The following is a 115343-nucleotide window of genomic DNA, read 5'->3' on the forward strand; positions in this document are numbered from 1 at the left end:
AGTGGTGGCCGTTGCCGTCCGTCCCCACGCGGTTACAGCCCACCACGTACGCCTGGTTTTCAATCGCGCGAGCCACCAGCAGCGCCTGCCAGTGCAGCGAGCGCGGCGCGGGCCAGTTGGCGACGTACAGCGCCAGGTCGTAATCGTTGCGGTTGCGCGACCATACCGGGAAGCGCAGGTCGTAGCAGACCAGCGGCAGAATACGCCAGCCGCGCCACTCGAACACCACGCGCTCGTTACCGGCTTCATAATGATGATGTTCATCGGCCATGCGGAACAGGTGGCGTTTATCGTAAAAATGCACCTTTCCTTCCGGCTCAACCAGCAGGAAGCGGTTCACTGGGCCGCGTTCCGTCTGCAGTGCGGCGCTCCCGGCGATCAGCGCGTTGGTTTGCTGCGCTTTGGCATGCATCCAGGCGACCACCTCTTCCTGGGGCATCGACTGTTTCGCCGCTTCCATCGCAAAGCCGGTGGTAAACATCTCCGGCAGGACAATCACATCTCGCCCGGTAATCTCTTCCAGTTGACGATCAAAGTGGCGCAGGTTGGCAGGGCCATCCATCCACACTAAAGGCTGCTGCAAAATCGAAATCTTCAAACCAGGCACGATACAGACTCCTCAAACGACCCCTTTTTGACACTGTAGCACGTCATTACGAGAAAATGTGGCAATAAAAAACCCCGCACCGGGCGGGGTTTGTCAGAGCGAAGCGGGTTATGCCGCTTCAGGTTTGCGGTGCTTCTCCGGCAGCTTTACCGGCTGCGTCGCCAGCTCTTCCGGTTCGAAATCATCCACGTTAATACTGCGCAGACGGCTCTCTTCGGCTTTCACCAGCAGTGCAGCTTCGTCGTTATTGATAATGCCACCGGCCAGCGCCTGTTTCGCCAGTTCGTCCAGACGGGTAAACGGCAGGTTTTTACCCACCTGTTTGCAGATTTTCTGGTGAATCGGGTCGGCGGCCATCACGTCCAGCAGCGCCTCTTCCAGCAGGCCCACCGGGTTATGCGGCGTTGGTGCCAGATACTGACCGCGGCCAATGCGGGAGCGGGTGGCGCTCGGAACCTGTAGGATCTTCGCCACTTTGTGGTCCAGCTTGTCGGACGGCGCCAGATGATGACGACCGGTCGGGAAGATCACCACGCGCAGAGCGCCAGCCACGAAGCGGTTCGGGAAGTTCGCCAGCAGGTCGTCAATCGCCTGTTCCGCCTGATACATCGCATCCTGCACGCCCCAGTGCACCAGCGGCAGATCCGCTTCCTGACGGCCTTCGTCGTCGTAGCGTTTCAGCACCGCAGAGGCCAGGAAGATCTGGCTCAGCACGTCGCCCAGACGGGCGGAGATACGCTCGCGACGCTTCAGGCTACCGCCCAGCACCGCCATGGAAACGTCGGACAGCAGAGCCAGGTTGGCGCTCAGACGGTTCAGATGCTGGTAGTAACGTTTGGTCGCATCGCCGGTTGGCGTCGCACTGGTCAGGCCGCGCGTCAGGCCCAGCCAGAAGCTCCGCACCTTGTTGCTGCCCACGTGACCGATATGTTTGAACAGCAGCTTGTCGAAGGCGTCCACGTCGTTATTCTGCGCAGCGGCCATCTCTTCCAGCACGTACGGATGGCAGCGAATCGCACCCTGGCCGAAGATCATCATGCTGCGGGTCAGGATGTTGGCCCCTTCCACGGTGATGGCAATCGGTGCGCCCTGATAGCCGCGCGCCAGGAAGTTGCCTTCGCCGAGCATAATGCCTTTACCGCCCGCGATATCCATCGCGTCAATGATCGACTGCTGCGCGCGATGGGTACAGTGGTACTTCACAATCGCGGACAGCACGGCCGGTTTTTCGCCCAGCATAATGCCGTAGGTAATCAGGGATGCAGCGGCGTCCATCACGTAGGCGTTGCCCGCGATGCGTGCCAGCGGCTCTTCGATACCTTCCATCTTGCCGATGGAGATTTTGAACTGACGGCGAATGTGGGCATAAGCGCCAATTCCCATCGCGACGGACTTCAGGCCGCCGGTTGAGTTCGACGGCAGGGTAATACCGCGACCCACCGACAGACATTCCACCAGCATGCGCCAGCCCTGACCGGCCATTTTCGGGCCGCCGATGATGTAGTCAATCGGCACGAAGATATCCTGGCCGCGGGTCGGACCGTTCTGGAACGGCACGTTCAGCGGGAAGTGACGACGACCAATTTCAACGCCCGGCGTAGAGGTTGGGATCAGCGCACAGGTAATGCCCAGATCCTCTTCACCGCCCAGCAGTTTTTCCGGGTCGGAGAGCTTAAAGGCCAGGCCCAGCACGGTGGCGATAGGCGCCAGGGTGATATAGCGTTTGTTCCAGGTCAGGCGCATGCCCAGCACCTGCTGGCCCTGCCACTCGCCCATACAGACCACGCCGGTATCCGGGATTGCGCCTGCATCGGAGCCTGCTTCCGGGCTGGTCAGCGCGAAGCACGGGATTTCCTGACCCCGCGCCAGTCGCGGCAGATAGTGATCTTTCTGCTCTTCCGTACCGTAATGCTGCAGCAGTTCGCCCGGGCCTAAGGAGTTCGGTACGCCGACGGTAATCGCCAGGATCCCGGAGACGCCCGCCAGCTTTTGCAGCACGCGAGCCTGCGCGTAAGCGGAGAACTCAAGACCGCCGTACTCTTTCTTAATGATCATCGCGAAGAAGCGATGCTCTTTCAGGTACGCCCACAGCTCCGGCGGCAGGTCGGCCATTTCGTGGGTGATAGCAAAGTCGTTCGCCATGCGGCACGCTTCTTCCACCGGGCCGTCAATAAAGGCCTGTTCTTCGGCGGTCAGGCGTGGCTGCGGATAGTTGTGCAGCTTTTTCCAGTCCGGGTTGCCCTGGAACAGATCGCCTTCCCACCAGGTGGTGCCCGCATCAATCGCTTCTTTCTCGGTGCGCGACATCGGCGGCATCACTTTGCGGAAGCCTTTAAATACCGGCGCGGAGATCATCGACTTACGCATCGGGGCCAGGTTAAACGGCAGCAGAATGATGGCAAGAGGGACCAAAATCCAGATATTCCAGAGACCTGCGACGCCAAGCGCAGCCGTCCAGGCCAGAAGAATCAGGCTGCTCAGGAATAAACTGACGCGGTGATAGAACAACACACCGAGCAGTACAACGGTTGCGAGAATGCTCAAAATCATCATAAAGAAAAGCTCCCTTGCTTGTAGGAGGTCTGACCACTTGTGATGATATGGTTGTAGTTGATGTGAATTCCTTTAGCAATGTGTTTACAAAATAATTACAACCTGGTTCACATTGTTCGCGTTTTCGCCGGCACAAAAAATCAAAACGCCGGACGATTCGCATGGCTTTAGCTTCTCGCTTTTCCCGCTATCCGGTACACTCCACTGTGTTATTTCATCAATACTGAAGGATTATCCTCATGTACCAGGATCTTATTCGTAACGAACTGAACGAAGCGGCGGAAACGCTGGCGAACTTTCTGAAAGATGATGCCAATATTCACGCTATTCAGCGCGCGGCGGTCCTGCTGGCCGACAGTTTTAAGGCCGGTGGCAAAGTGCTCTCCTGCGGTAACGGCGGTTCCCACTGTGACGCCATGCACTTCGCCGAAGAGCTGACCGGACGCTATCGCGAAAACCGTCCGGGCTACCCGGCGATTGCGATTTCCGACGTGAGCCATATCTCCTGCGTAGGCAACGACTTCGGTTACGACCACATCTTTTCCCGCTACGTTGAGGCAGTAGGCCGTGAAGGTGACGTGCTGCTGGGTATCTCTACCTCCGGTAACTCCGCGAACGTGATCAAAGCGATCGCCGCCGCGCGTGAAAAAGGGATGAAGGTGATCACCCTGACCGGGAAAGATGGCGGTAAGATGGACGGTACGGCGGATATCGAAATTCGCGTTCCGCACTTCGGCTATGCAGATCGCGTTCAGGAAATTCACATCAAAGTGATCCACATCCTGATCCAGCTGATCGAAAAAGAGATGGTTAAGTAAGGCTTCGCTGGGGGGCACCGGTGCCCCCCGCTGTTGTGGAGGTGATGTATGTGCGAACTGCTCGGGATGAGCGCCAATGTGCCAACCGATATCTGCTTTAGCTTCACCGGGCTGGTTCAGCGCGGTGGGGGAACCGGGCCGCATAAAGACGGCTGGGGCATCACCTTCTATGAAGGCAAAGGGTGTCGCACGTTCAAAGATCCACAGCCCAGCTTTAACTCACCGATTGCCAAACTGGTGCAGGACTATCCCATTAAATCCTGTTCGGTGATCGCGCATATTCGCCAGGCAAACCGCGGCGAAGTTGCGCTGGAAAATACCCATCCCTTTACCCGCGAGCTGTGGGGCCGTAACTGGACCTACGCGCACAACGGGCAGCTTACGGGCTATAAATCTCTGGAAACGGGCAACTTCCGCCCGGTGGGCGAAACGGACAGCGAGAAGGCCTTCTGCTGGCTGCTGCATAAGCTGACGGAACGTTATCCGCGCACGCCCGGCAATATGGCCGCCGTATTCAAATACATCGCGACGCTGGCAGCCGAATTGCGTGAAAAAGGCGTGTTTAACATGCTGTTGTCTGACGGGCGCTACGTGATGGCGTTCTGCTCGACGAATCTCTTCTGGATCACGCGCCGCGCGCCGTTTGGCGTTGCTACGCTGCTCGATCAGGATGTGGAGATAGATTTTCAGAAAGAGACCACACCGAACGATGTGGTCACCGTTATTGCAACGCAGCCGCTGACGGGCAACGAAACCTGGCAAAAGATTATGCCAGGCGAGTGGGTGCTATTTTGTCTCGGGGACCGTGTAATTTGACGCCAGCTGCGGGTGGACGACTTCGTGGCTCAGCGGTTTGCTGACCACGTAACGGCCATCGACGATAGAGACTACCGGCGGCTTGTGGGTCTGCTCAAAGTAGTCATAACCCGGCTTCAGCTGTTTCCAGAAATCGGCGTAGTAAGAGTACTTATGGCGCGCCATATTGGCATCGGTCATGCGGAACGGATAGATGCTGACCTGAACGTTAGGCTGCCCAAAGACCAGTGCGCCGGTTACGAACTGGAAAATCTCATCAATGCCGGAGTCGGTCATCGCGTAGCAGCCGACAGACACGCAGGCACCGTGGATCATCAGGTATTTCCCTTCATAACCGTGAGCACGGTCATAGGCGTTCGGGAAACCGATGTTGATGGCTTTATAGAAGCGGCTATCCGGCTTTAACTGGTTACGCTGAACGTTGTAAAAACCTTCCGGGCTTTTGAAATCGCCCTGACGCTGTTTCGGGCCCAGCCCGCCGGAATAGTTACAAATTTTGTAGCTATCAAGCAGCTGATATGTTTCGCCCATTTTTACAAACAGATCGAGCGTGCGCTCTTCCTTGAAGATTTGAATATAAACCGGGGATCCCATTAACTGCTGTTTATATTCTTTGCTGATCGGCGTGGTGGAGCTGTTGCTGCTGAGCAGCCCGGCAAACGACATGCACGGAATCAGAAGCATCGCAATGAACAATGCGATTTTACGCATACTACAAATTCCTTGATAAAACCTGGACTAACTTGCCAGGACGGCAAAAGAGACCCGAAATCAGATTATTCTGTTAGGTGCGCTCACATTAGCACCGCTATAGATTTTCGCAAGAGCCGGGCGGTGAGTTTACAAATTAGTTTTACTTTATAAACCATCAAAAATGCGCTGGCTCCAGGAACTTTGCGTAATAGCTCGCATTTTGGCGCGCCCGACCGTGGATCCCCTGCCCGAGAGAAGGGGAAAATGTTACACTTTGCGCCCACTGGATTGTTGTTTATGGAAACCTGCTAACCACATGTTTAAAATAAAAAAAGGACTTAATTTGCCGATTGCAGGCGTGCCTGAGCAGCACGTCTCGTGTGGCGCAAGCGTCCGTCATGTCGCAATTTTAGGTGACGATTATCTGGGCATGCGTCCTTCAATGCTGGTGCAGGAGGGCGATCGCGTGATCAAAGGGCAGGCGCTCTTTGAAGACAAAAAAAATCCCGGCGTCATGTTCACGGCCCCCGCCAGCGGCACCGTGGTAGCGATCAACCGCGGCGAGCGCCGCGTGCTGCAGTCGGTGGTAATCCGCATTGAAGGCGATGAACAGCGTGAGTTTGCTCGTTATGATGCGGCAGACCTCGCGACGCTTAGCCGCGAAGATGTGCAGGCTCAGCTGCTCGCGTCCGGCCTGTGGACGGCGCTGCGTACGCGTCCTTTCAGCAAATCACCCGTTCCTGATACCGCCCCGGCTGCCCTTTTCGTGACGGCCATCGACACCAACCCACTCAGCGCAGACCCGCAGCCCATTATCCTGGCGCAGCGTAAAGCCTTTGATGCCGGGCTGACCGTTCTGACTCGCCTGACGCCTGGAAAAGTGCACGTTTGCCAGGCCAGCGGCGGCAAGCTTGGCGGCCATCCGCAGGGACAGGTTACGTTTAATGAATTTTCCGGCCCGCATCCGGCGGGTCTGGTCGGGACCCATATCCACTTCCTTGAGCCGGTGGGCCTTAAAAAACAGGTCTGGCACCTTAATTATCAGGATGTCATTGCCATCGGTAAGCTCTTTACTACGGGTGAACTCTGCGCTGAACGGATTATCGCCATCGGCGGGCCGCAGGCCGCAAACCCGCGTCTGGTTAAGACGCTTCTGGGAGCAGACATTAATGAACTGCTGGCAGGGGAAACGAAAGAGGGTGAAAACCGCCTCATTTCCGGTTCGGTACTCAGCGGCCGCCGCGCTGTCAATGCGCACGCGTACCTGGGACGTTTCCATCTTCAGGTGAGCGTCGTTCTGGAAGGGCGTGAGAAAGAGCTGTTCGGCTGGGTTCTGCCTGGCGCAGAAAAATACTCCGTCACCCGCACCACGCTTGGCCACTTTCTGCGTCATAAGCTCTTTAACTTCTCGACCAGCACGAACGGCGGCGAGCGCGCGATGGTTCCGATTGGCAACTACGAACGTGTAATGCCGCTGGATATTCTGCCTACCGTGCTGCTGCGCGATCTTCTGGCATGCGATACCGACGGCGCGCAGGCGCTCGGTTGCCTGGAACTGGATGAAGAAGATCTGGCGCTCTGTACCTATGTGTGTCCGGGTAAATACGAATATGGACCCGTATTGCGCGAGGTGTTAACCCGCATTGAGCAGGAAGGATAACCATGGGATTAAAACACCTCTTTGAAAAAATTGAGCCGCACTTTACCGAAGGGAAGCTCAAAAAGTATTACCCGCTGTATGAAGCGACGACGACTATTTTCTACACTCCGGGTCTGGTGACGAAAGGGGCAGCGCACGTGCGCGATGCCATCGATCTGAAACGCATGATGATCCTGGTGTGGTTTGCGGTTTTCCCGGCCATGTTCTGGGGCATGTACAACGTTGGTCTGCAAACCATTCCGGCGCTGCATCATATGTACGACGCCCAGCAGCTGGCGCAGGTGATCCAGTCTGACTGGCACTATCGTCTGGCGCAGTCGCTGGGGGTCAGCTTTGCGGCTGATGCAGGCTGGGTCAGCATGATGACGCTGGGGGCCGTCTTCTTCCTGCCGATCTACATGACCGTCTTTATCGTGGGCGGCTTCTGGGAAGTGCTGTTCGCCATCATCCGCAAACACGAGATCAACGAAGGCTTCTTCGTGACCTCCATTCTGTTTGCGCTGATTGTTCCGCCTACTCTGCCGCTCTGGCAGGCGGCGATGGGGATCAGCTTTGGCGTGGTGATTGCCAAAGAGATTTTCGGCGGCACCGGACGTAACTTCCTCAACCCGGCGCTGGCGGGGCGTGCGTTCTTGTTCTTTGCTTACCCGGCGCAGATTTCGGGCGACCTGGTGTGGACGGCTGCGGACGGTTTCTCCGGCGCGACGCCACTTTCACAGTGGGCGGCAGGCGGCGGTGAAACGCTGGTCAACAATGCTACCGGCCAGCCCGTAACCTGGTTCGACGCGTTTCTTGGCAACATTCCGGGCTCCATTGGCGAAGTATCTACCCTGATGATTTTAATCGGCGGGGCCATCATCCTCTTTGGCCGCGTGGCGTCCTGGCGCATCGTCGCGGGCGTTATGCTCGGCATGGTGCTTACCGCCACGCTGTTCAACCTCATTGGTTCAGACACGAACCCGATGTTCTCCATGCCGTGGTACTGGCACCTGGTGCTGGGCGGTTTTGCGTTTGGCATGATGTTCATGGCCACCGATCCCGTCTCGGCCTCCTTTACCGACAGGGGGAAATGGTGCTACGGCGCGCTCATTGGCGTGATGTGTGTACTGATTCGCGTGGTCAACCCGGCCTATCCGGAAGGGATGATGCTGGCCATTCTGTTTGCCAACCTGTTTGCGCCGCTGTTCGACTACCTGGTCGTGCGCGCCAACATTAAGCGGAGGAAGGCGCGTGGCTGAGGTTAAAAATAACGACAGCATCAGCAAAACGCTGCTGGTGGTTTTGGTGCTGTGTCTGGTCTGTTCCATCGTGGTTGCCGGTTCCGCCGTAGGGTTAAAGCCGCTGCAGCAGGAACAGCGCGCGCTGGATAAACAGCGTAACATCCTGGCCGTTGCCGGGCTGATGCAGGAAGGCATGACGAAGGACGACGTCGCGGCCGTGTTTGCTGAACGCATTACCGCACGGCTGGTGGATTTAAAAACCGGCGAGCTGATGGATAAAGACCCGGCGAAATATAACCAGGCGCTGGCATTAAAGGATCCGCAGATGAGCACCGTGCTTGACGCCTCGCAGGATCCGGCTGGCATTAAGCGCCGCAGCAATGTCGCGGAAATTTACCTCGTCCGTGACGAGCAGAAGCGCATACAGGAAATCGTGTTGCCCATCTACGGCAACGGCTTATGGTCAATGATGTATGCGTTTGTGGCACTGGATACCGATGGCCGCACGGTCAAAGGTATTACTTATTACGATCAGGGCGAAACGCCGGGGCTGGGTGGCGAAGTGGAAAACCCTAACTGGCGTGCGCAGTTTATCGGTAAAAAAGTGCTCAATGATAACGGTCAGCCTGCGCTGAAGGTGGTGAAAGGAGGCGCGCGTCCTGGGGATGAATTCGCTGTTGACGGTCTTTCCGGCGCCACACTCACCTCTAACGGGGTGCAGCACAGTTTTGATTTCTGGATGGGTGAACTGGGCTTTGGTCCCTTCCTGAAGAACGTACGTGAAGGAGCGCTGAACAATGGCTGATACGGGTGAACTGAAAGAAGTTAAAAAAGTGCTTATTGGCCCACTTTTAGCCAATAACCCGATAACCCTGCAGGTGCTGGGTGTGTGCTCGGCTCTGGCGGTAACGACCAAGCTGGAAACGGCGGTGGTGATGACGCTGGCGGTAACGCTGGTGACGGCGTTTTCCAGCATGTTTATCTCGATGATCCGCCACCACATCCCCAACAGCGTGAGGATCATCGTGCAGATGGCGATCATCGCCTCGCTGGTGATCGTGGTCGATCAGCTGCTGCGCGCTTTTGCCTACGAAACCTCGAAGCAGCTTTCGGTGTTTGTCGGCCTGATTATCACCAACTGCATCGTGATGGGGCGCGCTGAAGCCTACGCCATGAAAATGCCGCCGCTGGCGAGCTTTATGGATGGTATCGGCAACGGCCTGGGCTACGGCGTGATCCTGCTGACGGTCGGTTTCCTGCGCGAGCTGATTGGCAGCGGCAAGCTGTTTGGCGTTCAGGTGCTGGATACGGTACAGAACGGCGGCTGGTATCTGCCGAACGGCCTGTTCCTGCTGGCCCCAAGCGCGTTTTTCATTATCGGTTTGCTGATCTGGCTGATTCGTACGTTGAAGCCTGAACAGCAGGAAAAGGAGTAACCGACAATGGCTCATTACCTGAGTTTATTTGTGCGCGCGGTGTTTGTTGAAAACATGGCGCTCGCCTTCTTCCTGGGCATGTGTACTTTCCTTGCCGTCTCTAAAAAGGTCTCGACGGCATTTGGCCTGGGTGTGGCGGTCACCGTTGTGCTGGGGCTTTCGGTTCCGATTAACAACCTGGTGTTCAACTTCGTGCTGCGGGACGGCGCGCTGGTGGAAGGCGTCGATCTTAGCTTCCTGAACTTCATCACCTTCATCGGGGTGATTGCGGCGCTGGTACAAATCCTGGAGATGATCCTCGATAAGTATTTCCCGTCGCTGTACAACGCTCTGGGGATCTTCCTGCCGCTGATCGCGGTGAACTGCGCCATCTTCGGTGGCGTCTCGTTTATGGTTCAGCGCGATTACAACTTCAGTGAATCGGTGGTGTACGGCTTCGGTTCCGGTATCGGCTGGATGCTGGCGATTGTCACCATGGCGGGGATCCGTGAAAAAATGAAATATGCCAACGTGCCTGCGGGGCTGCGTGGCTTAGGGATCACCTTTATCACCACCGGCCTGATGGCGTTGGGCTTTATGTCCTTCTCCGGTGTGCAGCTATAAGGGCTAACAGATGGAAATTATTCTTGGCGTGGTGATGTTCACGCTGATAGTACTGGTGCTGTCAGGGCTGATTCTGGCGGCGCGCGCAAAGCTGGTTAATTCCGGGGATGTGATCATTGATATCAATGACGATCCGCAGAACCAGATCCGCACTCCGGCAGGGGACAAATTGCTTAATACGCTCTCGGGCAACGGGATTTTTGTCTCGTCAGCCTGCGGTGGAGGCGGCTCATGCGGGCAGTGCCGTGTGACGGTGAAAGAGGGGGGCGGTGATATTCTGCCTACTGAACTGTCACATATCACGAAACGTGAAGCGAAAGAGGGGTGCCGCCTGGCGTGCCAGGTCGCGGTGCGTCAGAACATGAAGATTGAGCTGCCGGAAGAGATTTTCGGCGTGAAAAAATGGGAGTGCGAGGTTATCTCGAACGATAACAAAGCCACGTTTATTAAAGAGCTCAAGCTGCGTGTCCCTGAAGGGGAGAGCGTCCCGTTCCGTGCAGGTGGGTATATCCAGATTGAGTGTCCGGCGCACACCGTGGCGTATGCGGACTTCGACGTGCCCGATGAGTACCGGGCCGACTGGGATAAATTTAATCTCTTCCGCTTTGTTTCCGAGGTAAAAGAGCCCGCGCTGCGCGCCTATTCCATGGCTAACTACCCGGAAGAGAAGGGCATTATCATGCTCAACGTGCGTATCGCCACGCCGCCGCCAAACGTGCCTGACGCGCCGCCGGGCGTGATGTCGTCGTATATCTGGTCCCTTAAGCCAGGCGACAAAGTGACGATCTCCGGTCCGTTCGGCGAGTTTTTTGCTAAAGATACCGACGCGGAAATGGTCTTTATCGGCGGCGGTGCGGGTATGGCCCCTATGCGCTCGCACATCTTTGACCAGCTCAAGCGTCTCGGCAGCAAGCGTAAAATCAGCTTCTGGTATGGTGCGCGCTCGCTGCGCGAAATGTTCTACGACGATGAGTTTGAACAGCTGGCGCGCGAGAATCCGAACTTTACCTTCCACGTGGCGCTCTCCGATCCGCAGCCGGAAGATAACTGGACGGGCTATACGGGATTCATTCACAACGTACTGTATGAAAACTACCTCAAACAGCACCCGGCACCGGAAGACTGCGAGTTCTATATGTGTGGTCCGCCAATGATGAACGCCGCCGTGATCAAGATGCTCAAAGATCTCGGCGTGGAAGATGAAAACATCCTCCTTGATGATTTCGGAGGCTGATTATGTTGACCTTTCTGGCAACCTTTGCGGTGTTTTTGCTGGTGGTGTTCGGTATGTCTTTAGGCTGGATCATCAAGCGTAAAAGCATTCAGGGCAGCTGTGGAGGTATCTCTTCCATCGGAATGGAAAAGGTGTGCGACTGCCCGGAGCCCTGTGATGCCCGTAAAAAACGGATGGCCCGGGATCAGCAGAGGATCATCTAGGAAAAGGCCGCTTCGTGCGGCCTTTATCATTTATTTTGCCCAGCTTTTGGCTTTGGCTGGTGAGTCTACAAGAACCCCTTCGGCACCCAGTGTTTTCGCCTTCTGGTAATCCTCTTCAGAGTTCACGCCGATAAAAATCAGATGGGCATTGCCCTGAGAGCGGAAGCAGTCAACGGCCTCTTTGTCCCACGTTAATGTTGCAGGAGAGACACCTTCGCCTAAGGTGAATTTCTCGACCACTTCTACTTTTCGGTTTAACTCAAGCCCATACCAGTAATCGTCCATTTTTTGTGAAGGAGGCAGACATTCATGGCTCAACGAAATCGTGGCCAGACGCGTGCGGGTTTCGCTGCGCGTGACAAAGCGGGGGATTTCGACAGGCAATGCTTCCATATAGCGATCTTCGGTTGAATAAACGCGAACGCGATTCAGGCTGTTGGTCTCTTTCAGTACGTTAAGCAGCGCGTTGCCCATTGTCGCCGGATCGGCATCCGGCGATTTGATGTCAATGAAAAAACGCGTATTTGGCCAGGCGCTCAGCACCGACTTCAGCCTCGGTATCGGGGAATTAAGCAGGTTTTCCGGCAGGCCCTTATCTTTCCACTTCACGCTGGCATCCGCTTTTGCCAGTTCTTCAGCGGTATACTGTGACACCTTTCCCTGCAGATTAGTTAACCCTTTCAGATCGGCAGGTCGATAGAGAACCGGTACGCCATCCCGACTTAACTGCACGGTAATCCAGACGATATCTGCTTTGTTTTCGAGGGCGAGCTTAATGGCTGGCAGGGTATTTTCAGGTGCATCCGCAGTCCCGCCCCGGTGGGCAACGATCGCAGGGCTAGCAGATGCAGCACTCGCCAGAAACAGTAACGAAATCGAGAGAATTTTCTTCATGAATAATTACGCTCCATTGATTACCTAAATGTATGTATATAAAGGTTTTATTACGAATGTTTGTAACACGTTTATATGACAACCGTGAGTAAGGAAAATAGCTGACGCATTTTTTGCCTTTTGTTATACTGTATATAAATACATGTGTGGTATGACCGATGCGCAAAATAATCCATGTCGATATGGACTGCTTTTTTGCCGCAGTGGAGATGCGTGACAACCCGGCGCTGCGGGATATTCCCATCGCCATTGGCGGCAGCCGCGTTCAGCGCGGTGTGATCAGCACCGCCAACTATCCTGCACGCAAATTTGGCGTGCGCAGCGCCATGCCGACGGCGATGGCGCTGAAACTGTGTCCGCACCTTACTCTTTTGCCAGGGCGCTTTGACGCCTATAAAGAAGCCTCAAACCATATACGCGAAATCTTCTCCCGCTACACCTCACTGATTGAACCGCTTTCGCTGGACGAAGCCTATCTGGACGTCACCGACAGCCTGCACTGTCACGGCTCCGCTACCCTGATGGCGCAGGAGATCCGCCAGACCATTTTCAACGAGCTGAATCTCACCGCGTCGGCAGGCGTCGCGCCGGTAAAATTTCTCGCCAAAATTGCTTCCGATTTAAATAAACCCAACGGCCAGTACGTCATCACCCCTGAAGAGGTCCCGGCGTTTTTAAAAACGCTGCCGCTTGGCAAAATCCCCGGCGTAGGCAAAGTCTCCGCCGCGAAGCTGGAAAGTATGGGGTTACGCACCTGCGAAGACGTGCAGCGAAGCGACCTGGCTATGCTGCTCAAGCGCTTTGGGAAGTTTGGCCGCGTGCTGTGGGAGCGCAGTCAGGGCATTGACGACCGCGATGTAAACAACGAACGGCTTCGTAAATCGGTCGGGGTTGAGCGCACGCTGAGCGAAGACATCCATGACTGGTCGGAATGCGAAACCATTATTACGGAACAGCTCTATCCGGAGCTGGAACGACGCCTGATCAAAGTAAAGCCTGATTTACTGATTGCCCGACAGGGCATCAAGCTGAAATTTAACGACTTTCAGCAGACGACGCAGGAGCACGTCTGGCCGCGCCTGAACAAAGAAGATCTTATCGCAACGGCGAAAAAGGCGTGGGAAGAACGACGAGGCGGACGAGGGGTGAGGCTGGTGGGACTGCACGTCACGCTGCTGGATCCACAGCTGGAGCGTCAGCTGGTTTTGGGATTGTAGATTACACTCATCGTAGGCCCGGCAAGCGTAGCGCCGCCGGGCAACAGACGACAAATTACTTCGCAGGGATCGCCTTCAGCAGTTCCGTCAACAGCGTCCAGTAATGGCCGACGCTTTCAATATGAACCTGCTCATCCGGCGAGTGTGGACCGGTAATGGTTGGCCCGATGGAAACCATGTCCATGTCCGGATACGGCTTCTTAAACAGACCACATTCCAGACCCGCGTGGATCACCTGGATGTTCGGGGTGCTGTTGAACAGACGCTGATAAGTTTCACGCACCAGCGCCATCACCGGAGAGCTTGCATCCGGCTGCCAGCCAGGGTAGCTGCCTTTGGCGGAGGTTTTCGCGCCCGCCAGCGCACCCAGAGATTCCAGCATGCTCACCACATACTCTTTACCGCTGTCGATCAGGGAGCGGATCAGGCAGATAATTTCCGCGCTGTCGTCGCTCATGGTCACCACGCCCACGTTCAGAGAGGTTTCCACCACGCCTTTCGCCACGTCAGAGTTGCGAATCACGCCGTTTGGCGTCGCGTTCAGCAGCTGAACGAAGCTGTCGCGAGACTGCGCGGTCAGGGCGGCTTTATCCGTAGACACGGATTCCAGCACCACGGTCAGGTTCTTCTCTTTCGCTGACAGTTCGTTTTTCAGGATATCCAGGTAGACGCTGGAGAGTTTTTTCAGCTCGTCCGCTTTCGCCGCTGGCACCGCCACGGTGGCAAAGGCTTCGCGTGGGATCGCGTTGCGCAGGGTGCCGCCGTTGAAGTCCACCAGACGCAGGTCCAGCTCGGCCGCGTGGCCCGCCAGGAAGCGCGCCAGCAGTTTGTTGGCGTTACCCAGGCCCAGGTGAATATCACCGCCGGAGTGACCGCCTTTCAGCCCTTTCAGCGTCAGCTTGAAGGTCTGGAAGCCCGCAGGGATCGCTTCGCGTGACAGCGCCAGGGTAGAGATGAAATCAATCCCGCCCGCGCAGCCCATGTAGATCTCACCTTCTTCTTCGGAGTCGGTATTGATCAGGATATCCGCCTGCAGCCAGTTCGCCTGCAGACCGAACGCGCCGTCCATGCCCGCTTCTTCGGTCATGGTCAGCAGCACTTCCAGCGGACCGTGTTCAACGCTGTCGTCAGCCAGCACCGCCAGCGCAGAGGCCATACCGATGCCGTTGTCCGCGCCCAGGGTGGTGCCGCGCGCTTTTACCCAGTCGCCATCGATGTACGGCTGGATTGGGTCTTTAGTGAAGTCATGAACGGTGTCGTTGTTTTTCTGTGGCACCATGTCCAGGTGCGCCTGCAGTACAACCGGTTTACGGTTTTCCATGCCTGCGGTAGCCGGTTTGCGGATCAGAATGTTGCCAACCTGGTCGCGCTCTGCGTGCAGACCTTTTTCCTTCGCCCAACCCATAATATGTTCGGCAAGCTGTTCTTCATGGTAGGAAGGGTGTGGAATGGAGCAAATTTTGGCAAAAATATCCCACAGCGGCTGCGGAGATAATTGAGACAGTTCAGACACGATAAGTCTCCTTGTCGAGGCGCTGCAAACAGGGTTGCAGGCCACAGGGTTAGCAGGTTAATAGTTACCACAAGTCAGGCTTGCGAGATGCACCTGAGAATACCACTTTCTCTGCTGGCTGGTAGCATAAAGCATGTAAAAACTCAGGCAGGAAGCGCTAAACACTGGTTTTTAGTGCGTCAGATCTCTATAATCTCGCGCAACCTATTTCCCCCTCGAACACTTTTTAAGCCGTATAAAAACAGGCTGGGACACTTCACATGAGCGAAAAATACGTCGTCACCTGGGACATGTTGCAGATTCACGCACGCAAACTGGCTGCGCGTCTGATGCCTTCCGAACAGTGGAAAGGCATTATTGCCGTCAGCCGTGGCGGTCTGGTACCGGGGGCGCTGCTGGCACGTGAGCTGGGTATTCGTCATGTCGATACCGTCTGCATCTCCAGCTATGACCATGATAACCAGCGTGAGCTGAAAGTGCTGAAACGCGCTGAAGGCGACGGTGAAGGCTTCATCGTTATCGACGATCTGGTGGACACCGGCGGTACAGCGGTCGCAATTCGCGAAATGTACCCGAAAGCGCACTTCGTCACTATCTTTGCGAAGCCTGCTGGCCGTCCGCTGGTCGACGATTACGTGATTGATATCCCACAGGATACCTGGATTGAACAGCCGTGGGATATGGGCGTGGTCTTCGTACCGCCTATTTCAGGCCGTTAATTTCAGTACGTAACTTTACACGCCCGGCTATGCCGGGCGTTGTTCTTTTTATCCCGCCACGCGTTACAATGGGCACTATATGACGTATCCATGGAGGCAACGCAATGACGCAGGCGAATCTCACCGAGACTCTCTTCAAACCCCGTTTCAAACACCCTGAAACGTCGACGCTGGTCCGTCGGTTTAATCCGGGAACCATGCCTGCCGTCCAGTCCGCTTTAGACGGTAAAAACGTGCCCCACTGGTATCGCATGATTAACCGCCTGATGTGGATCTGGCGCGGTATCGATCCCCGTGAAATCCTCGACGTGCAGGCGCGTATCGTAATGAGCGAGTCGGAGCGTACTGACAGCGAGCTCTACGACACGGTGGTGGGCTACCGGGGCGGGAACTGGATCTACGAATGGTCTAAACAGGCGATGCTCTGGCAGCAAAAAGCCAGCCAGGAAGAGGATGCCACGCGAAGCGGCAAGCACTGGCTGCATGCGGCCAACCTCTACGCCATCGCCGCCTATCCGCATTTGAAAGGGGATGAGCTGGCCGAGCAGGCTCAGGCGCTGGCGAATCGTGCCTATGAGGAGGCTGCTCAACGCCTGCCGGGTCAGATGCGCGAGCTTGAGTTCGCCGTTCCGGGCGGTGCGCCCGTCACCGGGTTCCTGCACATGCCTGAAGGCGACGGCCCGTTCCCGACCGTGCTAATGTGCGGCGGGCTGGATTCCCTGCAAATCGACTATTACAGCCTGTATGAGCGCTACTTCGCACCAAAAGGGATCGCGATGCTGACGCTCGATATGCCTTCTATTGGATTCTCATCAAAGTGGAAGTTAACGCAGGATTCGAGCCTGCTGCACCAGCATGCGCTTAAAGCGCTGGAAAATGTTCCGTGGGTTGACCACACCCGCGTCGCGGCGTTCGGCTTCCGTTTTGGTGCCAACGTTGCGGTGCGTCTGGCTTACCTTGAATCTTCACGTCTGAAGGCCGTCGCCTGCCTGGGCCCGGTGGTTCACGCCCTGCTCAGCGATCCTGCCCGTCAGGGCAGCGTGCCGGAGATGTATCTGGACGTCCTTGCCAGTCGACTTGGCATGCATGATGCCTCAGACGAAGCGCTGCGCGTCGAACTCAATCGCTACTCGTTAAAAACGCAAGGGTTGCTTGGACGCCGCTGCCCGACGCCGATGCTGTCCGGTTTCTGGAAAAACGATCCGTTCAGCCCGGAGGAAGAGTCACGCTTAATCACTTCGTCATCTGCGGATGGCAAATTGCTTGAGGTGCCGTTCAGCCCGGTGTATCAGAATTTTGACAAAGCCTTGAAAGAGATCACGCGCTGGATCGCCCAGAGAGTGTGTTAATAGATTGCTAAATTTCGCTGGTTTGGTAAAACAGTGGCTTCACAAAAGGAGATCGCAATGACGTTACCGAGTGGACACCCGAAAAGTAGGCTGATTAAGAAATTTATGGCTCTCGGCCCGTATATTCGAGAAGAGCAGTGTGAAGAGAATCGCTTTTTTTTCGACTGCCTGGCTGTATGCGTCAACGTGAAGCCTGCGCCCGAAAAACGTGAATTCTGGGGCTGGTGGATGGAAATGGAAGCAGAGGAGAAACGTTTTACGTATAGCTATCAGTTTGGCCTGTTTAACAAAGACGGTAACTGGCAGGCTACTACCATCAAAGATCAGGAAGTGATCGATCGCCTGGAATACACCCTGAAAGAGTTCCACGACAAAGCGAGCGCGCTGCTGGCCACCCTGGACCTTAAGTTCGAGCCTGCGGATGACTTTTCCAGCGAAGCGGTGAAGCTGACCGCGTAATGGTTTTTCCCTCTTCCTGTGGAAGAGGGCCGGGGTGAGGGCAGCAGACCGCATTTACCCTGGGCAAAAAAATCCCGGCTTGTATGCCGGGATTTTCTTATTTGGATAATCTTAGAACTGATACGTCACACCCAGCGCAACGATATCATCGCTGCTCACGCCCAGCTTATTATCGTCGTCAATCTGGTTGATTTTATAATCAACAAACGCGGACATGTTTTTGTTGAAGTAATACGTGGCGCCCACGTCAATATATTTCACGATATCTTCGTCGCCAATGCCTTCGATATCTTTACCTTTGGACTGTACATAACCCACGGATGGGCGCAGACCAAAGTCAAACTGATATTGCGCAACCACTTCGAAGTTTTGCGCTTTATTTGCAAAACCACCGGAGATAGGGGCCATATTGCGGGTTTCAGAATAAATAGTGGCCAGGTAAATATCGTTCGCGTCGTATTTCAGACCGGTTGCCCAGCCCTCGGCTTTTTTACCTTCACCGCGCGCCTGCAGGTTCTGCGCGTTGGTGCGATCGGAGCTGGCATAAGCACCAATGACGGAGAAATCGCTGCCGCCGAAGTCATAGGCCAGAGACGTACCAAAGCCGTCACCGTTCTGCTTTTTCACGTCGCGGTTTTCGTTTTTGCCCTGGTACTGCAGGGTCATATCAAGACCGTCTACCATGCCAAAGAAGTCGGTATTGCGGTAGGTGGCCAGTCCGGAGGCACGTTTCGTCATGAAGTTGTCGGTCTGTGCCAGGCCGTCACCGCCGAACTCAGGGAACATATCGGTGTATGCCGCGACGTCATAAAGCGCGCCCAGGTTACGACCGTAATCCAGTGAACCAAAGTCTTTCAGTTTAATACCGGCGAACGCCAGACGTGTTTTCTGCGAGGAGTCGCTTTCAGCTTTGTTACCTGCGAATTCAGCTTCCCAACGGCCGTAGCCCGTCAGCTGATCGTTAATCTGGGTTTCGCCTTTAAAACCGAAACGAACGTAAGTCTGGTCACCATCTTTGGTGTCATCATCACTGATATAGTGCATAGCTTTCACTTTGCCGTACACGTCCAGTTTATTACCGTTTTTATTATAAACTTCTGCTGCGTGAACAGATGCGGAAGCCACCACGCCCATAACCACTAATGCCAGAGTGCTCTTTTTCATTTTCGATCCTGTCTTATAAACGCGCTTTAAAAATTCGCTGGACGATAAGCTGATGCTTAAGTCCCGTGAAAAAACAGGAAGGGTTTTATCGTTCTGGAATGAAACTTTTATGACAAACTAAGAATAATTTTAAAAAACTGTGATTTATTATTACGGTAATAAATTTGTCAAATTCTGCCGCTACGCTTCCTGATCCCGCGCAACAAAGTGCCTGGTGATGCACTAAGGCAGTTGGCAACCGGGCTGACTCCTGTTAAAACGTTCGTTCGACATTACTTTCCCTTATCGTTGAACGGCAGAGAATCATGAGTGACAGCCAGACGCTGGTGGTAAAACTCGGTACCAGTGTGTTAACAGGCGGATCGCGCCGCCTAAATCGCGCCCACATTGTTGAGCTTGTACGCCAGTGCGCTCAGCTGCATGCCGCAGGGCACCGTATTGTGATTGTGACCTCCGGGGCGATTGCCGCCGGGCGTGAACACCTGGGTTATCCCGAACTCCCCGCGACGATCGCCTCTAAACAGCTGCTGGCCGCCGTGGGACAAAGCCGACTCATTCAACTCTGGGAACAGCTGTTCTCTATCTACGGTATTCACGTCGGGCAGATGCTGCTGACGCGTGCGGATATGGAAGACCGGGAGCGCTTCCTGAACGCCCGCGATACCCTGCGCGCGCTGCTGGACAACAATATTGTTCCCGTTATCAACGAAAACGATGCCGTTGCCACCGCTGAAATAAAAGTGGGCGATAACGATAACCTCTCTGCGCTGGCCGCCATTCTGGCCGGGGCCGATAAACTCCTGCTTCTGACCGATCAGCAGGGGCTGTTCACCGCCGACCCGCGCTCCAACCCGGAAGCCGAGCTGATAACCGATGTTCATGGTATCGACGATGCGCTGCGCGCCATCGCCGGTGACAGCGTGTCCGGCCTCGGAACGGGCGGGATGGGGACCAAGCTGCAGGCCGCCGACGTGGCGTGCCGCGCCGGTATCGACACCATCATTGCCGCGGGCAGCCGCCCTGGCGTGATTGGCGACGTGATGGAAGGCATTTCCGTCGGCACCCGCTTCCACGCCCAGGAATCCCCGCTGGAGAACCGCAAGCGCTGGATCTTTGGCGCGCCGCCTGCCGGTGAACTCACCGTTGATGAAGGGGCAACCGCGGCGATTCTGGAACGAGGGAGTTCATTGCTTCCTAAAGGAATTAAAAGCGTGACAGGCAACTTCTCCCGTGGTGAAGTGATCCGCATCCGTAACCTTGAAGGTCGCGACATCGCGCATGGCGTAAGCCGCTATAACAGCGATGCCCTGCGCCGCATTGCGGGCCACCACTCGCAGCAGATCGACGCTATTCTGGGCTATGAATATGGCCCGGTTGCCGTGCATCGCGATGACATGATTATTCGTTAAGGAGCCAGAACATGCTGGAACAAATGGGCGCAGCCGCGAAGGCCGCCTCTTACAAACTGGCGCTCCTTTCCAGCCGCGAGAAAAACCGCGTGCTGGAAAAAATCGCTGATTATCTGGAAGCTCAGTCTCAGGACATTTTGCTTGCCAACGAGCAGGATCTGCTGGAAGCGCGTCGAAACGGCCTGAGCGAAGCGATGCTCGACCGCCTGGCGCTGAACCCGGCGCGTCTTAAAAGTATCGCCGACGATGTTCGTCAGGTTTGTAACCTGGCCGACCCGGTAGGACAGGTGATTGACGGTGGGCTGCTCGACAGCGGTTTGCGTCTGGAGCGTCGCCGCGTGCCGCTCGGCGTCATCGGCGTGATTTATGAAGCCCGTCCAAACGTGACGGTTGACGTCGCTTCCCTGTGCCTGAAAACAGGTAATGCCGCCATTTTGCGCGGTGGGAAAGAGACCTGGCGCACCAACGCCGCGACGGTGAAAGTCATCCAGCAGGCGCTGGAAGAGTGCGGTTTGCCGGCGGGTGCCGTGCAGGCGATTGAGAGCCCTGACCGCGCGCTGGTCAACGAGATGCTGCGCATGGACAAATACATCGACATGCTGATCCCACGCGGTGGCGCGGGCCTGCACAAGCTGTGCCGTGAGCAGTCGACCATTCCGGTCATCACGGGCGGCATCGGCGTATGCCATATCGTGGTGGACGACAGCGCCGAAATTGAGCCAGCGCTGAAGATTATCGTCAACGCCAAAACCCAGCGTCCAAGCACCTGTAACACCGTGGAAACGCTGCTGGTGCACCAGGGGATTGCGAGTACTTTCCTGCCAGCCCTGAGCAAACAGATGGCGGAGAGCGGGGTGACGCTGCACGCTGATACCAATGCCCTCGCGCTGCTCCAGGGTGGCCCGGCTAGTGTGGTTCCCGTAAAAGCGGAGCAGTACGACGACGAGTTCCTGTCGCTGGATCTGAACGTGAAGGTGGTTGCGGATCTCGACGACGCTATTGCGCACATTCGTGAACACGGCACGCAGCATTCTGACGCGATCCTGACGCGTACGCTGCACAATGCCGATCGCTTTGTGAATGAAGTGGATTCCTCTGCGGTATATGTGAACGCCTCCACCCGCTTCACGGACGGCGGCCAGTTCGGACTTGGCGCAGAAGTGGCGGTCAGCACGCAGAAACTGCACGCGCGCGGTCCGATGGGCCTTGAAGCGCTGACCACCTATAAGTGGATCGGCTTCGGTGACGATACGATTCGTGCGTAAATAGTCACGGGTGATGCAAAAATAGCCGTTTGATTCAAAAGGGCATTGACGCATCACCCGGTTAGATCTAACCTTTTGCCCCGTGGTTACACTCGTAACCGGCCTCTCAGGGCCGATATAGCTCAGTTGGTAGAGCAGCGCATTCGTAATGCGAAGGTCGTAGGTTCGACTCCTATTATCGGCACCATTCAAGCATCTCTCAAAGTTTACTCAAGTCATCCGGAACCCTTTATACTCTAGGTTTAAGCCCTTCCTCATTATTTTGAGGTCTAGCGAAGTACCCCTTCATCTACATCACTTTGGGGGTATATCCGGGGGTATATGCTGTTCGGTCTAAAGGAGATACCCCCACTGAAGCTAAACGCTCGACAGGGAGAGACCGCTAAGCCAAAGGACAAGCCATACAAGATGGCTGATGGCGGTGGGCTTTATCTGCTTGTTAACCCCAATGGTGCTCGTTACTGGCGCTTAAAATACCGTGTTGATGGCAAAGAGAAGCTCCTGGCTTTAGGTGTTTACCCTGCCGTTACCCTGGCTGATGCTCGTTCAAAACGAGATGAAGCTAAAAGGGGGATCGCTGGGGGTATCGATCCGGGGGTATTGAAGCAAGAAGAAAAAATCACTCGGGCCTTGGCGGTAACAAACACATTCAGAGAAATTGCTCTGGAATGGCATGAAAGCAAGCTTAAGAAATGGTCTGCAGGATAACCACTCTTTGAAGCAGGGCTGGTCTAACCCAAAAATCCTCAAATTTAGCCCAAACCCATAAAAGATTTAGCCAAAAAACAGAGTGTATTCATTTAAATCAATAGGTTAAGTGCGTTGGGCTAAATGGTCCAACCGGGCTGACTACTTTTCTGTGTATATAACGAATTTTTCTGGAGTGGAAATGAGCGATCGTTCAAACGTGATACAGATGGGCTGGTGAGGCGTATTAAACAGGAACAGTCGGAGGATATACATCAGGCTTTGGGCATGACCAGAACGGATAAATTTTAATACGCCTATCTTCCTGATAGGATTAATCCGGATTATTTCAACTGGGATAGGGATATGAATAAAACTTTGATTGCAACATTAGTGGGCATAACGATGTTAACCGGGTGTGGGCCACAAGAGTTAACCCCGGAACAAAAACAGGAAGTTGCGGCTCTTAAGACTGAGCTATCACAGACTGAGGGCGAAATCTTAGCAGCGAAAGAAGTTGATCAACAATTTTCTGGTGGGCTGATCAAGAATTTAACCACCGCAAGACTGGAAGTTTTGGGAACGAATAAGGTTCTTTTGGAACAGCGTATAAATGCTATTGAGTCCGGTGCCAAAATTGATGTAGTAGTCTCTGGTACCAAGCCAGACCCTGAACTTGCGGCCTCCATTAAAACAGAGATTGATAATCTGACTGCAAAAATCAACGAAGCTAAAGCAGATGCCAGCCAGTACACTGGCGGTTTGATACAGGTACTCAAACTATCAGCCGTTGCCACTGAAGAACAAAGCATGGCTATGCTGCAGCAAAAATATCTAACCGCTAAGTATGGTCTCGCTGAAGTTAAGCTGGCACCAATTCAGGACAGTGCAGCAACCGCCAGTGACAAGAAGGAAGCAACGGCTAAAACTACACAAGAACAACCCCCTCTGTTGCCACCCGCTGAAGGCCCGTTCGGTCTTGAGGCTGGTCTGACCCAGAAAAATATCGAAGATATGATCGGGGCAAAGCTAAAACCACTACCGGACAGCGTGAATCTGTATACTTCCGATAAACTACCGAAGCAAAACGCAGATTTTGAAATGTATGGTTTATTGATCTCGCCTAAAGCTGGCTTATGTCAAATTAGGGCTGTCGGTAAAAACATTGATACCGATAGCTATGGGCTTGCCTTGAAAGCCCGGTTTGAAGATTTAAGTAGCTCGTTAAGCTCACTTTATGGAAAGGCCGAAACCACAGACCTTTTACTGGCTGGTTCAATCTGGAAAGAGCCTCAGGACTGGATGATGGGGCTAAATAAAAAAGAGCGCTTCCTATCCGCCACCTGGAAAGGCACAAAAGAAACGCCGCTAAAAAATAATATTGGCGCTATTTCTATCGAAGCCAGAGCGAACAGTTCTGCACAGGGATATGTTTACCTACAGTATACATTTACAAATGATGATGTTTGTCAGGCTGAGATTGAGGGAGCGAAAAAGAGCTCTCTGTAACTAATCATGCAAAAGCCTCATGAATTGGGGCTTTATTGATATTGATATAAATATATTGTGTCTAACGGGAGAGATATGAATTCACGTGATGAAGCTGGTTCGTTTGGTTTACCTAAAGGAGAGAAAGGTGAAATCATCATCATGATAGATTTTGGTGAGTTTATGGAGGTTTACACAGAACAATCCACATATAAACTCATGACTCCAGATAGTATTGATCCTAAGAGAGAACATCAAAACGTACCCTAGTGACCTGCCCCCAGTATTAGATACAACCATCAGTTAGTAATGTCGGTTTGTTTACCTTCACATTTTCCATTCCGCCACCGTGCTGCAAACTCTGATGGCGTCTGATAATTCAGTGCTGAATGTGGACGACATTCGTTATAATCCTGCCGCCAGTCATTAATGACTTTCCTTGCGTGAACGATATCACTGAACCAGTGCTCATTCAGACATTCATCGCGAAATCGCCCGTTAAAGCTCTCAATAAATCCGTTCTGCGTTGGCTTGCCCGGCTGGATTAAGCGCAGCTCAACACCATGCTCAAAAGCCCATTGATCCAGTGCGCGGCAGGTGAACTCCGGCCCCTGGTCAGTTCTTATCGTCGCCGGATAGCCTCGAAACAGTGCAATGCTGTCCAGAATACGCGTGACCTGAACGCCTGAAATCCAGAATGCGATGGTAATTGTCAGGCACTCCTTCGTGAAGTGGTCCACACAGGTCAGGCACTTGATCCTGCGACCGGTGGCGAGCGCGTCCATGACAAAATCCATCGACCAGGTCAGGTTGGGCGCCGCCGGGCGGAGCAGAGGCAGACGTTCTGTTGCCAGTCCTTTACGACGCCGTCTGCGTTTTACGCCCAGCCCTCTAAGATGATAAAGGCGGTACACGCGCTTGTGATTAATATGAAGGTCCTCACGGCGCAGTAACTGCCAGATGCGGCGGTAACCAAAACGCCTGCGCTCCAGTGCCAGCTCATTGATGCGCCCTGATAAATGCGCATCAGCCGCCGGACGCTGAGCCTCATAGCGACAGGTCGACAGGGACAAGCCTGTAAGCATGCAGGCACGACGTTGCGACAGACCGGTCGCATCACACATCAATACCACGGCTTCCCGCTTCTGGTCTGTCGTCAGTACTTTCGCCCCAGGGCCACCTGAAGTGCCTCCTTATCCAGCATGGCTTCGGCAAGCAGCTTCCTGAGTCTGGCGTTCTCTTCCTCAAGCGATTTCAGGCGCTTAATCTCGGGCACCTCCATACCGCCATACTTCTTACGCCAGGTATAATAGGTGGCGTCGGAAATGGCGTACTTGCGGCAGAGCTCACGGGCAGAACCCCCTGCTTCAGCTTCGCGGAGGATACTGATGATCTGTTCGTTGGAAAAACGCTTCTTCATGGGGATGTCCTCATGTGGCTTATGAAGACATTACTAACATCGCGGTGTATTAATCAACGGGGAGCAGGTCACAGGTTGAAGCAGAGACGGATTTAATGAACGTTATCTTCAACTATTCGGATCCAAATTAGCAGGAAGCAAACATTCGCCAGACTGAATGCGGTAACGGAAAAAACAATGATAGAAGGTTTTTCATGCCAGGCGTAGCGCAGCGTTCACAATGCTGAGCGCTTCATGCTTAAGGCCGGTATAGCCCCAAAAGGCTATACCGCCACTCCCTCCTATCGTGCAATTAACGCAAACACGCCCCAGCCAATATATTCCCTTGTGTAAGCCACATGGCGCTTAGGCGCTGCCGTCAGCTCCGCGCGCACCTCCTGAGCAAAATCATCGTCGGGGTTTTGCTCCAGCCAGCGGCGCAGGGTCATCCATTTCGCGGCTTCGTATCTGTCCCAGCCTTCCTGATCTGCCAGCACCATTTCGACCAGGTCATAGCCCTGGCGATCGAAAGACGCGACAAGGTCGGGCAGGGTGAGAAAGTCTGCGGTGGACGAGACGCCGCAAGCCCGAGCTATCTCCTCCGTTGCGGGAACCTGTCGCCAGTAAGGTTCACCGATGAGCATGATTCCCCCGGGCTTAAGGCTTTGTGCCAGCAGGTCCATCGTCCCGGCAACGCCGCCAGCAATCCATGTGGCGCCAACACAGGCCGCCACGTCGCATTGTTCATCAGCCACGTAGCCAGCCGCGTCGTTATGCACAAAATGGACGCGTTCGCTGACGCCGAGCGCCTCTGCGCGCCGCGTTGCCTGCGCGGTAAAGAGCGGGCTCATGTCGATGCCAATACCAGTAATCCCGTGATCGCGTGCCCAGGTGCAAAGCATCTCTCCCGAACCGCTGCCGAGATCGAGCAGGCGCGCGCCTGGCTTCATGCGTAACACGCGCCCGAGCGTGGCGTACTTTTCTGGCGTGAAGGGGTTATGAATGCGGTGTTCGCTTTCGCTAACAGTAAATATGCGTGGGATATCCATCATCCTCTCCTTAACGATTATCAGGCTGGGCACGGACGTTGTTCAGCCCGGTAGTATTGATACGGTAGGGCTGACCGTTAACGGATTTGATCAGCTTTTTGGTTTTGAGCTTTTTGAAGACGGCGAGCGTGCAGTCGCTGAGCAATAGCCCTTCGCGGCTGTAGCATTCAACGGCGGTGACGCGGCCGGACGTATCGCGGACGTGCACAATACGGCCACCTTTGGCGAGAACGTGTAAGGTACGCTGTTCCTGACGGGATAAATTCATACTGGAAAACCTGCTTAATCATCATGTGCAAAACGTGCAAACACACAGCGGTGTCCGCATTCGATTTCGGCGCATTGATAATCAGTCCGGCCTGAAAAGGTCGGGGAGCTGATTATCGGATGATTACATTCTCCAGCATCAAAGCCTCGGATTGAGTTGAAAGGTATTTACGGGGTGAATGATAACACCCGGTCATTGTATGTGTATACCCAGGGTTGAAAAGTGTGATCCCGGTAAGATCACACTGTACCGTTTTTTATATTTTTATCGATTTCAGCCTGTGGCTTTCCGAACAGATAGCCCTGCACAAGATCGCAGCCCAGCGCCTGAAGCCGTTCAAGCTGCGCTTCGGTTTCCACACCTTCTGCAATGACCCGCATATTGAGGCTCTTCGCCATGCCGGTAATCAGTTTAACGATATTAAGCGCATCGTCTTGGGTGGATATCGGATTCACAAAGGATTTATCAATTTTAATTTTATCAAAATTGAGTTCACTCAGCCTCGAGAGCGAGGAATAACCCGTTCCGAAATCATCAATGGAGATTTTTACCCCCAGCGATCTGAGTTTTTTGAGAATAGTAAGCGGCGTGTTGCTGTCACTGAAGAGCGAAGACTCCGTAACTTCCAGCTCAAGGCGGCTGGCCGGCAAGCCTGTCTCTTTCAGGATGGACTGAACCATTGCAGTAAATGATTTAGTCCCCAGCTGAACAGGTGAGACGTTTACCGAGATTCTGGCCGGTACCGCCCAGGAAGCCGCCTCCCGGCAGGCAAGTTCAAGCACATTTTTGCCAATCTCATTGATCATCCCTGTTTTTTCAGCAACAGAAATAAAGTAATCAGGCGACAAAATCCCCTTTACCGGGTGTATCCAGCGAATAAGCGCTTCATAGCCGTAAATTTCATTGCTGAATGAATCGACAATAGGCTGGTAATAAACAACGAATTCATGGTTGCTGATCGCGAGAGCCATATCATGCTCAAGGGTTCTGCTTTCCTGCAGCTTCTGCAGCATCCACTGACGGAAGACTTTTATCTGCTGTGAGCCCTCTTTTTTGGCTTCGTAGAGGGCCAGATCGGCAAATTTATAGAGATAATCCGAGCGCCGCTCATTATCAGATAAAACGATACCTACACAGGTGGCAATTTTTATCAGCTGGTTATTGATCGTATAGGGCAGACTGATGTGAGCGCTGATCTCTTTGGCGCGCAAAACCGCTGCGTTCTCGGTCAGGCCGCTGGAGAGAAGTGCAAATTCGTCACCGCCCAGGCGGTAAAACGTATCCGTCGCGTTACTCATTGAGGTAAGCCGGCGAGATACCTGATTCAACAGTAAATCGCCGGCGTCATGGCCATAGGTATCGTTGACCTCTTTGAACCGGTCTAAATCAAATAACATCACCGTGACAGGGGTATGGTTTTTATCTGCCTGAAGGGTAATTTTATTGAGATCGTCCCAGAAGAATAGACGGTTTTTCATGCCGGTAAGGGAGTCATGATACACATCATATTCCAGCTTCGAATTCTGTATTTGCAGCGTTTCTTTTGACCGCTGAAGTTCGTCAGCGAGGGTTTTAACCTGCATGTGAGCTTTAAGAATATTTTTATTCTGATAGATCATTAAGAATCCCAGAATAAAGCTTAATATCACCAGAAGTAACGAAAGTACGGAGTAAATATAATATAGGATCTGTATTTTATGGTTAGATTCATTAATTGTGTTAATATCTTTGGTTAATGCGCTTGAAGACAGTTGACTGAGCGGCGCGTCGAGCAGGTGCATATTTGCCAGGTACTTTTTTAATTCTTCATGGCTCATTTTTTCCAGGTTACTGTCCAGATACGCCAGTATTTCTTTCAGGCGTGCAGCGATCTCTTGATGCGTTTTATCGCTCTCAATATAGCGGCCTAAGTCTCCCCCGTTCAGTAACTCGCCCTGGCTGAGCATAATTTCGAGACGCATGCGGGCCTGGTCTATCGTAACGTCATCGGTATCGGTTGCGTATAGACCAAGCCATGATTCAAATCGGTAGTACTCTGATACCAGTTGAGCCACGGACCAGGACTCAGTGTAGTGAGTCAGTTTTTGCAGCTCTTGCTGACGATCGTAAACAAGAAATGCAATATATCCCGTCGTGATAAAAAGAGAAAAAATGATACCAACCAGTATCCTGTTCATTATGTTCTCCTGAACTGCTATTCAATCTTCATTTTGCTAACCTGCCATGCTGAACGCGAGTAATAAATTTGATTATTCAACTCAGGAAGACTGTCATAAGGGTATACAATGAATGATGGGCCTTTATCGCGGATACGCATATATTCGCCATTAATCTTTAAGGCAAGAATAGCGTTATATTTCTTAAAATCGCTGAGAGGAATAGCGGTTGCGTAATCATTAAGGGCAATAACATTAACGACAGAACCCTTTGCTCCAACATAATCCATGAGTTTGTTCATTGGAACACCCTCAAACTTCGTCCTGCCCGTATACCAGGGAGATGTCGTCTCGAAACTCACCATCCCGAGTTTTTCAAGGCTTGCGAGATCAAACACTGCTTTTCCATCTTCGTTAGTATTTTCTATATTCCCGTAAATCGTCAAAATGGGTTTTCCGGCGGGTTTCGGCAGTTCACCCGCCCAGGCTAAACTCTGAACCAGACAGCATACCAGCATTAGGATTAATCGCATTATGGCCTCCACTTTTGCACAGAAGTATATGAATTATAATTTAGTTATCACAGTAGTTTATGTATTTTATTGCGTCGCTATTACTTCTGTACGCGAATGAGGGGTAATTGCAATGTAATCAAATGGTTATGAGATTGCGGAAGAGTGATTTCAATCACATACAACACCTCTTTTTTTTGAGGCACGCTACGCTTACTTGAATAAACTCTCTTACGTTTAAAAAACGATCGCTTTAATTGAGCGTTATTTCCTCACCTCAAAGAATGTACCTGTGATGGACAGGTAAAAAAAACGCCACCCAATGGGCGGCGTCGTCATATTTAGCGATTGTTCAGCACGGTGCACCGTTACTTTTTCGTGGCCGGTGAAGCGCTGAGAGGTAAACGCCATAGCTCGTAGCGTTCATGACCGGGTTTGACCGCGCCAGCAAAGTGGTCATTGAGGCTGCTTGAGGTGAAGATCAGGTCACCGTCCGGACGAATAGCCGGCGTGTCTGGCCAGCGTACGGCTTCATTTGCAGCAATAAGCGACATTGTACGGGTCTTCGGATCATACCGGACAATGCCGTTGCGGGTGACGTCCGTAATGTAGAGGTTGCCCCTTGCATCGGTCACCAGACCGTCCGTGTTGCCTCCTACCGTACCCAGATTCTGGATTTGCCCGGCAATCTGCGCATCGGTTGAGCCGTGTTGCTTCAGAACGGCGGTCGGGAGCGCGTACGCATGTGTTCCCGTCGTTACCGTCCAGTACAAGGTCTCTGCATCGGGAGAAAGCGCAATGCCGTTGATGCCAATCAGCAGCGGTTTACCCGGCCACACTTCCGCACCGTGGGAGACGACTTTTACGCCGGGTTCAATCTGCAGGGCAGGGTGGCGATCCAGTACGCGTCGGGCTGTACCGGTGTTGAAATCCACAACGATCAGACCAACGCGGTTTTCAGGCGCACTTCGCGATCCGCTGTCGGAAATGTATGCGATACGACGATCCTCATCGACAACGACATCATTGAGGAAGCTCGCCTTACGGTCAGCCACGCCGTCCAGGGGGATCCGCTTAACCGTGCGGCCCGAGTCGAGATCCAGTACGACCAGCTTCTGCGAACCTACGGGGGATTCCGCCTCTCCCGCGACGAACCCCATATCCAGCGCCCATAACCAGCCGTTCTTACGATCAACATAAAAGCCGAGCACGTTGCGCAGATTTCGGTCGGGAGCAGAATCTATCGCATTACCCTGGCGGGACGGAAATGCCGTCAGGCGCGCCGGGCCCGACTGTGTGCGGGTATCCAGAATGCTTAACGTGGCGGGCGCGCTGGCCGAAACCAGTCGCGGCGTGCTGACAAAGGCGCGGCCCTTTGCATCAAAGTGAATACCGGCGACAGGGGCGTTAACCGACCCGGAAAAAGGCGCTGGTAGCCCGCTCTCAGGTGTATCCCAGCTTACGCCTGAGTAGCTGCGCCAGCGTTCAAGAGGCACCTGATTCGCCGCGCTGGCGCAGCTTGCGAAAGAGAACAATGCCGCCATCGCAATGGCGGAGAAAGTACGGGTACAGTGGGACATACATGCTCCGGTGAAGAGAGTAAGAAGCGGCGTCTTAATCCGTTATCAAAGAATGGAGCGGAACGTGCCGCCCTCGACGCGTACCGCAGCTCCGTTAGACGCTGCGCCGAGTGGGCTTGCCAGCAGCGCGACCATAGCGGCTATCTCGTCAGCCTCGATCATTCGTGCGATCAGCGAGCTGGGGCGGTAGGTCTGGAAGAAATGCGCTTCGATCTCCTGGTCTGTCATGCCCGGTTTAGGGGCTGTCTGGCGCAGGTAATCAATGATGCCGTCAGAGCGGGTTGCGGAAGGAAGTACGCTGTTGACCGTCACGCCCGTGCCCTTCGTCAGCTCGGCCATTCCTCGCGATACGGCCAGTTGAGCCGATTTGCTGACGCCGTAATGCACCATGTCAGGCGGCGTGAAAGCTCCCACTTCGCTGGACATAAAAATCACCCGGCCCCAGTTACGGGCAAGCATGCGTGGGAAGTAATGGCGGGAAAGACGAACCCCGGACATCACGTTAATGTCGAACATACGCAGCCACTCCTCGTCGGTTATTTCGGCGAAGGCTCTGGCTTCATAAAAGCCCAGGTTATTGATAAGGATATCGGTATCCGGGCAGGCCTCGAACAGCGCTTCTGTACCCTCAGCGCTCGCCAGATCGGCGACAACGGCGGATACCTGCGCCTGGGGAGCCGCGTGGGTTATTTTCGATACTGCATTTTGCAATTTTTCACGATCGCGTCCGGTAATCGTAACGGCAACGCCTTCGCGCGCCAGCGTGCTGGCGATAGCCAGCCCAATTCCTGCGGTAGCTCCAGTGACAAGTGCGGTCTTACCAGTGAGTTGAAGATCCATAATTTTTGCCTTTTGGGGATAAGTGCGGTCACTTTACTCATCGCCCAATCGGAGATAAATTAGCGAAATTGAAAAATATTTGTTCCTGAAAGAGCAAAATGAGCAGAAAATTTGATTATCTCGGCGATGTTGAAGTCTTCATTACTGTCGTTGAACATGGCTCATTTACCGCGGCTGCGGTTGCCCTTTCAACCACCCCCTCAGTCCTGAGCCGCGCGGTGTCCCGCCTTGAGGTGCGTCTTGGACGACAACTATTACAGCGCACCACACGCCGCGTGGGGCTAACGGAAGCCGGACGGATTTATCTTGAGCAGGCGCGTTCTGCATTTTCCCTGCTTGATGAGGCTGAACGTGATGGCCGGGGGCAGGAGGGCGATCTGACCGGCCGGGTACGGATCAGCGTCCCGACCACGTTCGGACACTATTGTCTGCCGCCCTTGCTCGCTCGCTTTTCCCAACAATATCCGCGCGTTAAGGCCGAGCTGAACATCACCAATCGCAACGTAGACCTGATCGCCGAAGGATTCGATCTGGCTATTCGTCTGGGTCAGATGCCTGACAGTGGATTCGTCGCGCGTAAACTGCAGGATGCGGCCCTGCTTTTGGTCGCCTCACCCGCTTACCTTCAGCGGATGGGAATGCCGCAAACGCTGGATGAACTGCAGCAGCATATGTGTCTGCCTTTTATCATGCCGCGCACGGGCCGTATTGCCCCCTGGGTATTTCGCGTGGGCGAACGCGATGTGGACTGGCTGCCGGCTTCCACCATCGAAACGTCAGATGATGTTCTTGGCGTGGTATCGCTGGCTGAATGCGGGATGGGGATCTGTCAGAGCTATGAATTTATCGTTCGTGAGCGGATACAGCGCGGTCAGCTCGTTGAGGTGCTCCCGCAACTGCGCGGACGTTCGCGGCCTTTCTCACTGATTTATGCGCCTCACCGGCGTCAGTCGGCTGCCACCCGGGCCATGATCGATCTTCTGACCACGGAACAATGACGCGGGTGTCTCCGTCATGAAAAAAGTGTCTTATTCTTAACCCGCCTCCAGCATCCCAAAACTCACAATTCGCGAGCGTCCCAGCTCTTTCGCCCGGTACAGTGCCACGTCCGCGGCGCGCAGCAGGTTGTCACTTTGAGCATGCTCTGGATAGCTGGCGATACCAATCGACACATCCACCGGCCCAATCTCGGTCAGCCCGTAGCGAAGCGATAGCGCATGCACGCCGTTGTAAATCTTCTGCGCGCAGGCGTGCGCTTCTGCTTCACCGGCCCCGGGAAGCAGAACCAGAAACTCCTCGCCCCCGTAGCGGAATGCCAGCCCGCCGTCGTGCGCGGCCCGCTGAACAATCGTCGCCACGTTTTTGATTACCTGATCGCCAGCCTCGTGACCAAAGCGGTCATTAATGCTTTTAAAGTGATCGATGTCGATCATCATGCAGCTTAACGGCTCGCCGTTGCGCATGGCCTGCGTCATTTGCGTGTGCAGGGTGTCTTCCAGATGATGACGATTACGCAGGCCGGTAAGCGGGTCAAACAAGGCTTTTTCCAGCAGCGCGTCGCGCAGGCGCTGATTCGCCAGCGCCAGTCCGAGCGCCTCGGCCATCAGTTCCAGATACGCGCGTGCAGGGGCATTTTCTGGGGTGATGTTTTGGAACGAGAGCAACCCAATGGCCTCGCCCTGGGCGATAAGCGGTACGCACAGTGCGCTTTCCGCCTGTGATTCCGGGAGATGATAGCAGGCGACATCCGGTTCACCGTTAACCGGCGGGTGGCTCTGACCGCGACGCACGGCCCAGCACGCATCGGGGTGGAATGTGGCCTCATCATCTGCCGGTGAAAGCCACTGGGCGACGCAGCGCATTTGCCACGGATCGCGGTCAAAAACGTAGAGCCGGCCCGCTATCCCCGGCGCGATATTGGGCGCAAACAGCTCCGCCACGTTGATCACATCGTCAAAGTTTTCACACCCCTGCAGCCGCTGCGTCATGCGCGCCAGCAGCTCGCGGATGGCCCAGTCGGCGTCACGCTCTTTTTCCAGACGTTGTCGCGCAAGGCCGTTTTCACGAAAGATGCGGATGGCCTGGGCCATATCGCCAATCTCATCAATCTGGTTAAAGTTGGGCGTTTCAACCGCGAAGTCCTGAGAGGCCAGACGGTGAACCACGTCGCTCAGGCGTACTACCGGGTGCAGCACGCGGCGTTTTAATATAAAGCCGAGCACAAACAAGAACAGCAGGGCGGTCAGGCCAACCATCACTTCTGAAGCCGTGCGCAGCGCTTTCGATTTTTTCGTCGCCTCCCGCACGGAGGCAATGACACGTTTGTCGAGTATCTGGCGAAAGCGATCGATTTGGGTTTGTGCGCGCTCAAGCTCCTGCTCGTAGGGCATGCCATAGAGCAGGGCAACGGCCTGTGCATCTTCACCCCGGGCCGCGCTCGTCAGTGCCGCCTGCTGCTCATCCTGCAGTGCATCAATGATTTTTAAACCATCATGCAGCAGGGCCAGCTCGTCATCTGAAGCGCCGGTGTCCTGCAGTTTCTCCAGCTTCAGCTCGATGCTCTTCAGTTTTTTCTCTGACGCATTGTACTCATCCAGGATTTGCGGATTTTTTTTGATGACATACAGGCGCGCTAAATCGGACTGTTTCCAGGCGTCGGTTTCAATATTTTCTGTAAGCTCATCAAAATTTTGACGTAGTTCAATGGCCTGACGTTCGGCGGTGTCAGCACCGGAGGCCATCAGCATGATAATGCCGGAGGCGATAGTCAGGCAGACCGTGGCACCGTAGGCCCAGTTGGTTATTGTCGCGATTCGCACCTGGAGATCCTTTTACCGCATAAAGAGGATGGCGTTCTTCAAATTATAGAAAACGTATGATTTAAGGCGAAAAAAAAGGCGGCACAGCGCCGCCTGATGTGGTCGTTATCGTCACGTCCCTACAAATCTGGAGAGTTTTTTCCCTCTTCGATGAACTCGGCGTCCAGCTCTTCGGCATTGCCCGCGTGATCGCGGCCGGAGAAGAGGTTCCAGCAGGCGATAAACAGCGCGGCGATGAGCGGCCCAATCACAAAGCCGTTAATGCCGTACAGCTCCATGCCGCCGAGGGTGGAGATCAGAATCAGGTAGTCCGGCATTTTGGTGTCTTTCCCCACCAGCAGCGGGCGCAGAATATTGTCCACCAGCCCGACGATAATCACGAAGAAGCCAACAATAAACAGCCCCTGCCAGAGCTGGTGCGTGGCGAACAGGTAAATGGCGGCTGGCACCCAGACAATCGCCGAGCCGACGGCGGGGACCAGCGAGAGGAACGCCATCAGTGCGCCCCAGAGCACGCTGCCGTCGATGCCCACGATGGCAAACGCGATCCCGCCGAGCGTGCCCTGAACGACGGCCACCACTGCCGTCCCTTTCACCGTCGCCCGGGAGACGCCGACGAACTTGGCGAACAGGTGCTGTTTAACAAAATCAGACAGCGGCAGGGAGTCGAGGATCTGGCGTACCAGATACGGTCCATCCTTCAGCAGGAAGAACAACAGATAAAGCATGATGCCGAAGCTAATCGCAAAGCCAAACGTACCTTTGCCGATCAGGAACGCGCTGCCCGCCAGATACTGCCCGCCCTGCAGCGCAACGTCGGAGAGTTTTTTCTGGATCTGCGCCGCGTTGGTCAGGTTGTGATCCGCCAGGAAGCCGCTGGCCCAGTCCGGCAAGTGGTTGAAGATGCTCGCCACTACCTCCGGGAATTGGGTGTTGTTCTCCTGAAGCTTCGTGTAAACCACGTTCAGCTCAATGGCGAGCGAGGAGAGGATCACCATCAGCGGGATAAAGACGATCAGGCAGATAATGCCAATCGTCAGCAGCGAGGCCAGCCCGTTGCGATCCCCCAGCGCGGCGCGCAATTTGTTTTTTACCGGGTTGAAAATGACGGTCAGAATAGCGGCCCACAGTATCGCGGAGAAGTAGGGCGACAGCACGTCGAAGAAGGCCCAGGTCACAAGGGCGAGAATAAAAATAAAGAAACCTTTGGTCAGTCCGTTAAAGCGCATCAGTCAGTCCTGGTTACTAAGAAACTGTGACGACTATAGAACCGATTGCGAGAATTACCAACCCGGCGGCCAGTTCAGCAATATCGCAGTATGAATTTGCGCTTAACGGATAGCACTTTCGACTGACCGAAGATCGCACGTTCCCGCACCATGCTGTTAGTATCTGCTTGCGGAGGTGCTTATGGCCTGGCGTCCCATTCTTTATGTGATTCTCACAACCCACCCCAGACTCAGCGCGCGGCGTGCCCGTTTACGTCTGGTCATCTAGCTTTTTATTAACAATCGCGGTATAACACCTTCTTTGGATGTTTAGATGTCCATACGTATAGAAGGTAATATGCAAACACAACAAGAAAATGGACAGCTTAAGCGCACCATGAAAACACGCCACCTGATAATGCTCTCGCTGGGTGGCGTGATTGGGACAGGGTTATTCTTTAATACCGGATACATCATTTCCACCACCGGGGCGGCGGGTACGCTGCTGGCGTACCTGATCGGCGCGCTGGTGGTCTGGCTGGTGATGCAGTGTCTGGGCGAGCTCTCCGTGGCGATGCCGGAAACCGGCGCGTTCCACGTCTATGCCGCCCGCTATCTCGGCCCGGCGACGGGCTATACCGTGGCTTGGCTTTACTGGCTCACCTGGACGGTGGCGCTCGGGTCAAGCTTTACCGCCGCCGGGTTTTGCATGCAGTACTGGTTCCCGCAGGTGCCCGTCTGGGCGTGGTGCGTAGTCTTTTGCGTGGTGATTTTCGGCCTTAACGTCATCTCCACGCGCTTCTTTGCCGAAGGGGAATTCTGGTTCTCGCTGGTGAAGGTCATCACCATCATCGCCTTTATCATCCTCGGCGGGGCGGCGGTCTTTGGTTTCATCCCGATGCAGGACGGTTCACCCGCGCCGGGCTTAAGCAACCTCACCGCCGAGGGCTGGTTCCCGCACGGCGGCCTGCCGATCCTGATGACCATGGTGGCGGTGAACTTTGCCTTCTCCGGGACCGAGCTTATCGGCATCGCAGCGGGTGAAACGGAAAATCCGCACAAGGTCATTCCGGTTGCGATCCGCACCACCATCGCGCGGCTGATCATCTTCTTTATCGGCACCGTGTTTGTGCTGGCGGCGCTGATCCCGATGCAGCAGGCGGGCGTGGAAAAAAGCCCGTTCGTGCTGGTGTTTGAAAAGGTCGGTATTCCCTACGCGGCGGATATTTTTAACTTCGTGATCCTGACGGCGATCCTCTCGGCGGCGAACTCCGGGCTGTACGCCTCCGGGCGCATGCTGTGGTCGCTCTCGAATGAGAAAACGCTCCCGCGCTGCTTTGCCCGCGTGAACAAAAACGGCGTGCCGCTGACGGCGCTCTCGGTTTCCATGCTCGGCGGCGTGCTGGCGCTGTTCTCAAGCGTGGTGGCCCCGGACACGGTGTTTGTCGCACTCTCGGCCATTTCTGGCTTTGCGGTGGTGGCTGTGTGGATCAGCATCTGCGCGTCGCACTTCGTTTTCCGTCGCCATCATCTGCAGTCCGGCCAGCCGCTCTCTGCGCTGCAGTACCGCGCGCCGTGGTATCCGCTGGTGCCGGTGCTCGGTTTTATCCTCTGCGTGGTGGCCTGCGTCGGCCTGTGGTTTGACCCCAGCCAGCGCATTGCCCTTTATTGCGGGCTTCCGTTCGTCGCCCTGTGTTATGGTGCCTACTACCTGACCCGAAATATGACATCGCAGGAGCCTGAACATGTCGCAGAATAATCCGCTTACCGCCATCCTTGAAAAACAGCCGTTTGTGGTGCTGGATGGCGCAATGGCAACGGAGCTGGAAGCGCGCGGCTGTAACCTTGCAGACAGCCTCTGGTCGGCCAAAGTGCTGGTGGAAAACCCGGATCTTATCCGTGAAGTGCATCTTGATTACTACCGCGCGGGCGCGCAGGTGGCGATCACCGCCAGCTACCAGGCTACGCCTGCGGGCTTTGCGGCACGCGGTCTGGATGAGGCGCAGTCCCGCGCGCTGATTGGCAAAAGCGTGGAGCTGGCGCGTAAGGCGCGCGAAGCGTACCTGGCCGAAAACCCGCACGCGGGCACGCTGCTGGTAGCGGGCTCCGTTGGGCCGTACGGCGCGTATCTGGCGGATGGCTCAGAGTATCGCGGCGACTACGTGCGCAGTGCCGAAGAATTCACAGAATTCCATCGCCCGCGCGTGGAAGCGCTGCTGGACGCGGGCGCAGACCTGCTGGCCTGCGAAACGCTGCCGTCGTTCACGGAAATAAAGGCGCTGGCCGCGTTGCTGACGGCGTATCCCCGCGCGCGGGCGTGGTTCTCCTTCACCCTGCGCGACAGCGAGCACCTGAGCGACGGCACGCCGCTGCGGGAGGTGGTTTCTTCTCTGGAGGACTATCCGCAGGTCGTCGCGCTGGGCATCAACTGTATCGCGCTGGAAAACACCACGGCGGCGCTGAAGCAGTTGCAAAGCCTGACGCCGCTGCCGCTGGTGGTCTACCCGAACTCGGGTGAGCATTATGATGCGGTAACCAAAACCTGGCACCACCACGGCGAAGCGTGCGAGACGCTGGCGGGGTATCTGCCGCAGTGGCTGGCTGCGGGAGCGAAGTTAATCGGCGGATGCTGTCGCACCACGCCGAAGGATATTGCAGAGCTGAACGCGCAGCGCTGAGTTTGTGCCGGGTAAGGCGCAGGCGCCACCCGGCACAAACCAACCGCACAAAATCAACTATCCTTTCCCGCTTTTTTTCTAAAAACGAATCGTCATTAGCGATTCTTTTTTATTCCTTTATCAAAATTCCCGCGCCGGAAATACTGCCCTCATAACAACAGGGGAGCAGGCACTATGGCAATTTCATCGCGAATCACACTTCTCGGCGCGCTGGCGCTGTGGGCATTTCAGGCGCAGGCGGTGGACGTTACCGTCGCGTATCAAACCTCGGCTGAGCCGGCGAAGGTTGCGCAGGCGGACAATACCTTTGCGAAAGAGAGCGGCGCGAAAGTCGACTGGCGCAAGTTCGACAGCGGCGCGTCCGTCGTGCGTGCGTTAGCGTCCGGCGACGTGCAGATTGGCAATATCGGCTCCAGCCCGCTGGCGGTCGCGGCCAGCCAGCAGGTACCGATTGAGGTTTTCCTCCTCGCTTCTCAGCTCGGTAATTCCGAAGCGCTGGTGGTGAAGAAAAACATCACCAAACCGGAAGACCTGATCGGCAAACGCATCGCCGTGCCGTTTATCTCCACCACCCACTACAGCCTGCTGGCGGCGCTCAAACACTGGGGCATCAAGCCGGGGCAGGTGCAAATCATCAATCTTCAGCCGCCGGCGATTATCGCCGCCTGGCAGCGCGGGGATATTGACGGGGCTTACGTGTGGGCACCGGCAGTAAACGAGCTGGAAAAAGACGGCACCGTGCTGACCGACTCCGAGAAAGTGGGTCAGTGGGGCGCGCCGACCCTCGACGTGTGGGTCGTGCGTAAAGACTTCGCCGAGAAACATCCTGAGGTGGTGAAAGCCTTCGCCAAAAGCGCGATTGCCGCCCAGCAGCCGTACATCAGCAACCCGGATGAGTGGCTGAAGCAGCCCGCCAACCTGGAAAAACTCTCCCGCCTGAGCGGCGTGCCGGAAGCGGACGTGCCGGGGCTGGTGAGGGGCAATACCTATCTGACCCCCGCGCAGCAGGTGCAGCAGCTAAACGGGCCGGTGAGCAAAGCGATTGTAGATACCGCCACCTTCCTGAAAGAGCAGGGCAAAGTGCCTGCGGTCGCGGCGGATTACAGTCAGTACGTCACCGACCGCTTTGTGAAATAAGGAGCCCGCCATGCTGAACATTACGAACCTGTATGCCGATTACGGTGGTAAACCCGCGCTGGAGGACATCAACCTGACGCTGGGCAGCGGTGAACTGCTGGTGGTGCTCGGCCCGTCCGGCTGCGGAAAAACCACGCTGCTGAATCTGATCGCCGGGTTTGTACCGTATCAGCACGGCACCATTCAGCTGGAAGGCAAAAAGGTGGATGGCCCTGGCGCCGAGCGCGGCGTGGTCTTTCAGAACGAAGGATTGCTTCCGTGGCGCAACGTGCAGGAGAACGTGGCGTTTGGGCTACAGCTTGCGGGTGTGAACCGTGAACAGCGGCTGGCAACCGCGCGGGCGATGCTGAAAAAAGTGGGGCTGGAAGGGGCGGAAAAACGCTTTATCTGGCAGCTTTCCGGCGGTCAGCGTCAGCGCGTCGGGATCGCCCGCGCGCTGGCGGCGAATCCGCAGTTGTTGCTGCTGGACGAGCCGTTCGGGGCGCTGGACGCCTTTACCCGCGAGCAGATGCAAACCCTGCTGCTGCGCCTGTGGCATGAGACGGGCAAGCAGGTGCTGTTGATTACTCACGATATCGAAGAGGCGGTGTTTATGGCGACCGAGCTGGTGCTGCTCTCGCCGGGGCCGGGGAGCGTGCTGGAGCGGCTGCCGCTGGATTTCGCACGCCGCTACGTCGCGGGAGAACCCGTGCGCAGCATCAAATCCGATCCGCGGTTTATTGAGCAGCGTGAATACGTCTTAAGCCGCGTGTTTGAACAGCGGGAGGCCTTCTCATGAGCATCGTCTTCAGTGAAAAAACGCGCCGCACGCGTCTGGCGCTGCGCTGGCCTTTCTCACGTCAAATTACGCTGAGCGTCGGTACGCTGCTGGTGCTGCTGGCAGCGTGGTGGGCGGTTGCGGCCCAGCAGTGGGTCAGCCCGCTGTTTCTGCCGCCGCCGGGACAGGTGCTGGCGAAACTCATCTCCATCGCCGGGCCGCAGGGCTTTATGGACGCTACGCTCTGGCAGCATCTCGGCGCAAGCCTGACGCGCATTCTGGTGGCGCTGCTGGCGGCGGTGGTTATCGGTATCCCGGTCGGGATCGCGATGGGCCTAAGCCCGACGGTGCGCGGCATCCTTGACCCGCTGATTGAGCTTTACCGCCCGGTGCCACCGCTGGCCTATTTGCCGCTGATGGTGATCTGGTTCGGTATCGGCGAAACGTCGAAAATTCTGCTGATTTATCTGGCGATTTTCGCGCCGGTTGCCATGTCGGCGCTGGCGGGCGTGAAGAGTGCCCAGCAGGTGCGCATTCGTGCGGCACAGTCGCTGGGGGCCAGCCGTACGCAGGTGCTGCTGTTTGTGATTCTACCCGGCGCGCTGCCGGAGATTTTAACCGGGCTGCGCATCGGCCTCGGCGTGGGCTGGTCCACGCTGGTGGCGGCAGAGCTGATCGCCGCCACGCGAGGATTAGGGTTTATGGTTCAGTCGGCGGGAGAGTTCCTGGCGACTGACGTGGTGCTGGCAGGGATCGCGGTAATTGCCGCGATCGCCTTCGGATTAGAACTGGGGCTGCGCGCGTTACAGCGCCGTCTGACGCCCTGGCATGGAGAAATACAATGAGTGAACGACTGACCATCACCCCGCTGGGGCCGTACATTGGCGCGCAGGTGTCGGGCCTGGATGTGTCCCGCCCGCTGAGCGATAACCAGTTTGAGCAGCTTTACCACGCGGTGCTGCGCCATCAGGTGGTGTTCCTGCGCGAGCAGGCGATCACCCCGCAGCAGCAGCGCGCGCTGGCGTTGCGTTTTGGCGACCTGCATATCCACCCGGTCTATCCGCATGCGGAAGGGGTGGAGGAGATTATCGTTCTGGATACCCACAACGATAACCCGCCTGACAACGACAACTGGCACACGGACGTCACCTTTATCGAGACGCCGCCCGCCGGGGCGATTCTGGCAGCAAAATTACTGCCAGAGACCGGCGGCGATACGCTGTGGGCGAGCGGGATTGCGGCGTTTGAGGCGCTCTCTGCGCCGTTCCGGACGCTGCTGAGCGGCCTGCGGGCGGAGCACGACTTCAAAAAATCGTTCCCGGAATACAAGTACCGTAAAAGCGAAGAGGAGCATCAGCGCTGGCTGGAGGCGGTGGCGAAGCATCCGCCGCTGCTGCACCCGGTGGTGCGTACCCATCCGGTCACGGGCAAGCAGGCGCTGTTCGTGAACGAAGGATTCACGACGCGCATTGTGGACGTGACGGAGAAAGAGAGCGACGCGCTGCTGGGATTCCTGTTCGCACATATCACTAAACCGGAGTTTCAGGTGCGCTGGCGCTGGCAGGAGAACGACCTGGCGATCTGGGATAACCGCGTGACGCAGCATTACGCCAACGCGGACTATCTGCCGCAGCGAAGGATTATGCAGCGGGCGACGATTTTGGGGGATAAGCCGTTTTACCGCCCCTGATCCTGGAGTACCCGTAGGCCGGGTAAGCGCAGCGCCACCCGGCGTAAACGGTGCACAATTGCCGGCCAATTAAAGGTGCGCCTCAATATACCGCTGATAGCGGTTCGCCTTCAGGTAGCACAAATCCACCAGCACCAGACCGTCTACGCAATTGTTGAACGCCGGGTCGCTGCCAAAATCAATAAACTGCACGCCGCCGGGCTCGCATAGTTCGGAATACTGTTTATACAGCGGCGGTATGCCGCAGCCCAGATTGCCGAGCAGGGATTTCAGCTTCGTCAAATCGTCCACGTAATCCACGCCGCCAAACTGTGCCAGCACGTCCGGTAAGGATGCCGGATACGGTTGACGTGACGCGGCTAGCGGATGCGTCGCGGGGAACCACAGGCGGTAAAAGGCGACCAGCAGATCCCGTGCCGCAGGCGGTAAGCCGCCGGAGATGGAGACGGGGCCAAACAGGTAGCGATAATGTGGGTAACGCGCCAGGTAAGCCCCGATGCCGGACCATAAATAGTCCAGACCGCGACGCCCCCAGTAGCGCGGCTGAATAAAGCTGCGCCCGAGCTCAATGCCGTGCTCAAGCACGTCCTGCATTTTGTCGTCGTAGTGGAACAGGCTGTAACTGTACAGACCTTCAACGCCGCGCTTTTCGATCTGCATGGCCGTCGGCATAAAGCGATACGCCCCGACGATCTCCAGATCCTCTTCATCCCAGAGGATCAGGTGCAGATAATCGTCATCGTAGCTGTCGGTGTCCCGGCGTTTACCGCTCCCTTCCTCCACCGCGCGAAACGCAATCTCACGCAGGCGGCCCAGTTCGCGCAGAAGAGGCGCCTCTTCCTGCCCGTTGCGCTGCCACAGGTAGATGGTTTTACCGTCGCTGGTTTTACCCAGACACTCCGCCTGCGCCAGCTCGCGTTTCAGGGTGGCCCTGTCTTCCGGACGGGCAATGGCGCACTGGGTTTTGAAGACGCCAGGCAATCCCTTGCCAAGACGCATCACGTGCTGACGGCACTGCTCGGCCATCTCACGTGACGAAAGCGTGGCGCTATGCCAGTGATGCCAGGCGATTTGCTGGCCGATTTTAATCGGCAGCTGGCTGTGGCGGCGGCGGAACATCTGCTGCATTAGCAGCAGCATCGACAATGTCGGCGACACCAGCGTGCTGGCATAAAAGAGCAGGCTGTTATGCGCCTGAATATGCACCGGCAGCAGCGGGGCGCGCAGCTTGCTGGCGAGTTTGGTAAAGCCGGAGTGCCATTTTTTATCGCGAATGCCTTTGCGCGTGGGGCGTGAAACTTCACCCGCCGGGAAGAAGATCAGCACGCCCGCGTTTTGCAGATGCTGCTCCATCTGAACCAGAGACGATTTCGCCGTCCTGCCGCCCATATTGTCCACCGGAATAAACAGCGAACTGAGAGGCTCAAGGTGGGTCAGCATCCGGTTGGTCACGACTTTAACGTCGCGCCGCACGCGGGAGACGGCGTACATCAGCGCCAGCCCGTCCAGCGTGCCTGTCGGGTGGTTGGCAATAATGACCAGCGGGCCATGTTCGGGGATTTGTTCGAGATCGCGGGCGGAAACGGTGCAGAGAATATCAAGGTGCTCCAGAACTTGCTCCACCATATCCAGTCCTTTCAGGTGGCGGTGAGCGGCGGCAAACTGCTGGAATTCTTCTTCGTAAAACAGCCTTTTTAACAGACTTTTTTGCCAGGGTGCAGGCCTCGCCTGAGGCCAAAGATCGTCGAGAACGCTATCGAGGCTAAACATGATTACTCCTCCTGCCGTCTTGCGAAGACAGTAGAAGGAGCAGATGTCGGTTGTATTGCAGTTTGGTGAAGATTAGCGGAGGATTTTTTTCTCGGCCAGATCCAGCGCGAAGTAGCTGAAGATCAGATCCGCGCCCGCGCGTTTGATCGCGCCCAGGCTTTCAAGGATCACTTTCTCTTCGTCGATTGCACCGGCCAGCGCGGCGAATTTGATCATCGCGTATTCACCGCTCACCTGGTATGCCCCCAGCGGCAGTTCGGTGCGCTCGCGGATGTCGCGCAGAATATCGAGATAGGCGCCAGCCGGTTTCACCATCAGGCAGTCTGCGCCCTGGGCTTCATCAAGCAGGGATTCACGAATCGCTTCCCGGCGGTTCAGCGGGTTCATCTGGTAGGTCTTACGATCGCCCTTCAGCGCCGTACCCGCTGCTTCACGGAACGGGCCGTAGAAGGAGGAGGCAAACTTGGTGGAGTAGGACATGATGGCGGTGTCGGTAAAGCCTGCCGCATCCAGCGCCTGACGGATAGCCTGAACCTGTCCGTCCATCGCCGCAGAGGGCGCGATGAAGTCCGCACCCGCAGCGGCAGCCACGACCGCCTGCTTGCCGAGGTTCAGCAGGGTGGCATCGTTGTCCACGCCGTGATCGCACAGCACGCCGCAGTGCCCGTGGGAGGTATATTCGCAGAAGCAGGTGTCGGACATGACCACCATTTCTGGCACGGTATCTTTGCAGATGCGGGACATGCGGGCCACGAGGCCATCTTCTTTCCATGCATCGCTGCCGGTGGCGTCGGTATGGTGGGAAATGCCGAAGGTCATCACCGAGCGGATCCCCGCGTTGGCAATGCGTTCAATCTCGCGGGCCAGGTATTTTTCAGGAATGCGCATCACGCCCGGCATGGCTTCGATGGCTTTGTAGTCATCAATCTCTTCTTCAACAAAAATCGGCAACACCAGATCGTTTAAGGTCAGTGTTGTCTCTTCAAACATGGCGCGCAGTGCGGGTGACTTACGCAGGCGGCGGGGACGTGCAATTAAATCGGTCATGGTATGCCTGATGTTTGTGGAACAAAGAAGGTTAGTGTACCTCAAAGTGAAGTGAGGTGTTTTACTAAAGTGGGCATTTTGATACCGATTAATGCGGCCTGTCTATGATTGCCACTGAATTATATATAATTAACTAATCCTGCGGAATGTCGGTTCGAATTATTGATGTTAATTCTATTACGAAGGGAATGTATAAATAAAAATGATCTGTTTATAAAAGTTATATCACCTTTGCTTGTTTAGTTTATTTTGACTTTTTCTTTATAGTATTTATATTTAGCGCTCTTTTTCTCTCGTTTTACATCTGCTGATTGTCTGGATACGGACTTAAATGAATCATTCATTGAACCTTTTCTGAATGAAACTGCATAATTCACTCCGCAATTAAACATTGCTAATTGATTTACGGACAAACATGCTTACGTCCCTGAGGAGGGATGACCCAATGCAAACATGGAAAAAGAAACTGGTTGTATCTCAACTTGCATTAGCTTGTACGCTGGCTATCGCTTCTCAGGCTAATGCGAAAGATATTTCCGGTACGACATATAATACTTTTGGATATGATAATACCGCATCTACGCCGTGGTATTATGGCTACGCAGATTGGGATTACTCGGATGCCACCCATGATGGTGACATTTATCCGGTCATCAATAAATCAACCGTAAACGGTGTTATTTCGACTTACTATCTGGATGATGGGGTCAATGGCCGTGCGAACGCGTTGAGTATTTCTAACAGCACCATTAACGGCATGATCACGTCAGAGTGTATGACCACGACGTGTGCAGATGGCGTGGATACTGACGGCACCAGTCATACCCAGTACGATCGTTTTAGTCTGACCGTTGATAACTCCACCATCAACGATGCCTACGAGCATTACGCGTATGATGTCGTCAATGGCGAGAATACTGAAACGCATTATCTGGACACCTATGGTCTGGGTAACGCAATTACCCTGGACGTTGAATCTGATATCGTTATTCAGAACAACTCCCACGTCGCGGGTATCACGCTGACGCAGGGTTATCAGGAGCTGGATAACACACCATACGACGGCGTTGAAGGCGTTGCTAACAGCAGCAATGTCTTTACCGATACGCTGGTGGTGAAAGACTCCGTGCTGACCTCTGGTGCGTACAGCGATCTGGGCACCAACGGGTTCTACGGTCAAACGGCGAAGCCGAGCGACTACGGTGAAACCAACGCCTCGGCTGCGGATGATGCGGCGCTGATCGTTGCGGCCGGCGCGTCTGATAACGCCATGCAGACCACCGCTACCTTCGATCACTCTACCGTAACGGGTGACATTCTTTTCTCCAGCACCTTTGATAACAACTTCTACGAGAATGGCGATCCGGCAACGGATACCACTGAAGATGGTGTCTATAACCCAACCACCAACGGCTGGGACGGTACCGATACACTGGATGTTACGCTCACTAACGGCAGCAAGTGGGTCGGTGCAGCGCAGTCCAGCGTTGAAGCTATCGGCACTGCGCAGATGTATGGCCAGGGCTACAGCAACGTTGACTGGCACGCTCTGTCCCCGAACAGCATCTGGCCTGATTCTACCTTCGACAGCAACGGTCACGTTGCCGGTGAAGAGGTGTACCAAAGCGGCCTGTTCAATGTGGCGCTGGATAACGGTTCCGAGTGGGATACCCGCAAGGTCTCCAACATTGATGCGCTGACGGTGAACAACCAGTCTCAGGTCAATGTTGAAAACTCCGGCCTGCTGGCGGATTCAATCACCCTGACCAATGCTTCAACCATGAATATTGGCGACAGCGGAGCCGTGGCAACCGACAGCCTGTATCTGGACAGCTATAGCCGTGCGGCACTGACTGAAGAGACAGCAGAGCTGTATGCCAACACCATTACCGTAGACAACGGTGCCGAGCTGGCGCTGGGTCTGGGTCAGGTTGATACGCACAATATGGTACTGACCGATGGCGGCGTGCTCAACGTTGCCAGCCGTGATTATGTGCTGAACAGTGATCTGAACAACGCACGCTATATCACCAACGATCGCTACAACGCGGAGTATGACTACGGTGTTGTCGCGCTGAACTCCGACGGCCATCTGGCGGTGAACGGTGACGTTGCCGGTAACTACAAGGTGCGCATCGACGATGCAACCGGCGCTGGTTCAGTTGCCGACTACAAAAACAAAGAGATCATTCGCGTCTACGACAATAACGCAGATACCGCAGCCAGCTTTACTGCTGCAAACAAAGCTGATTTAGGTGCTTATACCTATCAGGCGCAGCAGGAGGGTGACACCGTTGTTCTCCAGCAGAAAGAGCTGACTGACTACGCCAACATGGCGCTGAGCATTCCTTCTGCCAACACCAATATCTGGAATCTCCAGCAGGATACCGTGGGTACGCGTCTGACCAACAGCCGTCATGGCCTGGCAGACAACGGCGGAGCGTGGGTGAGCTATTTCGGCGGCAATTTTGACGCGGATAACGGCACCGTCAGCTACGATCAGGACGTAAGCGGCATTATGGTCGGTCTGGACACGCAGATTGACGGTAATAATGCGAAGTGGATCGTCGGTGGTGCAGCTGGTTTTGCGAAAGGCGATATCAGCGATCGTACGGGTCAGGTCGATCAGGACAGCCAGACTGCGATGATCTACGCGTCTGCGACGTTTGCGAACAACGTCTTCCTCGACAGCTCACTGAACTACACCCGCTTTAACAATGACCTCTCTGCAACCATGAGCAACGGTCAGTATGTTGACGGTGATACAACCTCTGACGCTGTCGGCTTCGGGATGAAGCTGGGCTATGACTGGAAACCAAACCTCTCAGGCTATATCACCCCTTATGCGGCGATTTCCGGCCTGTTCCAGTCAGGCGACGACTACCAGCTGAGCAACGACATGCGTATCGATGGTCAGTCTTACGACAGCATGCGTTATGAACTTGGCCTGGATGCGGGTTATACCTTCAACTACGGCGGCGAACAGGCGCTGACCCCGTACTTCAAGCTGGCTTACGTCTATGACGATGCTGACAATAATGCTGATATCAACTCTGACAGCATTGATAACGGCGTCGAAGGCTCTGCGGTTCGCGTTGGGCTGGGCACCCAGTTCAGCTTCACCAAAAACTTCAGTGCTTACACCGATGCGACTTATCTGGGCGGCGGCGACGTTGACCAGAACTGGGGAGCAAACCTGGGTGTGAAATATACCTGGTAAATAGAAAGCGCGGGGGATATTTTCCCCCGCTTTTTTATATGGTTTAAAAATAATAAAGAACCGACAGATACAGATGCTTTGAGGTATGCATGAACGTTAATGCGAAACCACTTTCTGAATTAAGCCGGCTCGCAAAATGTCTGGAAGTCGCCGGTACCCCCTTTAAGATCGAACCACAGCAATTAATAACAACCGGCAATAATGATGATGAGCCATTTACTTTTATAATACAGTCTGGTCTTACCGCTATCCATCGTAAATCTGATGAACTTCTGATGGGCATTGCGCAGGCACCTTTTATCTATGGTTTGAATGCATGGATAAATGATAGTTATCTGGAATATTCCATGATGACACACACAACCTGTTCTGGGTTTTATTTACCGGTCTCTGCCACGCGTCAACTTATTCAGCAAAATCATCTCTGGCAGGATGCTTTCTGCTGGGTGTCATGGATTAACCATATTCTGGGCAAGCGTGACCTGCAGCTGGTGGGAAATAACTCTTATAGTCAGATCCGGGCGATGTTGATCAATATGGCCGAGTGGGATGACTCGCTGCGCTCAAAAATTGGCGTTATGAATCATATTCAGCGTAGCACACGTATTTCACGTTCGGTCGTTGCAGAAGTCCTGGCTGCGCTGCGTCAGGGGAACTACATCAATATGAGCCGGGGCAAACTGGTCAGCATCAACCGCTTGCCCACGGAATATTAAGATCAGTTAGACGCAGTAAGCACCTGGGCTTTATTGGCGCTCAGTTCGGCCACCAGGTTATTGATGCCGTCACTCATATTAACGAAGCGCGTGTTCGGAGAACGGGTGACCACCACAAACGCGCCCACGTTGGACTGCGGAATCATTGCCATGTAGGTAATGAATCCGCCGCCGCCGCCGGTTTTCTGAATGATGCCCGGACGGCCATTTTTCGGCGCCATATAGACCCAGCCCAGGCCGAGCGCATCGGCTTTACCCGGCACGTCCATCCCGATGACGCGATGCAGCTGAGTACGCTGATAGATAAGGGTCTGCATACGATCGGCCTGGCTGCTGCGGGAGTAAAAATCCGAAGAAAGGAACTGCTGCATCCAGCGCATCATGTCGCCAGGGGTGGAATAGACCCCGCCGCTGCCCACGGCCGCCAGCGTGTTGTTACAGGGGCTTGCGCCTTTCTCTGCCACCATCAGGCGTTTGCACTGGTCCGGGGAAGGGGTAAAGGTGGTGTCTTTCATGCCCAGCGGACGCGTGATCTGCTCTTCAAACAGCTGCGGGTAAGGTTTGCCCGCCGCCGTTGAAAGCGCATCCGCCAGCAGATCGAACGCCAGGTTCGAGTAAGAGGCCTGCGAGCCCGGGGCGGATTTCAGCGTGGCGGTGCTCAGGTAGTTCCAGCGCTGTTGGCGCGTTGGCCAGACAAAAACGTCGCGGTGCGCCGCGCCGCCCGGCTGCTCGCGCGGCAGAGCGCTGGTGTGCGTCGCGAGGTTCACCAGGCGAATTGGCGTGCCCTGATACGTCGGCACGCGGGCACCCGGCGGGGCGTATTTGCTGAGCGGATCGTCGAGCTTTACCACGCCCTGGTCGAGCAGCTTCACCAGCATTTCGCTGGTCATCAGCTTGGTTAAGGACGCGACGCGCACAACGGAATCCAGCTGCGGACGAACGTTATTACCTGGACGCGTTTCACCAAAGCTGCGGAAAACGCGCTGGTTGCCGTCGATGACCACCATTGCCATCCCGGTCGCGCCGCTGCCGTAATAGATAAGGTTCGCGTAGCGATCGGCAATATCGGAAGCCAAAACGGGCGCCGTCAGCGGCTGGGCTGCCTGGGCGGTGGAGAAGCTCACCGCACACAGCGCGGCAAAAGAGAGCAGACAACGTTTCAACGAAAAGCATCCATGAAGTGAATGAGGAAAGTAATGGGTATTTATACTACTAATCGGCACCGTGCAATGCCCCGAATAGCATAACCATAGCGAGAAAAACGTAACCATGGGTAAATATGAAGAATTTCCCTGCGAGCGCTCTCCCATTTTGTGACATCGGGCTTATGATAGGCACCAGTGTTACTCAATCTTGCGGAGAACGGTATGTCTGAAAAGCGTGTGGTAATGGTGGTTGATATGCAGAACGGGGTGTTTGAAACCCCGCGTCATCAGCGCGAGACGTGTGTCTCTCTGATCAACCAGCTTACGCAGGCTGCTGACACGGTGATTTTTATTCAGCATGTCGAGGCCGGGGGGCTGGAAGAGGGAAGTGACGGGTTTGCGTTGCTGCCTGAACTCCATCAACCTGCTGGCGCGCTGTACGTGACCAAAACCGCCTGCGATGCCTTCTATAACACCGGGCTTGAGGCGCTGTTACGCGAGCAGGGCATTCGCGAGTTTGTCATCTGCGGCTGCGCCACCGATTACTGCGTTGACGCCACGGTCAAGAATGGCGTCAGCCGGGGTTACCACATTACCGTGGCGGAAGATGCCCACACCACCGCCAACCGCCCGGCTGCTGAAGCACAGATCCTGATTCACCACCACAACGACGTCTGGCGAAACTTCATTGCGCCGGCGAACCCTGTCGCGGTGAAACGCACCGAAACAATTCTCGAAAACTGGAAAGCGAACTAATAATCAACCCACGGGTCTGACCTTTTTGCCCGAGCCGGGGTCCGGCTCGGGCAAGGTATTCGTGTGGTAATGTGTTGAGCACAGCAACAACCATAACAACAAGAAGGAAGTATCATGTTTAAGTCTTTTTTCCCAAAGCCGGGGCCTTTTTTCCTGTCGGCATTTATTTGGGCACTGATCGCAGTCGTGTTCTGGCTGGCGGGCGGCGGTGCATGGCTGACGCGCATCGTGGGGGCGACAGGCGAGGTGCCGATTAGCGCGGCGCGCTTCTGGTCGTTCAGCTATCTGCTGTTTTATGCCTATTACGCGCTTTGCGTCGGGCTGTTTGCGCTGTTCTGGTTTAATTATTCCCCTCATCGCTGGCAGACGTGGTCCATTCTCGGAACGTCGCTGATTATTTTTGTCACCTGGTTTCTGGTCGAAGTGAGCGTAGCCATTAACGCGTGGTATGCCCCGTTCTACGATCTCATCCAGAAAGCGCTTAGCGCCCCTAACAGGGTGCCAATTGGCGAGCTTTATAATCAGTTAAAAATTTTTATGGGCATTGCGATGATCGCTGTCACCGTGGCGGTGTTGAATAATTTCTTCGTCAGCCATTACGTCTTCCGCTGGCGTACGGCGATGAACGAATTCTACATGACCCACTGGGAGCGTCTGCGCCATATTGAAGGTGCTGCTCAGCGTGTTCAGGAAGACACCATGCGTTTTGCGTCAACGCTTGAGGATATGGGCGTCAGCCTGCTTAATGCCATCCTGAAACTGTTTGCGTTCTTACCGATTCTGGTCGCGCTTTCTCCCCATATTTCAGCATTGCCGATTGTCGGACATTTACCGTACGGCCTGCTCATCCCGGCGCTGATTTGGTCGCTTATGGGCACAGGCCTGCTTGCCGTCGTCGGGATTAAGCTGCCGGGCTTAGAGTTTAAGAATCAGCGTGTGGAAGCGGCCTATCGTAAGGAGCTGGTCTACGGAGAGGACGACCCAACGCGCGCTGCGCCCCCGACGATAAAAGAGCTGTTCCGCAACGTCCGTTTCAACTATTTCCGGCTCTATTTCCACTACATGTATTTCAATATTGCCCGTATTTTCTATCTGCAGGTCGATACTGTTTTTGGACTATTCCTGTTGTTCCCGTCTATTGTTGCGGGAACAATCACGCTGGGCTTACTGACCCAGATTACCAACGTGTTCGATCAGGTCAGAAACTCGTTCCAGTATCTGATCAACTCCTGGACCACGCTGGTGGAACTGATGTCCATCTACAAACGTCTGCGCAGCTTTGAACATGAGCTGGACGATCGGGACCTGCAGGAAGTCACCAACACATTTAGCTAATACAGGGAGTTGCTATGTCTTTTGCCGTACCGCGTGCGTTACCGCTGTCCTTGCTGGCTGCCCTCGTTCTGGCGGGCTGTGCCGAAAAAGGGGCCGCTCCGCTTAAAAAGGGCGAGAAGCCCGTGGATGTCGCAAGCGTTGTGCGGCAAAAAATGCCCGCCAGCGTGAAGGATCGCAATGCGTGGGCGGATGCGCTGGCAAAAACCTTTGAAAGCCAGAAGATTGCCCCAACCGAGGAGAATATCTGCTCGGTGCTGGCGGTGGCGCAGCAGGAGTCGATGTACCAGTCAGACCCGGTGGTGCCGGGTCTCAACAAAATTGCCTGGAAAGAGATCGACCGCCGCGCGGAATCGATGCATATCCCGGTATTCCTCGTGCATACCGCGCTGAAAATCACTTCGCCAAACGGCAAAAGCTACAGCGAGCGGCTGGACACGGTGAAAACCGAAAAACAGCTCAGCGCCATCTTTGATGATTTCATTAACATGGTGCCGATGGGGCAGAAACTGTTTGGCTCACTGAACCCGGTTCACACCGGCGGCCCGATGCAGGTGAGCATTGCGTTTGCCGAGAAGCATACCGACGGCTACCCGTGGGAAATTGACGGTACGGTGCGTCAGGAGGTCTTCTCTCTGCGCGGCGGGCTGTGGTTCGGCACGTATCATCTGCTGAACTATCCGGCGAACTACAGCGAGCCCTTGTACCGCTTCGCAGACTTTAACGCGGGCTGGTATGCCAGCCGTAACGCGGCGTTTCAGAGCGCGGTTAGCCGCGCAAGCGGCGTCAAGCTGGCGCTGGACGGCGATCTTATCGCCTACGGCAGCAGCGAGGCGGGAAGCACCGAGCGGGCGATCCGGAAATTATCGACAACGCTTGATATGAGCAACAGCGACATTCGCCGTCAGCTTGAGAAAGGCGACAGCCTGGCATTTGAGAAAACGGATCTCTACAAGAAAGTGTTTGCGCTTGCCGATAAGAAGAGTGGGAAAACGTTGCCGAGGGCAATTCTGCCGGGGATTCAGCTGGAAAGCCCGAAGATCACGCGTAACCTGACCACCGCATGGTTCGCAAAACGCGTGGACGATCGCCGGGCTCGCTGTATGGGGCTTTAATGGCGACGACGAAAGCGCAGGACGAGCGCGACAACGCCTAAAATCATACACCCCGCGAGGAAGGGAACGAGGCCAAACAGCGTGCTCACGCCAAACCCGATTTCAACCCGCGGGCGTCCGTTATCCTGCACCTGCATCAGGTGTTCATAAACGCCCGGCGCGTGCACCAGCATATTAAGCAGCTGGGAGCCAGCCCAGAAGCAGAACAGGACAAACAGGGCATACGCGATATTACCCGCCGTGGAGGTTTTTGGTTTGCCGCCAAAAATCGGTTTCGACAATGTAAAGTCAGCCATGTTGACCTCCCGAAATATCACTCTGTTTTAATACGCGTCTTACGGGGTGAGTTTGACAGGTCATCGCATTTGTCAATATCAGAATCGTGGTAATTTTCGCTCAGGATTTCTCCTGGATTGTTGATTTCTGCAGCATGTCACAATTTGTTAACTTAAATGAAACTGCACCGCATTTCAGAATTTCCGCATCTGCCACAGACCTGGCGGTGAAACTGTGAGAGGATGTCTTTTTTTCCTGCCGGAGTTGTTATGAAGCTCACGTCCAAACTTCGCCGTGACTGGCACTACTACGCCTTTGCTATCGGGCTGATCTTTATTCTTAACGGCGTCGTGGGGCTGTTGGGATTTGAAGCGAAAGGCTGGCAAACCTATGCCGTGGGCCTGGTGACCTGGGTAATCAGTTTCTGGCTGGCAGGGCTGATAATCCGCCGCCGTCCGGAAGAGACGACAGCGGAGGAGACGGCTAAGGGTGCCGATTAGCCGTTAACGGAACTTTTCAGGGCGCTGTCGGCGGCATGACGCTCCAGCGCCAGCTCGATCAGGCGGGTGATCAGCTCAGAGTAGCCAAGCCCGCTGGCCTGCCACAGTTTTGGATACATGCTGATATTGGTGAAACCCGGCAGCGTGTTGATTTCATTGATCACCACCTCGTTCTCCGGCGTCAGGAACACGTCCACGCGCGCCATGCCGCTGCAGCCGAGCGTCTGATAGGCCTGAATGGCGATCGCCCGGATCTTATCGTTAATGGCCGGATCGATATCCGCAGGAACAACAACCTGGGCGCCTTTATCATCAATGTATTTGGTGTCGTACGAGTAGAAGTCGCTGTTTAAGACCACTTCACCGCAGGTGCTGGCCTGTGGGAAATCGTTGCCCAGCACCGCGCACTCAATTTCGCGGCCTTTGATCCCCTGCTCAACCACCACTTTATGGTCGAACTCAAACGCCAGACGGACGGCTTGCGTGAACTCTGTTTCGGTGGTGACTTTGCTGACGCCCACGGAGGAGCCCTGGTTGGCTGGCTTCACAAACAGCGGCAGACCCAGTTCAGCGCTAATTTGCGCGAAGCTGTGCTTGTCGCGGTTGGCCCGGGTGAGCGTCACGAACGGCGCGATATTCAGCCCGGCATCGCGCAGCAGGCGTTTGGTGACGTCTTTGTCCATGCAGGCGGCGGAGCCCAGCACGTCCGAGCCCACGAACGGCAGGTTGGCCATGCGTAACATTCCCTGCAGGGAACCGTCTTCGCCGAGGGTGCCGTGCACGATGGGGAAGACCACGTCGATCTGGGCGAGAGCCTGCGCGTTGCCTGCGTCGATGAGCTGACCCTTCACGACGCCGGGTACGGTGGCGACGCTAATTTCCGAAGGATTAAGGGCGATGTGTGCCGGATCGTTGGCATTCAGCAGATACTGGCTGGCATCGTTAACATGCCACTGGCCCTGTTTATCAATGCCCAACAGCACCACGTCGAAACGGCTTTTATCGATCGCATCGACGATATTTTTAGCCGATTGCAATGAAACCTCGTGCTCCGCTGATTTTCCCCCAAAGACAATACCTACGCGCTGCTTTGCCATCTCACTCTCTTCCAGTCTGACGAAAAGCCAATAACATACCACGATGCCCTGCGGGTTTCGCGGCCTTCTGCCATAATGTTTTGGGGAACAGTGAGGGGGGAGAGTGAAAGGAAAAACGCTGCTGACCATTTTCATCCTTGGGGCAATCGCAACGGCGGGCTATCGCTGGCTGCCGTCTTACTACAACCCTTTCACGCCGCTGAACCTGGACGACCCGCCTGGCCGTATTACCCAGTATAAGCTACGGCGCTTAACGCCCGAAGCCTGCGCGAGTCTGTTAGCGCAGGCTAATCAAAAAAACCTGATCCGCACGCAGGCGGTCGCTGACAGCGGCGGGGAATGCCCGCTGAACAACGTCGTGCGCGTGCGTGACTTTGGCCCGGTGAGCCTGAACGGCAGTTTTCTTGCCAGCTGTCCGCTGGCGCTCAGCTCAGCCCTGTTTGTCAGCCAGCAGGCCCGGCCCCTGACTAAACGCTTTACCGGCAGTGAACTGACGCGCATTGAGCACCTCGGCAGCTTTGCCTGCCGCAATATCTACCACCGGCCCGATGCGCGGCGCAGCGAGCATGCCACGGCAGAGGCGCTGGATATCGCCGCTTTTCGGCTGGCGAACGGAGAGCGCGTTACGGTACTTAACGGCTGGAAATCGGCAAAAATGCAGCCATGGCTGAAGGCTCTGCTGGCGGCAAGCTGCGGTTACTACGGAAACGGTCTTGGGCCGGAATATAACGCGGCGCACGCCAGCCATTTTCATCTGGGAATGCGCGGCTTTGGTCTCTGCCGCTGAAGCATAATCTTCCGCCAGAAAATGGATGAATTGTGACTTATTTCACAAATATGATGACTGGGAAGATAAAACACCAAAGTCAGCGAGGCCGCATCTCTGGTGCGACGTTAAGGCGCGTAACTTGCTAATCTGACGGCGAATTCGCCTAAAAATGAAGACTATTTCTGTATGGAATCCTGGAAAGTTAATCTCATCTCGGTCTGGTTCGGCTGCTTCTTCACCGGGCTTGCCATCAGCCAGATCCTGCCGTTCCTGCCGCTGTACGTGTCACAGCTGGGGGTCAGCTCCCACGAAGCGCTGTCCATGTGGTCCGGGCTGACGTTCAGCGTCACGTTTCTGGTCTCCGCCATTGTGTCACCGATGTGGGGCAGTCTGGCGGATAGGAAAGGGCGCAAGCTGATGCTGCTGCGCGCCTCCCTCGGTATGGCGATTGCTATTCTGCTCCAGGCCTTCGCCACCAACGTCTGGCAGCTGTTTTTCCTGCGGGCGGTGATGGGGCTGACGTCCGGGTATATTCCCAACGCCATGGCGCTGGTTGCCTCTCAGGTGCCGCGCGAGCGCAGCGGCTGGGCGCTGAGTACGCTCTCCACCGCCCAGATCAGCGGCGTTATCGGCGGCCCGCTGCTGGGAGGCTTTCTGGCTGACCATGTCGGTCTGCGCGCGGTATTCATCATCACCGCAATCCTGCTGGTGATCAGCTTTCTGGTTACGCTCTTTCTTATCAAAGAGGGGGGCCGCCCCGTTATCAGTAAATCTGAGCGCCTGAGCGGCAAGGCCGTCTTCGCCTCGCTGCCATACCCGGGACTCGTGATAAGCCTGTTTGTCACCACCATGGTGATCCAGCTCTGCAACGGTTCGGTCGGCCCGATTCTGGCGCTGTTTATCAAGTCGATGGAGCCGGACAGCAACAATATCGCCTTTCTCAGCGGCATGATTGCCGCCGTGCCGGGCGTCTCCGCGCTGATCTCTGCCCCGCGTCTGGGAAAACTGGGCGACAGGATTGGCACGGCGCGCATCCTGATGGCGACGCTGATTTTTGCGGTGGTGCTCTTTTTCGCCATGTCGTTTGTTACCTCTCCGCTTCAGCTGGGCGTGCTGCGGTTTTTACTCGGCTTTGCGGATGGCGCTATGTTGCCCGCCGTACAGACATTGCTGGTCAAATATTCCAGCGATCAGGTCACGGGACGTATTTTTGGCTATAACCAGTCGTTTATGTATTTAGGCAACGTCGCCGGTCCGCTTATTGGTGCGTCCGTTTCTGCAATGGCGGGTTTTCGCTGGGTATTTGCCGCGACGGCGATTGTCGTTTTAATCAATATTATCCAGCTGGCTATTGCCCTGCGTCGCCGCAGGCAATTAGCGGAGGCGAAATCAGCGAAATAATCTTTTCGCAGATGTATTATATATTCTTATGGTAGCCGCATTTTTATATAACAAAATGCGGCGTTTTTTTATAGGAAAACGTTTCGCTGAAAAGATCGCTACGCTAATTTGGCGGCAATGTCACTTTTGCATAAGATAATACTTTTCTCCGCTTTGCATATTTCATTCCTGGTGTTAATTTCAGAGGAAATCCCATAAGGAAATAGCACGATGAAAAATCTCATTGCTGAGTTGCTGGTTAAGCTTGCACAAAAGGAAGAGGAGTCGAAAGAGCTGGTCGCCCAGGTCGAAGCGCTGGAAATAGTTGTCACCGCGCTGCTGCGGCAGATGGCAACATCGGATCAGCAGGCGTTAATTGAAAGCATTGAAGGAGCGCTGGATAAGGCGCGGCCCGATACGCAGGTTCCGCCAGAAGATGCCGAGTTGCTGCAGCAATACGTAAAGAAGCTGTTGAGGCATCCGCGCAGTTAAGCCGTTACTGACATGTCATAGGATTGTCATGCAGGATGCCTGGAGTCGCTCTGTTTTATTTTTGTATTTGTACATGAAGAAAATAAATTGAAACAGAGCGCGCTTTTTAGCGCGTTACATTCCCTGTTAATTACCCCTGCCAGTTATGCTGATACCGTCAATTCCTGCGCGCTGGAACTGAAATGATAAATTCCCGGCCGAAATCACATCTGCCGGGTGGTTTTTTTCCTGTCACGAACCAGACTTACAGGGAATGTTCACAAAAGGATGGTGCAATGAAAACAACATTACTGGTTACTCTGCTCTCCGGCCTGTTCCTGATCTCCTCGGCGAACGCGGAAGAAAAAACATTAACGCCGCAACAGCAACGCATGACCACCTGTAATCAACAGGCGACGTCCCAGAGTCTGAAGGGGGATGCACGTAAAACCTACATGAGCGACTGCCTGAAAAACGGCGCCGCGAAACCCGGCGAAAAAAGCCTGACGCCGCAGCAGCAAAAAATGCGCGAGTGTAATGCGAAAGCAACCGAACAGTCCCTCAAGGGCGACGATCGCAGCAAGTTCATGAGTGCCTGCCTGAAGAAAAAAGTGTAGTTCTAACGGGTGAGCGGCTCCGGCGGCTCACCCGAAATTTCATACTTTCCCCGCAGTCCCCCTCTCTATAATTTGGGAAAATGTTTCAGAATATTCCCAAAAATGATGAATGATGACATTTATTACTACAAAAAGCGCATTCGGGAAGAGTGGAGTTTAACCCTTTCTCAGGATGACCCTCACCGTACCGGCACCCAGTTTGCCAGGCGAGCCCGGCTGGCGCGCGTTGTCGGGCTGGCGGCGATGTTTGTCCCGGTGGCGGAAATTCTGGTCAGCCATTTTTTACCCGGCGGCTGGTGGTTGTTGCTGGTGGGGTGGGCATTCATCTGGCCGCACTTTGCCTGGCAGTTATCCTGCCGCGCCGCTTCACCTCATCAGCAAGAAATTTTTAACCTCAAGATGGATGCCGTTATCGCCGGGGTCTGGATCGGCGTGACGGGGATGTATGTATTACCCACTGCGGCGCTGGTGATGATGGTGGGGATGAACATGATGGGCTCTGGCGGCTGCCGCCTTTTTATCGCGGGGATCGTGCTCACCCTGCTTACTGCGCTGCTTACGTTACCGCTTGCTGGCAGAGCGCAGCCCTTTAATCCGGGGGCGCTGGAGTGGGGCTTAACGCTTCCTGTCCTTATGCTTTATCCCATGCTGTTTGCCTGGCTTAGCCATCGAACGGCCGTCAGGCTGGCGGAACATAAGCGGCGGCTGGAAATGATGAGCACCCGTGACGGTATGACCGGGGTCTTTAACCGCCGACATTGGGAAATGCTGCTGCGCAATGAATTTGAGCACTGTCGCCGGAGCCACTGCACCGCCACGATATTGCTGATTGATATCGACCACTTTAAAAACATCAACGATACCTGGGGGCACGACGCAGGCGACAAGGCCATCGTGGCCATTACCCGCCAGCTTCAGATGTCGGTACGGTCAGGCGATGCGATAGGCCGGTTTGGCGGGGATGAGTTCGCGGTGATTATGTCCCAGACGGCCGCTGAAAGCGCCATCGCCGTCATGTCGCGGGTACACGCGCGGCTGGAAACGCTGTCGTTACCGTGTGCGCCGAAGGAGCCTCTGCGCATCAGCGTGGGCGTGGCCCCCTGGGGGCCGCAGTTTGTGCACTATCGGGAATGGCTGAAGGCGGCAGATGTGGCGCTGTATAAGGCGAAAAATGCCGGGCGCGGCCGCACCGAAGTGGCCGCCTGACGCCCGGCCAGACATCAGGATTTACTCAGCTTCTCTGACTTTTCCATGCATTTTGCCATCGCTTCGATAACCGCAGAACGGAACCCGCGTTCTTCCAGCACCCGCACCGCTTCGATGGTGGTACCGGCCGGGGAGCAGACCATATCCTTCAGTTCACCCGGGTGTTTACCGGTCTCCAGCACCATTTTGGCGGAGCCCATCACTGCCTGCGCGGCGAATTTATACGCCTGCGCGCGCGGCATACCGCCAAGCACGGCGGCGTCCGCCATCGCTTCTAAAAACATGAAAACGTACGCGGGGGCTGAACCGCTCACGCCGACCACTGGATGGATCATGGATTCTGCAATCACTTCCGCCTCGCCGAAGCAGCGGAAAATGTTTAGCACGTCCGCCACCTCTTCTGAAGTCACCAGCGCGTTAGGGGTGACGGAGGTCATACCGGCGTTGACCAGTGAGGGGGTATTCGGCATCGCGCGGACGATTTTACGATCGTGGCCCAGCGCGCGCGCCAGCTGATCGAGCGTCACGCCTGCGGCAATCGACACGACCAGCGTCTCTTTATTCAGGCTGGAGGTGATGTCGCTTAACACTTTGATCATGATGTTCGGCTTAACGGCACCAAAGACGATATCGGCAACCTGGGCCACCTCCTGCGCGCTTTCGGCGGCGTTGATCCCGTATTGATCGCGCAACGCGGCGACGTTATCCGGTGACGGGGTATAAACCCAAATCTGACCCGGCAGAACCTGCCCGCTGGCGATCAGGCCGCCCAGGATGGCTTTGCCCATGTTACCGCAGCCGATAAACCCGATTTTCTTGTCCATCATGATTCTCCGTCATTATGCGTTGTTTTCTCTGATTGATAGCTTAACAACGAAATGCAGGCGACAATAGTCGGCAGAGTCATTATGGGGAGACAACATGGCGATTTGGGTTGATGCGGACGCGTGTCCGAATGTGATTAAAGAGATTTTATTCCGCGCCGCCGAGCGCGTTCAGATGCCGCTGACGCTGGTGGCGAACCAGAATATTCGCGTCCCGCCTTCGCGGTTCATCCGCTCCCTCCGCGTGCCGGCCGGGTTCGACGTGGCGGATAATGAAATTGTTCGTCTGTGCAGCGCGGAAGATCTGGTCATCACCGCCGATATTCCGCTGGCGGCGGAAGTGCTGGAGAAAGGGGCGGCGGCGCTCAATCCTCGCGGCGAGCGTTATTCGCCTTCAACCATCCGGGAAAAACTCACTATGCGCGATTTTATGGATACGATGCGGGCCAGCGGCGTGCAGACCGGTGGACCGGACAGCCTGTCCCAGCGCGATCGCCAGCAGTTTGCTGCCGAACTGGATAAATGGCTGCTGGAAGTGAAGCGCCGTACGGCGTAATGATAATTATTGTCAATATGTGGTACAGTGTGGCCTCCACAGGGTTGTCATCCCGTACCGCTTTGCAGTAAAGTATTCGACACATCTTCTGCAATTATTTCTTTACACTCTTTAGCCATTCGGCATCAAGGGGAACACCTGGCTATGACCCAACCCATCTTTTTAGTTGGCCCCCGCGGCTGTGGGAAAACCACCGTTGGTGTGGAACTGGCACGCGCATGTCATCGTCAGTTTGTTGATACCGACCACTGGCTGCAGACCGAGGCCGGCAAAACCATCGCAGACATCGTGGAGCAAGAGGGATGGGAAAGCTTTCGCGCCCGCGAAACGGCCGCGCTGAAAGCGGTCACCACGCCGTCAGCCGTCATTGCGACGGGAGGCGGTATTGTTCTGGCCGAATGTAATCGTCACTTTATGCGCGAAAAAGGCATTGTGATCTATCTCTGCGCGCCGGTGGCGGCTCTGGTAGGGCGACTTGAAGCATTTCCTGAAGAGGGACAACGCCCGGCGCTGACGTCACGACCGCTCAGCGAAGAGGTGAGCGAAGTGCTGGCCGAGCGTGATGCCCTCTACCGTGAAGCGGCACACCATGTCGTGGATGCCTCTGCGGCCCCGGAAGATGTGGTAATTCAGATTATTACCGCCCTGCGTCTGGCGTGTGCCAGCTAACCGCCGTCTATACTGATAGCTCAGACATAAAAAAAGGATGAGCTATGCCAACCAGACCTCCCTATCCGCGCGAAGCACGTATTGTTACCGTTGAAAAAGGCAATGGCGACCAGACCGTCACCTGGTACCAGCTGCGTGCCGATCACCCCAAAGCGGACTCGCTGATCAGTGAACATGAGACTGAACAGGAAGCGCTGGATGCCAAACGGCGCTACGAAGATCCCGAAAAGTCGTGAATGTTTTCCTAAACGCTCCAATACCGTGCCTGAATCACACTTTTTACTCATCGCAAATGTTAAGCAGGAGTTAATATTTAGTTATTACAGGTAGCTCCGTTATCGGCAGGCGATCTTTACATTTCAGGGCAGAGATCGCCTGCTACGCTTGGTGCTGTTTTGTTGAAAAAACGAACTGTACAGCGTAGAGAGCCTGTACCTGTGTATACGTTTTTGTAGTGATGGAAGGCGAAGAAGATGAAGGCAACGTTGGCGATCCTCACCATTGGTGTGGTCCCTGTAAGCGAAGTGTTACCGCTCTTAACCGAGCATGTATCTGAACAACAGATCACGCATCTCAGCCTGCTGGGTAAGATGAGCCGGGAAGAGGTCATGGAAGACTACGCTGTAGAGGCGGGGGAGGATCCCCTGGCGACGTTATTAAGCGACGGTAAACTGGCGCATGTTTCTCGGCAGAAAATAGAGCGTTCGCTGCAGGCAGTAATAGAAATACTCGATAATCAGCAATATGACGTAATTTTGCTGATGAGCACCGCCCCCATTAAGGGACTCATCGCGCGCAATGCGATTTTGCTTGAGCCGATGCGCATTATTCCTCCGCTGGTAGCCTCCATTGTTGACGGGCATCAGGTGGGGGTCATTGTGCCCATCGAGGAGCTTATGGACAACCAGGAAGCAAAGTGGCACGTGCTCGAAAAAACGCCCCTGTATGCGCTGGCAAACCCCTTCTGGGACAGCGAGGCTAAACTCATTGCTGCCGGGAAGGAGCTGCTGGAGAGAGGGGCGGATGTATTGATTCTGGACTGTCTTGGTTTTCACCAGCATCACCGGGATTTACTGCAAAAGGCGCTGGACGTGCCGGTGCTGTTATCCAACGTTCTGATGGCTCGCCTGGCCTCAGAACTTCTGACGTAATGATTTTGCGTGACAGGTGATGAGCATGGCCCCTATAGTGAATTTTTATCTCTGAATATAAGGGCCAGTTCATGCTTCAAAGTAACGAATACTTTTCCGGTAAAGTGAAATCCATCGGTTTTACCAGCAGCAGCACTGGCCGCGCCAGTGTGGGCGTTATGGCTGAAGGGGAATACACCTTTGGCACGGCGGAAGCGGAAGAGATGACGGTGGTCAGCGGCGCGCTGAACGTCTTACTGCCGGGTGAAACGGAATGGAAAGTTTACGCTGCCGGGCAAGTTTTCAACGTCCCTGGCCACAGCGAATTTCATTTGCAGGTCGCTGAACCGACCTCTTATCTGTGCCGCTACCTGAAATAATCGTCTTCCCTCTCCCCCTTTGGGGAGAGGATCAGGGGGAGGGGAAATTATCTCTGCGCTTCGCCGCCGAGACCTTCCACCAGATTCTGAATTAACGCGGCCAGTTCGCCGGTCATCAGGATAAAGTCCGCGTCAAAGCGCTGGGCGTAATCTTCCCGGTCGATATCTTCGTTTTGATCGCGCAGCTCGTCGCAGAACTTCAGACGCTTCACGGAACCGTCGTCGCACATCACGAACTGAATGCGCTGCTGCCAGTCGAGCGCCAGTTTGGTGACCACTTTGCCCGCTTCAATGTGTACGGCGATCTCGTCGCTCACCAGATCCTGCTTTTTCGCGCGGATCACGCCGCCATCTTCCAGCAGGGCTTTCAGCTCGGCTTCGTCCAGGATCTGGAAACCTTGCGCCGCGGTACCGCTGCGGACCCACTCGGTCAGGGTCAGCTCAATCGGCGTTTCCAGCGCCAGCGGTACGACCGGTAAAGAGCCGATGCTTTTACGCAGCAGGGCCAGCGTATCTTCCGCTTTTTTGGCGCTGGCGCAGTCCACCATGATCAGCCCGTTAACGGTATCGATCCACATCATCGTCTGGCTGAAGCGGCTGAAGGCGCGCGGCAGCAGAGAGTGCAGCACTTCATCTTTCAGCGAGTCTTTTTCGGTTTTTTTCAGCTTGCGGCCCTGCTCGGCTTCCAGCTTGAAAATTTTTGCTTCAAGCGCCTGCTTAACCACCGGCGTGGGCAGAATTTTCTCTTCTTTGCGGGCGCAGACGATGATTTGACCCGTGCTGCTGGCGTGGGTCAGTGCATCGCTTTGCGAACCCATTGGCGGAACCCAACCGGTTTTCGCCATATCCTGGCTACCGCAAGGGGAAAAGCTATAAGCGGCTAACTGTTTTTCCATCTCTTCTGCGCGCAGCGAAACGTCGCGGCTGAGACGGTAAACCATCAAATTTTTGAACCACAGCATGATAATTTCCACGGCCTTGTCGTTAAATCAGCGGGCATGATAACGAATTGTCGCATCGCTTGCATTGCTAATCGGGAAGCGTGCTTCTACTCTGTTGATAATCAAAATAATGAGGAGAGTCTTGTGCGTATTGGGATTGATTTGGGCGGCACCAAAACAGAAGTCATCGCATTAAGCGAGCAGGGGGAACAGCTGTTCCGCCACCGTCTGCCGACGCCGCGCGATGATTATCACCAGACGATCGAGACGATTGCCCGGCTGGTTGATATGGCCGAGCAGGCGACGGGCGAGAGGGGCACGGTCGGGATGGGGATCCCCGGCTCCATTTCGCCTTATACGGGTGTGGTGAAAAATGCCAACTCCACCTGGCTCAACGGTCAGCCGTTTGATAAGGATTTGAGCCAGCGTCTGAACCGGGAAGTGCGTCTGGCGAATGACGCTAACTGCCTGGCGGTCTCTGAGGCCGTTGATGGTGCAGCCGCAGGAGCGCAGACCGTGTTTGCGGTGATTATCGGTACCGGCTGCGGCGCGGGCGTGGCCTTTGGCGGACGTTCACATATCGGCGGCAACGGCACGGCGGGTGAGTGGGGGCACAACCCGCTGCCGTGGATGGATGAAGACGAGCTTAAATACCGCGCCGAGGTGCCGTGCTACTGCGGCAAGCAGGGCTGTATCGAGACGTTTATCTCCGGCACCGGTTTTGCAACCGACTACCACCGCCTGAGCGGCCAGCCGCTCAAGGGGAACGAGATTATGCGTTTGGTGGAAGAACAGGATCCGGTGGCCGAACTGGCGCTCAGCCGCTACGAAATGCGTCTGGCGAAATCGCTGGCGCACGTAGTGAACATTCTCGATCCGGACGTGATTGTGCTCGGCGGTGGCATGAGCAACGTTGACCGGCTGTACGCCACGGTACCAAATCTGGTGAAACAGTGGGTTTTCGGCGGCGAGTGCGAAACCCCGATCCGCAAAGCCGTCCACGGCGACTCCAGCGGCGTGCGCGGCGCGGCGTGGTTATGGCCGCAATAAACGCAAAACGGCAACTTGCGTTGCCGTTTTTGATGTTTAGAGGGCCAGGGAGAGGGCACCAGACCGAATCGACCCAACACTCACCCCACCGCAAACTCCCTGTCCAGCCTGCTATACCCCAGTCCATTGATCTTCTTCACCTTGATCTGCACCGGAATGCGCTCTTTCATCGCCTCGACGTGGCTAATCACCCCGATGGTTTTCCCGGTGGCGTTCAGCGCGTCGAGCGCATCCAGCGCGGTATCCAGCGTTTCACTGTCGAGCGTGCCGAATCCCTCATCCAGGAACAGGGAATCAATCCGCGTTTTGTGGCTGACCAGGTCAGAAAGCGCTAACGCCAGCGCAAGGCTCACCAGGAAGCTCTCGCCGCCGGAGAGCGTGCGCGTATCGCGCACCGCATCGGCCTGCCAGGTGTCGACCACTTCCAGCTCCAGCGCCTCGCTGGCCTTACGCTGTAGGAGATAACGGCCGTGCAGGCGGTTAAGCTGCTGGTTTGCGAGCCAGACCAGGTTATCCAGCGTCAGCCCCTGAGCGAACTTGCGGAACTTGTCGCCGGTGCTGGAGCCGATCAGCGCGTTGAGATAGCCCCAGTCGTCGGCCTGGCGCGCGGCCTCTTCAATTTGCAGCATTAACGCCTGCTGATGCTGGCGGTTATCGCTGTCCTGCTTAAGCTGCTGGCGGATCTCGCCCTGATGCGTGGTGTTCTCACGAAGCCGTTGCGCCAGCTGCTGCAGCTGGCTTTGCAGGGTAGACGCATCCGCGTCAAGTTCTTCCGGGCGCAGCGCAAGGTGCGCCTGCAGCTGCTGATTAGCCTGGCCGGAAAGGGCCGCGGCCTGCTGTATCTGGTTTTCCAGCGACTGTTTCAGCTGTTCGAGGCGGCGAATAGCATCGTCATCCAGCAGCGCGGCAAGGAACGCATCCCGATCGGCAAAACAGCTTGCGGAGAGCGCCGCGGTGAACTGCGTCTGCGATTGCTGCAGGCGCTCGCGCTCCAGCGCCTCCTGCTGCTGCAGGGCGGCGAGCTGGCTTTGCAGCGACACGCATTCATTATGGATGTCGCGCCAGTCATCAGGAATGGCCGGCTCAGCCTCTTCGCCGTGTGTTGCCGGAAGCGTGTCGAGCAGCGGCTTCAGCGCGCTCATGCGTTCCTGAAGCACGCCGTGCTGCGTTTGCTTCTCCTGCCAGTGGGCAAATTCCGCTTCGCGGGCGTGCAGCCAGTCGGCTTCATTACCCTCTTCGGGAACGCTAAGCGAGAGCGCGAGAAGGGTATGTTCCAGCGCCTGGCGCGTTGCGGTGCGCTGCTGCTGATACTGGCGTTCCTGCGCTTCCTGCTCGTTCAGCTGGTTTTGCAGGGTCAGACGCTGGCTGAGCTGGTAAAGCTGGCGCTCGTAGTGTTCCTGCTCGTGCATCCATGGCGCGATATCCTCCTGAATATTCAAAGCGATATTCAAAGACGCGCACGCCTCCAGCCACGCTTTAGTGAGTGCTTGCTCTTCCTGAGAAAGCGTCTGCGCTTCGTCTGTCTCACGCTGGATCTGTTGAGCCAGAGCATTAACCTGTCCCAGCACCAGCAGGCCTTCCTCCTTAAGCGCGGCGACCTCTTTTTCGAGTACATCACGGCGACGCTGGTTATCCGTCAGCTCAAGCGACCGGTAGGTCTCCACGGCAGGATGCTCGTGGGAGCCGCACAGCGGGCAGGGTTTGCCTGCCTCAAGCTGTGAGCGATAGCTTTCCAGATTTTTAATCGTCGCTTCGCGTTCGCACAGGGCTTTCAGGTCCAGATAGTGCTGGTGTTTCTCTTTGTACTGCTGGCGGCGCAGCGCCAGGGTTTCATTGAGCTTGCTCTGCTCCGCCAGGGCTTTCTGCACGCTTTCACCGTTCTGGCTCAGGCGCTTTTGCAGCGGCTGATAGCGGGCATGCAGCGACGTCAGCTGCTGGCGCAGCGTGCGGGACCGGGACTGCTGCTCCATGGCCGCGCTGACCTCATCCGCCGTCAGCGTCAGCGTATTTTCCGGCATCTCAGCCAGCTTCTGACGTAGCTCAGTCATCCGCGCAGCAAGCGCGACGAGCTGACTTTTGTCACGGTTTAGCTGTGAGAACTGGGCGCGCCAGCCGGCAATTTCCTGGCCCAGCAGGCGATAACGCTCATTCTCCGCCAGCCACTGCGCCAGCGCCGTCAGTTCGGCCTGTAGCCGCTCATGGGTACGCAGGGCGGTATTGCGGATCCGCGCGCGCAGTGCGGTTTTGGTCTGTAAGCGAGTATTTACTTCGTTAATTCGCTGCTGGGTTTGCGTCAGACGTGCGGTTTGCTCCTGCTGATGCTCCCAGAGCGGACGAAGCTGGGCGGCGGGCTGGGCAAGCTGGAGTTTTGCCAGTTCCGGCGCCGCGTTCGCCTGCGCCTGTTGCGCCTGCTGCTGCAGGGCGGTAACGCGCTGCTGCTCCCGCACGAGCTCGTCATGACGCGTAAGCCACTGAAAATCTTTCTGTTGGCTTTGCTGCTGGGCCAGCAGGGTTTTCTCTTCGTCAGTAAGTGCCTGCAAACTTTGCTGCAACTGCTGCTGTTGTTCTTCGCTGAGCAGCACGACACCCGCCGCCTGCGCCTCGCATTTTTCCAGCACGCTGCGGGCGGCTTTGTGTTTCTCAAACACCATCGCGGAAATCTGGCCGTAGATTTCGGTGCCGGTGAGTTCTTCCAGCAGTTCTGCGCGGTCGGCCGGTTTGGCATTCAGGAAGGCGGCAAATTGCCCCTGCGAGAGCAGCATTGAGCGGGTAAAACGGCCGTAGTCCAGCCCGGTGAGCGCCGCGGTTTGCTCCAGTTTATCCGACACCTTATCGGCCAGAATCTTGCCATCCTCGCAGCGGGCCAGCTCCACGCGCGGTGCCTGCAAGTTCCCGTCCGGCTGGTTGCGCGCCCGGTTCTGGCTCCAGAATGCGCGATAGGCAACGCCTTTCACCTCAAATTCCACTTCCGCCAGGCACTCGGCGGTATCGCGCGTCATCAGATCGTTTTGCGCCTGAGAGACCTTATTCAGGCGCGGGGTTTCGTGGTAGAGCGCCAGGCAGATGGCATCGAGCAGGGTGGTTTTACCCGCGCCGGTTGCGCCAGTGATGGCAAACAGACCGTTGCTGGCAAAAGGCTCCGCGGTGAAGTCAATTTTCCACTCGCCCTTGAGGGAGTTGAGATTTTTCAGGCGCAGGCTCAGAATTTTCATGCGTTTTCTTCCTCGTCATTGAGGGCGTGCAGAGTATGGCTGAACAGCTCGTTGAGCCTGACGCGCTTCGCATCATCGAGCTCTTCCTGCGACAGTCGGCGCTCGAACACCTCTTCTACGCGCAGTTCGCTAAGCGTTTCGCGCTGGGCGCCGAGCAGAATTTTCTCGCGCTGCTCGCGGCTGCGGCGCACCAGCAGCACCTCAACCGGCAACTCTTCGGTCAGCGCCTGAATTTTCCGCTGCATATCGTGCAGGTAGTCATCGGTGGTGATTTCAATATCCAGCCAGACGGGCGGGTTAAGCTCAGCGCCGCGCCACTGCTCAAGCTGGGCGGTGATGGCAGCCAGATCGCCCTTCAGCACCGCCAGCGGCTGGGTGACCGGCACTTCCAGCGTCTCGACGGCGCTGAGTTTGCCCTCATCAAAGCTCACCAGATGCACGGATTTGGCTTTTCCGGTTTCATCGAAGCTGAGCGAAATAGGGGAGCCACAGTAGCGGATATGCTCGCAGCCGCCGATGACCTGGGCGCGGTGAATGTGCCCGAGCGCGATGTAGTCCGCGGGCGGGAAGTTTTGCGCCGGAAAGGCGTCCAGCGTACCGATATAGATCTCGCGGACCGCGTCACTTTTGCTGGCCCCGACGGTGGTGAGGTGCCCGGTGGCAATGACCGGAATGGCCTGTTCACCGCGCAGGGCACAGGCTTCCGCGTGCTGCTGGTGATAGTAGTCGGTGATGGCCTGCAATAAATGCTGCTGCTTTTCCGCGCCCGACAGTCCCGCCTGGCTTTGCACGATGTCGCGCGGACGTAAAAAGGGAATCGGACACAGTACCGCGCCCGGCGACCCGTCGCGTTTTTTCAGGATCTGCGGCGCGTGCCCGGCGCTGGCGACCACGGTGGTATTGAGAAACGCCAGGATATCGCGGGATTCATTGAGCGTGGCGACGGAGTCATGGTTACCGGCGACAATCACCAGATGACAGCCGGTCTGCTGCAGGTTGACCACGAAGCGGTTATACAGTTCACGCGCATAGCTCGGCGGCGAACCGGTATCAAAGATGTCACCCGCCACAATAATGGCATCCACCTCGTGCGCCTGGGCCGTTTCCAGAAGCCAGTTCAGGAACGCTTCATGTTCAGCCGCACGGCTTTTGCTGTAAAAATTTTGACCCAGATGCCAGTCCGAGGTGTGAAGTATGCGCATAGGAGATCCGTGGCGAAAAACGATGCGGGCGATTATAAACTGTCAGGGAGAGGAAAATAACCGCTGTAATAAAACAACAGTTTGCCATTTATAGTGGTACTGTTTTTCATAAATCTGTCATAAATCTGACGCATAATGGCGCCGCATTACAAACTTGTAACTTAAATAAGATAAGACAGGGCAAAGTATGGCGAGACGTATTCTGGTCGTAGAAGATGAAGCTCCAATTCGTGAAATGGTGTGCTTCGTGCTCGAACAAAATGGCTTCCAGCCGGTTGAAGCGGAAGATTATGACAGCGCGGTGAACCAGCTGAATGAACCCTGGCCCGATCTGATTCTGCTTGACTGGATGTTGCCCGGCGGCTCCGGACTGCAGTTTATCAAACATCTGAAGCGTGAAGCGCTGACCCGCGACATTCCGGTGGTGATGCTCACGGCGCGCGGAGAGGAAGAGGATCGCGTGCGCGGTCTGGAGACCGGCGCGGACGATTACATTACCAAGCCTTTCTCCCCGAAAGAGCTGGTTGCCCGCATTAAGGCCGTCATGCGCCGTATTTCCCCGATGGCGGTGGAAGAGGTGATCGAGATGCAGGGCCTCAGCCTTGACCCAACGTCACACCGCGTGATGACCGGCGAAAATCCCCTCGACATGGGGCCTACCGAATTTAAACTCCTGCACTTCTTTATGACCCATCCGGAACGCGTTTACAGCCGCGAGCAGTTGCTGAATAACGTCTGGGGAACTAACGTGTATGTCGAAGACCGGACGGTTGACGTACATATCCGCCGCCTGCGAAAAGCGCTGGAACTGAGCGGCCACGATCGCATGGTACAGACGGTCCGCGGTACGGGTTATCGTTTCTCGACCCGTTTCTGAATAATGACAGGAGTGTGACGCGTGCTGGAACGTCTGTCATGGAAAAGGCTCGTCTTTGAACTGATCTTATGCTGTATTCCGGCCCTTCTTCTGGGGGCCTTACTTGGGCATCTGCCGTGGTTTCTGCTGGCGGCGGTCACCGGGCTGTTAGCCTGGCATTTCTGGAACCTGCTGCGTCTCTCCTGGTGGCTGTGGGTGGACCGCAGTATGACCCCGCCGCCGGGAAGCGGCAGCTGGGAGCCGCTGCTGTACGGCCTGCACCAGATGCAGATGCGTAATAAAAAGCGTCGCCGCGAGCTGGGAAGCCTGATCAAACGCTTTCGCAGCGGCGCAGAGTCGCTGCCGGATGCGGTGATCCTGACGACAGAAGAAGGAACTATTTTCTGGTGTAACGGGCTTGCGCAACAGCTGCTGGGCCTGCGCTGGCCGGACGACAATGGTCAGAACATCCTTAACCTTCTGCGTTATCCCGAGTTCACACTGTATCTGAAAAAGCGTGATTTCACCCGTCCCCACAATCTGAAGCTGAATAACGGTCGCCATCTGGAAATCCGCGTGATGCCCTACAGCGATCGCCAGTGGCTGATGGTGGCGCGCGACGTGACCCAGATGCACCAGCTGGAAGGGGCGCGTCGTAACTTCTTCGCCAACGTCAGCCACGAACTACGCACCCCGTTGACCGTGCTGCAGGGCTACCTGGAGATGATGCAGGAGCAAACCCTGGAAGGCGCGCCGCGTGAAAAAGCGCTGCATACGATGCGCGAGCAAACGCACCGTATGGAAGGGCTGGTGAAGCAGCTGCTGACGCTGTCAAAGATTGAAGCGGCGCCTTCTCTTGCGCTGAATGACACCATTGATGTGCCAATGATGCTGCGCGTCGTCGAGCGTGAAGCGCAGACGTTAAGCCATAAAAAACATCAGCTGACCTTTGACGTCGACAACACGCTGAAGGTGCTGGGCAGCGAGGATGAACTGCGTAGCGCCATCTCCAACCTGGTGTACAACGCGGTAAACCATACGCCGGAAGGAACGGATATCGTGGTGCGCTGGCAGCATACGCCGGCAGGCGCCGAGTTTAGCGTTGAGGATAACGGGCCGGGGATCGCCCCGGAGCATATTCCGCGCCTGACCGAGCGCTTCTACCGGGTGGATAAAGCGCGATCGCGGCAGACGGGGGGAAGCGGCCTGGGGCTGGCGATTGTGAAACACGCGGTGAATCACCATGAAAGCCGTCTTGATATCCAGAGTACCCTGGGTAAGGGAACCCGCTTTAGTTTCGTTATCCCGGAACGATTAATTGCCAAAAAGAGCGCCTGACGGCAGGCGTGTCATTTTACCTTTCCACGGGTCAGCCATCGCTGGCCCGTTTGCTTTGCAGTCAAGCGAAACGCGTGTGAATTTTATACGGTTGGCTGTTTTTTGTTCGCATGATTAGCCATGGGTTTTTCCTATAATTAGCGCATTGTTCTGGTGCGCGTTTTCATACTGGCATATTGTTCTGGTTTTGCGATCCCTCCTTGCCTTTAAACGTTATAAGCGTTTAAATTGCCCCCCAGATACTGTCAGACCGACTGTATTTGCGTGGTAAATCGAAAAACTATTCTTCTCCACGCCAGGACGGGAGCATTTCCCGCTGAAATTGAGCAAATTTTCGGCTGTATTTCCCGTCAGGGAAATCGAAAAATCTCAACGTTTTCAACACCACATCCACAGGCAGTAAGGTTTTATGACCCATCACTTAAAATCGCGTGACATTATCGCGCTGGGCTTTATGACATTTGCGCTGTTCGTTGGCGCAGGCAACATCATTTTCCCTCCAATGGTTGGCTTACAGGCGGGTGAACACGTCTGGACCGCCGCGTTTGGTTTCCTGATTACTGCCGTGGGCCTGCCGGTACTGACCGTTATCGCACTGGCGAAAGTCGGTGGCGGCGTGGATAGCCTTAGCACCCCGATTGGCAAAGTGGCTGGCGTTCTGCTGGCTACCGTCTGCTATCTGGCCGTTGGTCCGCTGTTTGCCACCCCGCGTACCGCGACTGTTTCCTTCGAAGTGGGCATCGCCCCGCTGACCGGCGACGGCGCGATGCCGCTGTTCATCTACAGCCTGATTTATTTCGCCATCGTGATTCTGGTTTCCCTCTATCCGGGCAAGCTGCTGGACACGGTAGGTAACTTCCTGGCGCCGCTGAAAATTGTAGCGCTGATCGTGCTGGCCGTGGCGGCCATCATCTGGCCAGCCGGCCCGATTAGCGACGCGATGGATGCCTATAAAAACGCCGCGTTCTCTAACGGCTTTGTGAACGGCTACCTGACGATGGATACGCTGGGCGCGATGGTGTTTGGTATCGTTATCGTTAACGCCGCGCGTTCCCGCGGCGTGACCGAAGCGCGTTTGCTGACCCGTTATACCATCTGGGCTGGCCTGATGGCCGGTGTGGGTCTGACGCTGCTGTATCTGGCGCTGTTCCGCCTGGGCTCTGACAGCGCGATGCTGGTTGATCAGAACGCGAACGGTGCGGCTATCCTGCACGCTTACGTTCAGCACACCTTCGGTGGGGCGGGCAGCATGCTGCTGGCGGCGCTGATCTTCCTGGCGTGTCTGGTAACCGCGGTTGGCCTGACCTGCGCCTGCGCAGAGTTCTTTGCGCAGTATCTGCCGCTCTCTTACCGTACCCTGGTGTTTATCCTCGGTATCTTCTCGATGGCGGTATCTAACCTCGGTCTGAGCCACCTGATTCAGGTCTCTATTCCGGTGCTGACGGCGATCTATCCGCCGTGCATCGTGCTGGTGGTGCTGAGCTTCACCCGTCCGTGGTGGCATAACTCCTCACGAATTATTGCGCCAGCCATGTTTATCAGCCTGATTTTTGGTATCCTTGACGGGATTAAAGCATCAGCGTTCGCTGAAATTCTGCCAGCCTGGACACAGCGTCTGCCGCTGTCCGAGCAGGGCCTGGCCTGGCTGATGCCTACCGTTGTTGCACTGGTTCTGGCGGTTATCTGGGACCGTGCTGCAGGGCGTCAGGTCACATCGAACGCTCATTAATCAACGGCAACAAACTGTTTAACCACGGGGCTTAAGGCCCCGTGGTTTTTTGTTTTTTTCGTGTTGAATGGCAAGATTTAAATGGAAAGCACTAACAAACTTAAACGTGGATTGAGCACGCGCCACATCCGCTTTATGGCGCTGGGCTCTGCTATCGGCACCGGTCTTTTTTATGGCTCGGCAGATGCCATCAAAATGGCCGGTCCAAGCGTGCTGCTGGCTTACATCATCGGCGGCGTGGCGGCGTATATCATCATGCGCGCCCTCGGTGAAATGTCGGTTCACAACCCGTCTGCCAGCTCTTTCTCCCGCTACGCGCAGGAAAACCTCGGCCCGCTGGCAGGGTTTATCACCGGCTGGACCTACTGCTTCGAAATTTTGATTGTGGCGATTGCCGACGTAACCGCATTCGGCATCTACATGGGCGTCTGGTTCCCAGCGGTGCCGCACTGGATCTGGGTGCTGAGCGTGGTGTTGCTCATTTGCGCCGTCAATCTGATGAGCGTGAAGGTGTTCGGCGAGCTGGAGTTCTGGTTCTCCTTCTTCAAGGTCGCGACCATCATCATCATGATTGTGGCGGGTTTCGGGATCATCATCTGGGGGATTGGCAACGGCGGCCAGCCGACCGGCATCCATAACCTCTGGAGCAACGGCGGCTTCTTCAGCAATGGCTGGCTCGGGATGGTGATGTCGCTACAGATGGTAATGTTCGCCTACGGCGGCATCGAGATTATCGGCATCACCGCCGGGGAAGCGAAAGATCCGGAGAAATCCATTCCGCGCGCCATCAACTCGGTGCCGATGCGTATTCTGGTGTTCTACGTGGGTACGCTGTTCGTGATTATGTCCATCTACCCGTGGAACCAGGTGGGCACTAACGGTAGCCCGTTTGTCCTGACCTTCCAGCATATGGGCATTGCCTTTGCTGCCAGCATTCTCAACTTTGTGGTGCTGACCGCGTCGCTTTCGGCCATCAACAGTGACGTCTTTGGCGTGGGCCGCATGCTGCACGGCATGGCGGAGCAGGGCAGCGCGCCGAAGGTGTTCGCCAAAACTTCACGCCGCGGCACGCCGTGGGTGACGGTGGTGGTGATGACCGTAGCGCTGCTGTTCTCGGTTTACCTGAACTACATCATGCCGGAGAACGTCTTCCTGGTGATTGCGTCCCTGGCGACCTTCGCGACCGTGTGGGTGTGGATCATGATCCTGCTGTCGCAGATTGCCTTCCGCCGCCGTCTGTCGCCGGATGAGGCGAAAGCGCTGAAGTTTAAGGTGCCGGGCGGGGTGGCGACGACCGTGGTCGGGCTGATCTTCCTGGTGTTTATCATTGGCCTGATTGGCTACCATCCGGATACCCGCATTTCCCTGTACGTGGGCTGTGCGTGGATCGTTCTGCTGCTGATCGGCTGGGTGTTTAAGTGCCGCCGTGACCGTCAATTGGTAGAAGCACAGTAATATTTTTATCCCCCCTCCCTCGCGGGAGAGGGGATTTTTGCCTCCTCCCCCGTCCTCCTCCCCCAATAAATCTCGTCATGGTGAGCTATCCTTAACCACCCTGTGGCAAGGTGACGTCAATTTCATCAGAGGGGATTCGTGATGTTAAACGCCTGGCACCTTCCGGTTGCCCCATTTGTTAAGCAAAACAAAGACAACCTTGTGATTACGCTCTGGCTGGCGGGTGAAAATCAGCCGGAACGCGTGACGCTCCGCGCCGAAATTGATAACGAAGAGACCGGGCTGAAAATGCACAAGCTGCGCAGCCAGCCGCAGCCGGGGATTACGGCGTGGCGGGCGAATATCGATTTGCGCACCGGGCAGCCGCGTCGTCGCTATAGCTTTAAGCTTTTGTGGAACAACCGCCAGCTGTGGTTTACCCCGCAGGGGTTTAGCCGTTTCCCACCGGCCCGGCTGGAGCAATTCGCCGTCGATTACCCGGATAACGGCCCGCACTGGGTTAACGATCAGGTCTTTTATCAGATTTTCCCGGACCGCTTTGCGCGCAGCGAAAAACGCACCGCCGGCCAGGACAAGGTCTATTACCATCATGCCGCGGGTCACGACATCATCCTGAAAAAATGGGGTGAACCGGTGACGGCGCAGGCGGGCGGCTCGACGTTCTACGGCGGCGATCTCGACGGCATCAGCGAAAAGCTGCCGTACCTGAAAAAACTCGGCGTGACGGCGCTGTACCTTAACCCCGTGTTTAAAGCCCCGAGCGTACACAAATACGATACCGAAGATTATCGCCACGTTGACGCGCAGTTTGGCGGTGACGAGGCGCTGCTGCGCCTGCGTAAGAAGACCCAAAAAGAAGGCATACGCCTCATTCTGGACGGTGTCTTCAACCACAGCGGAGATTCGCACGCGTGGTTTGACCGTCATAACCAGTCGATGGGCGGAGCATGTCATAACCCGGATTCGCCGCAGCGCGACTGGTACAGCTTTAGCGAGGAGGGCCGCGCGCTGGACTGGCTGGGCTACGCGAGCCTGCCGAAGCTGGACTTCCAGTCGCCGTCACTGGTGAACGAGATTTACGGCGGGGAAGACAGCATCGTGCGTCACTGGCTGAAGGCGCCGTGGAATATGGACGGCTGGCGTCTGGACGTGGTGCATATGCTCGGTGAAGCGGGCGGGGCGCGAAATAACCTTCAGCACGTGGCCGGGATCGCGCGTTCGGCGAAAGCGGCTCAGCCGGAGGCGTTTGTCTTTGGCGAACACTTTGGCGACGCGCGCCAGTGGCTGCAAAACGATGCCGAAGATGCGGCGATGAACTATCGCGGCTTTACCTTCCCGCTGTGGGGATTCCTGGCTAACACCGATATCTCCTACGATCCGAACCATATCGACGCCGAAACCTGCGCCGCGTGGATGGATAACTATCGCGCTGGCCTGTCGCATCAGCAGCAGCTGCGGATGTTTAACCAGCTCGATAGCCACGATACCGCGCGCTTTAAATCCCTGCTCGGCAAGGATGTGGCGCGTCTGCCGCTGGCGGTCACCTGGCTCTTCACCTGGCCGGGCGTACCGTGCATTTACTACGGAGACGAAGTGGGGCTGGACGGCAACAACGATCCGTTCTGCCGCAAAACCTTCCCGTGGGAGGCAGAGAAACAGGATAAGGTACTGTTCAGCCTGTATCAGCGGCTGGCGAAGCTGCGCAAACAGAGTCTCGCCCTGCGCTACGGCGGCTGTCAGGTGGCGTACGCACACGATAATGTGGTGGTCTTTGTCCGCGTCTATAATCAGCAGCGCGTGCTGGTGGCGATTAACCGGGGCGAGGCCTGCGAAGTGGTGCTGGATGATTCGCCGCTGCTTAAGGTGGCGACGTGGACGAACAAAGAGGGCAAGGCGACGATACAGGATGGCGTGCTCGCGCTGCCTGCGGTATCCGCGACGGTCTGGCTCGGCAGCTAATGCGCTAAAGTTTCCCCTTTTAAGATGGCGCAAATGCAACGATTTGTGTCAATCTTAACGGATCGTTTACGGTGAAGGTGGAAACATGGACGAGCTTTACATCCTTGGCTGTTTATTCCTGGTTTTTGCGCTGCTGGTTGCGCCCGTGCTTGCGGTTATCGGGTTTAATCGAAGCACGGCGGCGCAGCAGGAGATTGCCCGGCTACGCCAGCGCATTGAGGTGCTTGAGCAGCGCGGCGCAGCTCAGGTAGCGCCGGAGACAGAACAGGTGCAAGCGGTCACTCCGGCTGTCGTGACCGCGCCTGTGGCTGAGGACGCGCCCGCGCCTGTCGATCCCTGGCGTCCCGACATTCCCGCAGCCGAGGCAAAACCCGCTCCGGCCCCTGCGCCTGCGGCTAAACAGCCTTCTGCCTTTGGTGGCATAGTGACGTCGCTGACGCGCTGGTTTATGCAGGGTAATCCCCTGGCGAAGCTTGGCATTCTGCTGCTCTTCCTCGGCCTCTCTTTCCTGCTGCGCTATACCGTTGAACACTCCCTGTTCCCGCTTGAGCTACGCCTGGTAGCGACGGCGCTGTTTGCCATCGTGCTGCTGGCGGTTGGGTGGCGGCTGCGGCACAAGCAGCCGATCTACGCGCTTATCTTACAGGGCGGGGCGACGGGCATTCTCTACCTGACGGTCTTTGGCGCCTTCCGGCTCTGGCAGATGCTGCCGATGACGCTGGCCTTTGCGCTACTGGTGGTGATTTGCGCCGCGAGCGTTGGGCTGGCCGTGCTGCAGAAAGCGCTGAGCCTTGCCATGCTGGCGAGCCTCGGCGGGTATCTTGCGCCGCTACTACTATCTACCGGGGGCGGCAGCTTTGTGGCGCTGTTTTCCTTCTATCTCCTGCTTTCCATCGGCATTCTCGCCATCAGCATCTGGCAGCACTGGCGCGAGCTCAACCTGCTCGGGCTGCTCTTTACCTTTGGCGTGGGCGGCCTGTGGGGGCTAAGTGAGTACCAGCCTGAAGACTATTGGATCTGCCAGCTGTTCCTGATTGCCAATACGCTGATATTCGGCGTGCTGAGCGTGGCGCTGTCGCTGCGGGCGCAGGAAAAAGGAAAGCAGATTATTGACGGCGTGCTGCTGTTTGCCCCGCCGCTGATAGGCTTTGGGATGCAGTACGGTATGACCCGGCACTGGGAATATGGTCCGGCCCTGAGCGCTTTGGGATACGGCGCATTTTATCTTGCCCTCGCTTTCCTTGCGCTGCGCCGCTATCCGTCCATCGGGCGACCGCTGGTGATGGCGGCGCTGGCGATCGGCGGCGGGTTTGCCACGCTTGCGATTCCGCTCGCGCTCTCCGCGCGGTGGACGGCGATGGCCTGGGCGCTGGAGGGGCTGGGCATCCTCTGGCTGGGCGTGCAGCAGCACCAGCGGCGCATGAGCTATAGCGGGACGGCGCTGCTGGTGCTGGCGCTCGGCAGCGCGCTGTGGGCGCAGATGAACGGCGTTACGCCGCTGAGCCTGCTGCTTATCTTCGCCATCCTCAGCCTTTGCTGGCTGGCTGCGGCCTGGCTGTGGCGGAACCTCTTTCTGCCGGTTAGCTGGGCGCTGCTGGCAGGCGGGCTGCTGTTCTGGCTCGTGGCGCTATTTGGCGTGTCGCGGCTGGTGTTGAAGCAGGAACTGCCTGTTCTGGCAGGCGTGCTGGCGCTGACGGCGGCGTCGGTCTGGGGCTGGCGTCAGGCTGCCGCTCGTCTGGCGTGGCGGGAGCTGGATGCCAGCAAATGGCTGCTGTGGCCGCTGATGCTGGTGATGGTGGGCTATCAGCTCTCGCACCAGCAGATGTTTGCCGCCGGCTGGTCAAATCTGGCCTGGGGTATTGCGCTTCCCGCCGCGCTGATGCTGCTGCGGCGCGACGGCGCCCGTTTAGCGCCGCGCATCTCTATGGGGCTGCATCTGGCGCTGTTCTGGATGATATTACTGGCGCTGGCGGCGGAGCTTTACTGGTTTGCCCGGTCGCTGCCGTGGGGCATGGCGGCCTGGGGCAGCGGGCTGGCGATGGCAGCAGGCGGCGGGGTGATTATGGCGCTCTCTGCGGCGGTGCGCCGTCGCGGGTGGCCGTTCCGGGAGTGGCCCGCGCTCTACGCGTGCATAGCACCGATCCCCGTGCTCGCGGCGCTGCTGGTATTGCTGGTGGTGACCAATTTCCAGGACGGCGTGGTTTATCGTCAGACCTGGCTGCCGCTGGTGAACCCGCTTGAAGAAGGCGCGGCGTTCGCGCTGCTGGGGCTGGTGGTCTTTTACCGGGCGGTGGATCGCTACTACCCGACGCAGCTCTCGCAGGCCCGTCCGTGGCCTGCCGTCGCGATTATGGCGTTTGGCTTCTGGTGGCTTAACGGTGCGTTGATGCGCGCCCTGGCCTGGTGCGGCGACGTGGCCTGGAATATGGCGTCGCTGTGGGATTCGCGGCTGATCCAGACCACGTTTGCCCTGTTCTGGATGCTGAGCGCGCTGGTGATCATGGTCCACGCCACCCGTAGGGCTTCCCGTCAGGAGTGGCTTGGCGGTGCCGCGCTGCTGGGCGTGGTGATGGTTAAACTGATGCTGGTGGACAGCGCGGGTGGAGGCGGTCTGTCGCGTGCGGTGGCGTTTATCGGCGTGGCAATACTGGTGCTGATCGTGGGGTATTTCTCGCCGCTACCGCCCAAAACAGGAGATGAAAAATGAAATGGATGAAAGCGGTAGCTTGTACCGCTCTGCTGGCGCTTGCAGGCCCGGCGTTCTGCGACGAGGTACAAACGGAATCGCCCCGGGACTATGCCTTTGGCCGCTCGCTGGATACGTCTGCTCCTTCCCAGTGGTATCGGGTGACGCTGCCGCTCGCCGTCTATACGCAGAGTACGTCGCCGGATCTGCATGACGTTCGCGTCTTTAACCAGTCGGGCGAGCCGGTTCCTTTCAGCCTGGTCACCGCGACGCGTCCGCAGGTGGCAGCGCAATCCACGGCGCTGCGCCTCTTTCCTCTGGACGCCTCACCGCTTGCGCCTGCACGTGGGGATGAGGGCAGCGATAAGATCCTGCTCCGTTCCGGAAACGGCGTAGAGATTGTGCTGGAGGGGCAAAAAGCCGCCGCAGCCGGGCAGCATTATCTGCTGACCCTGCCGGAGCAGGCTACGGGTGAGATTGCCCTGTCCCAGCTGCAGCTGCTCTGGAATACCCCTCAGGCGCCGTGGCAGGGAACGGCGTCGGTCTACTACAGCGAGGATCTTAAGCGCTGGTATACCCTGCGCGAGGATATGCCGCTGCTGGACGTGATGAGCGGGCAGGATCGTCTTAAGCTCGATCGGATCGATACCGATATCGTTTTGTCTCCCGATACGAATCGCTATCTCCTGGTTGTGCTGAATGCTCAGAGCCAGGGGGTGACCTTAACCGGCGTTAACGCGATTAGCGCCCCTGCGCGGGCGACGCCGGACGCGATCGATCTTGAGGGGGTAGGGGAGCAGCTATCGACAAGCGAAGCGCAGTGGCACTGGGCGCAGCCGCAGCCGCTGAGTGCTATCAGCATTTTACTGAATGGCGACGGCGTCCTTCCCGTGGAGATAGCGTGGCGGAGTACGGAAAAAGACATATGGCACTCCCTGAAAAAAGAGGTGCTTTACCGTCTGGAGGGCAAAACGTCTCCACCGGTTTCGCTTAGCGGAGGCCTGGTGCAGGCGGTGAAAATCACGACGCTGAATGCGCGCCTGCCGGAATACCTGCCGGGCGTCACCGGGCATCGTGACCGCTATGATCTGGTGTTCAACGCGCAGGGAAAAGCGCCATACGTGCTTGCCTGGGGCAATGGCGCTGCAAAGCCTGCCAGCGTGGAACCTGACATGCTGATCCCCGCCGACCTGCGCAAAACCTATGATATGGAGCGCCTGCCGCAGGCCGACATTCTGGATGATGTCGCGTTAGGCGGCGAGGGGCGTCTGACCGCTACCTCTGCGTCCGAGCGGGAGAGCCGGATGAACGCGCTGCTGGTGTGGGGCGTGCTAATTGCGGGCGTAATTCTGCTGGCGGGAATGGCCTGGCGCATCTGGCGAGAGACGCAGCGTAAGGCATAAAAAAAGGCCCGCATAAGCGGGCCTTCTTCGTAAACCGTGCCGATTACAGGCTGGATACGTTCTCTGACAGGTATTTAGCAACGCCGTCTGGGGAAGCAGCCATACCTTCTTTACCTTTTTCCCACTGAGCCGGGCACACTTCGCCGTGCTCTTCGTGGAACTGCAGCGCGTCAACCATGCGCAGCATTTCGTCGATGTTACGACCCAGCGGCAGATCGTTCACAACCTGGTGACGAACGATGCCGTTTGCGTCGATCAGGAAGGAACCGCGCAGCGCAACGCCAGCGTCCGGATGTTCGATACCGTAAGCCTGCTGGATTTCGCGTTTGATGTCCGCAACCATTGCGTATTTCACCGCACCGATGCCGCCTTTGTCGACAGGGGTGTTACGCCATGCGTTGTGTACAAATTCAGAGTCGAAGGAGACGCCAACCACTTCCACGCCACGCTTCTGGAATTCTTCATAACGTTTGTCGAACGCGATCAGCTCAGACGGGCAAACGAAAGTGAAGTCCATTGGCCAGAAGAACAGAACGGTCGCTTTACCGTTGGTGTGCTGTTTGAAGTTGAAGTTTTCAACGATTTCACCGTTGCCCAGAACTGCTGCAGCTGTAAAATCCGGAGCCGGACGAGTTACCAGAACCATATGATTCTCCTGTAGATACTAAGGTTATTTGGAACGCAACGCGAGCCAGTATAGAGAGTGTTCGTGGATAAGACAAAGAGGTGGTGACAATCGTTCCGCCAGCTTTTACCTATCAATGATCGTGCTGTCAGAGCTGCTTGTTTTTCGCCTGCGCCATCATGCGCGGATAGAACTGCCAGAATTGGCTCTCCAGCGCATCGTAATGCTCATCCAGGTCGTACCAGGAGTCGCGCAGCGCATCCAGCCGCGGGCGACGGCTCGCCATGCCATTCAAGACATTCTGGATAAAGTCCATCTCGCGATAGCGCTCCAGCCAGCGTTCCGACCACAGGTAGTTATTCAGATTCACAAAGCGCGGCGGCGAGTCGGGCAGAATGATCGACACCTGCTGGTGGGCGTAGCGCACAAACGCCGGCAACGGCATCTCCGGCGAGAGCTGTTCCCAGTGGCGAGACAGGAAATGGTCCCACATCACGTCGAGCGTGATCGGCGCAACGCGGCGCGTTTCAGGGCGAAACCACGCTTTCGCTTCCGTCACCTCGGGCAGATTATCAGTGATGACATCAATGCGGCGGTGCATAAAAATCCCGTCGACAACCTCGGGAGAATACGCTTCAGCGGGGTTGCCGCGCACGAAATCGGCCAGCAAATTGCCGGAAAGGGAGCTGTCAGCGAGGTGAGCGAGATGCAGGTGAGCGAGAAAATTCATGCGTTTTATTTGTCCAGTGGCGGCTAGTTGTTGCAGCAAAAGGGTGTGAGCACTAGACTATGCCGCCTGTTTTTAAGTCACGAGTATACGTCATGCGCGTCGCCGATTTCTCCTTTGAACTACCTGAATCCCTGATTGCTCACTATCCCATGCCTGAGCGCAGCAGCTGTCGCTTACTGTCACTGGATGGGCCAACGGGCGAGCTGACGCACGGTACTTTCACCGATTTGCTCGACAAGCTCAACCCTGGCGATCTGCTGGTCTTTAACAATACCCGCGTGATCCCGGCGCGCCTGTTTGGCCGTAAGGCCAGCGGCGGCAAGATTGAAGTGCTGGTCGAACGTATGCTCGATGATAAACGTATTCTGGCACATATTCGCGCTTCCAAAGCGCCGAAGCCGGGCGCGGAGCTGCTGCTGGGTGATGACGAAAGCATCAAGGCGACCATGACCGCGCGCCACGACGCGCTGTTCGAGGTGGCGTTCGACGACGAGCGCACGGTGCTCGATATCCTGAACGCCATCGGCCATATGCCGCTGCCGCCGTACATTGAGCGCCCGGACGAAGAGGCCGACCGCGAGCTGTACCAGACCGTCTACAGCCAGAAGCCTGGCGCGGTCGCGGCGCCAACCGCAGGTCTGCACTTTGATGAACCGCTGCTGGAAAAGCTGCGCGCGAAGGGCGTTGAGATGGCGTTTGTGACGCTGCACGTTGGCGCGGGCACCTTCCAGCCGGTGCGCGTGGACAGCATTGAAGACCACATCATGCACTCCGAGTATGCCGAAGTGCCGCAGGATGTGGTGGACGCGGTGCTGGCGGCGAAAGCGCGCGGTAGCCGCGTCGTGGCCGTCGGTACGACGTCCGTGCGTTCACTGGAAAGCGCCGCGCAGGCTGCAAAGCGCGATCTTATCGAGCCGTTCTTTGGCGATACGCAGATCTTCATCTACCCGGGCTATCAGTACAAAGTGATTGACGCGCTGGTGACCAACTTCCATCTGCCTGAATCGACGCTGATTATGCTGGTCTCTGCGTTTGCGGGTTATCAGCATACGATGAATGCGTACAAGTCTGCGGTAGAACAAAAATATCGCTTTTTTAGCTACGGGGACGCGATGTTTATCACGTACAATCCGCTGGCTTTGAATGAGCGTGTCGGGGAATAAGTCCGCGGCACCGTATGACAACGTTGGACTGTTTTTCTGACGTCGGAGAAAAAATGAAATTTGAACTCGATACCACCGATGGCCGCGCGCGTCGCGGTCGCCTGGTGTTTGATCGCGGCGTGGTGGAAACCCCCGCGTTTATGCCTGTGGGCACGTACGGCACCGTAAAAGGGATGACGCCGGAAGAAGTTGAAGCCACGGGCGCACAGATTATCCTCGGCAATACCTTCCACCTGTGGCTGCGTCCGGGTCAGGAGATCATGAAGCTCCACGGCGATCTGCACGATTTTATGCAGTGGAAAGGCCCGATCCTGACCGACTCCGGCGGCTTCCAGGTCTTCAGCCTGGGCGATATCCGCAAGATCACCGAGCAGGGCGTACACTTCCGTAACCCGATCAACGGCGATCCGATTTTCCTCGATCCCGAAAAGTCGATGGAGATTCAGTACGATCTCGGCTCCGACATCGTGATGATCTTCGACGAATGTACGCCGTACCCGGCAGACTGGGACTACGCGAAACGCTCTATGGAGATGTCTCTGCGCTGGGCGAAGCGCAGCCGCGACCGTTTTGACTCCCTGCAGAACAAAAATGCGCTGTTCGGCATCATTCAGGGCAGCGTTTACGAAGATTTACGCGATATCTCTGTTAAAGGTCTGGTAGAGATAGGTTTTGATGGCTACGCTGTCGGCGGTTTGGCTGTGGGTGAGCCGAAGGAAGACATGCACCGCATTCTGGAGCACGTCTGCCCGCAAATCCCGGCGGATAAACCACGATACCTGATGGGTGTGGGTAAACCCGAAGATCTGGTGGAAGGCGTACGTCGCGGCATTGATATGTTCGACTGCGTGATGCCAACCCGCAACGCGCGTAACGGTCATCTGTTCGTTACCGATGGCGTGGTGAAAATCCGTAACGCGAAGCATAAGAGTGACACCAGCCCGCTCGATTCCGAGTGCGATTGCTATACCTGTCGCAATTATTCTCGCGCGTATCTGCATCATCTCGATCGTTGTAATGAGATTTTGGGCGCGCGTCTCAATACGATTCATAATCTTCGCTACTATCAGCGCTTAATGTCTGGTTTACGCAAGGCTATCGAAGAGGGTAAATTAGAGAGCTTCGTGACCGATTTTTACCAACGTCAGGGGCGGGATGTTCCACCGTTGAACGTTGATTAATATTAATAATGAGGGAATTTGAATGAGCTTTTTTATTTCTGATGCGGTAGCGGCAACAGGTGCTCCGGCGCAGGGCAGCCCGATGTCTCTGATCCTGATGCTGGTTGTGTTCGGTCTGATCTTCTACTTCATGATCCTGCGCCCACAGCAGAAGCGTACCAAAGAGCACAAAAAGCTGATGGACTCCATCGCGAAAGGCGATGAAGTGCTGACCAACGGTGGTCTGGTCGGCCGCGTAACCAAAGTGGCTGAAAGCGGCTACATTGCTATCGCCCTGAACGACACCACTGAAGTGGTTATCAAACGTGACTTCGTAGCTGCCGTTCTGCCGAAAGGCACCATGAAGGCGCTGTAATCCCAACTTTTCCCAAAGGGAACTGCCGTGTTAAACCGTTATCCTTTGTGGAAGTACATCATGCTGGTCGTCGTGATTATCGTCGGCCTGCTGTACGCGCTTCCCAACCTGTATGGTGAGGATCCGGCCGTTCAAATCACTGGCGCGCGCGGTGTCGCCGCCAGTGAGCAAACGCTGATCCAGGTCCAGAAAACGTTACAAGAAGAAAAAATTACCGCTAAGTCTGTGGCTCTGGAAGAGGGTGCAATTCTTGCTCGCTTCGACACCACCGACACGCAGCTCCGCGCTCGCGAAGCGCTGATGGGCGTGCTGGGTGACAAATATGTCGTGGCGCTTAACCTTGCTCCTGCAACCCCTCGCTGGCTGGCTGCGCTGAACGCAGAGCCAATGAAGCTGGGTCTTGACCTGCGTGGCGGCGTTCACTTCCTGATGGAAGTGGATATGGATACCGCGCTCGGCAAGCTGCAGGAACAGAATATCGACAGCCTGCGCAGCGATCTGCGCGACAAAGGCATCCCATACACTACCGTGCGTAAAGAAGATAACTACGGCATGAGCATCACGTTCCGCGACAGCGCGGCGCGCGATCAGGCTGTAGATTACCTGACCCAACGTCACCGTGACCTGGTGATCACCTCTCAGGGCAGTAACCAGCTGCGTGCGGTGATGACCGATGCGCGTCTGAAAGAAGCGCGTGAATATGCCGTTCAGCAGAACATCAACATTCTGCGTAACCGTGTAAACCAGCTGGGCGTGGCTGAGCCGCTGGTACAGCGTCAGGGTGCTGACCGTATCGTGGTTGAACTGCCGGGTATCCAGGATACCGCGCGTGCGAAAGAGATCCTCGGTGCGACCGCGACGCTGGAATTCCGTCTGGTGAACTCCAATGTCGATCAGTCTGCCGCGGCGTCTGGCCGTATTCCGGGTGACTCCGAAGTGAAACAGACCCGCGAAGGTCAGCCGGTTGTGCTGTACAAGCGCGTGATCCTGACCGGTGACCACATCACCGACTCCACTTCAAGCCAGGATGAGTACAACCAGCCGCAGGTTAACATCTCGCTGGATAGCGCGGGTGGTAACATCATGTCTAACTTCACCAAGGACAACATCGGCAAACCGATGGCGACCCTGTTCGTGGAGTACAAAGACAGCGGTAAGAAAGATGCAAACGGCCGTGCGGTGCTGGTGAAAGAGGAAGAGGTGATTAACATCGCCAACATCCAGTCTCGTCTGGGTAACAGCTTCCGTATTACCGGTATTAGTAACCCGAACGAAGCGCGTCAGCTCTCGCTGCTGCTGCGTGCCGGTGCGCTGATTGCGCCAATTCAGATTGTTGAAGAACGTACCATTGGTCCAACTCTGGGTATGCAAAACATCCAGCAGGGTCTGGAAGCGTGTCTGGCCGGTCTGGCAGTCTCTATCCTCTTCATGATCTTCTTCTATAAGAAGTTCGGTCTGATTGCGACCTCCGCGCTGATCGCAAACCTGGTGCTGATCATCGGCATTATGTCCCTGCTGCCGGGGGCGACGCTGACCATGCCAGGGATTGCGGGTATCGTTCTGACCCTTGCGGTGGCGGTCGACGCCAACGTACTGATTAACGAACGTATCAAAGAAGAGTTGAGCAACGGTCGCTCTGTCCAGCAGGCGATTGACGAAGGTTATAAAGGCGCGTTCAGCTCTATCTTCGATGCGAACGTAACAACACTGATTAAGGTTCTTATCCTGTATGCAGTGGGTACTGGCGCGATCAAAGGCTTTGCGATTACCACCGGTATCGGTGTCGCAACGTCAATGTTTACCGCTATTGTCGGCACCCGTGCCATCGTGAACCTGCTGTACGGCGGCAAGCGCGTCAAAAAGCTGTCTATCTGAGGAGTGCGTTGTGGCACAGGAATATACTGTTGAACAATTGAACCATGGCCGTAAAGTCTGGGACTTTATGCGCTGGGACTACTGGGCCTTCGGCATTTCAGGTTTACTGCTGATTTTGTCCATCGTCATTATGGGCGTGAAAGGCTTTAACTGGGGTCTCGATTTCACCGGTGGTACGGTCATCGAGATCTCCCTGGAAAAACCGGTCGATATGGACCAGATGCGCGAATCGCTGCAGAAAGCGGGCTTTGAAGAGCCGCTGCTGCAGAACTTCGGCAGCAGCCGCGACATCATGGTACGTATGCCGCCGGTGCACGATGCCAACGGCAGCCAGGAGCTGGGCAGCAAGGTCGTACAGGTCATTAACGAGACCACCAGCCAGAGCGCGGCGGTCAAGCGTATTGAGTTCGTCGGCCCGAGCGTGGGTGCGGACCTGGCGCAAACCGGCGCCATGGCGCTGCTGGTGGCGCTGATCTCCATCCTGGTGTACGTCGGTTTCCGCTTCGAGTGGCGACTGGCGGCTGGTGTGGTTATCGCCCTGGCGCACGACGTGGTGATCACCATGGGCATACTGTCTCTGTTCCACATTGAGATTGACCTGACCATCGTGGCATCCCTGATGTCCGTAATCGGTTACTCACTGAACGACAGTATCGTGGTATCTGACCGTATCCGTGAAAACTTCCGTAAGATCCGTCGCGGCACGCCGTACGAAATCTTTAACGTGTCGTTGACCCAGACGCTGCATCGTACCTTGATCACCTCCGGTACTACCCTGATGGTGATCCTGATGCTGTTCCTCTTCGGTGGCCCGGTGCTGGAAGGCTTCTCGCTGACCATGCTGATCGGTGTCTCCATCGGTACGGCGTCGTCTATTTACGTGGCGTCCGCTCTGGCACTGAAACTTGGCATGAAGCGCGAGCACCTGCTCCAGCAGAAGGTCGAGAAAGAAGGGGCGGATCAGCCGTCCATTCTGCCGTAAGGCGACGTTTAGCGCGTTATCGGAATCCCGGTCTGTTGACCGGGATTTTTTTTATCTGCTCCTGACAAACACTCCTGACAGTATGCTGTCAGGAGCCCTGCCGTAGACTCCTTCTGAACCCAAACAACAGGCAGGAGGATGTATGAAAAGCGTAATTAACTGGTTTGAAATTCCGGTTTCGGATATGGATCGCGCCATTAAATTTTATGAGCCGGTGATGCAGCTCGCACTGCGTCGCGAGAAAATGGACATTGCCGAGCTGGCGGTTTTCCCGCATGAGGATCCCGCAACCGGAGGAGCGCTGGCAAAATTTGACGGCGTTACGCCCTCTTTGCAGGGCGCTATTATTTACCTGCATACTGACAATCTGGCGACCACGCTCGATCGCATTGCCTCTGCGGGCGGCGAGTGCGTGTTTGGCCCGCTGGAACTGCCGCATGGTATCGGCACTATCGCACTGTTTACCGACAGCGAGGGTAACCGCGTCGGCCTTCATCAACCTGCCTGAGAGCGAATGACGTTATGACCCGACGCGCTGACCGTTTGTTTCAGATTGTGCAGATCCTGCGGGGCAGGCGTCTGACAACGGCAGCGCATCTGGCGGACCGGCTTGGCGTGTCCGAGCGCACGGTCTACCGCGATATCCGCGACCTGTCGCTTTCCGGCGTGCCGGTGGAAGGCGAGGCGGGAAGCGGATATCGGCTGATGTCGGGTTTTGACCTGCCGCCGCTGATGCTGACAAATAAGGAATCCGAAGCGCTGATGGTCGCGATTCGCCTGCTCAAAACCTGGGGAGGTGAATCGCTGTCGCGCGAGCTGGAGTCGGCCCAGGAGAAGGTGCTGGCTATTCTGCCCGAGGAGAGCCGCAGAAAGGCGGAGCAAACGCGTATCTACGCCCCGGATTTTTGCATGCAAAGCCACTCCCGCAGCGATTTTGACATGATTCACCAGGCGATTTCTGCTCAGCGCGTATTAGCGCTGCATTATCGTGATGAAGCCGGGCTACTCTCAAAACGTGAGGTACAGCCGCTGGGGTTATTCTTCTGGGGGGAGCGCTGGCTGCTGGCGGCATGGTGTGAACGGCGCGATGACTACCGCTGTTTCCGGCTCGACCGGTGTCTCAATGTTGTAATGACGGAGAGGCGGTTCAGTGAGAGTGCGGACAGGTCTTTGGCAGATTTTTTGCGCAAGGTGAAGCAGTAAAAAGCCGGGTGGCGAGGTAAAAGCAAAACGGCAACGATGTTGCCGTTTTTTGTGTTTGCGCCCTCTCCCGTGGGAGAGGGAAGGGGTGAGGGCACCAGCCCGCACAATCCCGCACTGATTAGAAGTTGTAACCCACGACCAGGTAACCACCCCAGCCGGTAGAGCGGACGCTAAAGTCGCCGTTACCGAAGTTCAGGCTCGCATCGTCGTTCCACTGGCCACCGTTGTGCCAGTAACGCGCAACAACAGAGTAGTGCCAGTGATCGTAGTTCAGCGCCAGGATGTGGCTGGAGGCGATGGAATCGTTGGTACGCGCTTTCTTGCCGTTCAGGTCACGGAAATCGTCGTCGCCCAGGTCTGAGCCCCAGTCAAAGTTAGTGAAACCGATGTAGCTCAGATTACCGCCCCACAGCTGGGTAATTGGCACGAAGTATTTCACTTTGAAACGGTAGCCGTCCCACTCGTTTTCATTCGCTGCGCCGTAGTTCTGCCACTGGTATTTTGCATACACGTTCAGGGACAGGCTCATTGGCAGGCCGGTGTCAATGTCAGTACCCAGACCCATATACCAGGTGCTCTGACGACCGGACTTATTGCGGCCCATGTCGTAGATGTAGTTGTTTGCGAAGTACCACTCTTTGAACGGACCAAACGCCAGGCTGGTACCGGTCAGTTTGTCGATGGAGAAGCGCGGTTCAATCTCCATGAACAGTGGGGAACCGTGGTTCCAGATACCTTTCGCATCGGTGTTACCACCGAAGAACACAGGCGCATCCATATAGCCGTAGAAATCAAACCAGTCTTTCTTGGCGAACGCTTCATATTCCAGGTAGGTATCGTTGCGGATCTGCGGTCCGAAACGGGTGTGGTAGCTGCCTACCACGTTAACGCTCTGGTGCCACCAGTCGGAGAGGTATTGTGGTTTCTCGTTTTCCGCTGCGTTAACAGTGAAAGAGGAGGACAGTGCCAGAACTGCACCGGCTGCGAGTAATGTTTTTTTCATAATCATGCCACTGATTGAAATTCCCTTCCGGGAGTGAAAAATGCGCGAATTGCGTTTCTAAATATTTCGTGTTTCTGCGGTGCCTATTATAGGAATCCCTGCTCACAAAAATATGTGTTGTTTCACATATCTCTCACACGCGTAATCGATTGCGTTCACGTTTGCGTACTTTAAACGGCCGGGATTGTAGCGGCAATCATTTCTGTTGCCAATCCATACGAAATGTAAATGTTAGCGGAGTGACATTTCACTCCGCTCAAAAGGAAGGGATTACTGCGCGGCAGGTTGGATGTCGTGAATGCGGATAAAGCCTAACTGCTCAGGCGTAAGTCCGCTTAGCTGAAGTGGAATATCCACATCGCTGGGCGCTAACACGCTGGCCGGAGCGGTGAACAGCTGGTTCTTCACGTTCACCTCCTGGTAGCTCTCCGTGGTGCCCTGGATCTGGCCCCACTCTACGGTGCCGCTGAAGGCGGGCAGCGGATCGTTGGACTCACCGTGAATACGTAATGTTGCGCGCGTACCATCCGCATTCGCCGCCACATTCACCAGAGACATCTTCAGCGTGCCAATCTGGCTATTAAGCAGGGCAGGCGTATTCGCTCCTGGCAGCAGATATACCCCGCTGGTGGATTTGGCGTTCAGCGCGTTTTGCTGGGTGATCTTCACCGTTTCTTTGTTCAGTTTGTCCATCGCCGTGTTGAGCGTATTCACGCTTTGTTTCATCTGGCGGACTTCGGTTTGCTGTGCACAGGCACTAAGGGTGAAGAGGCTCCCCACCAGTAAAATTTTCAGGTAACGTCTTGTCATAGCGTTTATTCCTTGAAATGACGGATCCCCATAATGGTAGCCAGCAACGTACCGCCGGACATAGATCCTTTATCTCAAAAAAGCTCCTCCTTTGTTGTCAGGCCAGATCAGGGTAAAATGAAAATCAGTTAACCAGATAACAGGGATACCGTATGCATTGCCCATTCTGCTCCGCTGTGGATACCAAAGTCATCGACTCTCGCCTTGTGGGCGAAGGGTCTTCTGTGCGCCGTCGTCGGCAGTGTCTGGTGTGCAACGAGCGTTTCACGACCTTTGAGGTTGCAGAGCTGGTAATGCCGCGCGTGGTAAAAAGTAACGACGTGCGCGAGCCGTTTAACGAAGAGAAACTGCGCAGCGGAATGCTGAAAGCCCTCGAAAAACGGCCCGTCAGCGCGGATGATGTCGAAATGGCGTTAAACCACATTAAATCTTACCTGCGTGGCCTGGGCGAGCGTGAAGTCCCGAGCAAAATGATCGGCAACCTGGTGATGGAGCAGCTGAAAAAGCTCGATAAGGTCGCCTATATCCGCTTCGCCTCTGTCTACCGCAGTTTCGAAGATATCAAAGAGTTTGGCGAAGAGATCGCCCGCTTACAGGATTAAGCCCATGCAGGATGAGAAGTACATGGCGCGGGCCATGAAGCTGGCGCAGCGCGGTCGTTTTACCACCCATCCTAACCCCAACGTCGGGTGCGTTATCGTGAAAGATGGCGAGATCGTGGGGGAAGGGTTTCACTATCGCGCAGGCGAGCCGCATGCTGAAGTGCATGCCCTGCGTATGGCGGGGGAGAAAGCGCGAGGCGCGACGGCCTACGTGACGCTGGAGCCCTGCAGCCACCACGGGCGCACGCCGCCGTGCTGTGAAGCGCTGATTGCGGCAGGGGTTTCGCGCGTGGTCGCCGCTATGCAGGATCCTAACCCGCAGGTGGCGGGCCGCGGCCTGTATCGTCTGCAACAGGAAGGGATCGACGTCAGCCACGGCCTGATGATGCAAGATGCGGAAGCCATCAACAAAGGCTTTCTGAAGCGCATGCGCACCGGTTTTCCGTATATCCAGCTTAAGCTGGGCGCCTCGCTGGACGGCCGTACGGCAATGGCGAACGGTGAAAGCCAGTGGATCACCTCGCCGCAGGCAAGGCGCGATGTGCAACGTCTGCGTGCGCAAAGCCATGCTATCCTCACCAGCAGTGAAACCGTTCTGGCTGACGATCCGGCCATGACCGTGCGCTGGGATGAGCTGAATGCCGATACCCAGGCGCTTTATCCGCAGGAGAACCTGCGCCAGCCGCTGCGTATTATTATTGATAGCCAGAACCGCGTGACCCCGGAGCACCGCATCGTGCATCAGCCGGGTGAAACCTGGATTGCGCGCACCAAAGAAGATACGCGTGAATGGCCGGAAGGCGTGCGCAGCATTATGGTGCCGGAGCATAACGGACATCTGGATCTCGTGGTGCTGATGATGTTGCTCGGCAAGCAGCAGGTGAACAGTATCTGGGTCGAAGCCGGTCCGACGCTCGCGGGCGCGCTGCTCCAGGCGGGGCTGGTGGATGAACTGCTCGTCTACGTTGCGCCTAAACTGTTAGGTCATGATGCGCGCGGCCTGTTTGTGCTGCCTGGCCTTGAAAAACTGGCCGACGCACCGCAACTCACATTCAGCGAGATTCGTCCGGTGGGTCCGGATGTCTGCCTCCATTTAACGACAGCGTAATTGCTCCCGAAATAGGGAAGCAGTGCGCAAAGTATTATGATAAAATCCGCCCCCCTGCGGGGCCAAATGAACCCGTAAAGGAAGAGTATGAACATTATTGAAGCTGCTGTAGCTACCCCGGACGCTCGCGTCGCCATCACCATTGCGCGTTTCAACAACTTCATCAACGATAGCCTGCTGGAAGGTGCGATTGACGCCCTGAAACGTATCGGCCAGGTTAAAGATGACAACATTACCGTTGTTTGGGTTCCAGGCGCTTATGAACTGCCACTGGCGGCGGGCGCGCTGGCGAAAACCGGTAAATACGACGCGGTGATTGCGCTGGGTACCGTTATTCGTGGCGGCACTGCGCACTTCGAATACGTTGCGGGCGGTGCAAGCAACGGTCTGGCACACGTTGCGCAGGATGCTGAAATTCCTGTCGCGTTCGGCGTGCTGACCACCGAAAGTATTGAACAAGCCATCGAACGTGCTGGCACCAAAGCCGGTAACAAAGGTGCAGAAGCTGCACTGACCGCGCTTGAAATGATCAATGTATTGAAAGCCATTAAGGCCTGATTTTTTTGTAAGGGGAATTCCGTGAAACCTGCTGCTCGTCGCCGCGCCCGTGAATGTGCCGTCCAGGCACTTTACTCCTGGCAGTTGTCCCAGAACGACATCGCTGATGTTGAATACCAGTTCCTGTCAGAACAGGACGTGAAAGACGTTGACGTTCTGTACTTCCGTGAACTGCTGTCGGGAGTGGCGACTAATAGCGCGTATCTCGATGGCCTGATGAAGCCATACCTGTCCCGTTTGCTCGAAGAGCTGGGTCAGGTGGAAAAAGCAGTGTTGCGTATCGCGCTGTTTGAGCTGTCTAAACGTGATGATGTGCCGTACAAAGTGGCCATCAACGAAGCGATCGAACTGGCGAAAACCTTCGGCGCTGAAGACAGCCATAAGTTCGTTAACGGCGTACTTGATAAAGCCGCACCTGCGATCCGTCCCCACAAAAAGTGATCCGCAAACCGGAGTTCTGCATTGCCTGACGGGCAGTGCGGCTCCGGTTTTTTCTTTTATTTGCTGAGGCATAACGTATGGCATGCGGCGAATTCTCCCTGATTGCCCGTTATTTCGACCGTGTCAGAACCTCTCGTCTTGATGTTGAAACCGGCATTGGCGATGACTGTGCACTTCTCAATATTCCTGAAAAGCAGACGCTGGCAATCAGCACCGACACCTTAGTGTGCGGACGTCATTTCTTACCTGATATCGATCCTGCCGATCTGGCGTATAAAGCGCTGGCGGTCAACGTCAGCGATCTGGCGGCAATGGGCGCTGACCCGGCCTGGCTGACGCTGGCCCTGACGCTGCCGGAGGTGGATGAAGCCTGGCTTGAAGCGTTCAGCGATGCGCTGTTTGAACAGCTGAACTACTACGATATGCAGCTGATTGGCGGCGATACGACTGCCGGGCCGCTGTCGATGACGCTGGCGATCCACGGCTATGTGCCGCTCGGTCGCGCGCTGAAGCGCTCGGGCGCTAAACCGGGCGACTGGATCTACGTGACCGGGACGCCGGGAGACAGCGCGGCAGGGCTGGCGATCCTTCAGGATCGCTTAAACGTGAAGGACGCTGACGATGCGGCGTATCTGGTGAAGCGCCACCTGCGCCCGACGCCGCGTATTCTGCACGGTCAGGCGCTGCGCGAACGGGCCAGTTCGGCTATCGATCTCTCTGACGGTCTCATCTCTGACCTCGGCCATATCCTGAAGGCCAGCGGGGTGGGCGCGCGCGTTGACCTGGATCTGTTCCCGCTGTCGGAGCAACTGCTTCGCCATGTGGAGCCTGAGCAGGCGCTGCGCTGGGCGCTCTCCGGGGGGGAAGACTACGAGCTGTGCTTCACGGTGCCAGAGCTGAACCGTGGAACGCTGGACGTGGCATTGGCCCATCTTGGCGCAAAGTTTACCTGCATCGGTCAGATCATGCCGGAGAGTGAAGGGCTGAAGTTTGTGAAAGACGGTGCGCCCGTTACGCTGGACTGGAAAGGGTACGATCACTTCGGGTAAGTTTGTGCACTCAGTATTGCCGGGTAAGCGTACGCCACCCGGCAAGTGTTTACTTAAACCCCACCACCGGATGCTGCTGATACGGCGTCTCCAGCTCGGCAACCTGCTCCGGCGTCAGCGATAAATCCACCGCGCTTAACAACTCGTCCAGCTGTTCTTCCCGCGATGTACCAATAATCGGTGCGGCGACACCCCGCTTGCCCAGCAGCCACGCCAGCGCCACCTGCGCGCGCGTTGCGCCGATATCGTCGGCGATCCCGGCTAAACGTTCGGCAATCAGCGCATCGCTGGCTTCGGTACCGGAATAAAGATTTTTACCCACTTCATCCGATACCAGCCGCGCCGTGGTTTCTCCCCACGGACGAGTTAAGCGTCCGCGCGCCAGCGGGCTCCACGGGATCACCGCCACGCCTTCCTGGTAGCAGAGCGGCAGCATCTCGCGTTCTTCTTCCCGGTAAATCAGGTTGTAGTGATCCTGCATGGTGACAAAGCGTGCCCAGCCGTGCTGCGCCTGGAGATCGAGCGCCTGAGCAAACTGAGATGCGTGCATTGACGACGCGCCGATATAGCGCGCTTTACCCGCTTTCACGACATCGTTCAGCGCTTCAAGGGTTTCTTCAATTGGCGTGTTGTAATCCCAGCGGTGAATTTGCAGCAGGTCGACGTAATCCATGTTCAGGCGTCTGAGGCTGTCATCAATGGAGCGCAGGATCTGCGCGCGAGAGAGGCCTTCAGCCAGATCGCCTGACGGGTAGTACACCTTGGTGGCGACCACAATCTCATCCCGACGGGCAAAATCACGCAGAGCGCGGCCCACAATCTCTTCGCTGCTGCCGTCAGAGTAGCTGTTGGCGGTATCGAAGAAGTTGATGCCGCCGTCTATGGCGCGCTTGATGATAGGGCGGCTGCTCTCTTCCGGCAGCGTCCAGGCGTGATTTCCCCGGTCAGGCTCGCCAAAGGTCATGCAGCCCAGGCAAAGCCGGGACACCCTGAGGTCCGTTTTTCCTAATGTCGTGTATTGCATGGTTCCGCTCCTGCTGTTTAAACAATACGTTTAAGCATAGCAGGAGCAGAAAAGGGGAGGGATCAGGCCAGCCAGCTGCGGATTCTGGCTTCGATACCGGCGGCGTCCAGGCCGATGTCGGCGCGCGCCTCGTCCTGAGTGCCTTGCGGGATGAAGTGGTCCGGCAGGCCGAGGTTCAGCACCGGAACCAATTTACGGTTCGCCATCAGTACCTCGTTAACGCCGCTGCCCGCGCCACCCATGATGGCGTTCTCTTCCAGCGTGACCAGCACGTCGTGGCTTTCCGCCATGCTCAGAATCAGAGACTCATCGAGCGGCTTCACAAAGCGCATATCCACCAGCGTCGCGTTCAGGGTTTCAGCGACTTTTGCCGCTTCCGGCATCAGCGTACCAAAGTTCAGGATCGCCACTTTTTCGCCGCGACGTTTCACCAGACCTTTACCGATGTCCAGTTTTTCCAGCGGCTGAAGTTCAACACCAAGGGCATTGCCGCGCGGATAACGTACCGCGCAGGGGCCGTCCTGATAGTGGTAGCCGGTATACAGCATCTGACGACACTCGTTTTCGTCGCTTGGCGTCATGATGACCATGTCCGGGATGCAGCGCAGGAAGGAGAGATCAAACGCCCCCTGGTGCGTCTGGCCGTCAGCCCCCACGATGCCCGCGCGATCGATAGCAAACAGCACCGGCAGCTTCTGGATGGCAACGTCATGGATCACCTGGTCGTAGGCGCGCTGCAGGAAGGTGGAGTAAATCGCCACCACCGGCTTGTAACCGCCAATCGCCAGGCCCGCCGCGAAGGTGACCGCGTGCTGCTCGGCAATGGCGACGTCGAAATACTGGTCCGGGTATTTTTTGGAGAACTCGACCATGCCGGAGCCTTCACGCATGGCAGGCGTGACCGCCATCAGCTTGTTATCTTTTGACGCCGTCTCGCACAGCCAGTCGCCAAAGATTTTTGAGTAGCTTGGCATTCCGCCGCTGCTTTTCGGCAGGCAGCCGCTGGTATGGTCGAACTTTGGCACCGCGTGGAAGGTGATCGGATCTTTCTCCGCCGGTTCGTAGCCACGCCCTTTTTTGGTCATGATATGCAGGAACTGCGGGCCTTTCAGGTCGCGCATGTTTTTAAGCGTGGTCACCAGACCCAGCACATCGTGCCCGTCCACCGGGCCGATATAGTTAAAGCCCAGCTCTTCGAACAGCGTGCCCGGCACGACCATGCCTTTGATGTGTTCTTCGGTACGCTTGAGCAGCTCTTTGATCGGCGGCACGCCGGAGAAAACTTTTTTCCCGCCTTCCCGCAGCGATGAGTAAAGCTTGCCGGAAAGCAGCTGCGCCAGATGGTTGTTCAGCGCGCCGACGTTCTCGGAGATCGACATTTCGTTATCGTTGAGGATAACCAGCATGTCCGGCTTGATATCGCCCGCGTGGTTCATGGCTTCAAAAGCCATCCCGGCGGTGATGGCCCCGTCGCCAATCACGCAGACGGTGCGGCGCTGCTTGTTCTCTTTCTCGGCGGCAACGGCAATACCGATGCCCGCAGAAATTGAGGTCGATGAGTGGCCGACGCTCAGCACGTCATACTCGCTCTCACCGCGCCACGGGAACGGGTGCAGGCCGCCTTTCTGACGAATGGTGCCAATTTTATCGCGACGTCCGGTCAGAATTTTGTGCGGATAAGCCTGGTGGCCCACGTCCCAGATAAGCTGATCGAACGGCGTGTTATAGACGTAATGCAACGCCACGGTCAGCTCAACCGTGCCAAGCCCGGAGGCGAAGTGGCCGCTGGAGCGGCTAACGCTGTCGAGCAGGTAACGACGCAGCTCGTCACACAGCTTCGGCAGACTCTCTTTCGGCAACAGACGTAACTCCTGGGTGGAGTCAACTAACGCCAGTGTCGGGTATTTGGCAATATCAAAACTCATCAAAGGCTCATCGAGATATATAGTTTATTTATCACGCTGGATTATATAGTCCGCTAGCGCTTCCAGTGCCGAGGTATCCAGCGATTGCGCGGCCAGCTCATTCAGCGACTGGCGGGCATCGTCAATCAGATCCCGGGCTTTACGTTGGGCTTGCTCAAGACCCAGCAGGGCGGGATAGGTACTTTTGCCAAGCTGCTGGTCCGCACCCTGACGTTTACCCAATGTTGCAGTATCGCCCACCACATCCAGAATGTCATCCTGAACCTGGAATGCCAGACCGATACTTTCTGCGTATCTGTCCAGAATCGGCAGGGCTTTGCGCCCTTGCTCACCCGCGCTCAGCGCGCCCAGGCGAACGGCGGAACGAATAAGCGCGCCCGTCTTATGGCGATGAATACGCTCCAGCTGTTCCAGATTAACCTGACGTCCTTCCGCTTCAAGATCCAGCGCCTGACCGCCGCACATGCCGGCCACGCCGCTGGCCATTGCCAGTTCGGAGATCATCGCCAGGCGGTCGCGGTCGGCCACTTCCGCCATCGGCGCATCGCTCAGAATCGAGAACGCCAGGGTTTGCAGAGCATCGCCCGCCAGAATGGCATTCGCCTCGCCAAACTTAATGTGGCAGGTTGGCTGACCCCGGCGCAGATCGTCGTCGTCCATCGCCGGGAGATCGTCGTGGATCAGCGAGTAGGCATGGATGCACTCCACGGCGGCTGCCGGGGCGTCCAGCGTATTATCGCTGATGCCAAACATGTTGCCCGTGGCATACACCAGGAACGGACGCAGGCGTTTTCCCCCTAAGAGTGCGCCATAGTGCATGGCTTCAACCAGTGGAGTGTTCTGAAAAGGCTGCGGCTCAATAAAACGGCGCAGGGCGTCGTTGGCGCGAACGACGCGCGCCTGAAGCGCGTTGGTAAAATCCATTTACTCGGCGTCCGGTGTGAATGGCGTGGTTTTAGCGTCTTCGCTGTCGGAAAGCAGGATCTGCACACGCTGCTCGGCCTGCTGGAGTTTTACCTGCCCCTGGCGCGCAAGCTGCACACCGCGCTCAAATTCGTTGAGGGCGTCTTCCAGCGGTAAATCGCCGCTCTCGAGGCGGGTAACAATCTGCTCAAGCTCACTCAGCGCAGTTTCAAAACTGGCCGGTGCGTCGTTCTTCTTCGGCATAGTGAATTAACTCTTATATTCTTCGCCCCAACATGGTAACGGACTCGGGGCAATTATCAAATAACGCGAGTGGCGCGATGGTGGTATACTTGCGCGCCTGGATGCAGCCACGGGTGTGGGCTGCTGTATCATTTTCCACTACAAGCCTTTATAGGCTTGCCTAAGAAACATTGCCGCCATGAAGTTTATCATTAAATTGTTCCCTGAAATCACCATCAAAAGCCAATCTGTGCGTTTGCGCTTTATTAAAATTCTCACCGGGAACATTCGTAACGTATTAAAACACTACGACGAAACGCTCGCCGTGGTGCGTCACTGGGACCACGTTGAAGTCCGCGCGAAAGACGAAAGCAAACGCCTTGATATTCGCGACGCGCTGACCCGTATTCCAGGTATTCACCATATTCTGGAAGTGGAAGACGTTCCGTTCAGCGATATGCACGATATCTTCGAAAAGGCGCTGGTACAGTACCGCGATCAGATCGAAGGCAAAACCTTCTGCGTGCGCGTGAAGCGTCGCGGTAAGCACGAGTTCAGCTCGATTGAAGTCGAGCGCTACGTTGGCGGCGGTCTGAACCAGCACGTTGAGACGGCGCGCGTGCGCCTGACTAACCCGGACGTCACCGTTAACCTTGAGATCGAGAACGATCGTCTGCTGCTGGTTAAGGGCCGTTATGAAGGTATTGGTGGTTTCCCGATCGGCACGCAGGAAGATGTGCTGTCGCTGATCTCGGGCGGCTTCGACTCCGGCGTCTCCAGCTATATGCTGATGCGTCGCGGTTGCCGCGTGCACTACTGCTTCTTCAACCTCGGCGGTGCGGCGCATGAGATTGGCGTTCGTCAGGTGGCGCATTACCTGTGGAACCGCTTCGGCAGTTCCCACCGCGTGCGTTTTGTGGCGATCAACTTTGAGCCGGTAGTGGGCGAAATCCTTGAAAAAGTGGATGACGGACAGATGGGCGTGATCCTCAAACGTATGATGGTGCGCGCGGCGTCCAAAGTCGCCGAGCGCTATGGCGTGCAGGCGCTGGTCACCGGCGAAGCGCTGGGCCAGGTCTCCAGCCAGACGCTGACCAACCTGCGTCTGATCGACAACGTATCAGATACGCTGATCCTGCGTCCGCTGATCTCCCACGATAAAGAGCACATCATCGACCTGGCGCGCGAAATCGGCACCGAAGACTTTGCCCGCACCATGCCGGAATACTGCGGCGTGATCTCAAAAAGCCCGACCGTCAAGGCAGTGAAGGCGAAGATCGAAGCGGAAGAAGAGAACTTCGATTTCAGCATCCTGGAAAGAGTGGTGGCAGAAGCGTCCAACATCGACATCCGCGAGATTGCCCAGCAGACCGAGCAGGAAGTGGTTGAAGTCGAAACCGTGAGCGGTTTCGGTGCGAACGATGCGATTCTGGATATCCGCTCCATCGACGAGCAGGATGACAAGCCGCTGAAGGTTGAAGGCGTGGAGGTGGTTTCTCTGCCGTTCTACAAGCTGAGCACTAAGTTTGGCGACCTCGATCAGAGCAAAACGTATCTGCTGTGGTGTGAGCGCGGGGTGATGAGCCGCCTGCAGGCGCTGTACCTGCGCGAGCAGGGATTCGCGAATGTGAAGGTGTATCGTCCGTAGCGTGCGGCCTGGTGCCCTCACATTAAAAACGGCAACCAAAGGTTGCCGTTTTGCTTTTACCTCGCGCCACCCGGCTTTTTTTATGCACTACTCTTCATAGTAATTATAAATCCCCGCCGGCATCACCAGCGACGACGCCACTTCGTAGGCCTTCTCCCGCCCGACCAGCAGATCAATAATCTTTAAGCCAAAATCAATCGCGGTGCCGGGTCCCTGGCTGGTCAGCAGATTGACGCGCGGATCCCAGACGACGCGTTTATCCACCCAATGCTCTTCCGGGATCGTATCCTTAAGCCCCGGGAAGCCGGTCATATTGCCGATAGGGAAGATGTCGTGCGGAATCAGAACCGTTCCAGCGGCGGCACAGATTGCCGCGACGATACGGCCGGACAGATGAAACTGACGCACGGTTTCAACCAGCAGCGGGCTGTCGCGGAAACATTCCGCGCCTTTTAAGCCGCCGGGCAGGACGATGATGTCGTAATCGCCGTCAGCAACCTGTACAAGCGGTGCGTCTGCCAGGATTTTCACCCCTCGTGAACAGGTGATTGCCAGATTGCCGTCGCTGGCTACGCTGGCGGTTGTTACCTTAATGCCGCCACGTACCAGTAAATCAATGGTGGTGACCGCTTCCATCTCTTCGCTACCAGGAGCGAGGCAAATCAGTGCCGACGCGCTCATATTCACTCTCCTTACGTTTAACCAGGTCATACAGACGGGCGTTTTCCGGCACGGCGATGCCGTGCGAGCGGGCGCGCTTTAGCAGATAGCCGGTAATGTAATCTATCTCCGTATGGCGTAATGCCCGAACGTCCTGCAGCATCGAGGAGATGTTCTCAGCCGTACTCTCAATAACCTGCTCGACATAACAGCGTAAATCCTCTGCTGAGGTGTGCAGGCCTTCTCGCTCAATGACCGACGCGACTTCTGCACACAGGGACGCCACCTCCTGCGGATGGTTTTTCAGTTCCCCGTTCGGGCAGTTCCACAGCGCCGTCAGCGGATTGATCACGCAGTTAACGGCCAGCTTGCGCCACAGCTGAGGGCGGATGTTGTTGTGCCAGGCGACGTCCGGCAAGACCTTTTGCAGAACATCGGCCAGATAGCTGTAGTCGCCATCCTGTGTTCTGGCCGGGCCGATGTGCGTCACGCCGCTGGCGACATGCACGATAATAGTCCCGTCGCGACGCGCTGCGTGGGTGGTGGTCGCCATCAGCAGAGGCTGCGGGACGCTTTTCAGCTCATCAAGGGTTCCCATACCGTTATGCAGCAGCAGAATGGGGGACGTGGGGGGGAGCTGCGCGGCCAGAGTCTTAACCGCATCTGAGACCTGCCACGCCTTGAGCGTCACCAGCAACAGGTCGCTTTGCGCCAGGAAATCAGGATCGTTCGCGGTGAGGGATTCGTTAAAAATGCTTCCGTCTTCACCAATCAGGTTGACACTGCAATAGGGCTGGGGCACGCGCAGCCAGCCCTGAACCTCATGTCCGTGCTTGCACAGCGCGGTCAGCCACAGCTGGCCGAGCGCTCCGCATCCGAGCACCGTAATTTTCATTGTTCCTCCTCACCTGCAACTGCGCCAGGTGTTACAGCTTAATTATACAGCTAAGCTTCTGTTGAGTTATGCCTCGTAGCGGGTATTATGCAACGCAACAAAAGTGAAGGGAGAAGAAAAGATGCCATCTTTCGATATTGTTTCCGAAGTTGATATCCAGGAAGTTCGCAACGGCGTTGAGAACGCAACCCGCGAAGTTGAGTCACGTTTCGATTTTCGCGGCGTTGAGGCGTCGTTTGAGCTGAACGACGCAAATAAGACCATTAAGGTGCTGAGCGAGTCTGATTTCCAGGTGAATCAGCTGCTCGACATTCTGCGCGCCAAGCTGTTAAAACGTGGCATCGAAGGAACGTCTCTGGACGTGCCGGACGAGTTTGTCCACAGCGGTAAGAACTGGTTTGTAGAAGCCAAACTGAAGCAGGGCATCGAGAGCGCGGTGCAGAAGAAGATCGTTAAGCTGATTAAAGACAGCAAGCTGAAGGTGCAGGCGCAGATCCAGGGCGAAGAAATTCGCGTAACCGGAAAATCTCGCGACGACCTGCAGTCCGTGATGGCGCTGGTGCGCGGCGGGGATTTGGGACAGCCGTTCCAGTTTAAAAACTTCCGCGATTAAGACAAAAAAAGCCCGGTTTAACCGGGCTTTTTTTCAGGCCTTCAACGCCTGCTCCACCTCAAAGCGGTTGGTCACTTTGCTGTCAATTTTGACATAAGCGCTGCGCTCTTCGGGAACAATCAGCACCTCTGTGACCCCTTCTTTTCCTTCCAGACGCTGCTTCAGCGCGTCGCTAATCTCCACGTCATCCGGGATTTCTACCCGCAGGCTGCTCACGTAGCGTGGCTCTTTCATGGTGCTGGCGACCAGCAGCCAGACTGTTGCCAGCAGCGCGCCCGCGAGAAACACGGTTTGTGAATCAAACAGGCCGTCGACCCAGCCGCCAAGCGAGCCGCCGATCGCCACGCCGAGGAACTGGCTGGTGGAGTAAATGCCCATTGCCGTGCCTTTGTAACCGGCGGGGGACTCTTTGCTGATCAGCGACGGCAGCAGCGCTTCCATCAGATTAAACGCCAGGAAGAAGAGCTGCACGCCTGCGATCAGCTCCCAGAAGTGCGGGCCGGCACCCCACAGCACGATCTCGGCAATCAGCAGTAACGCCACGCAGCCCACGAAGACGCGCTTCATTTTGCGCTTCACTTCGGCGTAGATGATGAACGGCACGACAGAGACAAACGAAATCAGCATCGTGACCAGATAAATTTTCCAGTGCTCTGCCGCCGGGAAACCTGCTGCGGCAAGCTGGCCGGGCAGGGCGACGAAGGTGGACATCAGCAGAATATGCAGGCACATAATGCCGAAGTTAAGCTTTAGCAGACGCGGCTCGGCGATGACTTTGCTAAAGCAGCCTTTAACCATCCCGGATTCACGGTTAAGGACATGATTTTTACTGTCTGGCACAACCCACAGGGTGAGTGCGATCCCAATAGTCGCCAGCACCGCAATCATCCAGAACAGGGCGTGCAGACCCAGTTTGTGCGTAATGATGGGACCGAGCACCATCGCAATCGCAAACGTCACGCCAAAGCTCACGCCGATGAACGCCATCGCTTTGGTACGGTTTTGCTCGCGTGTCAGGTCAGAAAGCAGCGCCATCACCGCTGCGGCAATCGCCCCGGAGCCCTGCAGGGCGCGGCCCAAAATAATGCCCCAGATGGAGTGGGAGAGGGCGGCAATAACGCTCCCGAGCACAAAGACCAGCAGCCCGCCGACAATCAGCGGCTTGCGGCCCACCCGATCAGAAAGCAGGCCAAAGGGGATCTGGAACACCGCCTGCGCCAGACCGTAAATGCCAATAGCAAGACCAATCAGCGCTTCGCTAGCACCCTGTAACGCCATGCCGTACGTGGTCAGAACGGGCAGGACCATAAACATGCCAAGCATCCGCAGCGAGAAAACAGTCCCTAAACCCCAGGTCGCACGCAGCTCGCCCGGCGTCATTTTATAATCGTTCATTACCACCTCAGTTCAAAAGCAGGCCATAGTGTAGTGCGGGGAAGGGGCGGGGTAAATAAAGGCTTATTTAACAAATATTACATGCGTAATTAATAGATTTCATGAATAAAAAAAGGGTGCCGAAGCACCCTTTTCATCATCACATAAACTTACCAGACGTAAGTCAGCAGGTTTTGCGAGTCCGGCACCATGAAGTCTACGGACATCATCACGGACAGGGAGGTGATGGCGACAATCGAGAACACAAACAGCTTGCGTGCCCAGACTTTGTCATCTTCCACCTTGTAGCCGCGCAGGGCCATGCCGAGCCACCAGACGCTCACCGCGGCCGCTACCACCAGATATTTATATCCGGCGTAACCACCCAGAGAGAGCATCAGCGTTGCCACGGCAAAAGCGATGATGTAGAGCGTGATGTGGTTCTTGGCAACTGAAATGCCCTTCACGACCGGCAGAACCGGAATGTTCGCCGCCTGATAATCCTTGAAGCGGAAAATCGCGATGGCATAGGAGTGCGGCATCTGCCACAGGCTAAAGATAGCCAGCAGGATGAGCGCACCGCTGTCGAACTCGTTCGTGACGGCGCAGTAGCCAATCACCGGCGGCGCAGCGCCGGAGAGAGAACCAATCAGCGTGCCGTAGACGGAGTGACGCTTCATATACAGGCTGTAGACACCTACATACACCACGAACCCCATCACCCCCAGCCAGCAGGCCAGCGGGTTAGCACCAAACCACAGCAGCATAAAGCCAGCAATACCCAGCAAGGTGGCGTACACCAGCGAGACGGAAGGGGCAATCAGGCCTTTAACCAGCACCCGATTCTTGGTCCTTTCCATCTTCTTGTCGATATCCATGTCGATGTAGTTGTTAAATACACAACCGGACGCAACCACCAGTGACACACCGACCAGCGTGTAAATAAAGAGGGTGTAATCAATGCTGCCTTTAGAGGCCAGCAGGAACCCTCCGATTACGGAGATCAGGTTGCCAAAGATGATGCCTGGTTTCGTGACTTGCAGGTATTGCTTAAACATACTCGCCGCTCTTAGTGAACCATCATGTTGTAGTTGAGGTTCCACATAATCCAGATGGAACCGACTACCAGGATAGCGATGATAATCACGGTAAAGATAAAGGCAGTCATATTCCAGCCTTCATCGGACTTGGTGTTCATGTGCAGGAAGCAAACCAGATGCACCAGAATCTGAATCACCGCGGTCACCAGGATTGCTCCCAGGATAACCGGCTTGGACGCAGAACCGCTCATCACCATCCAGAACGGGATCACCGTCAGGATGATCGACAGGATGAAACCTGTCATGTAGGTTTTTACGCTGCCGTGGGAAGCGCCATGATCGTTAGAATGACTCATTACATCGCCCCCATCAGATAGACAACAGAGAACACGCAGATCCATACCACGTCCAGGAAGTGCCAGAACAGGCTCAGGCACATGATACGGGTACGGTTAGTGCTGGTCAGGCCGCGGCGGGAGATCTGGAACATCAGTACTGCCATCCAGATCAGACCCGAGGTCACGTGCAGACCGTGGGTGCCTACCAGCGCGAAGAACGCTGACAGGAAGCCGCTACGATCCGGGCCGAAACCTTCCATGATCAGGTGATGGAATTCATAGATTTCCATCCCGATAAAGCCAGCACCAAACAGCCAGGTCAACGCCAGCCAGGAGACAACCTGGCTCTTGTTGTTTTTGTACATGGCGATAGCCGCCATGCCGTAGGTGATGGAGCTGAATAACAGCAGTGCGGTTTCAACCAGAACGAACGGCAGTTCAAAAATGTCCTTGCCGGTCGGGCCGCCCGCTGTGCCGTTCACCAGAACGGCATAGGTCGCGAACAGACAGCAGAACAGAATGCAGTCGCTCATCAGGTAGATCCAGAAACCGAAGACTTTGGTCGGTCCTGTATCATGGTGCGCATGTTCATGCGCGTGGGCAGTTGAGTGCGCCAGAGTATCAGTTGCCATTTTTCAGCCCCGCTTTAGAAATCTCGTCGAAATGCTGATTTTCCAGCTTTTCAACTTCACGGACTGGTACGTAGTAGTCCACGTCCTCGTCAAAGCTCTTCACAATCCAGCTGATTACGATGCCAGCGAAGCCAACAATCGCCATCCACCAGATGTGCCAGATCATTGCGAAACCAAATACCGTTGCGAAAGCGGCAATCACGATGCCCGCAGCGCTGTTTTTCGGCATATGGATCTCTTCGTAATGCTCAGGTTGCTTGTACGCTTCACCTTTTTCTTTCATTTCCCAGAATGCATCACGCTCGTGAATGTGCGGCACTACGGCAAAGTTATAGAACGGTGGTGGAGAAGAGGTTGCCCACTCCAGCGTACGGCCACCCCATGGGTCACCGGTCAGGTCGCGGTTCAGATTACGGTCGCGGATGGACACGTAGTACTGAATCAGCTGGCACAGAATACCGCAGGCAATCAGCGCTGCACCGCCCGCTGCAACCATCAGCATTGGGTGGAACTGCGGATCGATCTGCTGGCTCAGACGACGGGTCATACCCATGAAGCCCAGCACGTACAGCGGCATAAACGCCACGAAGAAGCCAATGATCCAGAACCAGAACGCGCGTTTACCCCAGGTTTCGTTCAGCGTGAAGCCAAACGCCTTAGGCCACCAGTAAGTCACACCTGCGAAGCAGCCGAAGACCACGCCGCCGATGATAACGTTATGGAAGTGCGCAATCAGGAACAGGCTGTTGTGCAGAACGAAGTCAGCACCTGGCACCGCCAGCAGTACGCCGGTCATCCCACCTACGGAGAAGGTCACGATGAAGCCGATGGTCCACAGCATTGCTGAGTGGAACACGATACGGCCCTGGTACATGGTGAACAGCCAGTTGAAGATCTTCACCCCGGTAGGGATGGCGATAATCATGGTGGTGATACCGAAGAAGGCGTTTACGTTCGCGCCCGCACCCATGGTAAAGAAGTGGTGCAGCCAAACGATGAACGACAGAACGGTAATACACACGGTTGCCCACACCAGAGAGGTGTAACCAAACAGACGCTTACGCGAGAAGGTTGCCGCGATTTCGGAGAACACACCGAAGACAGGCAGAACCAGAATGTACACTTCCGGGTGACCCCAGGCCCAAATCAGGTTGATGTACATCATCATGTTGCCACCCATATCATTCGTGAAGAAATGGGTGCCCAGGTAGCGGTCCAGGGTCAGCAGCGCAATGGTGACGGTCAGAATTGGGAACGACGCGATAATCAGTACGTTGGCGCACAGAGATGCCCAGGTAAATACCGGCATCTTGAACATCGTCATACCTGGTGCACGCATCTTCAGGATGGTCACGAAGAAGTTGATACCGGTCAGGGTGGTACCGACACCGGAGAGCTGAAGCGCCCAAATCCAGTAGTCAACGCCTACACCCGGACTGTACTCAATTCCCGAAAGCGGTGGGTAAGCCAGCCAGCCGGTCTGTGCGAATTCGCCCACGCCCAGTGACAGGTTAACCAGGATAACGCCGACAACCGTGAACCAGAAGCTCAGGTTGTTCAGGAACGGGAACGCTACGTCGCGCGCGCCAATTTGCAGCGGAACGACAACGTTCATCAGACCGATTACCAGCGGCATCGCCACGAAGAAGATCATGATAACGCCGTGGGCGGTAAAGATCTGATCGTAGTGGTGCGGTGGCAGGAAGCCGGCTTCGCCCGCAGACGCGAGTGCCTGCTGGCTACGCATCATGATTGCATCCGCAAAGCCACGAATTAACATGACGATACCGACGATGCAGTACATGATACCGAGTTTTTTGTGGTCAACCGAAGTCAGCCACTCATTCCACAGGTAGCTCCACTTACCGAAGTAAGTGATCAGGCCAACTAAGGCCGCGCCACCAATGATAATTGCAGCCACCGTAACCATGATAATCGGTTCATGGTAGGGCACTGCATCCAGTGTCAATTTTCCGAACATTTTCTTCCTCGGCCCCTTAGTGAGCGGTTTCCGCGTGGCTCATGTCCATGCCTTCCATACCTTCGTGCGCGCTGTGCTCGCCTTCTGGCTGGGTCATGTCCATGCTCTTGCCGTGATCCATAAATTTGCCAATAACGTCTTTGAACAAATCTGGTTTCACGTTAGAGAAGTACTCCACCTTGTTGTATTCGCTAGGTGCAGCCACTTTTTCGAACGCCGCCATGTCAGACATGGTGTTTGGAGACTGCTTCGCTTTTTCAACCCACTGGTCGAAAGCGGCACGGTCCGGCGTCGCAATAGCTTTGAACTTCATACCTGAGAAGCCCGGGCCGCTATAGCTGGCGGAGATACCATCGTAGGTGCCTGCTTCATTCGCGATCAGATGCAGGTTCGTCTGCATACCGGCCATCGCGTAAATCTGGCTACCCAGACGCGGGATGAAGAAGGAGTTCATTACGGAGTTGGAGGTCACTTTGAACTGAACCGGAGTGTTCGCCGGGAAGGCGATTTCATTCACGGTAGCAATGCCCTGCTCTGGATAGATGAAGAACCATTTCCAGTCCATGGAGACCACTTCAATGGTAATAGGTTTTTCATCGTGAACCAGCGGCTTGCTTGGCTCAAGTGCGTGAGTGGTTTTCCAGGTCAGCACGGCAAGGAACAGGATGATCAGGATAGGTACCGTCCAGACCACAGCTTCAACTTTGTTGGAGTGTGACCAGTTCGGGCTATACTTCGCATCTTTATTGCTCGCACGATACTTCCAGGCGAAACCAACAGCCATCAAAATGGCAGGAATAACCACAATCAACATCAGGCCAAAAGCCGTCAATATCAGTGAACGTTGTTCCAGTCCAATCTGTCCTTTGGGGTCTAGTAGTGCAGAATCACAGCCACTGAGTAATACAGTACCTGCGAATAATGACAACCATCCCAAACTTTTATTGTATTTCCTGAGTCTCATTTAACGACCTCAATTCCACGGGAGTCTGGTGGCGTTTAAAGTGTGCGGGCATTTTACGGGAAGGTTACATTACTGTAAACATCATTAGGCCTGTGTCAGGAAGGTGTTACCGGGTTCTGCCGCACGTGTCACAAGTGTTGCAGATTATGTCGGTTTTTATGACCGAAGCCGCATGATATGGGCTTTATAACGAAAGGACCCCCAAGCATACCCTAAAAGGGGCAATTGGTATAACCATTGTTAAAAATATACAAAAAATTAACAATTAATTATCAATAAAAAGACATCTAAAAAACGAAAAATCAAACTTTCCAATGCTGAATCGTTTAATGAAAAATAGCGTTTTGGAATTGGCTCCAATAATTTCCAAATCCTATCCCGCACAAAACAACAAATATTTTTTTAGCGGCTGTTGGCTATTTCACCGTTATAATTTCGGTTAGTGATTACAACGGGAAATAACCTTTCACTTTTTCTTCAGGTCATCTGCGTTTTACGCAATGCCATAAAATCGAGCAGACCGCCCGTCAGGATCCCGGCGATGGCCAGCAGGGCTCCTGCATCCAGCAGAAGAGCTTCGAGGGGGAGCGCCAGAGACGTACTGGCATTAACGATAAGTACCACAAGCCATAGCGCCAGCGCGCCGCAGCCCGCCATTAGCAGACGTAACGCAAATCGGTAGGCGCGGTGATATTCAGTACGCGGCATAAAGTGTTCGGTCCGCTGGGTATATTCCAGGGTCTGGCGACACACCAGCAATAATAAAATCCCCGGCACGGCAGCCGCGACCGAGAAGAGATAAAACGTTGGCCAGCCGTGGGCTTCTACAAACCAGCCGGCAATCGGACCTACGTACACGCGGCCAACGGCCGAGAGTGCCGAGAGCAGCGCAAACTGCGTGGCGGAAAACGATTTATTGCACAGAGTCATCAGCAGGGCGACAAACGCCGCCGTCCCCATGCCGCCACAGAGATTTTCAAAGAACACCGCCGCGGCCATGCTGAACATATGCTTGTCAGTCACCGACAGCAGCCAGTAGCCCGCGTTAGATGCGCCCTGCAGGATGCCGAAGATCAGCAGCGCGCGGAACAGCGTCAGGCGCTGCATCAATACGCCGCCATAAAGCGCACCGACGATGGTCGCAAACAGCCCCAGCGTTTTATTCACCACGCCCACTTCACCGGCATCAAAACCGACGCCGCGGATCAGGAAGGTGGTGGTCAGGCTCATGGCAAAGGCATCACCCAGCTTATAAAGGACGATGAGCAGCAGGATCAGCCAGGCATTGTTGCGGCCAAAAAAGTCGCGCAGCGGTTCGGCCACGGCCTGCTCCAGCGAGCGGGGAACCGGAATGACGTCGCTCGGTTCGGGGGCAAATAGCGTAGCGATAATGCAGGGGATGAGCAGGGCAGCCATCAGCCAGTACATACCCTGCCAGCCGAGATAACGGTCGGCCAGCCACAACGCCAGCCCGCCGGAGACCAGCATCCCGAGGCGATAGCCCAGCACGCTGATCGCCGCACCGGCACCGCGCTCTTCCGCAGGTAACACGTCCGTCTTCCAGGCGTCGAACACGATATCCTGAGAGGCGGAACAGAAGGCTATCACCACCGCAAGCGCGGCCATCCAGCGGAGCTGTGTGGTCGGCTCAAGAAAGCCCATCGCCGCAATCGCCAGCAGCAGCAGGACCTGTGTCATCACTAACCAGCCGCGACGACGCCCCAGAAACGGCGGCGTATAGCGATCCATCACCGGCGACCACAGGAACTTAAAGACATACGCCTGACCGACAAGCGAGAAGAAACCAATGGTTTTGAGATCGATGTTCTCAACCGTCATCCACGCCTGAAGCGTGCCGGAGGTGAGCGCGAGGGGTAAACCGGAGGCAAAGCCGAGGATCAGCAGAATCGCTGATTTCGGTTGCTGGAAAATGCGTAAGTAGTGACTGGACATGTTCTTATGAACTGACCCGGTGAAGCACCGGGTCAGTGAGCAGGATTAACGTGCGTTCTGCTTGATAAAGTCGTGAATGCTGGTGTCCTGCGCCATATCGGCGATGGTGTCCGTCAGCACGCTGTTAACGGCGTTAGCAATATTCTTGTTAGAGGCCTGGAATGCGCCTTCAACAGAGTAGCTGGCGCGGTAGTTTTTGGTCATCTTGTTGCCGTTCTTCGCGGTGGCAATGATGGCGATATCCGCTTTGGTCGCAATGTTGTAACGCACGTTGCCCTGAGAGACGTCTGCGTACAGGTTGTTGACGATAATCTGCAGATCAACCGCGCCGCTTGGGCCAATCATGTAGCCGCGAGCGGTCATTTGCTTCTCAAGCACTTCCTGCAGCAGGAAGCGCAGGTCGCGGGACGCGGTCAGCGTCACCTGCTGGTTGTCGCGGGTCACTTTTGCCAGCGCCTGGTCCTGACGCTGATCGGCACCGTTAATGCTCACGGTGACGCCCATCAGGCTTGGGTCCTGCTGAGGCAGGGTGATTTTTGGTGAGACATCAATAGTGGTAGGCGGAGTCGCACAGCCTGCCAGCATAAAAAGGGCTACCAACGGAAAGAAGAGTTTTTTAAACATTTTCAGGTTCTCAACGAATCGTAAGCATTAAAGAGAGAAAAATTGCCGCCATCATATCATCGACTACGGCCAGGGGAAGTGGTCAACGCATGTAAATTCATCGTCTTGTCTGAAAACTGACCAGCTCATCCTTTTTCTCCTCCCGCCAGAGACGACAGGTATGAGTCTCACAGTGAACTTCATGCATTTGAATGAGAAAATCAGACGAAAGCTAAATATTTGTTGTCAAGGTGTAATGGAAACGGTAAAAGCGGCTAACATTTAAAGGGATGGGTGACATCTTAGCGTTGTCGGAGGAGTAATTTCATGATGATACGTGAACAGATAGAAGAAAAATTAAGGGCAGCGTTCAACCCTGTGTTCCTCGAAGTCGTCGACGAAAGCTATCGTCATAACGTGCCGGCAGGTTCTGAAAGCCACTTTAAAGTGGTTCTGGTTAGCGATCGCTTCACGGGAGAACGTTTCCTGAACCGACATCGCCTGATCTACAGCACCTTGACGGAAGAACTCTCCACGACCGTGCATGCGCTGGCACTGCATACCTACACTATTAAGGAATGGGAAGGCTTGCAGGATACGGTTTTTGCGTCGCCGCCGTGTCGCGGTGCAGGCACCATCGCCTGATAAATCGGATTTGCAACGGCTGGAGCTTTTCCAGTATGTTGCTTACAGATTTCCTCAAAACGGCCTCCGGGCCGTTTTGTTTTGTCTGAGTTTTGAGCGGATGGTGCGATTTTAAGGCTAAAAATAGCCTTAAAGTGTGAAAAAAGCCGCAGCAACATGCTCCAACCGTTCTCGACTCACCTAAGTGATGCCGCTATAATGCCGCGTCTTATTGAATGTCTTCGGGATGATTCTGGCGACAGGGAATGTGAATCTGCACTAAGAGAGCATCCCGGTATAACAGACAGATTCAGAGTTGACCGAGCACTGTGATTTTTTTGAGGTAACAAGATGCAAGTTTCAGTTGAAACCACTCAAGGCCTTGGCCGCCGTGTAACGATTACTATCGCTGCTGACAGCATCGAAACTGCTGTGAAAAGCGAGCTGGTCAACGTAGCAAAAAAAGTACGTATTGACGGCTTCCGTAAGGGCAAAGTACCAATGAATGTTGTTGCTCAGCGTTATGGCGCTTCCGTGCGTCAGGATGTGCTGGGTGAACTGATGAGCCGCAACTTTATCGACGCGATCATCAAAGAAAAAATCAATCCAGCCGGCGCGCCAAACTACGTGCCAGGCGAATACAAACTGGGCGAAGACTTCACCTACTCCGTAGAGTTCGAAGTGTACCCGGAAGTTGAGCTGAAAGGCCTGGAATCTATCGAAGTTGAAAAACCGATCGTTTCCGTGACTGACGAAGACGTTGACGGCATGCTGGACACCCTGCGTAAGCAGCAGGCGAACTGGAAAGAGAAAGAAGGCGCTGTTGACGCGGAAGACCGCGTAACCATCGACTTCACCGGTTCTGTAGACGGCGAAGAGTTCGAAGGCGGCAAAGCGTCTGATTTCGTACTGGCAATGGGCCAGGGTCGTATGATCCCAGGCTTCGAAGACGGCATCAAAGGCCACAAAGCGGGCGAAGAGTTCACCATCGACGTGACCTTCCCTGAAGAGTACCACGCTGAAAACCTGAAAGGTAAAGCAGCGAAGTTCGTCATCAACCTGAAGAAAGTTGAAGAGCGCGAACTGCCAGAACTGACTGAAGAGTTCATCAAGCGTTTCGGCGTGGAAGATGGTTCTGTTGCTGGCCTGCGTACCGAAGTGCGTAAGAACATGGAGCGCGAGCTGAACGGTGCTGTGCGTAACCGCGTGAAATCTCAGGCGATTGAAGGTCTGGTAAAAGCGAACGAAATCGACGTTCCTGCTGCCCTGATCGACAGCGAAATCGACGTGCTGCGCCGTCAGGCTGCACAGCGCTTCGGTGGCAACCAGCAGCAAGCGATGGAACTGCCGCGCGAGCTGTTCGAAGAGCAAGCGAAACGCCGCGTTGTTGTTGGCCTGCTGCTGGGCGAAGTGATTCGTACCCACGAGCTGAAAGCTGACGAAGAGCGTGTGAAGGGCCTGATCGAAGAAATGGCGTCTGCATACGAAGATCCATCAGAAGTGATCGAGTTCTACGGTAAGAACAAAGAGCTGATGGACAACATGCGCAACGTCGCACTGGAAGAGCAGGCTGTTGAAGCGGTACTGGCGAAAGCGAAAGTGACCGAAAAAGCGACCTCTTTCAACGAACTGATGAACCAGCAGGCGTAATTTCGCTCTAACGGTTTAAAGTTTGAACAAAAAACCCGTTGCCTTCCGGCGACGGGTTTTTTTTATCGCTGCATGGGTTCTGGAAGGGTGCTAAAACGCCCTTTCAGTGTTAGCGTTACAACAAAAGGTTGTTATGCTTGAAATAGGGCGTGGCGAACCCCATAAGTATGTAATCACGATGATTGAGACTGGCTGATAATCCGTCCATAAGGTTACAATCAGTACAGCAGGTGTTTTCAATTTTGAACCAGGAGACGGAAATGTCATACAGTGGCGAACGAGATAACTTTGCACCCCATATGGCGCTGGTGCCAATGGTTATTGAACAGACCTCACGCGGTGAGCGTTCTTTCGATATCTATTCCCGTCTGCTCAAGGAACGCGTTATCTTTCTGACCGGCCAGGTAGAAGACCATATGGCTAACCTGATCGTGGCGCAGATGCTGTTCCTGGAAGCGGAAAACCCGGAAAAAGACATTTACCTGTACATCAACTCGCCTGGCGGTGTGATTACGGCGGGCATGTCCATTTATGACACCATGCAGTTCATCAAGCCAGATGTCAGCACTATCTGTATGGGGCAGGCTGCATCCATGGGGGCCTTCCTGTTAACCGCAGGGGCGAAAGGTAAGCGTTTCTGCCTGCCTAACTCCCGCGTGATGATTCACCAGCCGCTGGGGGGTTACCAGGGGCAGGCGACGGATATCGAAATCCACGCCCGCGAAATTCTGAAAGTAAAAGCGCGCATGAATGAACTTATGGCGCAGCATACGGGTCAACCTCTCGAGCAGATCGAGCGCGATACCGAGCGCGATCGCTTCCTCTCTGCTCCAGAGGCAGTTGAGTACGGCTTAGTCGACTCCGTATTGACCCATCGTAATTGATGCCCGCGACGCGAGTGTGCCGCTATACTAAGGTAGGGCGGCACGCTGCTTAAAGCACACGCGTCTTAGAATGGCATTTGCGTCGTCATGTGCGGCACAAAGAACTTAAAAAGAGGTTTGGACTCATGACAGATAAACGCAAAGATGGTTCGGGCAAACTGCTGTACTGCTCTTTTTGCGGCAAAAGCCAGCATGAAGTGCGTAAACTGATTGCCGGGCCGTCCGTGTATATCTGCGACGAATGCGTCGATTTATGTAACGACATCATTCGCGAAGAGATTAAAGAAGTTGCGCCGCACCGTGAGCGTAGCGCATTGCCAACGCCGCATGAGATTCGTCATCACCTTGACGACTATGTCATCGGTCAGGAGCAGGCCAAGAAAGTGCTGGCGGTGGCGGTATACAACCACTACAAACGTCTGCGTAACGGCGACACCAGCAATGGTGTAGAACTGGGCAAAAGTAACATTCTGCTGATCGGGCCAACCGGCTCCGGTAAAACGCTGCTGGCGGAAACCCTGGCGCGCCTGCTGGATGTTCCGTTTACCATGGCGGATGCCACCACCCTGACCGAAGCCGGTTATGTGGGTGAAGACGTTGAGAACATCATTCAGAAGCTGCTGCAGAAGTGCGATTACGACGTTCAGAAAGCACAGCGCGGGATTGTTTATATTGATGAGATCGACAAGATCTCCCGTAAATCAGACAACCCGTCCATCACCCGTGACGTGTCGGGTGAAGGCGTGCAGCAGGCCCTGCTGAAGCTGATCGAAGGTACGGTTGCGGCCGTTCCGCCG

The 115343-nt window shown here is 55.8% G+C and carries 108 protein-coding genes, 1 tRNA gene and 1 pseudogene (2 of these 110 cut by a window edge); 68 read left to right on the forward strand and 42 right to left on the reverse strand.

Annotated features, from left to right (window positions below):
• On the reverse strand, positions 1-607 hold the 5' portion of the coding sequence (locus IM294_RS07280) for an amidohydrolase (RefSeq protein ID WP_126818276.1). The gene continues 164 nt to the left of window position 1, outside the view; only the first 607 of its 771 coding nucleotides appear in the window; the start codon lies at positions 605-607; the stop codon falls past the left edge of the window.
• A 108-nt stretch (positions 608-715) separates the two neighbouring features.
• Complete coding sequence (gene fadE, locus IM294_RS07285) at positions 716-3160, reverse strand: acyl-CoA dehydrogenase FadE (protein ID WP_126818277.1); 2445 nt, start codon at positions 3158-3160, stop codon at positions 716-718.
• A 239-nt stretch (positions 3161-3399) separates the two neighbouring features.
• Here fadE and lpcA point away from each other — a divergent pair, with 239 nt between their 5' ends.
• Together lpcA and IM294_RS07295 are read left to right on the forward strand one after the other, a co-directional pair.
• A complete protein-coding gene (gene lpcA / locus IM294_RS07290) occupies positions 3400-3978 on the forward strand; it encodes a D-sedoheptulose 7-phosphate isomerase (protein ID WP_003863232.1) in 579 nt (192 codons plus the stop codon).
• A gap of 48 nt (positions 3979-4026) precedes the next feature.
• Positions 4027-4794, forward strand: coding sequence for a class II glutamine amidotransferase (locus IM294_RS07295; protein WP_028012073.1), 768 nt, complete (start codon positions 4027-4029; stop codon positions 4792-4794).
• On the opposite strand, the gene dpaA is transcribed toward IM294_RS07295, so the two are convergent.
• Complete coding sequence (gene dpaA, locus IM294_RS07300; protein WP_041911140.1) at positions 4765-5505, reverse strand: peptidoglycan meso-diaminopimelic acid protein amidase; 741 nt, start codon at positions 5503-5505, stop codon at positions 4765-4767. The genes IM294_RS07295 and dpaA overlap by 30 nt on opposite strands.
• A gap of 298 nt (positions 5506-5803) precedes the next feature.
• On the opposite strand from dpaA, the gene IM294_RS07305 reads away from it, so the two are divergent.
• The 7 genes from IM294_RS07305 to nqrM are packed head-to-tail and all read left to right on the forward strand — an operon-like array spanning position 5804 to position 11843.
• A complete protein-coding gene (locus tag IM294_RS07305) occupies positions 5804-7147 on the forward strand; it encodes a Na(+)-translocating NADH-quinone reductase subunit A (protein WP_126818278.1) in 1344 nt (447 codons plus the stop codon).
• Between the two features lie 2 nt (positions 7148-7149).
• Positions 7150-8385: an NADH:ubiquinone reductase (Na(+)-transporting) subunit B gene (locus tag IM294_RS07310; protein ID WP_028012076.1), complete on the forward strand. Its 1236-nt coding sequence runs from the start codon at positions 7150-7152 to the stop codon at positions 8383-8385.
• Positions 8378-9172 (forward strand): Na(+)-translocating NADH-quinone reductase subunit C, encoded by a 795-nt coding sequence (locus IM294_RS07315; protein ID WP_041911137.1) that lies wholly within the window; start codon positions 8378-8380, stop codon positions 9170-9172. Before IM294_RS07310 ends, IM294_RS07315 begins: the two co-directional genes overlap by 8 nt.
• A complete protein-coding gene (locus IM294_RS07320; RefSeq protein ID WP_028012078.1) occupies positions 9165-9803 on the forward strand; it encodes an NADH:ubiquinone reductase (Na(+)-transporting) subunit D in 639 nt (212 codons plus the stop codon). Before IM294_RS07315 ends, IM294_RS07320 begins: the two co-directional genes overlap by 8 nt.
• Positions 9804-9809: 6 nt before the next feature.
• The gene (gene nqrE / locus IM294_RS07325) at positions 9810-10406 is read left to right on the forward strand and encodes an NADH:ubiquinone reductase (Na(+)-transporting) subunit E (protein WP_003863217.1); all 597 of its coding nucleotides are present in this window, start codon (positions 9810-9812) and stop codon (positions 10404-10406) included.
• 10 nt (positions 10407-10416) lie between these two features.
• Positions 10417-11640 (forward strand): NADH:ubiquinone reductase (Na(+)-transporting) subunit F, encoded by a 1224-nt coding sequence (gene nqrF / locus IM294_RS07330; protein WP_045259789.1) that lies wholly within the window; start codon positions 10417-10419, stop codon positions 11638-11640.
• Between the two features lie 2 nt (positions 11641-11642).
• Complete coding sequence (gene nqrM, locus IM294_RS07335) at positions 11643-11843, forward strand: (Na+)-NQR maturation NqrM (protein ID WP_041911135.1); 201 nt, start codon at positions 11643-11645, stop codon at positions 11841-11843.
• Between the two features lie 30 nt (positions 11844-11873).
• Here the strand turns inward: nqrM and IM294_RS07340 are convergent, their stop codons facing one another.
• The gene (locus IM294_RS07340; RefSeq protein ID WP_126818279.1) at positions 11874-12737 is read right to left on the reverse strand and encodes a glycerophosphodiester phosphodiesterase family protein; all 864 of its coding nucleotides are present in this window, start codon (positions 12735-12737) and stop codon (positions 11874-11876) included.
• 158 nt (positions 12738-12895) lie between these two features.
• Between IM294_RS07340 and dinB the strand changes: the two genes are divergently transcribed.
• Positions 12896-13954 carry a DNA polymerase IV gene (dinB, locus tag IM294_RS07345; protein ID WP_041911133.1) on the forward strand — a complete coding sequence of 353 codons (1059 nt, stop codon included), beginning with the start codon at positions 12896-12898 and terminating at the stop codon, positions 13952-13954.
• Positions 13955-14009: 55 nt separating this feature from the next.
• Here dinB and pepD read toward each other — a convergent pair whose 3' ends face one another.
• On the reverse strand, positions 14010-15467 hold the full coding sequence (gene pepD, locus IM294_RS07350; RefSeq protein WP_126818280.1) for a cytosol nonspecific dipeptidase: 1458 nt from the start codon (positions 15465-15467) through the stop codon (positions 14010-14012).
• A 260-nt stretch (positions 15468-15727) separates the two neighbouring features.
• Between pepD and gpt the strand changes: the two genes are divergently transcribed.
• From gpt to crl, 3 genes are all read left to right on the forward strand, one after another.
• Positions 15728-16186, forward strand: a complete 459-nt coding sequence (gpt, locus tag IM294_RS07355) for a xanthine phosphoribosyltransferase (protein ID WP_003863205.1) — start codon at positions 15728-15730, stop codon at positions 16184-16186.
• A 104-nt stretch (positions 16187-16290) separates the two neighbouring features.
• Entirely contained in the window at positions 16291-17535 is a 1245-nt protein-coding gene (frsA, locus tag IM294_RS07360) for an esterase FrsA (protein WP_028012084.1), read from the forward strand.
• Positions 17536-17592: 57 nt separating this feature from the next.
• Entirely contained in the window at positions 17593-17994 is a 402-nt protein-coding gene (crl, locus tag IM294_RS07365; RefSeq protein WP_008500249.1) for a sigma factor-binding protein Crl, read from the forward strand.
• Positions 17995-18105: 111 nt separating this feature from the next.
• Here the strand turns inward: crl and phoE are convergent, their stop codons facing one another.
• Entirely contained in the window at positions 18106-19158 is a 1053-nt protein-coding gene (phoE, locus tag IM294_RS07370; RefSeq protein ID WP_028012086.1) for a phosphoporin PhoE, read from the reverse strand.
• 305 nt (positions 19159-19463) lie between these two features.
• On the opposite strand from phoE, the gene proB reads away from it, so the two are divergent.
• The 6 genes and pseudogenes from proB (at position 19464) to IM294_RS07400 (ending at position 24277) form a co-directional block, all read left to right on the forward strand.
• On the forward strand, positions 19464-20567 hold the full coding sequence (proB, locus tag IM294_RS07375) for a glutamate 5-kinase (RefSeq protein ID WP_014882684.1): 1104 nt from the start codon (positions 19464-19466) through the stop codon (positions 20565-20567).
• An 11-nt stretch (positions 20568-20578) separates the two neighbouring features.
• On the forward strand, positions 20579-21832 hold the full coding sequence (proA, locus tag IM294_RS07380; protein ID WP_048960618.1) for a glutamate-5-semialdehyde dehydrogenase: 1254 nt from the start codon (positions 20579-20581) through the stop codon (positions 21830-21832).
• Positions 21833-21943: 111 nt separating this feature from the next.
• Positions 21944-22019 (forward strand) — tRNA-Thr (locus IM294_RS07385).
• A 164-nt stretch (positions 22020-22183) separates the two neighbouring features.
• Positions 22184-22537: pseudogene (locus IM294_RS07390) on the forward strand (tyrosine-type recombinase/integrase); the annotation flags it as partial.
• A 348-nt stretch (positions 22538-22885) separates the two neighbouring features.
• Positions 22886-24028 carry a hypothetical protein gene (locus IM294_RS07395; RefSeq protein ID WP_126818281.1) on the forward strand — a complete coding sequence of 381 codons (1143 nt, stop codon included), beginning with the start codon at positions 22886-22888 and terminating at the stop codon, positions 24026-24028.
• A gap of 75 nt (positions 24029-24103) precedes the next feature.
• Entirely contained in the window at positions 24104-24277 is a 174-nt protein-coding gene (locus IM294_RS07400) for a hypothetical protein (protein ID WP_185860358.1), read from the forward strand.
• Positions 24278-24306: 29 nt separating this feature from the next.
• Here the strand turns inward: IM294_RS07400 and IM294_RS07405 are convergent.
• From IM294_RS07405 to IM294_RS07435, 7 genes are all read right to left on the reverse strand, one after another.
• A protein-coding gene (locus tag IM294_RS07405; RefSeq protein ID WP_126818282.1) for an IS3 family transposase occupies positions 24307-25427 on the reverse strand; the annotation gives its coding sequence in 2 pieces (ribosomal slippage) (positions 24307-25169 and positions 25169-25427; 1122 coding nt in all).
• Between the two features lie 281 nt (positions 25428-25708).
• Entirely contained in the window at positions 25709-26455 is a 747-nt protein-coding gene (locus IM294_RS07410) for a cyclopropane-fatty-acyl-phospholipid synthase family protein (RefSeq protein WP_126818347.1), read from the reverse strand.
• A 10-nt stretch (positions 26456-26465) separates the two neighbouring features.
• Positions 26466-26723, reverse strand: coding sequence for a YjhX family toxin (locus IM294_RS07415; RefSeq protein WP_028012097.1), 258 nt, complete (start codon positions 26721-26723; stop codon positions 26466-26468).
• Between the two features lie 239 nt (positions 26724-26962).
• Complete coding sequence (locus IM294_RS07420; protein ID WP_048957578.1) at positions 26963-28900, reverse strand: bifunctional diguanylate cyclase/phosphodiesterase; 1938 nt, start codon at positions 28898-28900, stop codon at positions 26963-26965.
• Between the two features lie 17 nt (positions 28901-28917).
• Positions 28918-29412 carry a molybdopterin-dependent oxidoreductase gene (locus tag IM294_RS07425; protein ID WP_028012099.1) on the reverse strand — a complete coding sequence of 165 codons (495 nt, stop codon included), beginning with the start codon at positions 29410-29412 and terminating at the stop codon, positions 28918-28920.
• A gap of 347 nt (positions 29413-29759) precedes the next feature.
• Positions 29760-30971 carry an L-dopachrome tautomerase-related protein gene (locus IM294_RS07430; RefSeq protein ID WP_126818283.1) on the reverse strand — a complete coding sequence of 404 codons (1212 nt, stop codon included), beginning with the start codon at positions 30969-30971 and terminating at the stop codon, positions 29760-29762.
• A 45-nt stretch (positions 30972-31016) separates the two neighbouring features.
• Positions 31017-31811 (reverse strand): SDR family NAD(P)-dependent oxidoreductase, encoded by a 795-nt coding sequence (locus IM294_RS07435; RefSeq protein WP_126818284.1) that lies wholly within the window; start codon positions 31809-31811, stop codon positions 31017-31019.
• 98 nt (positions 31812-31909) lie between these two features.
• On the opposite strand from IM294_RS07435, the gene IM294_RS07440 reads away from it, so the two are divergent.
• Complete coding sequence (locus IM294_RS07440) at positions 31910-32809, forward strand: LysR family transcriptional regulator (RefSeq protein ID WP_126818285.1); 900 nt, start codon at positions 31910-31912, stop codon at positions 32807-32809.
• Between the two features lie 36 nt (positions 32810-32845).
• On the opposite strand, the gene IM294_RS07445 is transcribed toward IM294_RS07440, so the two are convergent.
• Both IM294_RS07445 and IM294_RS07450 read right to left on the reverse strand, forming a co-directional pair.
• Complete coding sequence (locus IM294_RS07445) at positions 32846-34630, reverse strand: diguanylate cyclase (RefSeq protein ID WP_063942713.1); 1785 nt, start codon at positions 34628-34630, stop codon at positions 32846-32848.
• Positions 34631-34749: 119 nt separating this feature from the next.
• Entirely contained in the window at positions 34750-35859 is a 1110-nt protein-coding gene (locus tag IM294_RS07450; RefSeq protein WP_028012104.1) for an AI-2E family transporter, read from the reverse strand.
• Positions 35860-36196: 337 nt separating this feature from the next.
• On the opposite strand from IM294_RS07450, the gene mmuP reads away from it, so the two are divergent.
• The 6 genes from mmuP (at position 36197) to tauD (ending at position 42100) form a co-directional block, all read left to right on the forward strand.
• Positions 36197-37597: an S-methylmethionine permease gene (gene mmuP, locus IM294_RS07455; protein ID WP_126818286.1), complete on the forward strand. Its 1401-nt coding sequence runs from the start codon at positions 36197-36199 to the stop codon at positions 37595-37597.
• Positions 37584-38516 (forward strand): homocysteine S-methyltransferase, encoded by a 933-nt coding sequence (mmuM, locus tag IM294_RS07460; RefSeq protein WP_048959544.1) that lies wholly within the window; start codon positions 37584-37586, stop codon positions 38514-38516. The genes mmuP and mmuM overlap by 14 nt, the downstream gene beginning before the upstream one ends.
• A 174-nt stretch (positions 38517-38690) precedes the next feature.
• Positions 38691-39653, forward strand: a complete 963-nt coding sequence (tauA, locus tag IM294_RS07465) for a taurine ABC transporter substrate-binding protein (RefSeq protein WP_028012107.1) — start codon at positions 38691-38693, stop codon at positions 39651-39653.
• 10 nt (positions 39654-39663) lie between these two features.
• Positions 39664-40431: a taurine ABC transporter ATP-binding subunit gene (gene tauB, locus IM294_RS07470; protein ID WP_126818287.1), complete on the forward strand. Its 768-nt coding sequence runs from the start codon at positions 39664-39666 to the stop codon at positions 40429-40431.
• Positions 40428-41255: a taurine ABC transporter permease TauC gene (tauC, locus tag IM294_RS07475; protein ID WP_041911117.1), complete on the forward strand. Its 828-nt coding sequence runs from the start codon at positions 40428-40430 to the stop codon at positions 41253-41255. Before tauB ends, tauC begins: the two co-directional genes overlap by 4 nt.
• A complete protein-coding gene (tauD, locus tag IM294_RS07480; protein ID WP_041911116.1) occupies positions 41252-42100 on the forward strand; it encodes a taurine dioxygenase in 849 nt (282 codons plus the stop codon). Before tauC ends, tauD begins: the two co-directional genes overlap by 4 nt.
• Before the next feature lie 69 nt (positions 42101-42169).
• Here tauD and IM294_RS07485 read toward each other — a convergent pair whose 3' ends face one another.
• Both IM294_RS07485 and hemB read right to left on the reverse strand, forming a co-directional pair.
• On the reverse strand, positions 42170-43870 hold the full coding sequence (locus IM294_RS07485; protein WP_126818288.1) for a lysophospholipid acyltransferase family protein: 1701 nt from the start codon (positions 43868-43870) through the stop codon (positions 42170-42172).
• 72 nt (positions 43871-43942) lie between these two features.
• A complete protein-coding gene (gene hemB / locus IM294_RS07490) occupies positions 43943-44917 on the reverse strand; it encodes a porphobilinogen synthase (protein ID WP_048959625.1) in 975 nt (324 codons plus the stop codon).
• Between the two features lie 445 nt (positions 44918-45362).
• Here hemB and IM294_RS07495 point away from each other — a divergent pair, with 445 nt between their 5' ends.
• Both IM294_RS07495 and IM294_RS07500 read left to right on the forward strand, forming a co-directional pair.
• Positions 45363-48137 (forward strand): autotransporter outer membrane beta-barrel domain-containing protein, encoded by a 2775-nt coding sequence (locus IM294_RS07495; RefSeq protein WP_045259876.1) that lies wholly within the window; start codon positions 45363-45365, stop codon positions 48135-48137.
• An 89-nt stretch (positions 48138-48226) separates the two neighbouring features.
• On the forward strand, positions 48227-48853 hold the full coding sequence (locus tag IM294_RS07500; protein WP_048959626.1) for a helix-turn-helix domain-containing protein: 627 nt from the start codon (positions 48227-48229) through the stop codon (positions 48851-48853).
• 2 nt (positions 48854-48855) lie between these two features.
• Here IM294_RS07500 and ampH read toward each other — a convergent pair whose 3' ends face one another.
• Positions 48856-50016 carry a D-alanyl-D-alanine-carboxypeptidase/endopeptidase AmpH gene (gene ampH / locus IM294_RS07505; protein ID WP_041911111.1) on the reverse strand — a complete coding sequence of 387 codons (1161 nt, stop codon included), beginning with the start codon at positions 50014-50016 and terminating at the stop codon, positions 48856-48858.
• Positions 50017-50220: 204 nt separating this feature from the next.
• Here ampH and IM294_RS07510 point away from each other — a divergent pair, with 204 nt between their 5' ends.
• From IM294_RS07510 to IM294_RS07520, 3 genes are all read left to right on the forward strand, one after another.
• Positions 50221-50754 (forward strand): isochorismatase family protein, encoded by a 534-nt coding sequence (locus tag IM294_RS07510; protein ID WP_100170701.1) that lies wholly within the window; start codon positions 50221-50223, stop codon positions 50752-50754.
• Between the two features lie 114 nt (positions 50755-50868).
• Positions 50869-52089 (forward strand): peptide antibiotic transporter SbmA, encoded by a 1221-nt coding sequence (sbmA, locus tag IM294_RS07515; protein ID WP_028012117.1) that lies wholly within the window; start codon positions 50869-50871, stop codon positions 52087-52089.
• Positions 52090-52103: 14 nt separating this feature from the next.
• A complete protein-coding gene (locus IM294_RS07520) occupies positions 52104-53201 on the forward strand; it encodes a DUF1615 domain-containing protein (RefSeq protein ID WP_045259878.1) in 1098 nt (365 codons plus the stop codon).
• Here IM294_RS07520 and IM294_RS07525 read toward each other — a convergent pair.
• Positions 53198-53497 carry a DUF2755 family protein gene (locus tag IM294_RS07525; RefSeq protein ID WP_014882725.1) on the reverse strand — a complete coding sequence of 100 codons (300 nt, stop codon included), beginning with the start codon at positions 53495-53497 and terminating at the stop codon, positions 53198-53200. The two genes, IM294_RS07520 and IM294_RS07525, sit on opposite strands and share 4 nt — an antisense overlap.
• A gap of 249 nt (positions 53498-53746) precedes the next feature.
• Between IM294_RS07525 and IM294_RS07530 the strand changes: the two genes are divergently transcribed.
• Positions 53747-53977, forward strand: a complete 231-nt coding sequence (locus tag IM294_RS07530; protein WP_028012119.1) for a DUF2754 domain-containing protein — start codon at positions 53747-53749, stop codon at positions 53975-53977.
• Here the strand turns inward: IM294_RS07530 and ddlA are convergent.
• Positions 53974-55074, reverse strand: coding sequence for a D-alanine--D-alanine ligase (gene ddlA / locus IM294_RS07535; protein WP_126818289.1), 1101 nt, complete (start codon positions 55072-55074; stop codon positions 53974-53976). The two genes, IM294_RS07530 and ddlA, sit on opposite strands and share 4 nt — an antisense overlap.
• A 103-nt stretch (positions 55075-55177) precedes the next feature.
• On the opposite strand from ddlA, the gene IM294_RS07540 reads away from it, so the two are divergent.
• From IM294_RS07540 to adrA, 5 genes are all read left to right on the forward strand, one after another.
• Positions 55178-55861, forward strand: a complete 684-nt coding sequence (locus IM294_RS07540; RefSeq protein WP_126818290.1) for an extensin family protein — start codon at positions 55178-55180, stop codon at positions 55859-55861.
• A 168-nt stretch (positions 55862-56029) separates the two neighbouring features.
• Entirely contained in the window at positions 56030-57244 is a 1215-nt protein-coding gene (locus IM294_RS07545) for a multidrug efflux MFS transporter (protein WP_028012122.1), read from the forward strand.
• A 210-nt stretch (positions 57245-57454) separates the two neighbouring features.
• Positions 57455-57715 carry an anti-adapter protein IraP gene (gene iraP, locus IM294_RS07550; protein WP_028012123.1) on the forward strand — a complete coding sequence of 87 codons (261 nt, stop codon included), beginning with the start codon at positions 57455-57457 and terminating at the stop codon, positions 57713-57715.
• Positions 57716-57990: 275 nt separating this feature from the next.
• Positions 57991-58311: a phosphate starvation-inducible protein PsiF gene (gene psiF / locus IM294_RS07555; RefSeq protein ID WP_041911105.1), complete on the forward strand. Its 321-nt coding sequence runs from the start codon at positions 57991-57993 to the stop codon at positions 58309-58311.
• Between the two features lie 102 nt (positions 58312-58413).
• Positions 58414-59517, forward strand: a complete 1104-nt coding sequence (gene adrA, locus IM294_RS07560) for a diguanylate cyclase AdrA (protein ID WP_126818291.1) — start codon at positions 58414-58416, stop codon at positions 59515-59517.
• 14 nt (positions 59518-59531) lie between these two features.
• Here adrA and proC read toward each other — a convergent pair whose 3' ends face one another.
• On the reverse strand, positions 59532-60341 hold the full coding sequence (proC, locus tag IM294_RS07565) for a pyrroline-5-carboxylate reductase (protein ID WP_041911103.1): 810 nt from the start codon (positions 60339-60341) through the stop codon (positions 59532-59534).
• Positions 60342-60438: 97 nt separating this feature from the next.
• On the opposite strand from proC, the gene IM294_RS07570 reads away from it, so the two are divergent.
• The 5 genes from IM294_RS07570 to ppnP all read left to right on the forward strand — a co-directional run bounded on the left by IM294_RS07570 (position 60439) and on the right by ppnP (position 63076).
• The gene (locus IM294_RS07570; protein ID WP_010428006.1) at positions 60439-60897 is read left to right on the forward strand and encodes a YaiI/YqxD family protein; all 459 of its coding nucleotides are present in this window, start codon (positions 60439-60441) and stop codon (positions 60895-60897) included.
• Positions 60898-61041: 144 nt separating this feature from the next.
• Complete coding sequence (aroL, locus tag IM294_RS07575; protein ID WP_028012127.1) at positions 61042-61566, forward strand: shikimate kinase AroL; 525 nt, start codon at positions 61042-61044, stop codon at positions 61564-61566.
• 44 nt (positions 61567-61610) lie between these two features.
• The gene (gene yaiA, locus IM294_RS07580) at positions 61611-61802 is read left to right on the forward strand and encodes a protein YaiA (protein WP_126818292.1); all 192 of its coding nucleotides are present in this window, start codon (positions 61611-61613) and stop codon (positions 61800-61802) included.
• 237 nt (positions 61803-62039) lie between these two features.
• A complete protein-coding gene (locus IM294_RS07585; RefSeq protein ID WP_126818293.1) occupies positions 62040-62717 on the forward strand; it encodes an AroM family protein in 678 nt (225 codons plus the stop codon).
• A 71-nt stretch (positions 62718-62788) separates the two neighbouring features.
• The gene (ppnP, locus tag IM294_RS07590; protein ID WP_008503270.1) at positions 62789-63076 is read left to right on the forward strand and encodes a pyrimidine/purine nucleoside phosphorylase; all 288 of its coding nucleotides are present in this window, start codon (positions 62789-62791) and stop codon (positions 63074-63076) included.
• Positions 63077-63123: 47 nt separating this feature from the next.
• On the opposite strand, the gene rdgC is transcribed toward ppnP, so the two are convergent.
• Positions 63124-64038: a recombination-associated protein RdgC gene (gene rdgC / locus IM294_RS07595; RefSeq protein WP_014882739.1), complete on the reverse strand. Its 915-nt coding sequence runs from the start codon at positions 64036-64038 to the stop codon at positions 63124-63126.
• Positions 64039-64161: 123 nt separating this feature from the next.
• Here rdgC and mak point away from each other — a divergent pair, with 123 nt between their 5' ends.
• On the forward strand, positions 64162-65067 hold the full coding sequence (mak, locus tag IM294_RS07600; RefSeq protein ID WP_041911102.1) for a fructokinase: 906 nt from the start codon (positions 64162-64164) through the stop codon (positions 65065-65067).
• 80 nt (positions 65068-65147) lie between these two features.
• Here the strand turns inward: mak and sbcC are convergent, their stop codons facing one another.
• Positions 65148-68279: an exonuclease subunit SbcC gene (sbcC, locus tag IM294_RS07605; RefSeq protein WP_126818294.1), complete on the reverse strand. Its 3132-nt coding sequence runs from the start codon at positions 68277-68279 to the stop codon at positions 65148-65150.
• Complete coding sequence (gene sbcD, locus IM294_RS07610) at positions 68276-69481, reverse strand: exonuclease subunit SbcD (protein ID WP_063155366.1); 1206 nt, start codon at positions 69479-69481, stop codon at positions 68276-68278. The genes sbcC and sbcD overlap by 4 nt, the downstream gene beginning before the upstream one ends.
• A gap of 187 nt (positions 69482-69668) precedes the next feature.
• Here sbcD and phoB point away from each other — a divergent pair, with 187 nt between their 5' ends.
• From phoB to IM294_RS07645, 7 genes are all read left to right on the forward strand, one after another.
• Positions 69669-70358 (forward strand): phosphate response regulator transcription factor PhoB, encoded by a 690-nt coding sequence (gene phoB, locus IM294_RS07615; protein ID WP_008503265.1) that lies wholly within the window; start codon positions 69669-69671, stop codon positions 70356-70358.
• 21 nt (positions 70359-70379) lie between these two features.
• A complete protein-coding gene (gene phoR / locus IM294_RS07620) occupies positions 70380-71675 on the forward strand; it encodes a phosphate regulon sensor histidine kinase PhoR (RefSeq protein ID WP_047363942.1) in 1296 nt (431 codons plus the stop codon).
• Between the two features lie 409 nt (positions 71676-72084).
• Positions 72085-73404, forward strand: a complete 1320-nt coding sequence (brnQ, locus tag IM294_RS07625) for a branched-chain amino acid transporter carrier protein BrnQ (RefSeq protein WP_028012134.1) — start codon at positions 72085-72087, stop codon at positions 73402-73404.
• 81 nt (positions 73405-73485) lie between these two features.
• Positions 73486-74859: a proline-specific permease ProY gene (gene proY, locus IM294_RS07630; protein ID WP_126818295.1), complete on the forward strand. Its 1374-nt coding sequence runs from the start codon at positions 73486-73488 to the stop codon at positions 74857-74859.
• Between the two features lie 141 nt (positions 74860-75000).
• Positions 75001-76818 (forward strand): maltodextrin glucosidase, encoded by a 1818-nt coding sequence (malZ, locus tag IM294_RS07635; protein WP_126818296.1) that lies wholly within the window; start codon positions 75001-75003, stop codon positions 76816-76818.
• Positions 76819-76903: 85 nt separating this feature from the next.
• Positions 76904-79525: a DUF2339 domain-containing protein gene (locus IM294_RS07640; RefSeq protein ID WP_126818297.1), complete on the forward strand. Its 2622-nt coding sequence runs from the start codon at positions 76904-76906 to the stop codon at positions 79523-79525.
• Positions 79522-80907 (forward strand): DUF3999 domain-containing protein, encoded by a 1386-nt coding sequence (locus IM294_RS07645; protein ID WP_126818298.1) that lies wholly within the window; start codon positions 79522-79524, stop codon positions 80905-80907. Before IM294_RS07640 ends, IM294_RS07645 begins: the two co-directional genes overlap by 4 nt.
• A gap of 43 nt (positions 80908-80950) precedes the next feature.
• On the opposite strand, the gene IM294_RS07650 is transcribed toward IM294_RS07645, so the two are convergent.
• Together IM294_RS07650 and acpH are read right to left on the reverse strand one after the other, a co-directional pair.
• Entirely contained in the window at positions 80951-81553 is a 603-nt protein-coding gene (locus IM294_RS07650; protein WP_008503347.1) for a peroxiredoxin, read from the reverse strand.
• Positions 81554-81680: 127 nt separating this feature from the next.
• Complete coding sequence (gene acpH, locus IM294_RS07655; protein WP_041911095.1) at positions 81681-82262, reverse strand: ACP phosphodiesterase; 582 nt, start codon at positions 82260-82262, stop codon at positions 81681-81683.
• A 92-nt stretch (positions 82263-82354) separates the two neighbouring features.
• On the opposite strand from acpH, the gene queA reads away from it, so the two are divergent.
• From queA to IM294_RS07690, 7 genes are all read left to right on the forward strand, one after another.
• Positions 82355-83425 (forward strand): tRNA preQ1(34) S-adenosylmethionine ribosyltransferase-isomerase QueA, encoded by a 1071-nt coding sequence (gene queA / locus IM294_RS07660; RefSeq protein ID WP_047367601.1) that lies wholly within the window; start codon positions 82355-82357, stop codon positions 83423-83425.
• Between the two features lie 53 nt (positions 83426-83478).
• Positions 83479-84606, forward strand: coding sequence for a tRNA guanosine(34) transglycosylase Tgt (gene tgt / locus IM294_RS07665; RefSeq protein ID WP_045259930.1), 1128 nt, complete (start codon positions 83479-83481; stop codon positions 84604-84606).
• A 22-nt stretch (positions 84607-84628) separates the two neighbouring features.
• On the forward strand, positions 84629-84961 hold the full coding sequence (gene yajC / locus IM294_RS07670) for a preprotein translocase subunit YajC (RefSeq protein ID WP_000007630.1): 333 nt from the start codon (positions 84629-84631) through the stop codon (positions 84959-84961).
• 27 nt (positions 84962-84988) lie between these two features.
• A complete protein-coding gene (gene secD, locus IM294_RS07675) occupies positions 84989-86836 on the forward strand; it encodes a protein translocase subunit SecD (protein ID WP_072031998.1) in 1848 nt (615 codons plus the stop codon).
• Positions 86837-86846: 10 nt separating this feature from the next.
• The gene (gene secF / locus IM294_RS07680; RefSeq protein ID WP_047367602.1) at positions 86847-87818 is read left to right on the forward strand and encodes a protein translocase subunit SecF; all 972 of its coding nucleotides are present in this window, start codon (positions 86847-86849) and stop codon (positions 87816-87818) included.
• 142 nt (positions 87819-87960) lie between these two features.
• Positions 87961-88326 (forward strand): VOC family protein, encoded by a 366-nt coding sequence (locus IM294_RS07685; protein WP_049137496.1) that lies wholly within the window; start codon positions 87961-87963, stop codon positions 88324-88326.
• A gap of 14 nt (positions 88327-88340) precedes the next feature.
• Positions 88341-89021: a YafY family protein gene (locus IM294_RS07690; RefSeq protein WP_028012145.1), complete on the forward strand. Its 681-nt coding sequence runs from the start codon at positions 88341-88343 to the stop codon at positions 89019-89021.
• 118 nt (positions 89022-89139) lie between these two features.
• Here IM294_RS07690 and IM294_RS07695 read toward each other — a convergent pair whose 3' ends face one another.
• Both IM294_RS07695 and IM294_RS07700 read right to left on the reverse strand, forming a co-directional pair.
• On the reverse strand, positions 89140-90024 hold the full coding sequence (locus IM294_RS07695; RefSeq protein WP_028012146.1) for a nucleoside-specific channel-forming protein Tsx: 885 nt from the start codon (positions 90022-90024) through the stop codon (positions 89140-89142).
• 270 nt (positions 90025-90294) lie between these two features.
• The gene (locus IM294_RS07700; RefSeq protein ID WP_028012147.1) at positions 90295-90834 is read right to left on the reverse strand and encodes a DUF3251 domain-containing protein; all 540 of its coding nucleotides are present in this window, start codon (positions 90832-90834) and stop codon (positions 90295-90297) included.
• A gap of 152 nt (positions 90835-90986) precedes the next feature.
• On the opposite strand from IM294_RS07700, the gene nrdR reads away from it, so the two are divergent.
• The 5 genes from nrdR to thiL all read left to right on the forward strand — a co-directional run bounded on the left by nrdR (position 90987) and on the right by thiL (position 94592).
• On the forward strand, positions 90987-91436 hold the full coding sequence (gene nrdR / locus IM294_RS07705; RefSeq protein WP_008503337.1) for a transcriptional regulator NrdR: 450 nt from the start codon (positions 90987-90989) through the stop codon (positions 91434-91436).
• A gap of 4 nt (positions 91437-91440) precedes the next feature.
• Positions 91441-92544, forward strand: a complete 1104-nt coding sequence (ribD, locus tag IM294_RS07710; protein WP_126818299.1) for a bifunctional diaminohydroxyphosphoribosylaminopyrimidine deaminase/5-amino-6-(5-phosphoribosylamino)uracil reductase RibD — start codon at positions 91441-91443, stop codon at positions 92542-92544.
• 87 nt (positions 92545-92631) lie between these two features.
• Complete coding sequence (gene ribE / locus IM294_RS07715) at positions 92632-93102, forward strand: 6,7-dimethyl-8-ribityllumazine synthase (RefSeq protein ID WP_006176874.1); 471 nt, start codon at positions 92632-92634, stop codon at positions 93100-93102.
• A 21-nt stretch (positions 93103-93123) separates the two neighbouring features.
• The gene (nusB, locus tag IM294_RS07720) at positions 93124-93543 is read left to right on the forward strand and encodes a transcription antitermination factor NusB (protein WP_006809908.1); all 420 of its coding nucleotides are present in this window, start codon (positions 93124-93126) and stop codon (positions 93541-93543) included.
• 77 nt (positions 93544-93620) lie between these two features.
• Complete coding sequence (thiL, locus tag IM294_RS07725) at positions 93621-94592, forward strand: thiamine-phosphate kinase (RefSeq protein ID WP_041911088.1); 972 nt, start codon at positions 93621-93623, stop codon at positions 94590-94592.
• A 49-nt stretch (positions 94593-94641) separates the two neighbouring features.
• Here thiL and IM294_RS07730 read toward each other — a convergent pair whose 3' ends face one another.
• The 4 genes from IM294_RS07730 to xseB all read right to left on the reverse strand — a co-directional run bounded on the left by IM294_RS07730 (position 94642) and on the right by xseB (position 98708).
• Positions 94642-95616 carry an aldo/keto reductase gene (locus IM294_RS07730; protein ID WP_028012150.1) on the reverse strand — a complete coding sequence of 325 codons (975 nt, stop codon included), beginning with the start codon at positions 95614-95616 and terminating at the stop codon, positions 94642-94644.
• A 62-nt stretch (positions 95617-95678) separates the two neighbouring features.
• Positions 95679-97541: a 1-deoxy-D-xylulose-5-phosphate synthase gene (dxs, locus tag IM294_RS07735; RefSeq protein ID WP_126818300.1), complete on the reverse strand. Its 1863-nt coding sequence runs from the start codon at positions 97539-97541 to the stop codon at positions 95679-95681.
• A gap of 24 nt (positions 97542-97565) precedes the next feature.
• The gene (gene ispA, locus IM294_RS07740; protein WP_028012152.1) at positions 97566-98465 is read right to left on the reverse strand and encodes a (2E,6E)-farnesyl diphosphate synthase; all 900 of its coding nucleotides are present in this window, start codon (positions 98463-98465) and stop codon (positions 97566-97568) included.
• The gene (xseB, locus tag IM294_RS07745) at positions 98466-98708 is read right to left on the reverse strand and encodes an exodeoxyribonuclease VII small subunit (RefSeq protein ID WP_003859094.1); all 243 of its coding nucleotides are present in this window, start codon (positions 98706-98708) and stop codon (positions 98466-98468) included.
• Positions 98709-98886: 178 nt separating this feature from the next.
• Between xseB and thiI the strand changes: the two genes are divergently transcribed.
• Entirely contained in the window at positions 98887-100335 is a 1449-nt protein-coding gene (gene thiI / locus IM294_RS07750) for a tRNA uracil 4-sulfurtransferase ThiI (RefSeq protein WP_045259896.1), read from the forward strand.
• 87 nt (positions 100336-100422) lie between these two features.
• On the opposite strand, the gene yajL is transcribed toward thiI, so the two are convergent.
• Positions 100423-101016, reverse strand: a complete 594-nt coding sequence (gene yajL, locus IM294_RS07755) for a protein deglycase YajL (protein ID WP_045259897.1) — start codon at positions 101014-101016, stop codon at positions 100423-100425.
• On the reverse strand, positions 100979-101890 hold the full coding sequence (panE, locus tag IM294_RS07760) for a 2-dehydropantoate 2-reductase (RefSeq protein ID WP_041911083.1): 912 nt from the start codon (positions 101888-101890) through the stop codon (positions 100979-100981). Before panE ends, yajL begins: the two co-directional genes overlap by 38 nt.
• A 121-nt stretch (positions 101891-102011) precedes the next feature.
• Between panE and IM294_RS07765 the strand changes: the two genes are divergently transcribed.
• The gene (locus IM294_RS07765) at positions 102012-102503 is read left to right on the forward strand and encodes a YajQ family cyclic di-GMP-binding protein (protein ID WP_023293165.1); all 492 of its coding nucleotides are present in this window, start codon (positions 102012-102014) and stop codon (positions 102501-102503) included.
• A 33-nt stretch (positions 102504-102536) separates the two neighbouring features.
• Here IM294_RS07765 and IM294_RS07770 read toward each other — a convergent pair whose 3' ends face one another.
• The 8 genes from IM294_RS07770 to IM294_RS07805 form a co-directional block, all read right to left on the reverse strand.
• Entirely contained in the window at positions 102537-103898 is a 1362-nt protein-coding gene (locus IM294_RS07770) for an MFS transporter (RefSeq protein WP_045259898.1), read from the reverse strand.
• A gap of 149 nt (positions 103899-104047) precedes the next feature.
• Positions 104048-104935, reverse strand: a complete 888-nt coding sequence (gene cyoE / locus IM294_RS07775) for a heme o synthase (RefSeq protein ID WP_003859062.1) — start codon at positions 104933-104935, stop codon at positions 104048-104050.
• Positions 104936-104946: 11 nt separating this feature from the next.
• Positions 104947-105273 (reverse strand): cytochrome o ubiquinol oxidase subunit IV, encoded by a 327-nt coding sequence (locus IM294_RS07780; RefSeq protein ID WP_006176899.1) that lies wholly within the window; start codon positions 105271-105273, stop codon positions 104947-104949.
• Positions 105273-105887, reverse strand: coding sequence for a cytochrome o ubiquinol oxidase subunit III (locus tag IM294_RS07785; RefSeq protein ID WP_003859057.1), 615 nt, complete (start codon positions 105885-105887; stop codon positions 105273-105275). The genes IM294_RS07780 and IM294_RS07785 overlap by 1 nt, the downstream gene beginning before the upstream one ends.
• The gene (gene cyoB / locus IM294_RS07790; RefSeq protein ID WP_028012157.1) at positions 105877-107868 is read right to left on the reverse strand and encodes a cytochrome o ubiquinol oxidase subunit I; all 1992 of its coding nucleotides are present in this window, start codon (positions 107866-107868) and stop codon (positions 105877-105879) included. Before cyoB ends, IM294_RS07785 begins: the two co-directional genes overlap by 11 nt.
• A gap of 16 nt (positions 107869-107884) precedes the next feature.
• Entirely contained in the window at positions 107885-108832 is a 948-nt protein-coding gene (cyoA, locus tag IM294_RS07795; RefSeq protein WP_008503322.1) for a cytochrome o ubiquinol oxidase subunit II, read from the reverse strand.
• Positions 108833-109309: 477 nt separating this feature from the next.
• The gene (gene ampG, locus IM294_RS07800; protein WP_028012159.1) at positions 109310-110785 is read right to left on the reverse strand and encodes a muropeptide MFS transporter AmpG; all 1476 of its coding nucleotides are present in this window, start codon (positions 110783-110785) and stop codon (positions 109310-109312) included.
• 45 nt (positions 110786-110830) lie between these two features.
• Positions 110831-111409 carry a lipoprotein gene (locus IM294_RS07805; protein WP_028012160.1) on the reverse strand — a complete coding sequence of 193 codons (579 nt, stop codon included), beginning with the start codon at positions 111407-111409 and terminating at the stop codon, positions 110831-110833.
• Between the two features lie 306 nt (positions 111410-111715).
• On the opposite strand from IM294_RS07805, the gene bolA reads away from it, so the two are divergent.
• The 4 genes from bolA to clpX all read left to right on the forward strand — a co-directional run.
• Positions 111716-112033 (forward strand): transcriptional regulator BolA, encoded by a 318-nt coding sequence (gene bolA / locus IM294_RS07810; protein WP_003859051.1) that lies wholly within the window; start codon positions 111716-111718, stop codon positions 112031-112033.
• A 330-nt stretch (positions 112034-112363) separates the two neighbouring features.
• A complete protein-coding gene (gene tig / locus IM294_RS07815; protein WP_008503318.1) occupies positions 112364-113662 on the forward strand; it encodes a trigger factor in 1299 nt (432 codons plus the stop codon).
• A 260-nt stretch (positions 113663-113922) separates the two neighbouring features.
• The gene (gene clpP / locus IM294_RS07820) at positions 113923-114546 is read left to right on the forward strand and encodes an ATP-dependent Clp endopeptidase proteolytic subunit ClpP (RefSeq protein WP_010428105.1); all 624 of its coding nucleotides are present in this window, start codon (positions 113923-113925) and stop codon (positions 114544-114546) included.
• Between the two features lie 125 nt (positions 114547-114671).
• Positions 114672-115343, forward strand: the 5' portion of a protein-coding gene (gene clpX, locus IM294_RS07825) for an ATP-dependent protease ATP-binding subunit ClpX (RefSeq protein ID WP_028012161.1). 603 nt of this gene lie beyond the right edge of the window; the window shows 672 of its 1275 coding nt (coding positions 1-672); it begins with the start codon at positions 114672-114674; the stop codon falls past the right edge of the window.

The organism is Enterobacter cloacae complex sp. P43RS (genome assembly GCF_014930585.1).
Taxonomy (GTDB): domain Bacteria; phylum Pseudomonadota; class Gammaproteobacteria; order Enterobacterales; family Enterobacteriaceae; genus Enterobacter; species Enterobacter bugandensis.

Coding starts and splice junctions, on each gene's coding strand:
- IM294_RS07295 (WP_028012073.1), top strand. CDS start 4,027: ATGTGCGAACTGCTCGGGATGAGCGCCAATGTGCCAACCGATATCTGC.
- tauA (WP_028012107.1), top strand. CDS start 38,691: ATGGCAATTTCATCGCGAATCACACTTCTCGGCGCGCTGGCGCTGTGG.
- proB (WP_014882684.1), top strand. CDS start 19,464: ATGAGTGACAGCCAGACGCTGGTGGTAAAACTCGGTACCAGTGTGTTA.
- IM294_RS07780 (WP_006176899.1), bottom strand. CDS start 105,273: ATGAGTCATTCTAACGATCATGGCGCTTCCCACGGCAGCGTAAAAACC.
- yajC (WP_000007630.1), top strand. CDS start 84,629: ATGAGCTTTTTTATTTCTGATGCGGTAGCGGCAACAGGTGCTCCGGCG.
- hemB (WP_048959625.1), bottom strand. CDS start 44,917: ATGACCGATTTAATTGCACGTCCCCGCCGCCTGCGTAAGTCACCCGCA.
- ampG (WP_028012159.1), bottom strand. CDS start 110,785: ATGTCCAGTCACTACTTACGCATTTTCCAGCAACCGAAATCAGCGATT.
- sbcD (WP_063155366.1), bottom strand. CDS start 69,481: ATGCGCATACTTCACACCTCGGACTGGCATCTGGGTCAAAATTTTTAC.
- IM294_RS07700 (WP_028012147.1), bottom strand. CDS start 90,834: ATGACAAGACGTTACCTGAAAATTTTACTGGTGGGGAGCCTCTTCACC.
- IM294_RS07340 (WP_126818279.1), bottom strand. CDS start 12,737: ATGAAGAAAATTCTCTCGATTTCGTTACTGTTTCTGGCGAGTGCTGCA.
- ribD (WP_126818299.1), top strand. CDS start 91,441: ATGCAGGATGAGAAGTACATGGCGCGGGCCATGAAGCTGGCGCAGCGC.
- IM294_RS07510 (WP_100170701.1), top strand. CDS start 50,221: ATGTCTGAAAAGCGTGTGGTAATGGTGGTTGATATGCAGAACGGGGTG.
- dinB (WP_041911133.1), top strand. CDS start 12,896: ATGCGCAAAATAATCCATGTCGATATGGACTGCTTTTTTGCCGCAGTG.
- IM294_RS07435 (WP_126818284.1), bottom strand. CDS start 31,811: ATGGATCTTCAACTCACTGGTAAGACCGCACTTGTCACTGGAGCTACC.
- IM294_RS07585 (WP_126818293.1), top strand. CDS start 62,040: ATGAAGGCAACGTTGGCGATCCTCACCATTGGTGTGGTCCCTGTAAGC.
- IM294_RS07310 (WP_028012076.1), top strand. CDS start 7,150: ATGGGATTAAAACACCTCTTTGAAAAAATTGAGCCGCACTTTACCGAA.
- tgt (WP_045259930.1), top strand. CDS start 83,479: ATGAAATTTGAACTCGATACCACCGATGGCCGCGCGCGTCGCGGTCGC.
- dpaA (WP_041911140.1), bottom strand. CDS start 5,505: ATGCGTAAAATCGCATTGTTCATTGCGATGCTTCTGATTCCGTGCATG.
- IM294_RS07530 (WP_028012119.1), top strand. CDS start 53,747: ATGAAGCTCACGTCCAAACTTCGCCGTGACTGGCACTACTACGCCTTT.
- proA (WP_048960618.1), top strand. CDS start 20,579: ATGCTGGAACAAATGGGCGCAGCCGCGAAGGCCGCCTCTTACAAACTG.
- cyoE (WP_003859062.1), bottom strand. CDS start 104,935: ATGTTTAAGCAATACCTGCAAGTCACGAAACCAGGCATCATCTTTGGC.
- IM294_RS07395 (WP_126818281.1), top strand. CDS start 22,886: ATGAATAAAACTTTGATTGCAACATTAGTGGGCATAACGATGTTAACC.
- lpcA (WP_003863232.1), top strand. CDS start 3,400: ATGTACCAGGATCTTATTCGTAACGAACTGAACGAAGCGGCGGAAACG.
- yaiA (WP_126818292.1), top strand. CDS start 61,611: ATGCCAACCAGACCTCCCTATCCGCGCGAAGCACGTATTGTTACCGTT.
- IM294_RS07645 (WP_126818298.1), top strand. CDS start 79,522: ATGAAATGGATGAAAGCGGTAGCTTGTACCGCTCTGCTGGCGCTTGCA.
- IM294_RS07785 (WP_003859057.1), bottom strand. CDS start 105,887: ATGGCAACTGATACTCTGGCGCACTCAACTGCCCACGCGCATGAACAT.
- thiI (WP_045259896.1), top strand. CDS start 98,887: ATGAAGTTTATCATTAAATTGTTCCCTGAAATCACCATCAAAAGCCAA.
- nqrE (WP_003863217.1), top strand. CDS start 9,810: ATGGCTCATTACCTGAGTTTATTTGTGCGCGCGGTGTTTGTTGAAAAC.
- IM294_RS07650 (WP_008503347.1), bottom strand. CDS start 81,553: ATGGTTCTGGTAACTCGTCCGGCTCCGGATTTTACAGCTGCAGCAGTT.
- IM294_RS07520 (WP_045259878.1), top strand. CDS start 52,104: ATGTCTTTTGCCGTACCGCGTGCGTTACCGCTGTCCTTGCTGGCTGCC.
- cyoB (WP_028012157.1), bottom strand. CDS start 107,868: ATGTTCGGAAAATTGACACTGGATGCAGTGCCCTACCATGAACCGATT.
- IM294_RS07730 (WP_028012150.1), bottom strand. CDS start 95,616: ATGCAATACACGACATTAGGAAAAACGGACCTCAGGGTGTCCCGGCTT.
- gpt (WP_003863205.1), top strand. CDS start 15,728: ATGAGCGAAAAATACGTCGTCACCTGGGACATGTTGCAGATTCACGCA.
- fadE (WP_126818277.1), bottom strand. CDS start 3,160: ATGATGATTTTGAGCATTCTCGCAACCGTTGTACTGCTCGGTGTGTTG.
- IM294_RS07685 (WP_049137496.1), top strand. CDS start 87,961: ATGAAAAGCGTAATTAACTGGTTTGAAATTCCGGTTTCGGATATGGAT.
- proY (WP_126818295.1), top strand. CDS start 73,486: ATGGAAAGCACTAACAAACTTAAACGTGGATTGAGCACGCGCCACATC.
- IM294_RS07805 (WP_028012160.1), bottom strand. CDS start 111,409: ATGTTTAAAAAACTCTTCTTTCCGTTGGTAGCCCTTTTTATGCTGGCA.
- IM294_RS07495 (WP_045259876.1), top strand. CDS start 45,363: ATGCAAACATGGAAAAAGAAACTGGTTGTATCTCAACTTGCATTAGCT.
- bolA (WP_003859051.1), top strand. CDS start 111,716: ATGATGATACGTGAACAGATAGAAGAAAAATTAAGGGCAGCGTTCAAC.
- ddlA (WP_126818289.1), bottom strand. CDS start 55,074: ATGGCAAAGCAGCGCGTAGGTATTGTCTTTGGGGGAAAATCAGCGGAG.
- tauD (WP_041911116.1), top strand. CDS start 41,252: ATGAGTGAACGACTGACCATCACCCCGCTGGGGCCGTACATTGGCGCG.
- ispA (WP_028012152.1), bottom strand. CDS start 98,465: ATGGATTTTACCAACGCGCTTCAGGCGCGCGTCGTTCGCGCCAACGAC.
- IM294_RS07525 (WP_014882725.1), bottom strand. CDS start 53,497: ATGGCTGACTTTACATTGTCGAAACCGATTTTTGGCGGCAAACCAAAA.
- phoE (WP_028012086.1), bottom strand. CDS start 19,158: ATGAAAAAGAGCACTCTGGCATTAGTGGTTATGGGCGTGGTGGCTTCC.
- yajL (WP_045259897.1), bottom strand. CDS start 101,016: ATGAGCGCGTCGGCACTGATTTGCCTCGCTCCTGGTAGCGAAGAGATG.
- IM294_RS07425 (WP_028012099.1), bottom strand. CDS start 29,412: ATGCGATTAATCCTAATGCTGGTATGCTGTCTGGTTCAGAGTTTAGCC.
- ribE (WP_006176874.1), top strand. CDS start 92,632: ATGAACATTATTGAAGCTGCTGTAGCTACCCCGGACGCTCGCGTCGCC.
- frsA (WP_028012084.1), top strand. CDS start 16,291: ATGACGCAGGCGAATCTCACCGAGACTCTCTTCAAACCCCGTTTCAAA.
- IM294_RS07320 (WP_028012078.1), top strand. CDS start 9,165: ATGGCTGATACGGGTGAACTGAAAGAAGTTAAAAAAGTGCTTATTGGC.
- mmuM (WP_048959544.1), top strand. CDS start 37,584: ATGTCGCAGAATAATCCGCTTACCGCCATCCTTGAAAAACAGCCGTTT.
- aroL (WP_028012127.1), top strand. CDS start 61,042: ATGACCCAACCCATCTTTTTAGTTGGCCCCCGCGGCTGTGGGAAAACC.
- tig (WP_008503318.1), top strand. CDS start 112,364: ATGCAAGTTTCAGTTGAAACCACTCAAGGCCTTGGCCGCCGTGTAACG.
- nqrF (WP_045259789.1), top strand. CDS start 10,417: ATGGAAATTATTCTTGGCGTGGTGATGTTCACGCTGATAGTACTGGTG.
- tauC (WP_041911117.1), top strand. CDS start 40,428: ATGAGCATCGTCTTCAGTGAAAAAACGCGCCGCACGCGTCTGGCGCTG.
- psiF (WP_041911105.1), top strand. CDS start 57,991: ATGAAAACAACATTACTGGTTACTCTGCTCTCCGGCCTGTTCCTGATC.
- queA (WP_047367601.1), top strand. CDS start 82,355: ATGCGCGTCGCCGATTTCTCCTTTGAACTACCTGAATCCCTGATTGCT.
- IM294_RS07545 (WP_028012122.1), top strand. CDS start 56,030: ATGGAATCCTGGAAAGTTAATCTCATCTCGGTCTGGTTCGGCTGCTTC.
- IM294_RS07765 (WP_023293165.1), top strand. CDS start 102,012: ATGCCATCTTTCGATATTGTTTCCGAAGTTGATATCCAGGAAGTTCGC.
- IM294_RS07500 (WP_048959626.1), top strand. CDS start 48,227: ATGAACGTTAATGCGAAACCACTTTCTGAATTAAGCCGGCTCGCAAAA.
- IM294_RS07305 (WP_126818278.1), top strand. CDS start 5,804: ATGTTTAAAATAAAAAAAGGACTTAATTTGCCGATTGCAGGCGTGCCT.
- rdgC (WP_014882739.1), bottom strand. CDS start 64,038: ATGCTGTGGTTCAAAAATTTGATGGTTTACCGTCTCAGCCGCGACGTT.
- xseB (WP_003859094.1), bottom strand. CDS start 98,708: ATGCCGAAGAAGAACGACGCACCGGCCAGTTTTGAAACTGCGCTGAGT.
- thiL (WP_041911088.1), top strand. CDS start 93,621: ATGGCATGCGGCGAATTCTCCCTGATTGCCCGTTATTTCGACCGTGTC.
- ppnP (WP_008503270.1), top strand. CDS start 62,789: ATGCTTCAAAGTAACGAATACTTTTCCGGTAAAGTGAAATCCATCGGT.
- IM294_RS07640 (WP_126818297.1), top strand. CDS start 76,904: ATGGACGAGCTTTACATCCTTGGCTGTTTATTCCTGGTTTTTGCGCTG.
- proC (WP_041911103.1), bottom strand. CDS start 60,341: ATGGACAAGAAAATCGGGTTTATCGGCTGCGGTAACATGGGCAAAGCC.
- IM294_RS07570 (WP_010428006.1), top strand. CDS start 60,439: ATGGCGATTTGGGTTGATGCGGACGCGTGTCCGAATGTGATTAAAGAG.
- acpH (WP_041911095.1), bottom strand. CDS start 82,262: ATGAATTTTCTCGCTCACCTGCATCTCGCTCACCTCGCTGACAGCTCC.
- adrA (WP_126818291.1), top strand. CDS start 58,414: ATGATGAATGATGACATTTATTACTACAAAAAGCGCATTCGGGAAGAG.
- panE (WP_041911083.1), bottom strand. CDS start 101,890: ATGAAAATTACGGTGCTCGGATGCGGAGCGCTCGGCCAGCTGTGGCTG.
- nrdR (WP_008503337.1), top strand. CDS start 90,987: ATGCATTGCCCATTCTGCTCCGCTGTGGATACCAAAGTCATCGACTCT.
- IM294_RS07420 (WP_048957578.1), bottom strand. CDS start 28,900: ATGAACAGGATACTGGTTGGTATCATTTTTTCTCTTTTTATCACGACG.
- phoB (WP_008503265.1), top strand. CDS start 69,669: ATGGCGAGACGTATTCTGGTCGTAGAAGATGAAGCTCCAATTCGTGAA.
- IM294_RS07430 (WP_126818283.1), bottom strand. CDS start 30,971: ATGTCCCACTGTACCCGTACTTTCTCCGCCATTGCGATGGCGGCATTG.
- mmuP (WP_126818286.1), top strand. CDS start 36,197: ATGCAAACACAACAAGAAAATGGACAGCTTAAGCGCACCATGAAAACA.
- IM294_RS07440 (WP_126818285.1), top strand. CDS start 31,910: ATGAGCAGAAAATTTGATTATCTCGGCGATGTTGAAGTCTTCATTACT.
- clpP (WP_010428105.1), top strand. CDS start 113,923: ATGTCATACAGTGGCGAACGAGATAACTTTGCACCCCATATGGCGCTG.
- cyoA (WP_008503322.1), bottom strand. CDS start 108,832: ATGAGACTCAGGAAATACAATAAAAGTTTGGGATGGTTGTCATTATTC.
- brnQ (WP_028012134.1), top strand. CDS start 72,085: ATGACCCATCACTTAAAATCGCGTGACATTATCGCGCTGGGCTTTATG.
- dxs (WP_126818300.1), bottom strand. CDS start 97,541: ATGAGTTTTGATATTGCCAAATACCCGACACTGGCGTTAGTTGACTCC.
- sbmA (WP_028012117.1), top strand. CDS start 50,869: ATGTTTAAGTCTTTTTTCCCAAAGCCGGGGCCTTTTTTCCTGTCGGCA.
- IM294_RS07415 (WP_028012097.1), bottom strand. CDS start 26,723: ATGAATTTATCCCGTCAGGAACAGCGTACCTTACACGTTCTCGCCAAA.
- malZ (WP_126818296.1), top strand. CDS start 75,001: ATGTTAAACGCCTGGCACCTTCCGGTTGCCCCATTTGTTAAGCAAAAC.
- crl (WP_008500249.1), top strand. CDS start 17,593: ATGACGTTACCGAGTGGACACCCGAAAAGTAGGCTGATTAAGAAATTT.
- tauB (WP_126818287.1), top strand. CDS start 39,664: ATGCTGAACATTACGAACCTGTATGCCGATTACGGTGGTAAACCCGCG.
- IM294_RS07770 (WP_045259898.1), bottom strand. CDS start 103,898: ATGAACGATTATAAAATGACGCCGGGCGAGCTGCGTGCGACCTGGGGT.
- IM294_RS07400 (WP_185860358.1), top strand. CDS start 24,104: ATGAATTCACGTGATGAAGCTGGTTCGTTTGGTTTACCTAAAGGAGAG.
- IM294_RS07450 (WP_028012104.1), bottom strand. CDS start 35,859: ATGCGCTTTAACGGACTGACCAAAGGTTTCTTTATTTTTATTCTCGCC.
- iraP (WP_028012123.1), top strand. CDS start 57,455: ATGAAAAATCTCATTGCTGAGTTGCTGGTTAAGCTTGCACAAAAGGAA.
- IM294_RS07695 (WP_028012146.1), bottom strand. CDS start 90,024: ATGAAAAAAACATTACTCGCAGCCGGTGCAGTTCTGGCACTGTCCTCC.
- IM294_RS07410 (WP_126818347.1), bottom strand. CDS start 26,455: ATGGATATCCCACGCATATTTACTGTTAGCGAAAGCGAACACCGCATT.
- IM294_RS07485 (WP_126818288.1), bottom strand. CDS start 43,870: ATGTTTAGCCTCGATAGCGTTCTCGACGATCTTTGGCCTCAGGCGAGG.
- sbcC (WP_126818294.1), bottom strand. CDS start 68,279: ATGAAAATTCTGAGCCTGCGCCTGAAAAATCTCAACTCCCTCAAGGGC.
- IM294_RS07690 (WP_028012145.1), top strand. CDS start 88,341: ATGACCCGACGCGCTGACCGTTTGTTTCAGATTGTGCAGATCCTGCGG.
- nqrM (WP_041911135.1), top strand. CDS start 11,643: ATGTTGACCTTTCTGGCAACCTTTGCGGTGTTTTTGCTGGTGGTGTTC.